At 70.6% G+C, this 114957-nt stretch carries 95 protein-coding genes and 4 tRNA genes (2 of these 99 only partly in view); 41 read left to right on the top strand and 58 right to left on the bottom strand.

Translation table 11 applies throughout. The annotated features are described in order from the left end of the window. Window positions 1-199 carry the 5' portion of a DUF397 domain-containing protein gene (locus M1203_RS12115; protein ID WP_249949595.1) on the bottom strand. The gene continues 14 nt to the left of window position 1, outside the view, so 199 of the gene's 213 nt are visible here — the first part of the coding sequence; the start codon lies at window positions 197-199; its stop codon lies off the left edge, out of view. After that, the gene (locus tag M1203_RS12110; protein WP_249949594.1) at window positions 196-1035 is read right to left on the bottom strand and encodes a helix-turn-helix transcriptional regulator; all 840 of its coding nucleotides are present in this window, start codon (window positions 1033-1035) and stop codon (window positions 196-198) included. The genes M1203_RS12115 and M1203_RS12110 overlap by 4 nt, the downstream gene beginning before the upstream one ends. A 546-nt stretch (window positions 1036-1581) precedes the next feature. On the opposite strand from M1203_RS12110, the gene M1203_RS38715 reads away from it, so the two are divergent. Both M1203_RS38715 and M1203_RS12105 read left to right on the top strand, forming a co-directional pair. Further along, a complete protein-coding gene (locus M1203_RS38715; protein ID WP_283958464.1) occupies window positions 1582-1710 on the top strand; it encodes a hypothetical protein in 129 nt (42 codons plus the stop codon). After that, a complete protein-coding gene (locus M1203_RS12105; RefSeq protein ID WP_249949593.1) occupies window positions 1710-1994 on the top strand; it encodes a hypothetical protein in 285 nt (94 codons plus the stop codon). Before M1203_RS38715 ends, M1203_RS12105 begins: the two co-directional genes overlap by 1 nt. A gap of 1011 nt (window positions 1995-3005) precedes the next feature. Here the strand turns inward: M1203_RS12105 and M1203_RS12100 are convergent. The 3 genes from M1203_RS12100 to M1203_RS12090 form a co-directional block, all read right to left on the bottom strand. Further along, complete coding sequence (locus M1203_RS12100) at window positions 3006-4958, bottom strand: galactose oxidase-like domain-containing protein (RefSeq protein WP_249949592.1); 1953 nt, start codon at window positions 4956-4958, stop codon at window positions 3006-3008. Further along, window positions 4955-6970: a glycosyltransferase family 2 protein gene (locus tag M1203_RS12095; RefSeq protein ID WP_249949591.1), complete on the bottom strand. Its 2016-nt coding sequence runs from the start codon at window positions 6968-6970 to the stop codon at window positions 4955-4957. Before M1203_RS12095 ends, M1203_RS12100 begins: the two co-directional genes overlap by 4 nt. A gap of 582 nt (window positions 6971-7552) precedes the next feature. After that, window positions 7553-7626: transfer RNA gene (locus tag M1203_RS12090), tRNA-Lys, on the bottom strand. A 183-nt stretch (window positions 7627-7809) separates the two neighbouring features. On the opposite strand from M1203_RS12090, the gene M1203_RS12085 reads away from it, so the two are divergent. From M1203_RS12085 to M1203_RS12075, 3 genes are all read left to right on the top strand, one after another. After that, window positions 7810-9216 carry a peptidoglycan-binding protein gene (locus M1203_RS12085; RefSeq protein WP_249949590.1) on the top strand — a complete coding sequence of 469 codons (1407 nt, stop codon included), beginning with the start codon at window positions 7810-7812 and terminating at the stop codon, window positions 9214-9216. An 11-nt stretch (window positions 9217-9227) separates the two neighbouring features. After that, window positions 9228-10889, top strand: coding sequence for an SPFH domain-containing protein (locus M1203_RS12080; protein ID WP_249949589.1), 1662 nt, complete (start codon window positions 9228-9230; stop codon window positions 10887-10889). 156 nt (window positions 10890-11045) lie between these two features. After that, entirely contained in the window at window positions 11046-11633 is a 588-nt protein-coding gene (locus M1203_RS12075; protein WP_249949588.1) for a lytic polysaccharide monooxygenase, read from the top strand. Between the two features lie 112 nt (window positions 11634-11745). On the opposite strand, the gene M1203_RS12070 is transcribed toward M1203_RS12075, so the two are convergent. Together M1203_RS12070 and M1203_RS12065 are read right to left on the bottom strand one after the other, a co-directional pair. Beyond that, window positions 11746-14241, bottom strand: a complete 2496-nt coding sequence (locus M1203_RS12070; protein WP_249949587.1) for an ABC transporter permease — start codon at window positions 14239-14241, stop codon at window positions 11746-11748. Then, the gene (locus M1203_RS12065) at window positions 14235-15041 is read right to left on the bottom strand and encodes an ABC transporter ATP-binding protein (protein WP_249949586.1); all 807 of its coding nucleotides are present in this window, start codon (window positions 15039-15041) and stop codon (window positions 14235-14237) included. Before M1203_RS12065 ends, M1203_RS12070 begins: the two co-directional genes overlap by 7 nt. A 132-nt stretch (window positions 15042-15173) precedes the next feature. Here M1203_RS12065 and M1203_RS12060 point away from each other — a divergent pair, with 132 nt between their 5' ends. Together M1203_RS12060 and M1203_RS12055 are read left to right on the top strand one after the other, a co-directional pair. Beyond that, window positions 15174-16481: a sensor histidine kinase gene (locus M1203_RS12060; RefSeq protein WP_249949585.1), complete on the top strand. Its 1308-nt coding sequence runs from the start codon at window positions 15174-15176 to the stop codon at window positions 16479-16481. A 344-nt stretch (window positions 16482-16825) separates the two neighbouring features. Next, entirely contained in the window at window positions 16826-17314 is a 489-nt protein-coding gene (locus M1203_RS12055; RefSeq protein ID WP_249949584.1) for a phospholipase, read from the top strand. A 54-nt stretch (window positions 17315-17368) separates the two neighbouring features. Here the strand turns inward: M1203_RS12055 and M1203_RS12050 are convergent. From M1203_RS12050 to ehuB, 6 genes are all read right to left on the bottom strand, one after another. Beyond that, window positions 17369-17442: transfer RNA gene (locus tag M1203_RS12050), tRNA-Lys, on the bottom strand. Window positions 17443-17534: 92 nt separating this feature from the next. After that, window positions 17535-18293, bottom strand: coding sequence for an IclR family transcriptional regulator C-terminal domain-containing protein (locus tag M1203_RS12045; RefSeq protein ID WP_249949583.1), 759 nt, complete (start codon window positions 18291-18293; stop codon window positions 17535-17537). Window positions 18294-18473: 180 nt separating this feature from the next. Continuing rightward, window positions 18474-19250: an ectoine/hydroxyectoine ABC transporter ATP-binding protein EhuA gene (gene ehuA, locus M1203_RS12040; protein WP_249949582.1), complete on the bottom strand. Its 777-nt coding sequence runs from the start codon at window positions 19248-19250 to the stop codon at window positions 18474-18476. After that, window positions 19240-19893, bottom strand: a complete 654-nt coding sequence (gene ehuD, locus M1203_RS12035) for an ectoine/hydroxyectoine ABC transporter permease subunit EhuD (RefSeq protein WP_249949581.1) — start codon at window positions 19891-19893, stop codon at window positions 19240-19242. Before ehuD ends, ehuA begins: the two co-directional genes overlap by 11 nt. After that, window positions 19890-20564 (bottom strand): ectoine/hydroxyectoine ABC transporter permease subunit EhuC, encoded by a 675-nt coding sequence (gene ehuC, locus M1203_RS12030; protein WP_249949580.1) that lies wholly within the window; start codon window positions 20562-20564, stop codon window positions 19890-19892. The genes ehuD and ehuC overlap by 4 nt, the downstream gene beginning before the upstream one ends. After that, the gene (gene ehuB, locus M1203_RS12025; RefSeq protein WP_249949579.1) at window positions 20561-21463 is read right to left on the bottom strand and encodes an ectoine/hydroxyectoine ABC transporter substrate-binding protein EhuB; all 903 of its coding nucleotides are present in this window, start codon (window positions 21461-21463) and stop codon (window positions 20561-20563) included. Before ehuB ends, ehuC begins: the two co-directional genes overlap by 4 nt. 118 nt (window positions 21464-21581) lie before the next feature. Here ehuB and M1203_RS12020 point away from each other — a divergent pair, with 118 nt between their 5' ends. Further along, window positions 21582-22079, top strand: coding sequence for a DUF3830 family protein (locus tag M1203_RS12020; protein WP_249949578.1), 498 nt, complete (start codon window positions 21582-21584; stop codon window positions 22077-22079). Here the strand turns inward: M1203_RS12020 and M1203_RS12015 are convergent. Further along, a complete protein-coding gene (locus M1203_RS12015; protein WP_249949577.1) occupies window positions 22060-23535 on the bottom strand; it encodes an amidase in 1476 nt (491 codons plus the stop codon). The two genes, M1203_RS12020 and M1203_RS12015, sit on opposite strands and share 20 nt — an antisense overlap. After that, window positions 23528-24478: a D-2-hydroxyacid dehydrogenase gene (locus M1203_RS12010; protein ID WP_249949576.1), complete on the bottom strand. Its 951-nt coding sequence runs from the start codon at window positions 24476-24478 to the stop codon at window positions 23528-23530. Before M1203_RS12010 ends, M1203_RS12015 begins: the two co-directional genes overlap by 8 nt. A gap of 230 nt (window positions 24479-24708) precedes the next feature. Here M1203_RS12010 and M1203_RS12005 point away from each other — a divergent pair, with 230 nt between their 5' ends. From M1203_RS12005 to M1203_RS11995, 3 genes are all read left to right on the top strand, one after another. Then, window positions 24709-25611, top strand: a complete 903-nt coding sequence (locus M1203_RS12005; protein ID WP_249949575.1) for a decarboxylase — start codon at window positions 24709-24711, stop codon at window positions 25609-25611. Next, a complete protein-coding gene (locus tag M1203_RS12000; RefSeq protein WP_249949574.1) occupies window positions 25608-26342 on the top strand; it encodes a decarboxylase in 735 nt (244 codons plus the stop codon). Before M1203_RS12005 ends, M1203_RS12000 begins: the two co-directional genes overlap by 4 nt. A 141-nt stretch (window positions 26343-26483) precedes the next feature. After that, the gene (locus tag M1203_RS11995) at window positions 26484-27566 is read left to right on the top strand and encodes an LLM class flavin-dependent oxidoreductase (protein ID WP_249949573.1); all 1083 of its coding nucleotides are present in this window, start codon (window positions 26484-26486) and stop codon (window positions 27564-27566) included. A 113-nt stretch (window positions 27567-27679) separates the two neighbouring features. Here M1203_RS11995 and M1203_RS11990 read toward each other — a convergent pair whose 3' ends face one another. From M1203_RS11990 to M1203_RS11985, 3 genes are all read right to left on the bottom strand, one after another. Beyond that, entirely contained in the window at window positions 27680-28888 is a 1209-nt protein-coding gene (locus M1203_RS11990; RefSeq protein WP_249949572.1) for a methyltransferase domain-containing protein, read from the bottom strand. Window positions 28889-28892: 4 nt separating this feature from the next. Continuing rightward, window positions 28893-29021, bottom strand: a complete 129-nt coding sequence (locus tag M1203_RS38710; protein WP_283958463.1) for a hypothetical protein — start codon at window positions 29019-29021, stop codon at window positions 28893-28895. Between the two features lie 232 nt (window positions 29022-29253). Then, window positions 29254-31218, bottom strand: a complete 1965-nt coding sequence (locus M1203_RS11985; RefSeq protein ID WP_249949571.1) for an EAL domain-containing protein — start codon at window positions 31216-31218, stop codon at window positions 29254-29256. A gap of 326 nt (window positions 31219-31544) precedes the next feature. Between M1203_RS11985 and M1203_RS11980 the strand changes: the two genes are divergently transcribed. Next, window positions 31545-32825, top strand: a complete 1281-nt coding sequence (locus tag M1203_RS11980) for a M6 family metalloprotease domain-containing protein (RefSeq protein WP_374402736.1) — start codon at window positions 31545-31547, stop codon at window positions 32823-32825. Between the two features lie 68 nt (window positions 32826-32893). Here M1203_RS11980 and M1203_RS11975 read toward each other — a convergent pair. The 11 genes from M1203_RS11975 to M1203_RS11925 form a co-directional block, all read right to left on the bottom strand. Next, window positions 32894-32967: transfer RNA gene (locus M1203_RS11975), tRNA-Lys, on the bottom strand. Between the two features lie 85 nt (window positions 32968-33052). Further along, window positions 33053-33742, bottom strand: a complete 690-nt coding sequence (locus M1203_RS11970) for a hypothetical protein (RefSeq protein ID WP_249949570.1) — start codon at window positions 33740-33742, stop codon at window positions 33053-33055. Window positions 33743-33918: 176 nt separating this feature from the next. Beyond that, complete coding sequence (locus tag M1203_RS11965; RefSeq protein ID WP_249949569.1) at window positions 33919-34266, bottom strand: hypothetical protein; 348 nt, start codon at window positions 34264-34266, stop codon at window positions 33919-33921. A gap of 89 nt (window positions 34267-34355) precedes the next feature. Next, window positions 34356-35504: a methyltransferase domain-containing protein gene (locus M1203_RS11960; protein ID WP_249949568.1), complete on the bottom strand. Its 1149-nt coding sequence runs from the start codon at window positions 35502-35504 to the stop codon at window positions 34356-34358. A 224-nt stretch (window positions 35505-35728) separates the two neighbouring features. Beyond that, the gene (locus tag M1203_RS11955; RefSeq protein WP_249949567.1) at window positions 35729-36577 is read right to left on the bottom strand and encodes a helix-turn-helix transcriptional regulator; all 849 of its coding nucleotides are present in this window, start codon (window positions 36575-36577) and stop codon (window positions 35729-35731) included. A gap of 17 nt (window positions 36578-36594) precedes the next feature. After that, on the bottom strand, window positions 36595-37119 hold the full coding sequence (locus M1203_RS11950) for a DUF6879 family protein (protein ID WP_249949566.1): 525 nt from the start codon (window positions 37117-37119) through the stop codon (window positions 36595-36597). Continuing rightward, a complete protein-coding gene (locus tag M1203_RS11945; protein ID WP_249949565.1) occupies window positions 37100-37333 on the bottom strand; it encodes a hypothetical protein in 234 nt (77 codons plus the stop codon). Before M1203_RS11945 ends, M1203_RS11950 begins: the two co-directional genes overlap by 20 nt. Window positions 37334-37491: 158 nt before the next feature. Beyond that, window positions 37492-38775: an AAA domain-containing protein gene (locus M1203_RS11940; protein ID WP_249949629.1), complete on the bottom strand. Its 1284-nt coding sequence runs from the start codon at window positions 38773-38775 to the stop codon at window positions 37492-37494. 107 nt (window positions 38776-38882) lie between these two features. Then, on the bottom strand, window positions 38883-40583 hold the full coding sequence (locus M1203_RS11935) for a hypothetical protein (protein ID WP_249949564.1): 1701 nt from the start codon (window positions 40581-40583) through the stop codon (window positions 38883-38885). After that, window positions 40574-41824: a hypothetical protein gene (locus M1203_RS11930; protein WP_249949563.1), complete on the bottom strand. Its 1251-nt coding sequence runs from the start codon at window positions 41822-41824 to the stop codon at window positions 40574-40576. Before M1203_RS11930 ends, M1203_RS11935 begins: the two co-directional genes overlap by 10 nt. Beyond that, window positions 41730-42734, bottom strand: a complete 1005-nt coding sequence (locus M1203_RS11925; protein ID WP_249949562.1) for a phosphatase PAP2 family protein — start codon at window positions 42732-42734, stop codon at window positions 41730-41732. The genes M1203_RS11930 and M1203_RS11925 overlap by 95 nt, the downstream gene beginning before the upstream one ends. 230 nt (window positions 42735-42964) lie before the next feature. Here M1203_RS11925 and M1203_RS11920 point away from each other — a divergent pair, with 230 nt between their 5' ends. After that, complete coding sequence (locus tag M1203_RS11920) at window positions 42965-43561, top strand: histidine phosphatase family protein (protein ID WP_249949561.1); 597 nt, start codon at window positions 42965-42967, stop codon at window positions 43559-43561. A 26-nt stretch (window positions 43562-43587) separates the two neighbouring features. Here M1203_RS11920 and M1203_RS11915 read toward each other — a convergent pair whose 3' ends face one another. Then, window positions 43588-44988, bottom strand: a complete 1401-nt coding sequence (locus M1203_RS11915) for a tetratricopeptide repeat protein (protein WP_249949560.1) — start codon at window positions 44986-44988, stop codon at window positions 43588-43590. A 304-nt stretch (window positions 44989-45292) separates the two neighbouring features. On the opposite strand from M1203_RS11915, the gene M1203_RS11910 reads away from it, so the two are divergent. Then, window positions 45293-45685 carry a hypothetical protein gene (locus M1203_RS11910; protein WP_249949628.1) on the top strand — a complete coding sequence of 131 codons (393 nt, stop codon included), beginning with the start codon at window positions 45293-45295 and terminating at the stop codon, window positions 45683-45685. Window positions 45686-45775: 90 nt separating this feature from the next. Next, entirely contained in the window at window positions 45776-46633 is an 858-nt protein-coding gene (locus M1203_RS11905) for a fused MFS/spermidine synthase (protein WP_249949559.1), read from the top strand. 45 nt (window positions 46634-46678) lie between these two features. Here the strand turns inward: M1203_RS11905 and M1203_RS11900 are convergent, their stop codons facing one another. Beyond that, the gene (locus M1203_RS11900) at window positions 46679-47266 is read right to left on the bottom strand and encodes a hypothetical protein (RefSeq protein ID WP_249949558.1); all 588 of its coding nucleotides are present in this window, start codon (window positions 47264-47266) and stop codon (window positions 46679-46681) included. 132 nt (window positions 47267-47398) lie between these two features. On the opposite strand from M1203_RS11900, the gene M1203_RS11895 reads away from it, so the two are divergent. Both M1203_RS11895 and M1203_RS11890 read left to right on the top strand, forming a co-directional pair. Next, window positions 47399-48127 carry a response regulator transcription factor gene (locus M1203_RS11895; RefSeq protein ID WP_249949557.1) on the top strand — a complete coding sequence of 243 codons (729 nt, stop codon included), beginning with the start codon at window positions 47399-47401 and terminating at the stop codon, window positions 48125-48127. Further along, entirely contained in the window at window positions 48124-49518 is a 1395-nt protein-coding gene (locus M1203_RS11890) for a HAMP domain-containing sensor histidine kinase (protein WP_249949556.1), read from the top strand. Before M1203_RS11895 ends, M1203_RS11890 begins: the two co-directional genes overlap by 4 nt. 181 nt (window positions 49519-49699) lie before the next feature. Here the strand turns inward: M1203_RS11890 and M1203_RS11885 are convergent, their stop codons facing one another. The 4 genes from M1203_RS11885 to M1203_RS11870 form a co-directional block, all read right to left on the bottom strand. Next, window positions 49700-51118 carry a GH1 family beta-glucosidase gene (locus tag M1203_RS11885; RefSeq protein WP_249949555.1) on the bottom strand — a complete coding sequence of 473 codons (1419 nt, stop codon included), beginning with the start codon at window positions 51116-51118 and terminating at the stop codon, window positions 49700-49702. Window positions 51119-51318: 200 nt separating this feature from the next. Continuing rightward, complete coding sequence (locus tag M1203_RS11880; RefSeq protein WP_249949554.1) at window positions 51319-52251, bottom strand: carbohydrate ABC transporter permease; 933 nt, start codon at window positions 52249-52251, stop codon at window positions 51319-51321. A 9-nt stretch (window positions 52252-52260) separates the two neighbouring features. Further along, window positions 52261-53280: a carbohydrate ABC transporter permease gene (locus tag M1203_RS11875; RefSeq protein WP_249949553.1), complete on the bottom strand. Its 1020-nt coding sequence runs from the start codon at window positions 53278-53280 to the stop codon at window positions 52261-52263. Between the two features lie 3 nt (window positions 53281-53283). Then, entirely contained in the window at window positions 53284-54618 is a 1335-nt protein-coding gene (locus tag M1203_RS11870; RefSeq protein ID WP_249949552.1) for an ABC transporter substrate-binding protein, read from the bottom strand. Window positions 54619-54831: 213 nt separating this feature from the next. On the opposite strand from M1203_RS11870, the gene M1203_RS11865 reads away from it, so the two are divergent. Next, complete coding sequence (locus M1203_RS11865) at window positions 54832-55986, top strand: LacI family DNA-binding transcriptional regulator (RefSeq protein WP_249949551.1); 1155 nt, start codon at window positions 54832-54834, stop codon at window positions 55984-55986. Between the two features lie 338 nt (window positions 55987-56324). Here the strand turns inward: M1203_RS11865 and M1203_RS11860 are convergent. The 3 genes from M1203_RS11860 to M1203_RS11850 all read right to left on the bottom strand — a co-directional run bounded on the left by M1203_RS11860 (window position 56325) and on the right by M1203_RS11850 (window position 58322). Next, a tRNA-His gene (locus M1203_RS11860) sits at window positions 56325-56397 on the bottom strand. A gap of 88 nt (window positions 56398-56485) precedes the next feature. Further along, window positions 56486-57091, bottom strand: coding sequence for an oligoribonuclease (orn, locus tag M1203_RS11855; protein WP_249949550.1), 606 nt, complete (start codon window positions 57089-57091; stop codon window positions 56486-56488). Between the two features lie 10 nt (window positions 57092-57101). Further along, complete coding sequence (locus M1203_RS11850; RefSeq protein WP_249949549.1) at window positions 57102-58322, bottom strand: GlxA family transcriptional regulator; 1221 nt, start codon at window positions 58320-58322, stop codon at window positions 57102-57104. A gap of 1116 nt (window positions 58323-59438) precedes the next feature. Between M1203_RS11850 and M1203_RS11845 the strand changes: the two genes are divergently transcribed. Together M1203_RS11845 and M1203_RS11840 are read left to right on the top strand one after the other, a co-directional pair. Then, on the top strand, window positions 59439-59960 hold the full coding sequence (locus M1203_RS11845) for a universal stress protein (RefSeq protein ID WP_249949548.1): 522 nt from the start codon (window positions 59439-59441) through the stop codon (window positions 59958-59960). A 281-nt stretch (window positions 59961-60241) separates the two neighbouring features. Further along, window positions 60242-60820 carry an acetate uptake transporter gene (locus M1203_RS11840; RefSeq protein WP_249949547.1) on the top strand — a complete coding sequence of 193 codons (579 nt, stop codon included), beginning with the start codon at window positions 60242-60244 and terminating at the stop codon, window positions 60818-60820. Between the two features lie 133 nt (window positions 60821-60953). Here the strand turns inward: M1203_RS11840 and glmS are convergent, their stop codons facing one another. The 3 genes from glmS to M1203_RS11825 all read right to left on the bottom strand — a co-directional run bounded on the left by glmS (window position 60954) and on the right by M1203_RS11825 (window position 64211). Further along, on the bottom strand, window positions 60954-62783 hold the full coding sequence (gene glmS, locus M1203_RS11835; RefSeq protein ID WP_249949546.1) for a glutamine--fructose-6-phosphate transaminase (isomerizing): 1830 nt from the start codon (window positions 62781-62783) through the stop codon (window positions 60954-60956). Window positions 62784-62861: 78 nt separating this feature from the next. After that, complete coding sequence (locus tag M1203_RS11830) at window positions 62862-63137, bottom strand: hypothetical protein (RefSeq protein WP_249949545.1); 276 nt, start codon at window positions 63135-63137, stop codon at window positions 62862-62864. 150 nt (window positions 63138-63287) lie between these two features. Further along, window positions 63288-64211 (bottom strand): DUF4429 domain-containing protein, encoded by a 924-nt coding sequence (locus M1203_RS11825; protein ID WP_249949544.1) that lies wholly within the window; start codon window positions 64209-64211, stop codon window positions 63288-63290. A gap of 130 nt (window positions 64212-64341) precedes the next feature. On the opposite strand from M1203_RS11825, the gene M1203_RS11820 reads away from it, so the two are divergent. After that, the gene (locus M1203_RS11820; RefSeq protein ID WP_249949543.1) at window positions 64342-66084 is read left to right on the top strand and encodes a beta-N-acetylhexosaminidase; all 1743 of its coding nucleotides are present in this window, start codon (window positions 64342-64344) and stop codon (window positions 66082-66084) included. 100 nt (window positions 66085-66184) lie between these two features. Here the strand turns inward: M1203_RS11820 and M1203_RS11815 are convergent, their stop codons facing one another. Genes M1203_RS11815 through M1203_RS11800 form a run of 4 tightly spaced genes read right to left on the bottom strand, consistent with a single transcriptional unit; the run spans window position 66185 to window position 71924 of the window. Continuing rightward, window positions 66185-67360 (bottom strand): acyl-CoA dehydrogenase family protein, encoded by a 1176-nt coding sequence (locus tag M1203_RS11815; protein WP_249949542.1) that lies wholly within the window; start codon window positions 67358-67360, stop codon window positions 66185-66187. A gap of 6 nt (window positions 67361-67366) precedes the next feature. Next, the gene (locus M1203_RS11810; RefSeq protein WP_249949541.1) at window positions 67367-68314 is read right to left on the bottom strand and encodes a hydroxymethylglutaryl-CoA lyase; all 948 of its coding nucleotides are present in this window, start codon (window positions 68312-68314) and stop codon (window positions 67367-67369) included. Then, the gene (locus M1203_RS11805; protein WP_249949540.1) at window positions 68311-70284 is read right to left on the bottom strand and encodes a biotin carboxylase N-terminal domain-containing protein; all 1974 of its coding nucleotides are present in this window, start codon (window positions 70282-70284) and stop codon (window positions 68311-68313) included. The genes M1203_RS11810 and M1203_RS11805 overlap by 4 nt, the downstream gene beginning before the upstream one ends. Window positions 70285-70292: 8 nt before the next feature. Next, a complete protein-coding gene (locus M1203_RS11800; RefSeq protein ID WP_249949539.1) occupies window positions 70293-71924 on the bottom strand; it encodes a carboxyl transferase domain-containing protein in 1632 nt (543 codons plus the stop codon). Between the two features lie 114 nt (window positions 71925-72038). Between M1203_RS11800 and M1203_RS11795 the strand changes: the two genes are divergently transcribed. Further along, a complete protein-coding gene (locus tag M1203_RS11795) occupies window positions 72039-72716 on the top strand; it encodes a TetR/AcrR family transcriptional regulator (protein WP_249949538.1) in 678 nt (225 codons plus the stop codon). Window positions 72717-72837: 121 nt separating this feature from the next. After that, a complete protein-coding gene (locus M1203_RS11790) occupies window positions 72838-73617 on the top strand; it encodes a phosphatase (RefSeq protein WP_249949537.1) in 780 nt (259 codons plus the stop codon). Window positions 73618-73687: 70 nt separating this feature from the next. Here the strand turns inward: M1203_RS11790 and M1203_RS11785 are convergent, their stop codons facing one another. From M1203_RS11785 to M1203_RS11775, 3 genes are all read right to left on the bottom strand, one after another. Continuing rightward, window positions 73688-74845, bottom strand: coding sequence for an acyl-CoA dehydrogenase family protein (locus M1203_RS11785; protein WP_249949536.1), 1158 nt, complete (start codon window positions 74843-74845; stop codon window positions 73688-73690). Window positions 74846-75028: 183 nt separating this feature from the next. Continuing rightward, complete coding sequence (locus M1203_RS11780; protein WP_249949535.1) at window positions 75029-75547, bottom strand: DUF1203 domain-containing protein; 519 nt, start codon at window positions 75545-75547, stop codon at window positions 75029-75031. Between the two features lie 116 nt (window positions 75548-75663). Continuing rightward, window positions 75664-77100, bottom strand: a complete 1437-nt coding sequence (locus M1203_RS11775; RefSeq protein WP_249949534.1) for a PucR family transcriptional regulator — start codon at window positions 77098-77100, stop codon at window positions 75664-75666. A gap of 128 nt (window positions 77101-77228) precedes the next feature. On the opposite strand from M1203_RS11775, the gene M1203_RS11770 reads away from it, so the two are divergent. From M1203_RS11770 to M1203_RS11740, 7 genes are all read left to right on the top strand, one after another. Beyond that, window positions 77229-78713, top strand: a complete 1485-nt coding sequence (locus tag M1203_RS11770) for a sodium:solute symporter (RefSeq protein WP_249949533.1) — start codon at window positions 77229-77231, stop codon at window positions 78711-78713. A gap of 149 nt (window positions 78714-78862) precedes the next feature. Further along, window positions 78863-79900 (top strand): agmatinase, encoded by a 1038-nt coding sequence (gene speB / locus M1203_RS11765; protein ID WP_249949532.1) that lies wholly within the window; start codon window positions 78863-78865, stop codon window positions 79898-79900. Continuing rightward, window positions 79897-81576: a thiamine pyrophosphate-binding protein gene (locus M1203_RS11760; RefSeq protein ID WP_249949531.1), complete on the top strand. Its 1680-nt coding sequence runs from the start codon at window positions 79897-79899 to the stop codon at window positions 81574-81576. The genes speB and M1203_RS11760 overlap by 4 nt, the downstream gene beginning before the upstream one ends. Before the next feature lie 202 nt (window positions 81577-81778). Continuing rightward, entirely contained in the window at window positions 81779-82642 is an 864-nt protein-coding gene (locus M1203_RS11755; RefSeq protein WP_249949530.1) for a serine hydrolase, read from the top strand. Window positions 82643-82838: 196 nt separating this feature from the next. Continuing rightward, a complete protein-coding gene (locus M1203_RS11750; protein ID WP_249949529.1) occupies window positions 82839-86729 on the top strand; it encodes an ABC transporter ATP-binding protein in 3891 nt (1296 codons plus the stop codon). Window positions 86730-86983: 254 nt separating this feature from the next. Further along, window positions 86984-87337: a hypothetical protein gene (locus M1203_RS11745; protein WP_374402765.1), complete on the top strand. Its 354-nt coding sequence runs from the start codon at window positions 86984-86986 to the stop codon at window positions 87335-87337. Window positions 87338-87441: 104 nt separating this feature from the next. Next, a complete protein-coding gene (locus M1203_RS11740; RefSeq protein WP_249949528.1) occupies window positions 87442-88881 on the top strand; it encodes a S28 family serine protease in 1440 nt (479 codons plus the stop codon). A 136-nt stretch (window positions 88882-89017) separates the two neighbouring features. On the opposite strand, the gene M1203_RS11735 is transcribed toward M1203_RS11740, so the two are convergent. Next, window positions 89018-90883 (bottom strand): glycoside hydrolase family 3 protein, encoded by a 1866-nt coding sequence (locus M1203_RS11735; protein WP_249949527.1) that lies wholly within the window; start codon window positions 90881-90883, stop codon window positions 89018-89020. A 151-nt stretch (window positions 90884-91034) separates the two neighbouring features. Continuing rightward, window positions 91035-91943: a LysR family transcriptional regulator gene (locus tag M1203_RS11730; RefSeq protein WP_249949526.1), complete on the bottom strand. Its 909-nt coding sequence runs from the start codon at window positions 91941-91943 to the stop codon at window positions 91035-91037. A 98-nt stretch (window positions 91944-92041) separates the two neighbouring features. Between M1203_RS11730 and M1203_RS11725 the strand changes: the two genes are divergently transcribed. Next, window positions 92042-93076 carry an EamA family transporter gene (locus M1203_RS11725; RefSeq protein WP_249949525.1) on the top strand — a complete coding sequence of 345 codons (1035 nt, stop codon included), beginning with the start codon at window positions 92042-92044 and terminating at the stop codon, window positions 93074-93076. Window positions 93077-93082: 6 nt separating this feature from the next. On the opposite strand, the gene M1203_RS11720 is transcribed toward M1203_RS11725, so the two are convergent. From M1203_RS11720 to M1203_RS11710, 3 genes are all read right to left on the bottom strand, one after another. Further along, entirely contained in the window at window positions 93083-93862 is a 780-nt protein-coding gene (locus tag M1203_RS11720) for a sugar phosphate isomerase/epimerase family protein (protein WP_249949524.1), read from the bottom strand. Continuing rightward, entirely contained in the window at window positions 93859-94842 is a 984-nt protein-coding gene (locus M1203_RS11715) for a bifunctional helix-turn-helix transcriptional regulator/GNAT family N-acetyltransferase (RefSeq protein WP_249949523.1), read from the bottom strand. The genes M1203_RS11720 and M1203_RS11715 overlap by 4 nt, the downstream gene beginning before the upstream one ends. Before the next feature lie 181 nt (window positions 94843-95023). Continuing rightward, window positions 95024-96136 carry a LacI family DNA-binding transcriptional regulator gene (locus M1203_RS11710; protein WP_249949522.1) on the bottom strand — a complete coding sequence of 371 codons (1113 nt, stop codon included), beginning with the start codon at window positions 96134-96136 and terminating at the stop codon, window positions 95024-95026. 172 nt (window positions 96137-96308) lie between these two features. On the opposite strand from M1203_RS11710, the gene M1203_RS11705 reads away from it, so the two are divergent. From M1203_RS11705 to M1203_RS11685, 5 genes are all read left to right on the top strand, one after another. Next, on the top strand, window positions 96309-97460 hold the full coding sequence (locus M1203_RS11705; RefSeq protein ID WP_249949521.1) for a Gfo/Idh/MocA family protein: 1152 nt from the start codon (window positions 96309-96311) through the stop codon (window positions 97458-97460). Beyond that, window positions 97457-98626, top strand: coding sequence for a dihydrodipicolinate synthase family protein (locus M1203_RS11700; protein WP_249949520.1), 1170 nt, complete (start codon window positions 97457-97459; stop codon window positions 98624-98626). The genes M1203_RS11705 and M1203_RS11700 overlap by 4 nt, the downstream gene beginning before the upstream one ends. A gap of 44 nt (window positions 98627-98670) precedes the next feature. After that, window positions 98671-99462: a sugar phosphate isomerase/epimerase gene (locus tag M1203_RS11695; protein ID WP_249949626.1), complete on the top strand. Its 792-nt coding sequence runs from the start codon at window positions 98671-98673 to the stop codon at window positions 99460-99462. Between the two features lie 244 nt (window positions 99463-99706). Then, the gene (locus tag M1203_RS11690) at window positions 99707-101956 is read left to right on the top strand and encodes an ATP-dependent RecD-like DNA helicase (RefSeq protein WP_249949519.1); all 2250 of its coding nucleotides are present in this window, start codon (window positions 99707-99709) and stop codon (window positions 101954-101956) included. A 133-nt stretch (window positions 101957-102089) separates the two neighbouring features. After that, the gene (locus tag M1203_RS11685; protein WP_249949518.1) at window positions 102090-103388 is read left to right on the top strand and encodes a citrate synthase; all 1299 of its coding nucleotides are present in this window, start codon (window positions 102090-102092) and stop codon (window positions 103386-103388) included. 508 nt (window positions 103389-103896) lie between these two features. Here the strand turns inward: M1203_RS11685 and M1203_RS11680 are convergent. Continuing rightward, complete coding sequence (locus M1203_RS11680; RefSeq protein ID WP_249949517.1) at window positions 103897-104130, bottom strand: heavy-metal-associated domain-containing protein; 234 nt, start codon at window positions 104128-104130, stop codon at window positions 103897-103899. A gap of 138 nt (window positions 104131-104268) precedes the next feature. Then, window positions 104269-104910 (bottom strand): TetR/AcrR family transcriptional regulator, encoded by a 642-nt coding sequence (locus M1203_RS11675; RefSeq protein WP_249949516.1) that lies wholly within the window; start codon window positions 104908-104910, stop codon window positions 104269-104271. A gap of 144 nt (window positions 104911-105054) precedes the next feature. Between M1203_RS11675 and M1203_RS11670 the strand changes: the two genes are divergently transcribed. After that, the gene (locus M1203_RS11670; protein WP_249949515.1) at window positions 105055-107319 is read left to right on the top strand and encodes an MMPL family transporter; all 2265 of its coding nucleotides are present in this window, start codon (window positions 105055-105057) and stop codon (window positions 107317-107319) included. Between the two features lie 97 nt (window positions 107320-107416). On the opposite strand, the gene M1203_RS11665 is transcribed toward M1203_RS11670, so the two are convergent. From M1203_RS11665 to M1203_RS11655, 3 genes are all read right to left on the bottom strand, one after another. Then, window positions 107417-107614, bottom strand: a complete 198-nt coding sequence (locus tag M1203_RS11665; protein WP_249949514.1) for an AlpA family transcriptional regulator — start codon at window positions 107612-107614, stop codon at window positions 107417-107419. A 268-nt stretch (window positions 107615-107882) separates the two neighbouring features. Beyond that, window positions 107883-110123 carry a glycoside hydrolase family 95-like protein gene (locus M1203_RS11660; RefSeq protein WP_249949513.1) on the bottom strand — a complete coding sequence of 747 codons (2241 nt, stop codon included), beginning with the start codon at window positions 110121-110123 and terminating at the stop codon, window positions 107883-107885. 301 nt (window positions 110124-110424) lie between these two features. Then, complete coding sequence (locus M1203_RS11655) at window positions 110425-111336, bottom strand: sugar phosphate isomerase/epimerase (RefSeq protein WP_249949625.1); 912 nt, start codon at window positions 111334-111336, stop codon at window positions 110425-110427. Between the two features lie 154 nt (window positions 111337-111490). Between M1203_RS11655 and iolC the strand changes: the two genes are divergently transcribed. The 4 genes in view from iolC to iolD are tightly spaced (at most 16 nt apart) and all read left to right on the top strand, a layout consistent with a single transcriptional unit that may run on beyond the window. Beyond that, window positions 111491-112585: a 5-dehydro-2-deoxygluconokinase gene (gene iolC / locus M1203_RS11650; protein ID WP_249949512.1), complete on the top strand. Its 1095-nt coding sequence runs from the start codon at window positions 111491-111493 to the stop codon at window positions 112583-112585. Beyond that, complete coding sequence (locus tag M1203_RS11645) at window positions 112582-113463, top strand: deoxyribose-phosphate aldolase (protein WP_249949511.1); 882 nt, start codon at window positions 112582-112584, stop codon at window positions 113461-113463. The genes iolC and M1203_RS11645 overlap by 4 nt, the downstream gene beginning before the upstream one ends. 16 nt (window positions 113464-113479) lie before the next feature. After that, entirely contained in the window at window positions 113480-114478 is a 999-nt protein-coding gene (gene iolB / locus M1203_RS11640) for a 5-deoxy-glucuronate isomerase (protein WP_249949510.1), read from the top strand. Next, window positions 114475-114957: the beginning of a 3D-(3,5/4)-trihydroxycyclohexane-1,2-dione acylhydrolase (decyclizing) gene (gene iolD / locus M1203_RS11635; protein ID WP_249949509.1), read on the top strand. The gene runs 1392 nt beyond the window's last position; 483 of the gene's 1875 nt are visible here — the first part of the coding sequence; the start codon lies at window positions 114475-114477; its stop codon lies off the right edge, out of view. The genes iolB and iolD overlap by 4 nt, the downstream gene beginning before the upstream one ends.

Here is a 114957-nt window from a genome sequence, read left to right as displayed (position 1 = left end):
GCGTGCCCGCCTTGATGCCCGCCACGAACGAGGTGAACGCACCAGCGGGAACGTTCAGCATGGGACCGCTGAGGTTCTTGGAATCGCGGATGGGGACCACGCCGCGCGAGACTACGAGGTTTGCGGCAACCTCGACGCAGTTACCGCCGTTGTTGCTGTAGGAGGATTTGGACCAGCGGGGGGATTCGTCGGTCGTCACGGGGTGCCCTTTCGTACCTCGTTGATCATGGCCACGGATGCCGCCTGCGACAGCGCTTCAGCCTCTAGTTGATGGTAGGCCGTCAACATGGGGAGAACAGAGGCTGGCTCACGATCCAGGTGTCCTTGCGCTTGAGACTCGGCGTAGGCGACGACTGATCGGTCCGGGAGCGTCAGCAAGTTGACCGGCAGGTCGAACGTGCGGCGCTCGCCTATGTTGAACGGCGCGATGTGTAGCACTGTCGTGGGACGAGCAGCGAACTCGACCAGTCGTTCAAGCTGAGCGCCCATGATCTCGTGTCCGCCGATGGGCCGTCGGATGCAACTTTCGTCCATCACCACGAACACCATGGGTGGACGATGCCGCTCCAGCGTCTCTTGCCGCTCCGCCAGGAACGAGACCCGCTCTGCTGCTTGCTCGGGAGTGATCGCGCCCCGCTTGACGGCACTGTCAGCCAGCACTGACGCGTAGTCCGGTGTCTGGAGCAGGCCCGGGATGATTCCAATTTCGTACAGCCGTATCTCTGTTGCTCGCCCCTCGTACCCGACGTACTCCGGGAACCCTTCCAACAGCGAGCCGTGCCGCATCTCGCGCCACTCGCGTTCGAACGAATCGGCCGTATCCCCTGTGCCGAACACGAGATCGAGCTTGCGTGAGAAGGGGAGGGTTGGCGGCTTGCGGCCAGTTTCAACAGCCGAAATATGCTGGCTGGAATATTCCACGTTCGCGGCTAGCTCTTCTTGGCTCCAGCCACGACCCTCGCGCAACCTGCGCACACGGGCGCCAAAGGCCGCTCGTGGGCTGCTCTCAGGGCTTAACTCCTTGCGGTTGACCATGCTGCCTGCAACCCCTCCTTCGCTTCTGACTAGTTGAAGGGATTCTGACTCTAGGCCAGTCTGGCGCACCCCGGTAGTGGAACCGCTACGGAGAGGAGTGGACGTGACTGAGGAGCGCACCTTCCTTAAGCCCCGCCGCAGTGAGCGGGAGGCGTGGCTCAGTCGGTGGGCCCTGTACCCCGCTGGTGTTTATCGAGGCCCCTACGCTCCGCCCACACCGACCAGCCTGAACGCGACTCTTGCCGGTCTGGAGAGGTTGTCTGCTGTGATCCGAAGTGAGGAAACGACCGCTCCGGCCGTTCCGATGCCGAACCTTGAGCCCGTGCCCGTACCCGAGTGCGTGATCTGCAACGCGGCGCACAACGGACGTACTTCAAGCCGAGCACGCAGCGACATGGCAGGCGTCCGGAAGTACAGCGAGATCATCTCGGCCCACCCGCACCGGACGGCGGAGCGGTGAACGCCGATTCCCCGGAGGGGGCGGACCTGGCCCCGGCATCAGCCCTCGCATTCCCGCCGTGCGAGTGCGGAGTCCCGGAGTGCCCCGTGTCCGTGCCCGTGGTCTCCGGTGAGCCGGAGCACAGCCGAGCGGACGACGACAGCCCGACCATGCAGCGCATCCGGCGCCAGATGGCCAAGGAGAACGCGGAGCGTAGGCGCGGGGGCTGGTTGTGATGGCAGCGAAGCACCCTGTTGCCAAAGCCCCGCGCAGCGTCCGGTACACGCCCGCTTTCGGTAGGCCGGACGACATTCTCATCGGCGCGGTGATCTTCGACCGGGACTACGAAATGCCCGGCACCGTGAGGAACGTGGACGGGCCCTTCATCGAGCTGGAGCGGCCCACGGGCCTCATCTGGCGCGTCCACTACCGCCGGCTGCGCCCGGCAACCGCCTGGGAGCAACGGCAGCTGGTAGCGGTCGGAAAGCTGCACGCGATACGGCAGAAGGGCACGTCATAGGCTCCCCTCCCCTGCCGATGGCAGCCCCGTGCGCCCCAACGCACCGGTCGATCCGGCAGGGGAGGGGGCAACACCAGAGAGCGAGAAGGGCCCCGCAAGGGGCTGACCCTGGACTCCTGTCCGGCCATGAAGCGCGTGGGGTGCTCATCGGCCGGGCAGGGCGAAACGGCCCCGCCTGTCTGCGTTCCCTTCCCCGGCCCGGCAGACAGGCGGGGCTCTCAACAGGGCCCGTTCCAACATCCGTTGAAACAGCAGAACAAGGAACCCCGGCGAGTGCTACCAACACTCCCGGGGCCGTGGACGACATCACTTTGAGGAGCTGTCGCCGTGCGCCACTCTATTGCGCGCGCCTTCGTGGCGTGCCTTCGCATCATCCTTGCCGCGCTGCTGCCCGCCACCGGGAACCGGCGGGCCGAACCCATAGCGGCCCCCGCACAGCCATGCGTCCCGACTGCGGGTCCCTGGACCAAGCCGTGGACCGGGCCAAGCTCGGCGGACGCCCGAGCCATCTTCCGCGCCGAAGAGACCACGCCACTCACACCTAGACAGCGGGAACGCCGCTTCGCCATCGAGTTCGCGGCACGGGGAGTCGAGTATCCGTACAGCTACCCCGGTGACCAGTTCTCCGCCCTACACAGGAGCGCATGACCACGGCACAGCGGGCCACATCGTCACGACCTGAGACAGCAGACCAGCCCCGTCCGGCCACGCGCCGCGCGGGGCTCTTCCTCATACCCTGACCTGGTGATTTCCCCACTCCCAGGGTGTACGGTCTACCCCGGGCCGCCCCCCCTCAAAGCTGCACTTGCGGTGGAGGGTTGGGTGTCAAGGGTGAAGCGAAGCGGAATCGGCGCAGCCGACGCGACGAAGGAGCGCCCTTGACGCCCGACCCGGAACCGCGAAACTCAAAGATCAGGGGCGGCCCCCACCCGCCATCAAACCCCCCGGCCCACCCCGACTACCCCTCGGTCCTCACCCGCACCATCCCCGTCATCCCCGCCACGCCGCCCCCTACGGGATCTCCACCCACACGCCCTCCGACGGCGTTCCGTCCTCATCCGTGACGAACACCATGTACCAGCCCGGCGGGACCAGCGCGCTGTTCTTCGGGATCGTGACCTCGATGCCGTCCGCCGTCTTCTTCATGTCCAGTGCCACCGACCGCTGTTCGACGTCGGTGACATGCGTGACCGCGCTCGGGCGCATCAGTTTCGCCGTCTTGACCGAGGCCGGGTCCTTCGTTTTGAAGGCGGCAGTGCCGCCGCGCTCGACGGTCTTGGGGCCGTCCGACAGCGTGGGGCGTGCGTCGCGGAAGAGGTACGGCGGGGTGTAGATCTCGACCCGCTGCTCGAACACGCCCGGCTTGGTGTTGGCCTTGTCGGCGAAGAGCGGGTCCGAGCCGAAGATCATGACGCGGCCGTCGGGCAACAGCACCGAGCCCGAGTGGTAGTTGCGGCCCACCGCCGGGTCGGCCACCCGCTTGTACGTGGATGACTTCGGGTCGTACATCCGGGCCTGGAGGACGTCCGAGCCGCCGCGCCCCCGGTAGTCCTCCGAGCCGCCGGTGACCAGCACGGTGTCGTCGGGCAACAGCGAGGCACTGGGGTAGCGGGTGCCCTTCTCCAGCGTCGGGCCGTCCGTGAAGCGGGGGTCGGGGTCCTTCAGATCGACCAGCCGGGACTTGTCGCTGGACTTCTCGGACTCACCGACCCCGCCGCCGCCGATCACCATGAACTTCTGGTCCTGCGCGGGCGGCAGCATGACCGTCGCCGAGGTCTCCATCTGGTCCGGGTCGCTCAGTCCGGGGATCTTGTCGAACTTGTTCGTCTCCAGATCCCAGATACCCGGGTCACGGCCGACGTCGGCCGGCCCGTAACCCGCGTTGGAACCGCTGTAGAACAGCTTGCCGTTGTCCATCAGGAAGACCGCCGGATAGGTGGGGAACTTCCGGATGATCCCGGTGTACTCCCAGCTTTTGGTCTCCGGGTCGTAGATCTCGTCCTTGCCGGGGACAATCTGTCCGATCTCGTCAAGACCGGACATCGCCAGGACCTTGCCGTCCTTGAGCGTGGTCAGCGTCGGGTACCAGCGGGCCTCGTTCATCGGGTCGACCTTGATGTACTTCTCCGCGACCGGATCGAACTCGAACGCCTCCCTGATGCCCTGGAAGTCCTTCTTGTCGAGCGCGAGCTTCTGCGCGATGCCGTAGACATTGCGGGCGTCGGAGCCCTTCATGCCGTGCACCCGGTAGTTGTCCTCGGTGCCGGTCTCGTACTTCTTCCCGGACTCGCGCGCCTCGACGTAGATACGGCCAAGACCCGGCTCCGTCCGCAGGAACGCGCCCGTCTCTTTGTCGAAGACCTTCGTCGCCTTCTCGACCAGGACGGGGTCCTTGGAGACGAATGTCTTGCCGTTCTCCTTGCCGGTGAAGACCGTGCCCGCGGGCAGGGTGATCGGCTTGTCCGGGTCCTCGTTGTGGACGATCATCAGGCCGCCGGCCTTGGTGACATCGCCCTTGAGCTTCTCGTACCGCTTCGTGCCGCCCGCCACCAGCAGGTTCCCGTCGGCCAGCTGGGTGTGCCCGGAGCAGAACATGTCCTTGGGCGTCGGGATCATCTTGTACTTGTTGGTCTCCGGGTCCCAGAGCACCGACTCGAACTTGCCCGCGTCGAAGTTCTTCTGGTTGTTCCCCGAGCCGGCTATCAGCAGCACCTTGCCGGTGTGCAGCAAGGAGGCGTGGATCGAATTGATCTTGAAGTCGGCCGGTATGTCGAGGAAGTCCCAGTGGCCGTTCTCCGCCTTGTACTCGGGGCGGTTGATCTTGTACTCGTGGTACTGCTCGGAGCCGAACCGATAGAGCGCGGGTCCGTTGAAACCGGCCACCGCGACGACCACCGCCGCGCCTATCGCTATCCGGCGGGCGCGGTTCTTGCGGTGGTCGGGCCGGTTGGGAGTCGCGCTCATTTCTTATGTCCCCCAAGGGAAATCCGTACGGTCTGATCGTTCGCCGCGGCCCCCGGGGGCGCCGGATGCGTACCGGCCGGGTCCGTAAAGGCCTGCTGGGACGCGGCCTGCTGCGGCACGGTCGGCTGCCGCAGCGTCGGCGGCGCCTCGCCCGCCGGCCGTCCGTGACCGCCACCGCCACCGCCCCGGTGCGCACCCCGCTGCCCCCGTCGCTTCTTCTTCTCCTCGCGCATCCCCAGGCGCCAGGCGATGATCGGTGCCGCCGTGATCAGCATGGCCAGCGTCGCCCACGTGATCATCGCGGGATGGTCGTGCCCGAAGAAGAAGGACGAGACCAGCGATCCGCCGAAGATCAGGATGAAGAAGAGATGGATCCGGAACGTGCCGAAGAGGGTGTCCGGGCTGGACGAGTCGCCCTTGGGCGTCACCACGAAGCTGCTCTTGCGCCGCAGGACCGCGTCCATCAGCGACCGGGCGTACAGCGGCGCCGACATCGCGGACATCGCCATACCGGCCAGCCCGCCGGACCCCTCGGGCTCGTGCGGCGACACATTGTGCCGGCGGTTCCAGATGTACAGCCCGATCTGGAGGGCCGAGGCGTTGCCGTACAGCATCATCCAGATCGCCGGATCGATCTGCACACCCGAGGCGCCCATCCCGAGGAACAGCGCGCAACTCAGCGCCGCCAGGATCCAGTTGAGCGCCGACATCGGGTAGAAGATGATCATCATCGTGTAGTTGAAGAGCTTGCCCGGCGGCAGCGTGCCGTACCCGCGCCAGTACTGCTTGAGGATCGTCTCGTACGTACCCCGCGACCAGCGCAGCTGCTGGGTGAAGAAGTCGGTCCAAGCGGTCGGGCCCTCGCCCACGGCCAGCACGTCCGGGGTGTAGACCGAGCGCCACTTCTTGCCGGTACGGGGGTTCCTGGCGCGGTGCATCTCGAAGCCCGTCGCCATGTCCTCGGTGATCGAGTCGTACAGACCGCCGATCTGCTTGAGTGCCCTGATCCGGACGGCATTGCTCGTCCCGACGAACATGGGGGCGCCGTAGCGGTTGCCCGCGCGCTGGATGAGGGCGTGGAAGAGGAACTGCTGCGACTCCGCGGCCTTGGTGACGAAGGTGTCGTAGTTGCCGTAGACCTGCGGACCGATGACGAAGCCGACGTCCGGGTCGCGGAAGTAACCGAGCATCCGCTCCAGGTAGTTGGGCATCGGTACGTGGTCGGTGTCGACGGAGGCGAAGAACTCGTAGTCGTCGCCGTGCGCGTCCAGCCAGGCGTTGTAGTTGCCGTGCTTGGTCTTCGCGCGGTGCGCGCCCTTGGGCTGGTTCCACTTCGCCACGCCCTTGCGGGAGAAGTGATACACGCCGAGGCGGGCGCAGACCTCCTTGACGGCCGGGTCGTCGCCCTCGTCCAGCAGCCATACGTGCATCGTGCCGCGGTGCCGGATCTTCACGGCGGCCTCAAGCGTCTTCGTCACCATCTCCAGGGGCTCCTTGCCCGGTACGAAGGAGGTGAGGAAGGCCACGCGGGTATGGGGCTCGGGCACGACCGGGATCGGGTCGCGCGCCACCAGCGTCGCGTGCGCGTTCGAGAGGACATTCATCGTACGGAACAGCTCGATCAGTCCGATCGAGACGAGCATCACGATGTCGAGGACGAGCAGGAGATCGTTCTTGAGGTTCGGGTCACGCTCCGTCCAGTGCTGCGGCTGCATCAGCCAGACGAAGAGTCCGAGCGAGAGCAGCGGCGCCGCGCCGAGCAGCAGGGCCGCGCGGATACGGTGCGGCTCCTGGGAGAGCAGCGAACGGTACTGGACCCGGTACTGCTTGGCCGGGTCGGGCCTGGTGAGGGGCCCCGCGAGCCGGCTGTAGTGCTCGTAGTCGTACTTCGGCAGGACGTCCTTCTTCGGACGTGGCCGGCCCCCGCCCCTTCTGAGATGCGAGGGGATCCGGAGCTGGGTGGTCCGGGAAACGTCGTCGTCCCGCTGGTCGCCGTCTGGCGTCGACGTCATGAGTCATCCCCCCGCACGCACGCTCGTCGCGTGATCGGTCGATCGATTCATCCGGAGTGGGTCCCTCTCGACCATCGCCCCGGACGCGTGAATTGCGCTCCTGCCCTCATGGAGAGGAAACGGCGGCCTTCCGGTTGCATGACGACGGTCACGGCCACCGGCACGGACGGGGCCCCCGCCCCCGCCGGGCCCACCGCTGGGACATCCCCTCGTGCCGCGTCCAACTGTTCGGACCGCATGCCCCATTGGCGTTCACAGGCTCAGTCTGATCGTGTGAAGAACCCTGGGGCATCTGCCCCGGAGGGAATCGTATCGTGGGCGGCGCAGTGCGGGGTGTCACCGTTTTATTTCGGGGAACTTCCCAGCTCAGAAGGTGTTTCACGGGCTCGTGAGGCGTTCGGGGCTTCGGGGGTTCACGCGATGCGTGACGTGAAGACACTGTGTAGTTGACCGGCCAGGTGTCCGAATTCGCCGACGCGTAACGGATGGGCGGGCGACGGCGGCGGCAGCGATGGCGGCGACGGGGGGGCGACGCAACGAACGAGGCCCCCTCACATGAAGTGAGAGGGCCTCGACTGTGCGTGCGCCGCCAGGGACTCGAACCCCGGACCCGCTGATTAAGAGTCAGCTGCTCTAACCAACTGAGCTAGCGGCGCCTGCTGACCTGGCCAACTCTACCCGATCGGCTTGGGTGGCCCCGACCATTTGATGGGTGTTGCGGCCTGTCGGATTGTCCTTTCTTCCCTTTGATCCGTCAAAATGCGATTTGTTCAGACAGTTGACGCATTGGCGTCCTTGTGGTCGCGCCCAAAGATCTTGATGAGTGTGGAGGGGATCGCATGACCGTCCCGGTCTTCGAGGAGTACGAGCCCGCTCCCGACTGCCCCTGTGCGGGATGCGCCGAGCACCGGCGCGATCTGGCCAGAGGGCTGCCGGTGCGGGTCGGTGGTCATCCGGTGGCCCGCGGTGCCCGGCTCGCTCTGGTGCTGGCGACCGCCGCGGGGGTCGCCCTGGGCGCGGCGGGTACGGGAGTCGACACGGCGCAGGCCGTCGCGCCACTCGGAGCGGCGACGACCGGAACCTCCGTCGATCCGAATCCGGGTACCCCGCAGGGCGGCAGCGGTCCTCTGCACGGGCGGCCACTGCCCGGCCCCTCGGCCGGCAAGCCGCCGGGCGAGCTGCGCGCGACCACCCGGGCCGACATCATCAACCGCGCCAAGCGGTGGGTGCGGGAGCAGGTGCCGTACAGCATGGAGAAGTACTGGTCGGACGGGTACCGCCAGGACTGCTCCGGCTATGTGTCGATGGCCTGGAACCTCTCCGACAACGAATGGACGGGCAGCCTGGCCGATTTCGGCGTGCGGATCACGCAGGACGAGATGGAGCCCGGGGACATGCTGCTCTTCCACAATCCGGCCGACCCCAACAAGGGCTCGCATGTCACGCTCTTCGGCGGCTGGACCGACTACACGCACTCCTACTACGTGGCCTACGAGCAGACCAAGCCGCATGCGCGTACGCAGTCCACACCGGTGGGGTACTGGAACAACGCCGACCGCTATGTGCCCTATCGCTACAAGGGGCTGACCGAGGTGTCGGAAGGCAAGGGTTCGAACTCGGCCACGGGCAACGGGGCCGGGACGTCGGCGGCGTACCCGGGGGCGCGCTCCTTCGGACCCGGCGCCCGCAATGCGCACGTCACCCGGCTCGGCAGGTTGCTGATCCAGCGGGGCGGCAAGCGCTTCTACAGCCAGGGCGCGGGACCCGAGTGGGGCGAGGCGGACCGGCGGGCCACTCGGGCGTTCCAGCTCGCGCAGGGCTGGCGCGGCGCGGAGGCGGACGGCCGGCCGGGGCCCGGGACCTGGCGCCTGTTGGTGCGGGGCCTGGGCAAGAACATCCCGGCCGCGGGCGCCGGCGCGCGCCCCGGTGGCGGCGGGAACGGAAACACCGGCGGAAATGGCGCCGGGAACGGGAACGGGAGCGGAAGCGGGAAAGGCGCGGGGAAGGGGGGCGCGTTCCCGGGCGCCGAGTTCTTCCGGCCGGGCAAGTCCAGCGCCCACGTGGAGCGACTCGGCAGGCAGCTGGTGAGGAAGGGCTTCGGAAAGCACTACACCTCGGGTCCCGGCAGGCTCTGGACCGAGGCCGACCGGCGCAACGTCGAGGCGTTCCAGCGCGCCCAGGGCTGGCGCGGCAGCGCGGCCAACGGCTACCCCGGTCCGGAAACCTGGCGGCGACTCTTCGTATGACGGAGGCACGGATGACGACGACCTGGCGGCCGAACGACGACGAGGACGACCTGAGGGGGGTGTTCACGGTACGGCGCACACCGCCCCCGGCCGAGCACGTATCCGAGCCTGAGCCCGAGCTCCAGCACCGGCCCGACCTCCACCCCGATCCTCACCCCGAGCCCCAGGTCGCGCACCGGCCCGAGTCCGCGCAGATGCCAGGGCCGATGCCCGAGCCATCGGTCGAGCCATCGGTTGAGCCGTCCGTCGAGCCGTCCGTCGAGCGGTTGGTTGAGCCGTCCGTCGAGCCGTCCGTCGAGGACACGGCGGAGCTCGTACCGGAGATCCCGGCCCCCGACGACTCCGGTGGGGACGGCGGAAGCGACCACGCCCGCTTCTCGGAGCCGGTGTTCCTCGGGAAGGGCGATCAAGAGGACACATCCGCCGGCCGACCGGTGCTGGCGGCCTTCGGCGCCCAGATGCCCGCCGCGGGGGCCGCTCCCTTCGTACGTACCGCCGGGCACCCCCGGTGGAGCCCGCTCATCGTGGGCGACAGCACACAGGAGATCCCCGTCCATCTCCTCTTCCGCGACGAGGCCGACGAGCTCGAAGCCACCGGACACCCCGCCGGACACCCCGCCGGACAGCCCACCGGACACCCCGCCGGACCCCCCGTCAGGCCCACCGTCGTCGGACGCCGGTGGGGGACCGGGGAGCAGCCACGGATCCGCCGGGTGCCCGGTCCCGCGCCCATGCCCGTCGCGCCGACGCGCACGGCGCCGCCCGCGGACCCGAAGCTCGTCGAACGGCCGGGGCCGGTCCTGCCCGGCTGGGCCGCCGCCCTCGTCGGCTGCGTGGCGCTGATCGCCTGCGCGGTGGTGGTGTGGATGACCGGTGCCGTACCGGACGGCGCGTCCAGGGTGCTCGGACTGCCGTGGCGCCCGTACCACGGCATCGGGCTCGGCCAGTGGGCCCTGCTCGCGCTGGGGGTGACCGTCGTGCTCCTCGCCTTCGGCGGGCTCGGCCGGAGCCGGGTCGGCCAGGCGTGGGTGCTGACGCTCTTCGGTGACTACCGGGGCAGCGTGCGGCGTACGGGACTGCTGTGGGTGAGCCCGTTGCTGCTGCGCCGGGGGGTGGACGTACGGCTGCGGCACTGGCGCAGCGAGCCGATGCCGGCGGTCGACTCGAACGGCACCGCGCTGCGGGTCGTCGTGCTGGTGATCTGGCGGGTGCGGGACACCGTACGCGCGGCGCTCGGTGTCCCGGACCATGAGGCGTATCTGCGCGAGCAGGTCGAGGCGGCGATGGCACGGGTCCTCTCGCAGCTGCCCGCCGACGCGTTCCACGACGAGGCGCCGACGCTGCGCGACGCCGAGGCCGTCGGCGACTCCCTGACCAGGATGCTGTCGGCGGAGTGCCGGCCGGTCGGCGTCGATGTTTTCTCCGCGCAGCCGACCCGGATCGAGTACGCGCCGGAGATCGCGGAGGCGATGCGGCGCAGCCGGATCGCGGCGATCGACGCCAAGCACCGGGACACCGTGCTGACCTCGGTGGTCGACGCGGTGCACGACACCGTGAACCGGCTCACCTCGCGGGGCCTCGTGGAGCTGGACGACTACGAGCGCAAGGCGTTGGTCAAGGACCTCACCGTCGCGTTCTGCACGGGACGCCAGGGCGTCGCGGAGAAATGGTGACCGGCTGGCGCTAATTGGTCTGGACCTGGCTCGTACTTGTTATGGACACGGTCAAGTTCTGTCCATACTCTAGGACTTGGTCTAGACCGCAGATGTGCTCACCCTGCACGCGCGCAGCACGGCTCACCGAACTCCCCACGTTCTCTGGAGCGAAGCATGCGAAAGAAGATTGGCGCGGCCGTGGTCGGCCTCGCGGTCGCGGGCGTCTCCCTGCTCGCCACCGGCAGCGCCAGCAGCCACGGCTACACCGACTCCCCCATCAGCCGCCAGAAGCTCTGTGCCAACGGCACGGTGACCAACTGCGGCAACATCCAGTGGGAACCGCAGAGCGTCGAGGGGCCGAAGGGCTTCCCGGCCGGCGGTCCCGCCGACGGCAAGATCTGCTCCGGCGGTCTCGGCCAGTTCGCGCAGCTCGACGACCCGCGCGGCGGTGCCTGGCCCACCACCAAGGTATCGAGCGGCCAGAGCTACAACTTCCGCTGGCAGTTCACCGCCCGGCACGCCACGACCGACTTCAAGTACTACATCACCAAGAACGGATGGAACTCGAACGCACCGGTCACCCGTGCGGCCCTCGACTCCCAGCCGTTCCTGACGGTGCCGTACAACAACCAGCAGCCGCCCGCGACGCTGTCGCACTCGGGCACGCTGCCTTCGAAGTCGGGCCGGCACCTGATCGTGGCTGTCTGGACCATCGCTGACACGTCGAACGCGTTCTACGCCTGCTCCGACGTCCAGTTCTGAGGCATGCCTCAGAGGCAGGAACCAGAAGTAACCAGTAGGAATCAGTAGGACCTCGGGGAGCGTGGCTCTTCACGGTCCGCCGTCGTGCGGTCCGCGCTCCCCGAGGCTCGTGTCACTCGCGCGCGCCCGCGTACTCCACCGGCCGCCCGCGCAGGGAGAGCGCGGCCGGTACGACCGCCGAGACCGTGGCGAGCACCGCGCACGCGCCCGCCGCCGCGCCGAGCGCGTGCCACGGCAGTATGAGCGCGGAGCCCGCGTGCAGGACGCCCAGCGCGCCCCACAACCCGGCCAGACCGACCCCGGCGACCAGCGTGCCGAGCACGGTCCCGACCGCCACGACCAGCAGCGCCTCCGCCGCGACGAGCCGTAGCACCTGAGGCGCGGTGGCGCCCGCGAGCCGGAGCGCGGCCAGCTCCCGCCCCCGGTCGGAACCCGCCATGGCCAGGGTGTTCACCAGGGAGATCCCGGTGTAGAGCAGCGCGATGCCGAGGACCAGCAGAAACCCCGCGCGCGTTCTGCCGTCGGTCTCGGGGTAACTGGCCGCCACCCACGCGTCCTTGGTGAACACCTGCCCGCCCGAGCGCCCGGCCGCCGCGCGCAGACCGGCCGCCACGGCGCTCGCGTCGGCGCCCTCCGCGAGCCGTACGTCGATCCGGTCGACGGACGCGCCCGGAGCGTTGCGCGGCGTCACGTACACCCCGTTGCCGCCGGTCCCGACGCGCATGACGGCGGCGATCCGCAGCGTGGTCCGCGTACCGTCCGCCCGCCATACGGCCACGGACTCGCCGACCGTGTGCCGCTCCCACTCCTCGTTGACGATGATCGAGCGGTCGTCCAGATCGGTCACCCGGCCCGCGGCGAGCGGCAGCCGGGCCGTCTCCGCGAGCGCCGCCGGATCGGCCGCGCGGGCGTCGGACCGGATCAGCGCGACCCCGTCCTCCAGTACGTGGACGGCGCTCGCGGCGGTGGGGGAGACCACGGCGCCGGGGACTCGCCGTACGCGCTCCACCGTCGCGGCGTCGAAGCCGGGTCCGACCGAGTCCTGCCCGGTCGCGTCCGCCCCGCCCGGCTCCGAGATCACGAAATCCGCCGTGGTCCGCTGCCGGATCTCCCGTGCCTCCGCCCCGTCGAGCGTCGCCGTGGCCCCGAGCAGGGAGCCCGTCAGCGCGACCGTCACCAGCACGGGCGCGGCGACGGCCGCGGTGCGCCGTACCCCGGTGGCCGCGTTCTCCCGTACCAGCAGGCCGGTCGCGCCCGGCAGCCGGGCGGGCAGCCAGGCGATCAGCCGGGCGAGCGGAGGCACCAGGACCGGCGCGAGCAGCGCGCACGCGACGATCAGCGGCATCGGCCCGCTCGTGTACGACTTACGGCCGAGCAGACCGCCCGGTTCGGTCAGCAGGGCGTGGACCGGGGGCCCGATCCCCACCAGCAGCAGCCCCGCGGCGAAGAGCCACCGGCCCCGGGTCATGGTCCCGGTGTCCACCGCCGCGTCACGCAGCGCCTCCATGGGCCCGGTCTTCCCGGCGCGCCGCGACGCGGCCACCGCGCCCGAGAGCGCCACGAACAGACCCGTCCAGAAAGCCAGTTGATACGGCCAGGTGGACGACCCGATGGCGAACCAGCGCGGCGCGAGCCCGCCGTCCACCAGCCACGCCGCCAGCAGGGGCGCTCCCCGCGCGCCCAGCGCGCAGCCCGCCGCCGAGGCCACCACCCCCACCACCATCGCCTCGGCCAGCACCATGCGCCGGATCTGGCCGGGGGTGGCGCCCGCCGTGCGCAGCAGCCCGAACTCCCGGCGCCGCTGCGCGACCGCGAAGGCGAACGTCGACGCGACCACGAAGACCGAGACGAAACCGGTGACCCCGGCCGCCGTGCCGAGCATCGCGTTCACCGTGACCAGCGCCTCGCTGTCGCGCTCCGGATCGGCGTCCGCGTCCTTCCTGGCGGCGCCCGTGAGCACCCGTACGCCCGTCGCGTCCGCCGAGCCCGCCACCTTCTCCCGTACCGCCCGGGGATCGGCGTCCACCACCAACTGATCCACACGCGGCGACAGTTGGGCGGCGCGCGCGTCGGGGTAGAAGAGCGCCCGCTCGAAGCCGAGATCCCGGACGGTACCGACGATCGTCACCGTCCCCCGGTCGGTACGCACCCGTTGGCCCGGCGCGGTCCAGTCGCCGGTGGCCACGGCCTCGTCCGCCGCCCTCGGCGCCCGGCCGCTGTCGACGCGGTACGGCGCGAAGGCGGCCGTGGACCAGGGGTGACCGACCAGCCCGGCCGGCCCGCCCGCCACCCGCACCGGGAACGTACGGTCCTCGACCGTACGGCCCAGGGTCGCCAACTCCGCCGCCAGGGACGGCGGTACGGACCGAGGACTGGCCAGCTTCGCGACCCGGTCCCCGATCCGGGTCGGTACGCGCAGGGTGTCCGCGCCCTTCACCACGACCGGCGCCGCCGCGAACCGTTCGGGGCGGCGCTCGGGCGCGTCCAGACTCGCGGCCAGGGCGAGCCCCATCGTCGCGATCAGCCCGACCCCCAAGGAGAGCGCGACGAAGCTGCCCACGAACGTGGTCCAGCGGCTGCGCAGCGTGCGCAGGGCGACGCTCAGCACGGCACGGCCTCCAGCGTGGTCATCCGGGCGGCGATCTCCTCGGCGGACGGCGCCGGCAGCTCGCCGCTGACCCGTCCGTCGACCAGGAAGACGACACGGTCGGCATACGAGGCGGCGACCGGGTCATGGGTGACCATCACGATCGTGGCGCCGTCCCGGTCGACCAGGGAGCGCAGCATGCCCAGCACCTCACGGCCGGTCCGTGAGTCCAGCGCCCCGGTCGGCTCGTCGGCGAACAGCACCTCGGGGCGGGTGATCAGGGCGCGGGCGAGCGCGACCCGCTGCTGCTGGCCGCCCGAGAGCTCGGAGGGGCGGTGCTTGGCGCGGTCGGCCAGACCGACGCGGTCCAGTACCTCCCGTACCCGGGCCCGCGAGACCCCGCGCCCGGCGAGCCGCAGCGGCAGCGTCACATTCTGTTCGGCCGTCAGCGAGGGCAGCAGATTGAACGACTGGAAGACGAAGCCGACACGGTCCCGGCGCAGCAGGGTCAGCCTCCTCTCGGTCAGCTCCGTCAGTTCCGTCCCGCCGATGGACACGGACCCCGAGGTGGGCCGGTCGAGACCGGCCGCGCACTGGAGCAGTGTCGACTTGCCGGAGCCGGAGGGACCCATCACGGCGGTGAAGGTGGCGCGGGGGAACGCGAGGGAGACCTCGTCGAGGGCGGCGACAGCGCTGTCCCCCGATCCGTGGATCCTGCGCACGGAGCGCAGTCGAATCGCGTCGCGCTGCGTGTCGCCGAGTGCGTCGCGGCGCGCGTCGCGGCTGTCGCGAGGTGTGTCGTCGGCCATGTCGTGGGTCATGGAACAATTCGACCGCCGTGTGGCGCCCGGCACACCAGTGCGGGACATAGTCCTGAGGTAGGGCAGGCCCTACCTCGGATACTCCGGCCGCATGGATGGCCCGTACCGCGGTTCGCCTTCTACGGTCCTCCCATGCGCTCCCGCCCCGACACCCGCTCCCGCACCCTGTGGCAGGCCCTGGCCCGGCCGGACTTCGCGCTCTCGCCCTGGCCGTGGCGATCGGCGGCGTATCTGCTCAGCGGCGTACCGGTCGGGATCGCCGTGCTGGTGGTGGCGGTGGCCGTCATCGCCGTGGGCGGGGTGCTCTCCCTCGTACTGATCGGGTTGCCGCTCCTCGCCCTGGCGGCGCTCGGCGGACTGCCGGTGGCCCGGCTGGAGCGGTTCAGGACGCGGCTGATCGATGAGCGGCCCGCCGCCGATCCGCATGGCCGGCCCGCCGAACCGGGGCTGTGGCCCTGGCTGCGGACCCGCTTCCAGGAGCGGTCGACCTGGCGGGAGCTGGGGTACGCCGTGCTCCTCGCCCTGGTGCTGTGGCCGCTCGACGCCATCGCCGTCGTCCTCTGTCTGCTGCTGCCGCTCGCCATGGTCGCCACACCGATCCTGCTGGCCACCGTGGGGGAGGGCGAGGAGGTGAAGGTCGTCAAGGTGTGGACGGTCACCTCCTGGCCCATGGCGTACACGTTCGCCGTGCTCGGGCTGCTCTTCCTCGCGGTCTGCTGCTACGCGCTGGGCGTGCTGGCCGGCGCCCGCGCCGGACTGACCCGGCTCCTGATAGCGCCCCGGGAGACCGCGCTGGGGCAGCGGGTCGTCGAACTGAGCCGGTCCCGGGTGCGGTTGGTGGACGCCTTCGAGGCGGAGCGGCGCCGGATCGAACGAGATCTGCACGACGGCGCCCAGCAGCGACTCGTCGCGCTGACCATGACGCTGGGGCTGGCCCGGCTCGACGCACCGCCCGGCCCGGTCGCCGACCGTATCGACGCGGCGCACCAGGAGGCCGGCGAGGCGCTGGCGGAACTGCGCGAACTGATCCGGGGCATACACCCCAAGGTCCTCACCGACTACGGACTCGCGGCGGCGGTCGCGGACGTGGCGGACCGCTCCGCGCTGCCGGTGGAGGTACGGATCGAAGAGGCCCGGCGATTCCCCGACGCGGTGGAGGCCACCGCGTACTTCGTGGTGTGCGAGGCGCTGGCGAACGCGGCACGGCACAGCGGGGCGAGCCATGTCACCGTCTTCGGCCGGTACGGTGACGGGCGGCTGGTGCTGGAGATCGAGGACGACGGTGACGGCGGTGCCCGCGCGGGCGGGGGAAGCGGGCTGACCGGGCTGGCCGACCGCGTCTCCGTGCTGGACGGGGGGCTCTCGCTGTCCAGCCCGGCCGGCGGCCCGACCGTCCTGCGGGTCGAAATCCCCTGTCCGGTCAAGGGAGTCGACGAGTAGTCCGGGCATCCGGTCGGGCGTCCTGTCCGTCCTGACCGTCCTGACCGTCCTGTCTGTCCCCTCCGTGCCCTCCGTCCTGTCCGTCCTGTCCGTCTCTCCGTCCCGGCGCCGAGCGCAGATCGGTCATCGAGGGACGGATGTGTCAACTGAACTCCGTCATCCGGGAGTTCGCCGCCCGAGGGGTTTGCCGACGCCGGGATTTGGGGGACCATTCCCGCGTCGGTCATCGCGCGTAGACCCATGCGACAGCCGCGCCGCTCACTCTTTGGACGCTCCGTGCCCACCCGGGCGCGGAGCGTCTGTCCCCCCATGTCCCCCCATACCTCGCCCGGAGGATCACCGTCATGCGTCGACGTCTGGCACTTCCGCTCGCCTCAGCCGTACTCGCCCTCGCCGCCTCCCTGGTGACGGCCTCTCAGGCCGCCGCCGCCCCGGCCGACAAGCCCCAGGTCCTCAGCAACTGGACCCAGGAGTCCGCCGCCAGCTACAACTCCTGGGTCGCGGCCCGGGGGAACCAGGGCGCGTGGTCGGCCTATGGCTTCGACTGGTCCACGGACTACTGCTCGTCCTCTCCGGACAACCCCTTCGGCTTCCCGTTCCAGACCGCCTGTGCCCGCCACGACTTCGGCTACCGCAACTACAAGGCGGCCGGCCAGTTCCCGGCGAACAAGGCGCGCCTCGACTCCGCGTTCTACGCGGACCTGAAGCGGGTGTGCTCGGGGTACTCGGGCGCCACGAAGGTGTCCTGTGACGGGCTGGCGTGGACGTACTACCACGCGGTCGACATCTTCGGCGTGAGCCCGATGGTGGACGGTTCGAGGTCCGTGGCCTGAGGATCCTGAACGAGGGAAGGCCCCCCGCTTGCGCGAGGGGCCTTCCTCTGTCTGTGCGCCGCCAGGGACTCGAACCCCGGACCCGCTGATTAAGAGTCAGCTGCTCTAACCAACTGAGCTAGCGGCGCCTGCTGACTCGAAAATAATACCTGGTGGTCCGGGGTGCTCAGGACCACCGCCCGGAGGACCACCCGGAGCGGCACTAGTGCCCCTCCCGGCACTAGATCGTCAGCGAGAGGGCCAGCGGCGCCGCCCGGCGGTTCAGGGTCTCCGCCGCCACCCGCAGCCGATGGGCGTGCTCGACCGGCAGCGACAGCGCCAGGCAGCCCACGGTGGAGCCCGCCGTCAGCGGGACCGCGGCGCAGACCGTCCCCAGCGCGTACTCCTGAAGATCGAGCACCGGCACCGTCGGCGCCTGGCTGTCGAGCCGGGAGAACAGCAGCCGCTCGCTGGTGATCGTCCGGGAGGTGAACCGGGCGATCTTGTGGCGGTCCAGATGGTCCCGGCGGCCGTCCCTGTCCAGCTGGGTCAGCAGACACTTGCCGATCGCGCTGGCGTGGGCGGTGGCGCGGAAGTCCACGTACTCATTGACCGCGGGCGTCAGCGGGCCGTCGGCGACCTGGGTGACCTTGATCTCACCGTCGATGTAGCGGCTGAGGTAGACGGCCGCCCCGACCGAGTCGCGCAGCTCGTCCAGGGTGTTCTGGAGCCTGTCCGCCAGGGCCCGCTGCCGGGCCGCGCCGGTGCCGAGCAGGGCCAGCGAGTCGCCGATCACATACGCGCCGTCCGCGACCTGCTCCACGTATCCCTCGCGCCGCAGCATGGAGAGCAGGGGAGCCAGATGGCCGGCCGGCAGCCCGCTCTCCCGGGCTATCCGGGCCTCGGTCACCCCGCCGCCGTACTTGGACACGGCCTCCAGCACGCGCAGCACGTACCGCACCGAATGGAACGGCGCGGTCGGTTCCGGCTTCAGCACCACGGTTCCCCCCAGCAGGTTGTGACCGCAAGCTCCCGCACCACGATAGCCGTCAAGAGCCTTTGCCGGGGCGGCGGTTGCCCATAAGGGGCGGGCGGATCGGCGCTCTGGGCTGCGCGGTATCGCCCTGGCATATGCCAGCGGCATACTCATCTCTCGCCATGCGAGGCCCGCGATACGAGGTCAGAGCACCGCGCCCAGGAACTCGCGGGTACGTTCGTGCTCCGGCTCGGCGAAGATCCTCTCCGGCGGGCCCGATTCGATGACCTTGCCCGCGTCGAACATCAGGACGTCGTCGGAGATGTCCCTGGCGAAGTTCATCTCGTGGGTCACACAGAGCATCGTGATGTCCGTGGTGCGTGCGATGTCCCGGAGCACGTCGAGTACGCCCGCGACCAGTTCGGGGTCGAGCGCCGAGGTGACCTCGTCGAGCAGCAGGATCTTCGGGCGCATCGCCAGCGCGCGGGCGATCGCCACCCGCTGCTGCTGGCCGCCCGAGAGCTGGGTCGGCTTCGCCGCGCAGCGGTCGCCGAGGCCGACCAGATCGAGCAACTCACGGCCGCGCTCCTCCGCCTCGTCCTTGCTCAGCCCCAGCACCTTCACCGGGGCCTCGGTGACATTGCGCAGCACATTCATGTTGGGGAAGAGATTGAACTGCTGGAAGACCATGCCGATGTTCTTGCGCACCTCACGGACATGCTTGTTGTCGGCGGGGAAGAGTCTGTCGCCACTGACGGTGATCACGCCCTCGTCCGGTTTGACGAGAGTCATCAGCAGCCGCAGGATCGTCGTCTTGCCCGAGCCGGAAGGGCCGATCAGGGTCACATGTTTTCCGGGCCGCACGGAGAAACAGAGATCGTCCAGCACGGTGTTCTTTCCGAACCGCTTGGTGACATTCTCGAAACGGATCAGCTCGCCCGCCGGATCGGTGATTTCGGTGGTGGATATGTCAGCGGACAAGACGACGCTCCAGGGCTCGCATGAGAAGAGAAGCCGGATAGGCGATGAGAATGAAGGCGACACCGACCACGGTCAGCGGTTCGGTGTACTGGAAGGTGGTCGCGCTCTCCAGCCGGGACTGCTGGAGCATTTCCAGCACACTGATTCCGGCGAGCAGCGGCGTGTCCTTCAGCATCGAGATGACGTAATTGCCCAGCGCGGGCACGATCCGCCGGATCGCCTGCGGCAGGATCACCGCCATCCAGGTACGGCCCGTCGGCAGGCTGAGTGCGGTGGCCGCCTCCCACTGACCGATGGGTACCGCGTCGATACCGGCGCGGTAGACCTGGGCGGTGTACGTCGAATAGTGCAGACCGATCGCGATCGTGCCGGTGGTCATCCCGGAGAACTGCACACCCCATTCGGGCAGCACGAAGAAGAAGAAAAACAGCTGCACGAGCAGCGGGGTGTTCCGGATGAACTCGGTGATGACATTGACCGGCCACCGGACGAAACGTGCCGGCGCCCGGAATCCGATCGCCCAGACCAGACCGAGCGTGAAGGAGAGCAGCGAGCCGAGCACCAGCACCTGAAGGGTGAGGAGCAGGCCGTCCCAGAAGCGTGGCATGAAGTCCGCGACGGCGGACCAGTCCCAACTGTTCATCGGGTGCCTCCCGGTGTCGCCGTGATGCCGATCCCGGCCTTGGTCCTGCGCTCAAGTGTCTTCATGCCACGGGCCAGGACGAACGCGAGCACGAAATAGATCACCAGCGTCACCGAGTAGATCTGTGCGCTCTCCTGGGTGGCCAGCCGCACCAGATAGGCGGCGAACGACACATCGGCGACACCGAGCAGGGAGACCAGCGCGGTGCCCTTCAGCAGTTCGATGAGGAGATTGGAGAACGGCGGGATCATCTCCGGGATCGCCTGGGGCAGCAGGATCAGCCGCATGCGCTGCCAGGGGGAGAAGTTCAGGGCGATGCCCGCCTCGCGCTGCGCCGGTGCCACGGAGTTCAGGGCGCCGCGTACGACCTCGGCGCCGTACGCCCCGTACGACAGGCCCAGCGCCAGCACGGCGGCCCACATCGGGACCAGGGCCCAGCCGAACAGGCCCGGCATGACGAAGAACAGCCAGAACATCAGCACCAGCGCCGAGGTGCCCCGGAAGATCTCGGTGTAGAGGCCCGCGAGGAAGCGGACGAAGCGCGAGCGGTGCGTACGGGCCGTACCGACGGTGAAGGCCACGGCGGCGGCGAGCGCGGCGCTGTACAGCGTGAGCTGGATCGTGATCCAGATACCGGGCAGCACCCACTGGGTCCAGAGGCCGGCTGTCATGCGCACAGCTCCTCTGCGGTCAGGGTGGTCATCTCCGCCTCCGTGAAGCCGAACGGCTTGAGGACGCGGAGCAGCTCGCCGCTCTTCTTCATCTTGTGGATCTCGACATTGAAGGCGTCCCGGAGAGCGATATCCGTGGGGCGGAAGGCGAATCCGCCGCCGTCGATCTTCTTCTCGCCGTCCACGAGCGGCGCGAACGGCTCCGTGGCCTCCGCCTTGTCGCTCTTCTTCACCACTTCGCGGCCGGTGAGCGCGGTGCCCGCGAATACGTCGACCCGGCCGGACTCGACCGCGTTCAGCCCCGCGACCGGGTCCTGGAGGATGACGAGTTCGTTCTCGGGGACCCCGGCGGATATCGCGTAGTCGATCTCCGCGTAGCCGGTGCCGGTGGCGATCTTCGCCTTGGTCCGCACCACGTCCTGGTACGAGCGCAGCCCTTTGGGGTTGCCCTTGCGCACGATGAACGAGTCGAGCATCTGGTACTCGGGATCGGCGAAGATGACCTGCGCGCAGCGCTCCTTGTTGATGTACATCCCGGCCGAGACGACATCGAACTGCTGCGAGTTGAGGCCGGGTATCAGCGAGGAGAAATCGGTGGCCACGGGCTGTACGGCGCCGACGCCGAGCCGTTTGAAGATCACCTTCGCCAGCTCCACCGCCTCACCGGTGAAATCGCCCTGGTCGTTGATGAATCCGTACGGTGCCTCGCCCGCGATACCGAGCCGCACCGTGCGCTGCGATTTCAGCCGGGCGAGTGTGTCACCGGAGGGAATCCTGCCGCAGCCGGCGGCGCCGAGCGCCCCCGCGGCACCCAGCGCCGCCGTGCCCAGCAGAAGGGACCGGCGGCCCAAGGGGCGTTTCGCGGTTCTTTCCTTGTCGTGTTCTGGTGGTGAAGCCATGGGCGCGCGGCTACCCGACTCCATACGGGTTATGCACATCAATTCGAGCCGATCTTGAGACCGGCCCGCGCCCGGTCTGTGGCCTTGACTCAGTGGATCAGACGAGGACCATGAGGGCATGGCCGACCGATTTGTGACTGTGTCGCTCGACAAGCGCGGGGTGCGCTGCACCGCGAAACTCCTCGATGACCGGGCCCCGGTGACCTGCGCGGCGGTGTGGGAGGCGCTGCCGCTGGGCTCGGACGTGTACCACGCGAAGTACGCGCGCAATGAGATCTACGCGCTCTTTCCGGCCTTCGCCGCCGAGGAACCACCGCTGGAGAATCCGACCGTGACCCCGATCCCCGGGGACCTCTGCTACTTCACCTTCTCCGACACGGAGCTGGGCACGTCGTCGTACGGCTACGACGAGAAGGCGGTGCGCGGCCGGCGCACCGTCGTGGACCTCGCGCTCTTCTACGAGCGCAACAATCTCCTGATCAACGGGGACATGGGCTGGATCCCCGGCATCGTCTGGGGGACGGTGGTGGACGGCCTCGACCGGATGGCCGAGGCCTGCCAGGACCTGTGGCGCGCGGGCGCCATCGGCGAGACGCTCAGCTTCCGGCGGGAGTAGGCCCCGGGCCGGGAATGCCGGGCGCGGCCCCCGACTCGTACAGCGCGTGCGCGGCGCGCAGCACCAGCGCGTCCGCGTGCCGGGCGGCGACCAGCTGCAAGCCGATCGGCAGCCCGTCCTCGTCCACCCCGCACGGCACGCTCGCGGCGGGCTGCTGCGTCAGATTGAACGGGTACGTGAACGGCGTCCACCCCGTCCAGCGCCGCTGGCCCGAGCCCCGAGGTGTCTCCCGGCCCGCCTCGAACGCGGTGATCGGCAGCGTCGGTGTGACGAGCAGGTCGTACGACTCATGGAACCGGCCGAACCGCCGGCCCAGCTCCATCCGCGCGTCGACCGCCGCGAGATAGTCCAGCGCGCTGTAGCGCTCACCGAGCGCGACGATCTCCCGCAGCCCCGGATCGAGCAGCTGCCGCTGCTCCGCGCCGAACGGCTGCACCAGCCGGGCCGCGCCGCTGAACCACAGGGTGTGGAAGGCCTCCACCGGATCCGTGATGTCCGGATCGGCCTCCTCGATATACGCCCCCAGCTCGGCGAGCCGGCCCACCGCGCGCCGTACGGCCGAGGCCACCGCCGGGCGCACCGGGACCTGATTGCCGAAGGTCGGCGAGTACGCGATCCGCAATCCTTTGACGGCGCCCGCGCCCGCGCCCTCCGCCCCCGTACGCCCCGCGCCCCCCGTAAGCGCGGCGTAGAGGCTCGGCGCCGGGGCGAGCTGTGACCAGTCCCGCCAGTCGGCGCCGCCAATCACATCCATCAGCAGCGCGGCGTCCGCCGCGTCCCGGGTCATGGGCCCGGCGTGCGCGAGCGTGCCGAACGGGCTGGACGGATAGAGCGGCACCCGGCCGTAGGTCGGTTTGAACCCGAAGATCCCGCAGAAGGAGGCCGGGATACGGACCGAGCCGCCGCCGTCCGTACCGATGGAGAGCGGACCCGCGCCCAGCGCCACGGCCGCCGCGCTGCCGCCACTGGACCCGCCCGACGTCCGGGAGGGATCGTACGGATTACGGGTCACCCCGCTCAGCGGTGAGTCGGTGACCCCCTTCCAGCCGAACTCAGGCGTGGTGGTCTTGCCGACGAGGACCGCGCCGTGTTCCCGCAGCCGCGCCACCGCCGGCGCGTCCTCGTCCCAGGCGCCCTCGGCCCGTACGGTCCGTGAGCCGCGCAGGGTGGGACTCCCGCGCTGGAGGAAGATGTCCTTCACCGAGACCGGGACCCCGTCGAGCAGCCCCCGCGGCTCCCTCCCGCGCCAGCGGGCGGTGGACGCCTCCGCCTGGGCGAGCGCCGCCTCCGCGTCCACCCGTACGAAGGCGTTGACCAGCGGCTGCACCGCTTCGATCCGGTCCAGCACGGCACGGGTCGCGTCGAGCGGCGAGAAATCTCCCCTCTCGTAGCCGGCCAGCAGCTGACGCGCGGTGAGGTCGGTGAGACGCGTGGGGTCGGTCGTGAGATCAGTCATGCATGGGGACGTACCCACGTTTCTTGTCCACCACGTTCGGCAGCGGCTTTCCAGCGGCCCAAAGTTTATAAAGTTCCACGAACTGCTCGCCCAGTCGGTCGCGCCAGCCGACCGTGTCCCCGCTCATGTGCGGGGAGACGATCAGGCCGGGGACGTCCCAGAGCCTGTCGTCCGCGGCCAGCGGCTCCCGTGCGAAGACATCGAGCGCCGCGCCCGCGATCCACCGTTTCGACACCGCGGCGACGAGATCGTCCTCCACCACGAGCTGACCTCGGCCCACATTGATGAAGCGGGCGGAAGGCTGCATCAGGCCGAAGAGCCGCGCGTCGAACATGCCGCGTGTGGCGTCCGTGAGCGGCGCCGCGGAGATCACCCAGTCGGCCCGGATCACCAGCCGGTCCAGCTGGTCGGCGGCGTGCACGCCGGGGCGTGCCGTACGGCCGGTGACGGCCACCGTCACGCCCAGCGCCCGCAGCGTGTCGGCCACGGCCCGGCCGATCGGGCCCGCGCCGATCACGACCGCCCGGCTGCCCGCGACCTGAAGGCCCTCGCGATGGCGCCAGCGGCGCTGGCGCTGGAGCTCCAGCGTGCCGGGGAGGTCCTTCGCCATGGCGAGCACCAGGCCCGCCACATACTCCGCGATCGGCGCCTCGAAAATGCCCCGGGCATTGGTCACGACCGTGTCGGAGGCGACCAGCTCGGGACAGAGCAGCCGGTCCACCCCGGCGCTCGCGGTGTGTACCCAGCCGGGCCGCGGTCCCTCGCCCGGCCAGGCGTTCCGTACCGCGTCGGAGGTGAAGTCCCAGACCAGCAGGGCGTCCGCGTGCGGGAGTTCGGCCGCCAGATCGGTTTCGTCGACGGAGCGGATCCGTGCCTTTCCGGTGAGCCGGCCCAGCCGTGGCGGAGGGTCCGCGGCCAGGACGAGGAGGGTAGGTGCTGGCATGAGGAGGAGCCCTTCTGCCGGGGGCCTGACCGTCGGCGGGTTCGCCGGGCAGCCGGACGGGATCCGCCGGGAACGGGCGGGAATCCGCCGAGGATCGGGCCGGGCGGGGTTCCCTCGGGATTTCCCTCGGGAAAAATCCGTGCAACGTCTGAGATGGGCTGATTGACCACGCTCGCACCTTGCTCCTACCGTCGTCAACAAGAGCCTGATACCCGACAAGGGGGCATGTCATGGAAGTCTCCTTTCTGGGTGGTCCGGAGCCCCAGCGCGGTGTCGGCGTGGTGGCTCCCTTCGATTTCGCACTCGACCGTGAACTGTGGCGGTGGGTGCCGGACGACATCTCCCTGCGCGTCACCCGCACGCCATACGTGCCGGTCGAGGTCTCCCTCGACCTCGCCCGGCTGGTCAGCGAGCACGAGACCCTGGGCGAGGCGGTCAGGGCGCTCGGCGCCTCGGAGCCCGAGGTCATCGCCTATGCCTGCACCTCCGGCAGCTTCGTCGGCGGCGCGGCCGGCGAGCGCGCCATGTGCGAGGCGATGACCCGCGCCGGTGAGGTCCCCTCGCTCACCACCTCGGGCGCCCTGGTCGAGGCACTGACGGAGCTGGGCGTCGGCCGTATCGCGCTGGTCACGCCCTATACGGAGTCGGTCACCCAGTCGCTGGAGGAGTATCTGGGTGAGGTCGGGGTAACTGTGACGGGTCGCGCTTTTCTGGGGCTGACCCGGCACATCTGGAAGGTGCCGTACCGCTCGGTCGTGGACATGGCGCGACAGGCCGTTGTCGGGGCGGCCGACGCGCTCTTCATCAGCTGTACGAATCTGCCGACGTACGACGCGATTCCCCAGCTGGAGGCCGAGCTGAGGATGCCCGTCCTGTCCGCCAACCAGGTGACGATGTGGGCGGCACTGCGCAGGCTCGGGGCACACGCCGTCGGTCCGTACCAGGCGCTGCTGCTGGATCGGCCCTCGACGCCCGAGGTCCCGGCGCTGCCGCGGGTGGAGCCCCTGCCCCCGGTCGCGCCCGTGTCACCGGCAGCGCCGATCGGGCCGGTCGGCCCGGTCGGGGTCGCCCCGCAGGGGCAGACCGCCCCGTCGGCGGAGCCGCTGCCGGAAGATACGGAAGGATGGACATGACCACCGTCGGACTCCTCTACCCCGGGCATTCGGCCGAGGACGACTACCCCCGCATCGAGATGATGTTCGGCAGCGACATCCGGCTGCCCGTCGTCCACACCGATATCGGCGAGGACGCCCACCGCGTCGACGCGCTGCTCCGGATGGGGGCGGACGAACGGCTCGCCAAGGGGGTGGAGGAGTTGCGCCTCGCCGGTGCCGAATCCGTGGTCTGGGCCTGTACCAGCGGAAGTTTCATCTACGGGTGGGAGGGCGCCCATAAGCAGACCCGCGCCCTGGCCACCGCCGCGGGACTGCCGGCGTCGAGCACGTCGTTCGCCTTCGCCCACGCCGTACGCGCGCTGGGCGCCTCACGGGTCGCCGTCGCCGCCACCTATCCGGCGGATGTCACCGCGTACTTCGCCGCCTTCCTCAAGGCGGCGGCGATCGAGGTCGTCTCGGACCGGGCGAGCGGCATCATCACCGCGGCCGAGGTCGGCACCTGGGAGCGGGAGCAGGTCCTCGAACTGGCCCGCGCGGGCGACCATCCGGACGCGGAGGTCGTCCTGCTCCCGGACACGGCCCTGCACACGATCGCGTATCTGTCCGAGCTGGAGGAGATCCTTGGCAAGCCGGTCCTCACCGCGAACCAGGTGACGGTCTGGGAGGGGCTGCGGCTCGCGCGGCGCAGGGCGTGGGGGCCCCGGCTGGGGAAGCTGTTCGAAGGCCGGGAGTACGAGGCCCCGCGCTGACGGCGACGAGGCCCCGCGCCGACGGTGACGAGGCCCCGCGCCGACGGCCCGGGGAACGAGCGGCGTGGCGCGGGAATAACCGGAGTCCCCCTCCTGTTGTAGCCCTTCTGTACGTATTCGATACGCAGGAGGGTCTGACCGGTGGACGACGCGAGCCGAGGCACGACGGACGGCATCAGGGGCACGGCGCACGGCACCGCGCCCGTACCCCTCTCGGTACTGGATCTGGTCACGGTGGGCAGTGGCTCCACGGCCACCCGGTCGCTCCGGACGAGCGTCGCGCTCGCGAAGCTCGCCGAGCGCAGGGGATACCACCGGCACTGGGTCGCCGAGCACCACTCCATGCCGGGCGTCGCCTCGTCCTCCCCGGCCGTGATCCTCGCTCATCTCGCCGCCCACACCGAACGCATCCGGCTCGGCTCGGGCGGTGTGATGCTGCCCAACCACGCCCCGCTGGTGATCGCCGAGCAGTTCGGCACGGTGGAGGCGCTCGCCCCGGGCCGGGTCGATCTGGGCCTCGGCCGCGCGCCCGGCACCGACGGGGCGACGGCCGCCGCGCTGCGCCGCACCGACCGGCTGAACGAAGGCGCCGACGACTTCCCGCAGCAGCTCGCCGAGCTGACCCGGTTCCTGGACGACGACTTCCCCGACGGCCACCCGTACTCCCGTATCCACGCGGTGCCCGGCCCCGTCCAGGGCCCCGTGGGCCGGCCGCCGATCTGGCTGCTCGGCTCCTCCGGCTTCAGCGCCAGGCTGGCCGGGGTGCTGGGGCTGCCGTTCGCCTTCGCCCACCACTTCTCGGCGCAGAACACCATCCCGGCGCTCGACCTGTACCGGGAGTCCTTCCGCCCTTCCGCCGTCCTCGACGCCCCCTACGCGCTGATCGGCGTCTCGGCCCTGGCCGCCGACGACGAGCGTGAGGCCCGCCGCCAGGTCATGTCCGGCGCCCTCTCCATGGTCCAGCTGCGCACCGGCCGGCCGGGGCTGGTCCCGACACCGGAGGAGGCCGAGGCGTACCGGTTCAGCTCGATGGAGCAGGAGTTCGTGGACAACTGGCTGGTCAATATCGTGCACGGCACCGCGGACGCGGTCCGCGACGGCCTCAACGACCTTCAGAAGCGCACGGGCGCCGATGAGTTGATGCTCACCGCCCACGCGCACAGCGGCGAGGAGCGGCTGCGCAGCTATGAGCTGATCGCGGACGCGTACGGCCTGCCTGCCTGACGCCCCGGGACCGGACTCTCGGACTCTCTCCCGGTACCGTCCCAAGGGCACGGGGACGGTCCCAGGGGCGCGGGGGCCGTCCGGGGTCACCGGGGACGGTCCCGGAGCCACCGCTATGACTCGCCCGTCCCCGACCTCAGCACCCCGGCCGGGGTGTGGAGCCATGGTGTCTGCCCGCCGTCAGGGGCGACGGTCAGACCGAAGCGCTCCGGGCCCGGACTGCCGGCCCGGAGCCACCATCGGTAGGTGGCCTCGACCTCGTCCCACAGCCGACGCGGGCCGTACTGCCAGACCGTGAGCCGGTGGTCCGTCCGGCCGTCCCAGTCGACGGCCGCCCAGGACGTGGTGTCGGTGGTGGCGAGCCAGAGCCGGGACGCCACGCCATGCACATCCGGGTTGTCGTGCCAGGCCCGCCAGATGTCCGGGAGCCGCAGGCCGATGGCGAAGCGCGCGGCCGGATCGTCGCCCGCCACCGCCCAGGGGCACAGCTCCGTGGCGGACCGCTCCGGTATCTGGTCGTCCTCCACGACATCGCGGTAGATCCGCAGGTCCGTGCGCTGGTTGCGGATGAGCATGAACGCCGAGTGCGGCGAGAACCGGCCGGAGGCGCTGCCGTCGTCCCGGACGGTGAGCCGCAGCAACCCGAAGCAGAACCAGGGTGATTCCCAGGGTGTGAGGATCACCCCGCCCGGCCGGGTCTGCTCCAGCCAGGCGCGCGGCACCCGCCGTACGGAGCAGGTGGCCACGACCCGGTCGTACGGGGCGCCGGGCGCGTACCCCGCCGTGCCGTCACCGGTGACGATCCGGGGCTCCAGACCGGCCGTGCGAAGCTGACGCGCGGCCCGCGCGCTGAGCAGGGGATCCAGCTCGACGGTGGTCACCCGCTCACCGCCGAGCCGATGCGCCAGCAGCCCGGCGTTCCAGCCGGTTCCGGTGCCGATCTCCAGCACGCGGTGCCCGTCCTCCACCCCCAGCAGGCGCAGCATACGGAAGACGATCGACGGTGCCGACGCCGAGGACGAGGCCCGGCGCTCGCCGTCGCCAGGATCCCGGCCGTCATTGATCTGCGTCACCACCGGCCCGTTCGCGTACGCGGCGCGCAGCCAGTGGTCCGGCGCCGCCCCTCGGCTACAGGCCGTCAGATCCTCGTCGACCCAGACCCTCTCCGGCAGAAACCGGTGCCGAGGCACCGCCCAGAAGGCACGCTCCCACTCCGGCGCGAGCGGCCCGGCCAGGGCACCGCGCAACCCGTCGAGCAGCCCCCGCATGGCGGCCCGCTCGGCGGCGCCTGTACGGGGCGTGCCCCGCCCGGCATCCGTCACCGCGCTACTTGCCGTGCTTCGGTCCGGGCCTGGGCTGAGCCGTGTCCGGCGACGGCTTCGCCGTACCGGGATCCTTGCCGCCCGCGTGCTTGCCCTCGCCCCCGCCGCCGGCCCTGCCCGTTTCCCAGCCCATGTCTTTCGCCCCCGTCGTCTCCGCCGCTGTCGTGGTCTCACGCCCCGGCGGGACACCGGCGGGACAGACACCGGGACGCCCTTCCACGATCACCCAGCGCCCGGACCAGCGGCAAGGCCACCCGAACGAATGGCGAGTCCCCGCCAGCCAAGGGCCCATCCGTTCGGGTAGGGCGCGCACGTACGGTCGTCACGCCGGGGCGTGAGAGGCCGTCACATGCCTCTCCACACCTCTACGGCCTCTCCATGCCTCTCGGGCTGACCGCGACCATCTCCGCGATCCGCTCCGGCGCCACCGGACGGGAGAAGAGCCAGCCCTGCCCCGTGTCACAGCCGATCCGCTGGAGCCGGGCCGCCTGGCCCGAGGTCTCCACGCACTCCGCGGTGACCGTCAGCCCCAGCCGGTGCGCGAGCTGGATCAGGGCCTCCACGATCGTCTCGTCGGCTGGGCTCGGATGGACGCCCTCGTCGTAACGGAAACCACGGACGAACGAGCCGTCCAGCTTGAGGACCGAGACGGGCAGCCTGCTGAGATACGCGAGGTTCGAGTAGCCGGTGCCGAAGTCGTCGATGGCGATCCGTACGCCCATGTCGCTCAGCGCCTGGAGGGCCTGGAGGGGCCGGCCCGCCGAGCCCATCACCGCGGACTCCGTCAGCTCCAGTTGCAGCAGTTGCGGCGCGAGACCGGTCTCCGCCAGGATCTCCGCCACGTCCGCGACCAGGTCGGAGTCCCAGACCTGGCGTACAGCGACATTGACGCTGACGAAGAGCGGCCGGGTGTGCGGATGGTCCACCTGCCACCGTCTCGCCTGGCGGCACGCCGTACGCAGCACCCAGCGGCCGAGCTGCACGATCGACCCGTCCTCCTCGGCGATCCCGATGAACCGATTCGGCGCCAGGGTCCCGAACTGCGGGTGGTTCCAGCGCACCAGCGCCTCCACCCCCCGCACGACCCCGTCGGCCATCCCCACCAGCGGCTGGTACTGGAGCACGAACTCCTCGCGCTCCACGGCCGGCCGCAGCGTCGAGGTGAGCGCCTGCCGGGTCATCCGGTGGGCGTTGCGCTCCGGGTCGAAGAGGGTCCAGCGGGCCTTGCCGTCGGCCTTCGCCCAGTACAGCGTGGTGTCGGCGGCCTGCATCAGACCGGTCGGGGTGGTGCCTTCCACGGCCCGCTCCACGACCCCGATCGACGCCGAGACCGAGAGCCGCTGCCCGGCCAGATCGAAGGGGCGCTGGAGCGCGGTGAGTACGGAGCGGGCCAGATCGGCGAGTTGTTCCGTACCGGTGGAGTCCTCGACGAGGATCGCGAACTCGTCCCCGCCGAGCCGGGCGACCAGATGGCCGCCGCTGCGGGTGTAGCCGTCCTGGTCGGCGCATTCGGTGAGCCGGGTCGCGACGGCGGCGAGCAGCCGGTCGCCGGTGCGGTGGCCGAGCGTGTCGTTGACGGCCTTGAAGCCGTCGAGATCGAGGTAGCACAGCCCGATCCGCCCTGTTCTGCCATCGCCGTACGGCCGGCGGTCCGGATGGGCCGGGGACACGCCGTACGTCACGCCGTACGTCACGCCGTCGTACGTCGACGCCTCCAGCGCGGAGGAGAGCCGTTCGAAGAACAGGGTGCGGTTGGGCAGCCGGGTCACCGGATCGTGCATCTGGAGATGGCGCAGCCGCGCCTGGAGCTCGCGCCGGTCGCTGATGTCCGCGATCGAGAGCAGCGCACCGCGACTTTCCGGTACGGGGACGACGGTGACCTCCGCCCAGAGAGTCCGTCCGTCGGGGTGTTTGAGCCGGCGTGTGCAGCGGAAGCGTGCGCGCCGGCGCTCAAGCACCGCGCTGTAGGCGTCCCAGGTGCGGCTGTCGGAGGCGAGGTCGACGAGATCGGCCGCGGACCGGCCCCTGAGCGCGGCGGGCTCGGTGTCGAGGAGTACGGCGAGCGCGTCGTTGACGCTGACGACCGCGCCCTCGTGGTCGAGCACGGCCATGGCGAGTTCGGCGGCCCGGAAGGCGCCGCGGAAGTCCGGTGCGTCGTCCGCCGCGTCTGTATCGCCCGCCGTCTGCGCGCCGCCCGGGGCGTGTGCGTCACGCCCGTCCAGCGGCTCGGCGGCTGTTCTGCCGAAGGTATGACGCTCCGTAACGGGTGGCCGTGCGATGCCGGCCGCCGCGACCGCCGCTGGACGCGGCCCTTCGGAGGTTCCGCTCACGGCTCGCTCCCGCGGTGCAGTCGTGTCGTACAGAGTCGTACAGAGTGGTCGGGACGGGTCTGCCAGGGAAAGTGTGCCGATCATAGAGGCAGGCCGGGCGGCCATTCCAGCTCCAGGACGGCGAAGAGGCAGCGTAATCCCGCCGGCGTGCCACCGCGCGATCGTTTCTGCACGTCTGTGGCACCGCGAGCGCCCGCCGTGATCGCTTGTGACTTTCCGTGACGCGTCGGGGTGTCGGGTCGTCGACGCCCTGGTCACAAGCCCCCTCACCCATCTGGTGCAGCGGAACAGGGCGGAGTCATACAAAACGACCCAAGGTGGGAGTGGTGTCCCCCAATCCGGAAACGGAGGTCGATGTGGAGCGTCCGCAGCCACCCGGGGGAGTGGAACGGCCCCGACTGCGCAGGACCGCCGCCGCCGTGACCTCCCTCGTGGCGCTCGCCGCCACATCGCTGATCGCGGGGCCCGCGGGGGCCTCGGCCCCCGAAGGGCCCTGCGCCCTGCCGCGCACCTCCGCCCACCACTCCCTCGGCCTCGACACCTGGAACGCCTCCTATCCACGCCCGGACCGCGTCCTCGACGCGGTCATGATCTTTCTCTCCTTTCCCGACTCGGCGCCGCTGGCCGACCCGGCCGAACTGGCCGCCGATCACTTCCCGGCCACCAGCCGCTTCTACGAACAGGCTTCGTACGGGAAGTTCGCACTGCGCGCCCACCCCCAGCTCCAGTGGTTCCGGATGCCGCACGCCTCCACCGACTACGGGATAAGGCGTGACTGGGAGCCCGCCCGGCGCACGGCCTATCTGCGGGACGCGCTGGCCGCGGCCGATCCGGCGGTCGACTTCTCGCGCTACGACGTCGTGTATCTGGTCGCCGACCCGGACGCGCCCGGTGTCGACTCCGATGCCACGAAAGTGGTCAACTTCGACCGGCCGATGCGGGCGGACGGCACGGAGATCCGGCGTATCGTCACCGTCTTCGAGCGGCACCCGCCGGACCGCAATGTGCTGGCCCACGAGACCGGGCATGTCTTCGATCTGGCGGACCTCTACCACCGGCCCACGGACGGCAAGGGCGACTGGGACACCTATGTCGGCGACTGGGATGTGATGGGGAGCCAGTTCGGGATGGCGCCCGATCTCTTCGGCTGGCACAAGTGGAAGCTCGGCTGGCTGGACCAGCGGCAGGTGCGGTGCGTGCAGCCCACCGGCACGAGCCTGCTCACCCTGGAGCCGATCGCCGCGGCGCCCACCCCCGGCGGGAGCGTCGGGACCCGGCTCGCCGTCGTCAGGACCGGCCGGAACACCGCGCTGGCCATCGAGGCGCGCGCCGCGACCGGCAACGATCTGCACACCTGCACCGAGGGGGTGCTGATCTACCGGGTGCGCGGCGAGACGGCGTCGGGCGGCGGCCCGGTCGAGGTGGTGGACACCCACCCGGACGGTGAGGCCTGCTGGGACCGGTCGGTCTATCCGCCGCTGGCCGACGCGCCCCTGGGGGTCGGCGAGACCTTCACGGTGGAGGGGGAGCGGACGCGGGTGCAGGTGGCGGACCGTACGCCCACGGGGGCCTGGACCGTCAAGATCACCCCGGAGGTCGCGCGCTAGGACCGGCCCTGGGGTGGCAGGGCAAATGAAGGAGCCCCTCGCGTGAGCAAGGGGCTCCTTCATGTCTGTGCGCCGCCAGGGACTCGAACCCCGGACCCGCTGATTAAGAGTCAGCTGCTCTAACCAACTGAGCTAGCGGCGCCTGCTGACGTCGTAGACCTTAGCACCCGGATCGGCGCGAAGAAAAATCGATAGACGCGAACCCGTTTGGATGGCGTTTCCCGTGGTCAGGAGCGCGGCCGGGGCAGCCGGGCAACCGCTTCCGCCGACGGTCGCGGCGCCGTCCTGGGGCGCGGTACGGAGCCGGTCGCGGACGCCGTCTGGTCGCGGGCCGCCCGTACGCACGCCCAGAGCAGCACATCGGGCCCCGGCAGCCAGGGGTGGCGGGTGTCGGGCGCGACCAGCCAGCGCGGCCCCGACGCGGATCCCGGCGTCAGCGGCGGTACGGTCACCGCGTCACCGGCGCCGTGGCAGAGCAGCGGCGGCGGTGCCGCCTCCTGCCCGTCTGGCCCCGAGCCGCCCCACTCCTCCCAGGAGAGCAGGGACGGCAGCCGCTGGGCGGTGCCCGGCGCGGCGAACAGGAGCGTACGGCCGCGATACACGGCGACCGGCCCCGAGCCGGGACCGTCGGACCAGAGCCGGTCCAGCATGCGCCGGCCGAAGATCGCGGGGGCGTTCACCACATCGAAGGCGGAGCCGCAGGGCAGCACCGCGGGAGCGGTCGGACGGGCGTTCCAGAGGGAGAGCGTGGAGCGGGAGTACGGTCCGGCGGAGGCGAGCCACTCCGCGCCGGCGGAGGTGACCCGCGCGGTGTGATGGCGGCCCTCGTCATGGAGAAGGCCGAAGATGTCGGTGCGGCGTTCGTCGTCGCTCATTCCGGGGCTCAGCGGGGATTCGTCTCGTAGCCATACGCTCATGGCAGTCAGATCTACCGGGAGTAATGAACCCGTTCCCGAGAGTTCGCGAAAGACGGGACAGGGTGGCGCGGGGAGGCGTAACCTGCGCACCGCATATGCCACACGGGTTACTCACCTGCCCCACCCGGCCCGCCGGTTTCACTCCGCCCGTAGGCTTCGCCCGCCCCGCGCGGTAGTCACTGGCTCGCTATGCCCTCGCCGCTCAGCAGGTCCCGGCCGAACTCGACCATCTTCTTCGCATAGTCCTCGGTCCACTGCGCGCGCAGCGCGATGTCCGCCGTCGTCAGCCGGTCGAACCGGCGGGGATCCGCGAGCTGCGCGGCGGCGATCGCCTGGAACTCGACGGCCCGGTCGGTCGCCGCCCGGAACGCGAGAGTCAGCTCCGTGGCCCTGGCCAGCAGATCGGCGGGGTCCTCGATGGATTCGAGGTCGAAGAAGTGCTCGGGGTCGGCGACCGCCTGCGAGGGCTCGAAGAGCAGCGGCGCCGGCCGCAGCCGCCGCTCGCTCCGCTCGGGATCCGGCATCGGTTCTCCTCCTGCTCGTGCGTGTCCGGCCTCTCGGCCACCGTCCATTGTCCCGCCCGGCGCAAGGGGGCCTCGAATGGCGCCCTGTTTCAGGGCCCTGGTCGGCCGTGATCGGTGCCACGGCCAAGGCGCCGTCCGGTTCCGATGACGCCCTGCGGAGCATCCAGCCACACCCGCTGCCCGTCACCGTCAACCGTCAGACCGAACCGGGACCGTTCCGGCTTCCCCAGATCATGCCAACCAAGGAACTCCTTCCGGACCTCGTCCCACAGCGCACGGGGCCCGTACTGCTCCACCTCGTACGTCTCCGCGTCCGGTACGTAGTCGACGGTGGCCCACGACTTCCGGTCGTCGGCGAAGAACCACAAGGTGGCCTCCCCGCTGCCGTCGTCCGCGTCGCACCACCGGTACCACGCGTCCGTGACGCTCAGCCCTGTGAAGAACGCGGGGTCGTCCTGGATGACGTTCTGCGGTGGGATGTCGGTGGTGCTCTTCTCCCCGTTCTCCTGGTGGTACATGTCTGCGACGCGACCGGCCCCGGCTCGCTGGGTGCGGTCCCACATGAAGGCCGGGTAACCGGAGAACCGCCCTTGGGCCTTACCGTCGACCACGTCCAGCGTGGCGTATGAGCCGCTGAAGAAGCTGCTGCCCCAGGGAGTGACGATGCGCCCACGGGGGCATTGCTCCAACCATGCCGACGGGACATCCCGTATGGCGCAGGTGCAGATCACGCGGTCGTACGGCGCGCACCCGCGGTGCCCCTCACGACCGTTTCCCAGAATCGCCGTCGGGTGGAATCCCGCCCGCTTCAGGTTCTCCACGGCTGTGGACAACACCGCCTCGTCCACCTCCACCGTGGTCACGTTGTTCTCGCCCAACCGGTGTGACAACCAGGCGGCGTTGTAACCGGTCCCGGTACCGATCTCCAGTACCCGTTGCCCTTCCCGCACATCGAGCAGGCTCAGCATTTCGAGCATGATCGACGGCATGGAGGAGGACGATGTGAAGAGCCTGAATGCACCTTCGGGCGTCGGCTTGCCGTCATTGACCTGAGTCACGACAGGCGCGTCCGAGTAGACCGCCCGCAACCAGCTCTCAGGATCGGTGGTGAAGTCCCCATTTTCGATGACCTCGGGGATGAACAGCGCGCGATCCACCGAGGTCACGGCGTCCTGCCACTCAGGAGGCAGAACACCTTTGCTCTTGAGCGTCTTCACCAGCCGGTGCTGCGTCGTCATTCGGCCTCACTTCTTCGGCGGCTCGTACGGCTTGGTCGGGCCCGGCGGCTTGTCGCGGTGGCCGTCGCTGCTGGAGGTGTCCGGCTTGCCGGAGTGGTTCCCGCCCTTCTTGCCCATCTCTGCCTCACTTCCTGTCGCTGTCCATGACATGGCGGATCAGATGCCAGTGACGTTACGAAGGAAGGGAGTTGACGGTCCACGTTGTTGCGCGCGGTTGCACGGATTCATCCGAGCGAGTCGATTGCCTTCGTGATGCAGGCGCGGGCTTCAGGGCCTCGTACAGCGATTCTCGACAGTTGCCCAAAGGCTCTGAGGTACGTGTGGATTTCGCCTGGGGCCGTCACATTGATCTCTGCCGTCAAGGTCTCCACAGCCACTTGAGCGTCATCGAATGCATAGAACGCTTCCAGCGGCCAGACCGTACGGCGGGCGCCGAAGGGGATCACTCCGAGCGAGACGTTTGGCTGAGCCATCGCGGACAGCAGGTAGCAGAGTTGGCCCGCCATGGCCGTTTCATCACTGACGCGGTAGTAGAGAACCGCTTCTTCAAGCAGCAACGCGAAACGGTGGTCACCCTCCCGCACAACACGAGAACGGTCCAGTCTGGCCTGTACGGCGTCCGAAACGTCATCCGGGGTGCCCTGGAAGTCAGTGATGGAGCGCAGCAGGCCCGTTGCGTACTCGGCCGTCTGGAGCATGCCGGGAACGAGGTTCGAGGCGTAGACGCGGAAGTGGCGGGTCCGTTGATAAAGGGGCACTGTCTGTTCGTGGACCCGGCGCATTCCGTCGCGGTGGATCTGCCGCCACTCCACGTACATGGATTCAGCGTTGCGTGAGGCCGCGATCAGGTCGGCGATCTGATCCTCAGCGCCACAGGCCGTGCACCAGGCCCGGATATCGGCGTCGGAGGGCGGAGTCTTCCCGCGGGCGATCCGTGAGGACTTGGACTTGTGCCAGCCGCACCGGGTGGCCAGCTCGTGTCCCGTAAGCCCGGCGTCCTTCATGATGCTTTGCAAGCGAGTCGCTACAGCGGCGCGTGCCGTTTGGGCACTGGAGAGTGGGGACGAGGACATGGACCGGCCGGCCTGCGTCAGACGCCGTACTTCTCGTGCGGGACAGCGCGCTCCCAGACTGCCTCGAATGCCGAGTGGCAGAGCTGTACTACGGCAGGTTGTTCGGTCTGGTCGGTGTGGACCCACCGCCCGACGCCATCAAAAACATTGAACTGGACCAACCGGCCGTCGAACAGCCAGAAGTCATTTCCAGGCAGGGCCAGGTCTGACGCATGCCGCCGAGGCAGCCAACGGATCTGCTCGCCCGCAGCAACGTTCGTGAATGTTCCCGAGTGCTCAAAGCGGATGTAGTCACTGACGGGTTCGGAGACGATCCGTGCGCGGCGCATCACCACGCCCTTACCCGTGACCTCCTGTACGAGGTCGAGCCATGGTCGCCACCACGACTTGCGGTCGTCGGGGTTGAGGCGGTGCCCCTCCCGCCACGCCGCGAACCCTTCGATCTCATTCTCCACGCCGTAGGCGTCGCGCATCTCCAGATGGACCGCTGACCTCTCGGCCGCCCGGAGCAGATCAGCAAAGCTAGTCAAGCTCTGCGACATCAAGTGCCTCCCTGAGAAGCGGGATCATCCGCTTCGGTACCCGGATCACTGCTTCGTGGTCGGGGATCGGAACATCCAATGAGCTTTCGCCCATGGTCCCCTTGTCCGCCTTCCATCCCTGGAAGAGGAGATCCTTCGTCTCCTCATCGACCCACACGGCCGGAGAGCCGTGATCCCCGGACTCTGGATCTTTACCGACGAACCGTAGTGCCATGACAACCTCCGCTGTCGAGCGCGTTGCGCCTGGTTGCACGACCCTGACCCCGGGCGGCTTTCAGCGTCAAGAGTGCGTACAGGCCAGCAACGACACGGCGGACGTCGGCTTCGCGACCGCGTGGGCAGCCCCAAATTCCAGCGGTGCGGCCCTTGATGTCAGGGCTGCCAGCTCACCCGGTGTTCCGAGAGCCGGGCCAGGACCGAGTGGTTCGCTTCCCAGCCGTCAGGGAACTTCACCGTCACTCCCAGCTGGACCGGCTCCGTCGACGGGTGCTCGTCCAGTAGTTCCGCCACGCCCGCGCGGCAGACCACGACGCAGGCGTGCCGGTGCCGGGAGGCCAGGACGCACAGTCGGCCCGTCTCCAGGTGGAACGCGGTGGCGTCCGGTCGGCCGGAGAGCGGGTGGAGCACCACCGTGACATCGAACTCACGGCCCTGGAGGCGGTTCGCGGTGTCCACGGCCACCCCGCTCACCCCCAGCTCCGCGAGGGCCGCGCGGACCGCCGCCGCCTGGTCGCGGTGGGCGGTGCCGACCGCGATCCGGTCGGCCGTGACCGGCACCGGATCGGGGGAGCGCTCGCTGGTGGCCGCGCCGCCGCGGTCCAGCAGCCGGCGCACGACCAGCGCGACGGCCCGGACGGCCTCCGGGTCCGTACGGGGCGTACGCCGGGCGGGCAGCTCCAGCAGGCCCCAGCCGGACTCGGCCGCCTCGTCGAGCACCCGGTCGGGGCCCGAGCCGTCGGATGGCACCCCGAACGCGAGCCCCCGGTCGCCATGGCCCGTACCGCTGCGGAACGGGGTGTACGGATAGAACGCGGCCGACACGAGCGGCGCCGCGGACGCCGGGAGCCGCCATGACACGGGCAGCCGGTGCTGGGGCAGCTCGGGGTTGTGCGCGAGGAGCGTGGAGACCGCGCTCGCGGACGGGTCGTACGACAGCCCCGCCCACTGGTCGGCGCCCACCACGCTGAACGGGTCCAGCTGGCCGGGGTCGCCGACGAACAGGGCGCGTTCGAAGAGCCCGGCGACGGCGAGCAGCGCGTCCGAACGCATTTGGTACGCCTCGTCCACGATGGCGTGCCGCCAGGGCTCGACGCCCTGCACATGCGCCCACTTCGCCGCCGTCGAGATCACCACATCGAGCCCTGCCAGATCCGCCGCCTTCGCAGACTTGCGGACATTCGGCAACGCGTCCAGGGCCTTGTCGTACGGATCGGGGTCGTTGCTGTGCAGCCGGCCGACCGGCAGCTCGGGATCCTTCTCGGCGAGCCGCGCGACCAGGTCGTCCACCTGTGCGTTGGTCTGTGCGACGACCATCAACGGCCGCCCGGCCGCGGCCAGTTCCCGAGCGGCCCGGACCACGAGCGTCGACTTGCCCGCGCCGGGCGGCGAGTCGACCACCACACCGCGATGGGTGCCGTGCAGCGTGTCGCGCAGGATCGCGTCGGTGGCGCGCTCGGCCGCGGCGCCCGGGTCGAAGGCCGCCCGGCCGGTCGCGGTGTCGGTGGCGCCGTCCGAAGTGGCGGGGACCGACGCGGCGGTGTCCGTCACAGGAAGTCCTCCTCGGTGATCGGGTCCGGAGCCTCGGGCAGGGTCGGGGCCAGGGGCGTGTCCTCCGCCCCCGGGGGTCCGCCGTGGGTCCACGGCGTCTCCTCCGGATCCGGCAATTTGGGGCCACCGCGCTGATCGTGCTCGAAGAGCGTCCAGGCGATCCGGTCGCCCTTCTCCGGCACGGAACCGGGAGCGGGCTCCTTGCCGCGGCCCATCCGGTCGGTCAGCCGCAGCACCAGCACACTGTCGGAGCTGTCGGAGCTGTCGGAGCTGTCGGAGCTGTCGGAGCTGTCGGAGCTGTCCGAGCCGTCGGCCCGGTCGGCGCTGCGGGCGTCGTCCGTGGACGACCGTACGAACTCGGCCGACTGCGGCTTGCCGTCCAGCGAGCGGAACACCTTCGTACCCGCCTCCAGCTGCGGCCGGTCGTCGGTGCGGACGGTGACCAGCGGGCGCGGGCTCGGCCGCTTGCTCTCGCTGTACGCCATCACCACCTCCGTCACCTCGCTCAGGAAGGCCTCGCCGGACAGCCTGCGCCCCGCGAACACCAGCGGATCGTCCAGCGCCTCCTGGGCCTCCAGCCGCGCCTGCGCCGTCTCGCGCGAGGCGAGCTTCTGCGCCGCCGTCACCGCGTCGTCCCGCCGTGGCTGCGGCGGCTCCCCGGCGCGCACCCGGTCGCGATGGCCGGTGAACGACCAGCGGTCGCGTGTCCAGCGCTCGGTGACGCGCTCCCCCTCCGGCAGCGCCCGCAGCAGGTCGAGGCCGTGCCACACCGCGTCCCAGGTCGGACGCATGACGCCCGCGAGGAGCTCGCGGATCTCCCGCTCCGCCGCCGTCAGCCGGGCCAACTGCTCCTCCGCGCCCGGCCCGTCCTCCGCCGCGGCGAGCGCCTGGCGCGCCCGGTCGTACCGCTCGATGGCGGGCGCCAGCAGTCTGTTGTCGAACGCCGGGTCGGTGGCGGGTCCCGCCGGAGGACAGCGCAGCTGGCCGCCGCGGTCCCGGTCCAGCTCGGCCCGGAGCGCCGCCTCGGCACCCGAGAGATCTTCCGGCGGATCGATCCAGGAGAGCAGGGCGCCGAGATGCTGGTCCTCCAGGCTGGACTGCCCGGTCGCCCAGTGACGGTTCAGCAGATCGGTCGCCGCCAGCAGCAGCGAGGACCCCGGCACCCGGGCGCGCTCGCCGTAGTGCGTCAGCCAGCGGCCGAGCAACGGCACACGCGGCGGCGCGGGATACGGGGCGTCCGGATCGTCCTCGGCCGTACGCCGGAACCGCATCGACCGACCCAGCAGCCGTACGAAGTCGATGCCCGGCCGACTCGGCACGATCAACTGCGGCGCGTCCACGCACAGCTCGGCCTCCACCTTGACCCGCTTTCCGGTCTCCGGGTCCGTCTCATTGCGCTCGGCGGGCTCGATCACCTCGGCGTACGCGTCGAGATACGGCAGCACCGCCTCGGCCAGCTCGCCGAGGAACGCGAACCGCAGATCGCGGTCGCGCGGCTGCGCGACGGTCAGCAGCCGGGGCGCGTCCCGGTCCGTCCCGACCAGCGCGCCGAGCGGCGCACCGGCCTCGCCCGCCGTGGTGAGCGGTACGAGCACCAGTGGTTCGTCCGAGATCCTGCGGTGCCGGACCGTGGCCAGCGGCCGGGCCCGTCCGCTCTCCATGGCCTCCAGCCGCGCGAGCGTGTTGATCAGCGACATGCGACCGCCTCGTCCGTGGCCACCATGGCCGACCCGGCTCCCTCGGCCGCGCCATCGGCCGCTTCACGGGAGGCGCCGGACGCCGCCGCCAGCGCCTCCGTCCGCAGCGCCGCCGCCCTGCGCAGGGCGACGACCGTCGGGTCCGCCGGGTCGCCCGCCCCGCCGTGCGCCGCCGCCAGCACCGCGCCGACCGTGGTCAGCCCGCCCAACTCGCCCCGTACACCGCGGCCCAGCGCCTCCACCGCGCCCTGCGCGCGGGCCCGGCGGCGGCAGTGGAAGGCCAGTTCGCACGCGGACAGGCACTCGGGCGCGTAGGCCGCCGAGACCGATTCGACCGCGGCGTTGAGCTCCTCGCCCGAACAGTGGTCCAGATCGAAGGTGGTGCCCTCGGGCAGCCCGGCCGCGATGTCCTCGATCCGGGTCAGCCTGGCCAGTTGACGGCGCGTCACCGACAGCTGCTTGCGTACGTCCACGACCGACGCGGCCGGCAGGTTGGAGAAATCCTTGGGACAGACCAGCAGAACGCGGTCGGCCACCTCCGCGCCCGCCGTGTGGAGGGCGACCCGCTCCAGCGCCAGCACATACACCGCGGCCTGCCGCGCCGCCGCACCCACCTTCGCCGCGTCCGCCGAACCGTCGATCATCGGGAAGGACTTGATCTCCACGACCGTCCACCGGCCGTCCGGACGCACCACCACCGCGTCCGGCTCCAGATACGCGGGGGAGCCCGCCACCTCAAGGGCCAGCAGCGGATGGTCGAGCAGTGCCCACGCCCGCGCCTCCGTGGCCTCGCGCAGGGCCAGCGCCGTACGGGCCGTACGGCCCTCGGGACCGGCCGCGGACAGATCGGGGACGAGGACGTCGTCGGGGGCGGGCGGGGGTGACTCTCCGCCGAGCCGTTCGGACAGCAGCCGCATCAGCTCCGTACCGCCGTCGGCCTTGACCTTGGCCTCGAAGGCGTTGCCGCGCATGAACGCGAACTGCGACTGGCCGAACGGGGCGGGCGAGCCGAGCGCCGACGCGAGCGCCGCCTTGTCGACCCCGGCGCCGTCCAGCAGGGCGCGCCGTCGGCAGCCGGGGTTGGCGGCGAGGGCGGCCAGCGCGCGGGCGTCGAGCGGATGCGGCGCGACGGCGGGGCCGCGCAGCTCAGCGAGCCGTCGCCGGAGTGTCGTCCGCGGAGGTGGTGCCGGGGGTGGTACCGGAGGTGCTGCTGCGGGTCCGCTGCCCAGGGAATCGCTCACCCGCGGAAGTCTCGCATCCGCCGCTGACAATCGGGTCTTTACGGGGTGGGGTACGCGACGACGCGGGGACCGAGGGGACTGAGGGAGAGCCGGCGGGTGACATCGCGGACGGCTCCGGCGGCCGCTCGGAGCGTGCCCTCGCCGCGCCCCGTACGCGCTCGGCCGCGCGCAGCGCCGGCCGGGTCAGCAGCGCCCCGACGCCCATCACCGCCGCGCCCGCGACCGCGTCCAGGAAGTAGTGGTTCGCGGTCCCCATCACCACCACGGTGATGAACAGCGGATAGCCGACGCCCACCCATTTCACCAGCGGGTTACGGTTGTGCCGCCACAGCAGCACCCCGCACCACAGGGCCCAGCCGACATGGAGGCTGGGCATCGCCGCGTACTGGTTGGTCATCCCGCCGAGACCGCGCGGCGCGCTCGCCTCGTCGCCCCACCATCCGTACCCGCTGTACTGCGCCATGGTGTCGACGAAGCCGTACCCGGCCTCCAGCAGCCGGGGCGGGCAGGTGGGCAGAAGCGTGAAGCCGGCCAGGCCGAGGACGGTGGAGAGCATCAGCCAGGTACGGGCGGCCCGGTAGCGGGCGGGGCGACGGCGGAAGAGCCAGACGAGGACGGCCGGGGTGACGAGGTAGTGCAGCGAGGCATAGGCGAAGTCGGCGGGTATGCCGAGGGCCGGGGTGCTGGTGAAGAGTCGGTTGAGCGGGTGCTCGGCGTTGAGGAAGAGCGCTTTCTCCACTCGGAGGATCGCGAGGCCGTGGTCGACGGCGGTCGACAGGTCGCCCCGCGCGAGCAGCCGGCCCAGGGAGTACGCCGCGTAGACCAGGACGAGCAGCGTCAGCTCGGTCCACCAGCGGGGCCGGGCCCGGGGGACAGGGCTCTGCGGCGGGGCGCTGGCGCTGTACGGCATCCGGACGATCTCCATCATATTTTCATGCGGTTGTCGGCCGACGTTCACCGTACGGTGTATGCGATTGAGTCCTTCGACCGGGTGCACCTCCGGAATAATGTTCGACAACATCACTCCCTGACGGAGGGAGGGACGCGGGGATCTTCCGGGAGGTTGCCCCTGGACGTCGCCCTCCGTTCAGGTGCGCGATGATGGAACAGCACCAGTTGTGAACCCCAGGGAGCATCTTCATGGCACCGCGCATCCTGCTCGCCAGGCACGGTCAGACAGCCTGGTCGCTGTCCGGCCAACACACGGGCAGGACGGACATCCCGCTGCACGACGAGGGCCGGCGCGGCGCGAAGCTGCTGGGCGAACGCCTCCACCAGGCGCCCTGGTCGGGGCTGCCCGGCGTGGAGATACGCACCAGCCCGCTGGCGCGCGCCGCCGAGACCTGCGCACTGGCCGGTTTCGGCGACCGGGCCGAGGAGTGGGACGCGCTGATGGAGTTCGACTACGGCGCGTACGAGGGCATGACCCCGGCGCAGATCAAGGCGGACCGTCCCGACTGGTTCATCTGGCGCGACGGTGTCCCGGACGGCGAGACCCTGGAGCAGGTCTCGGCCCGCGCCGACGAGGTCGTCGCCTGGGCGCGCGAGGCGGACCGCGACGTCCTGATCTTCGGCCACGGGCACATCCTGCGCACGATCGGCGCGCGCTGGCTGGGCGAGGACATCTCGTTCGCGGCGCGCATCCGGCTCGATCCGACCTCGTTGTCATTGCTGAGCTGGGCGTACGGCCTGCCCGCGATCCAGATCTGGAACGACACAGCGCATCTCACGCGCTGACCCCGGACCGCTGGGGGGCCGTGCCCTCAGGCCCGGCTGCTCGTCGAGGCGTGGCGGTCCAGGAAGGCACCCACCTCCGGGAGCCGCCGCTGCGGCAGCAGTACCCGCGCGGTGGCCGCGAGTCTCGTATGGATACGGGACGACTGGACGACGTCCAGCAGATCGAGCACCTGATGGCCGGCCGCCGCCGCCTCGTCCGGCGCGCCGGCGCGGGCCAGGTCCGTGGCCAGCTCCACCCGGTAGAGCGCGAGATTCCGGGCGAAGTGCGGATTCTGGAGCGCGGTCGCGCGATGGGCGTGCCGGGCCGCGCGCGACCAGTCGCCCAACGCGGCGTGGCACAGCGCCACTTGTGACTCCAGCTCGGGCTCACCGAAGAAGGACATCCACTCGGGGTCGGCGTCCGAGGGGCCCCGGTCGAAGAGGCGATGGGCCCGGGACAGCGACTGCTCGCAGTCCGTACGGTCGCCGAGCTTGGCCCAGCCGGCCGCCTCGCGCAGGGCGAGCAGGGACAGCAGCCGTGGCGAGGCCAGATGCCTGGCGGCGCGCCGGCCGGCCTGCGCGGTCCTTACCGCTTCCCGGTACCGGCCCGAATCCTTCGCCAGGAACGAGGTGTTGGCGAAGGCGTGCGCCTCCACCTCCGGATCGTTCGCCATCCGCGCCGTCGCCAGCGCCTCCGCGTAGTGCGAGCGCGCGTCGTCGAAGCGTCCGGAGTCATGGGCGAGCCAGCCCACCGAGATCGACAGCTCACCGGCGCCCGCGTAGAGCCGGTCGGCGGTGGACTGGCGAGCGGGCGTTCCGGAGTCGAGCAGCGCGTACGCGGCGCGCAGCGGCTGGGCGGCCTGCCGGTAGATCCCGTCGGCGCCGTGCCGGTCGTCCAGCAGCCGGATCCGCCGTACGGCCGCCTCGACGGCCATCACCTCGGCGTCGCCGACCAGCCGCGCTGTCCGCCGCGGCGTGGGGACGGCCGCGACGGCCGTACCGCCGAGACCGAGAGAGGCGGCCACCACCGTGACGGGGCCGCTCGTCATGAACGCGCGACGCAGCACGTCGCTCTCCTCGCCGGTATCGCTGGTATCGCCGGTCTCGCCGGGACTGCCGCTGTCGCTCCGGCCGTTGATGGCGTCCCCCCGGCCCGTGACGGTGGTGATCGTGGCCCGCGCGGCTCTGCCGCGTACATGCTCACGCGGAGAGAAACCGAGGTCCTCCAGGGTCAGCCCGGGGAACATATGCAGAAAGACCCGTTCGTACGCGTAGTTGGGGCAGCGGATCTCGCCCGCCTCCACCCGTCCGATATAACGTGCGTCACAGGCGACTTGTTCACCGATCTCCCGCGCGGCCCTGCGCACGGCGGCCGCGAACTCCCCCGGCGAGCGCCGCGCGCGCAGCCGGCGGAAGGCGAGGTTGGGAACTGCCCGAGACGACGCCATGGCCGAGCCCTCTCCTGGTACAGCCGTTGGTGCCCGCGGGTCACCCGGAGCGTGCGGTGCGGTGTGGCGCGGGGCCCAACTCCGGTTGTTCCGACGGGCAGAACGTACCGGCTGTGACGATGGTGACACATAGAGTTTGCCTACAAACCGGATTTCTCGCCCATGATCTGCCATGAACTGCCATCTTTTTCGACGGTGCGCCGCCGTAGCCGTTGACGCCGGAATACGTTGAACGACGCGGGAGACGCTCAACGTGGAGGTCGGTATGGACACCAGTGGTGGCTCGCGGACGACTGCCCGGCGCATGCCCGGCCAGGAGTGCGGCGGGCGTTCCCGGGACGATGCCGGGGAGCCCTGTGACCTGGTGACGGTGCCGGCCCGGCAGGGGCTCGAAGCGGTGGACATCCTGCGCCGGGGGGGCGCCACTCCCAAGGTGGGGCCGGTGTTCCACGACGGCCCGTGCGACATCCTCGGCTTTCTGGTCCCGCCGGGCACGGCCGCGGGCTGGGACATGCCGGGCAGCGCCTGTACGCAGACGAACGGCCGAGGTCTCCGTCTCCCCGCCGAACCGCCGGTCATCGGCTCGGACTGGCTGCTCCACCCCGACACGACGGGCCCGGTCACGGATCCGGCGCTGCTGAGGGAGGCGCTGGGCGAGGCGGCGCGGCTCCTTGAGGCCGCCGACCGATGTAGATAGCCCGCCAGGCACCTGCCCCGGACACCTGCCCCGGACCCCGCCCCCGGGGTGCGCGCGCCCCGGAGGCGAACCGAGCCTCAAAATAGAGCCGTGGCAAAGAACAAGCGCCGGGCGCCCAGTGCGGTCCTGGCCGATGACGTCGACGGCGGTCGCGCCGAGCTGGTCCCCGACCGGGAGCGGGCGCGGGCCTGGTCGTTGCTGATCGACGGGGCCCCGCAGTCCCATGTCGATCTCGACGACCCCACGCGTCTCTCCTTCGCGTATCAGCGCAGGCTCGGCCATGTCGCGGATCTCGTGGCGCCCGCCGGCCGGCCGCTGTATGTCGTGCACCTCGGCGGCGGGGCCTTCACGCTCGCCCGCTACATCGCGGCCACGCGCCTCCGCTCCACCCAGCAGATCGTCGAAGTGGACGGTCCCCTCGTCCACTTCGTACGCGCGCACCTTCCGCTGGACCCGAACGCCCGTATCCGTGTCCGTACCGCCGACGCGCGGGCCGGGCTCGCGAAAGTGCCGGACGGCTGGGCGGATCTGGTGATCGCCGATGTGTTCGACGGCGCCCGTACACCGGCGCATCTGACCAGCGTCGAGTTCCTGAGCGACGTACGCCGCGTCCTGAAGGCGGACGGCCATTACGCGGCCAATCTCGCGGACGGTCCGCCGCTGGCGCATCTGCGCGGCCAGATCGCCACCGCCGCCACCGCCTTCGGGCGGCTCGCGCTCGCCGCCGATCCGGCGGTGTTCCGGGGCCGCCGCTTCGGGAACGCCGTACTGCTCGCCTCCGACCGTGAACTGCCCGTCGCCGAGCTGACCCGGCGGGTCGCGAGCGATCCGCATCCGGGGCGGGTGGAACACGGCCGGGAGCTGGCCGACTTCACCGGCGGCGCCGCCGTGGTGACCGACGCGAGCGCCAAGGCGTCACCGCCGCCCCCGTCCGACGCGTTCGACTAGCACGGGTTCCCGCTCGCCCTGTGTACCGGAGGCCGAAGAGCGGGCTCAGCGGTCGTCGAACTGGACCATCGGCGGATGGCCGTTCCAGGTGCAGAACACCGACACCTCCCGGCCGTCCCGGGTGAACGTGACCCGGATCCAGGTCGGTTGGGTCCACACCTGCATCTGCCAGCCGCTGTCGGGCGTGGCCGAGACCAGTTCGGCCGAGGCGCCGTGGATGTCGAAGACAACCCGGCCGCCGTCGACCGTATAGCTCTTCACCTCACCGGAGGAGCCGGACGGTTCGCTCTCCGCGCCCGCCCCCGCACCCCTGTCCGCGTCCGCGTTCCCGGCCGCGTTCCCGCCCGTGTCCTGCGTCTTCTCGGCCGGTGGACGCGATGAGGGCCGCCCGCTGCGGCTCGGTGTCGCCGTCGGCGAGGAGGGTGGCCGCGCGGACGGGCTCGGGGGACGCCAGGTGGACGACGCCTGGGGGCTCGCGCCCTGTTCCGTGGCGCTGTCCACGGGCAGCGGAAGCGCGCGCGGCGGGTCGTACGCGGTTCCCGCCATGACCGAGTGAACGCCCCACCACGACAGCGTGACCGCCGCGCCCGTGGCGAGCGACCACGCCAGGGTGTGTACGAGTCCCCTACGCATCCGGGCCATACTGCACCACCCGTGCCACGGCTGTCCCGTGAGCGCCGGGAAGGGACACCGGCCACGGCCGGCCCGGCCCGACCCGCGCCGACCGGCCCTCCCGCACGGCCCGGATGGCGTACGGTGCCGCCCATGCCCAGTGTGCTCGTGGTCGAGGACGACCAGTTCGTACGCTCCGCCCTCATCAGGCACTTGACCGAGGCCTCCCACACCGTGCGGAGCGTCGGCACGGCTCTGGAGGCGCTGCGCGAGGTGGCCCATTTCCGGTTCGACGTGGTTATTCTCGACCTCGGTCTGCCCGATCTGGACGGCGCGGAGGCGCTGAAGATGCTGCGGGGCATCACCGACGTACCGGTGATCATCGCCACCGCGCGGGACGACGAGGCGGAGATCGTACGGCTGCTCAACGACGGCGCCGACGACTACCTCACCAAGCCGTTCTCGGTGGAGCATCTGGCGGCCAGGATGGCGGCCGTACTGCGCCGTTCGCGCGCCGGCGCCGGTGAGGCCACACCGCCGCGCGTCATCCGGGTCGGCGGCCTCTCGATCGATCCGCTGCGCCGCCAGGCCGAGTTGGACGGGGCACGGCTGGATCTGACCCGGCGAGAGTTCGACCTGCTGACGTTCCTCGCCGGGCGCCCCGGGGTGGTCGTGTCACGCAAGGAACTGCTCGCGGAGGTGTGGCAGCAGTCGTACGGCGACGATCAGACCATCGACGTCCATCTCTCGTGGCTGCGAAGGAAACTCGGTGAGACGGCGGCCAGGCCGCACTATCTGCACACGCTGCGGGGCGTCGGGGTGAAGCTGGAGCCGCCCGTGCCGCCCGTCCCCGAGGTGTCCGTGTCCGAGCCGCCCGTATGAGATGGGCCCTGGTGAAGGTGGCCGTGGCCGTGACGGTCATGGTCGTCGTGGCCTTCGCCGTCCCGCTCGGACTGGTCATCAAGGAGATGGCCAGGGACCGCGCGTTCTCCAACGCCGAGCGGCAGGCCGCCGCCATCGCCCCCACCCTCTCCATCACCACCGACCGCGCGCAGCTTGAGCGGGCCATCGCCTCCACCAACGCCGGTGCCGAGGGGCGGATGGCCGTGCATGTCCCGGCCGCCCCGGGGCCGGCGTCCGGCCGGCTGGACATCGGGCGCGGCCGGGCCGCCGAGAAGGATCTGGCGACCGTCCAGCGCATCCCCCGCGCGGCCATCGCCGAGGTCGGGGGCGGGTCCGCACTGCTCCAGCCGACCGCCCTCGGCTCCGGCCAGATCGCGATCGTCGAGATCTACGTTCCGCAGAACGAGGTCTCCAAGGGCGTCACCACCGCCTGGCTGGTGCTCGCGGGCGTGGGGCTCGCGCTGATCGTCGGGTCCGTCGCCGTCGCCGACCGGCTCGGCGTGCGGATGGTCGAGCCCGCCCAGCGGCTCGCGGGCGCCGCGCACGCGCTGGGCGAGGGAAAACTCGGCGCGCGCGTCCCGGAGGAGGGTCCCGCGGAGCTGCGGTCCGCCGCGATCGCCTTCAACTCCATGGCCGACCAGGTCGTCGGGCTCCTCGCCAACGAGCGGGAACTCGCGGCGGATCTCTCGCACCGGCTGCGCACCCCGCTCACCGTACTGCGCCTCAACGCCGCGTCCCTGGGCGAGGGACCGGCCGCCGACCAGACCAGGGCCGCCGTCGCGCAGCTGGAGCGCGAGGTCGACACGATCATCCGTACCGCCCGTGAGGCCAAACCGCAGACGGTGGCCGCGGGCCCGGCCGGCGGGTGCGATGTCTCGGAAGTCGTCAGAGAGCGGATGGACTTCTGGTCGGCGCTGGCGGAGGACGAGGGCCGTACGGCGCGGGTCGCGGGCATCGGCCGTCCCGTACGCATCCCGGTCGTCCGCGCCGAACTGGCCGCCGCCCTCGACGCGTTGCTCGGCAATGTCTTCCGCCACACCCCGGAGGGCACGGCCTTCTCCGTCGATGTGCACAACGGGGAGGACGCCGTGATCGTCCTCGTCTCGGACGCGGGCCCCGGAATCGCCGACCCGGAGGCCGCACTCGCCCGGGGCAACAGCGGCGGCCGGGAGGGCTCGACCGGGCTCGGTCTGGACATCGTGCGCAGGGTGGCCGAGTCGACGGGGGGCGACGTACGGATCGGACGCTCGGTGCTCGGCGGTACCGAGGTACGGATCTGGATCGGCCTCGACGGATGGCGTGCCGCGGACGGGCCGCGCCGGGGCCACCGGCTGAGGCGCCGCGGACGCCGCGCGAGTCCGGACCTTTAACGGCTTCCGATGCGCCCCTTAAGCGCGCCCTAAGAACAGCGGCCCCTGCCCGGAATGGGTCCTCCGTCGGGAGCGGGGCGGCTAGCGTGCTGGTGTCAGCACCCGCACCCACACCGCGCGCTCCGGCCGGAACACAACCCCCCACCCCGGCCGGGGCGCGCACCCCCCCGCTCGACCGGCGTCAGCCGATGGGCACCTCCGGCAGCACCCCCGTACCGGCCAGCCGGGCATACCACCGCGCGCTCGACTTCGGCGTACGGCGCTGCGTCTCGTAGTCCACATGGACCGCGCCGAAGCGCTTGCCATAGCCGTACGACCACTCGAAGTTGTCCATCAGCGACCAGAGGAAGTAGCCGCGCACATCGGCGCCGTCGGCGATCGCACGCTGTACCGCCGAGAGATGGCCGTGCAGATAGCGGATCCGGTCCGGGTCGTGGACCGCGCCGTCGGCGTCCGGCTTGTCGGCGTACGCCGCGCCGTTCTCGGTGATCATCAGGGGCAGCCCCGGCGCCTCGCGCGTATAGCGCAGCAGCAGGTCGTACAGCCCGCTCGGATCCACCGACCAGCCCATCTCGGTCAGTTCACCGGGCGGCTGGTGGAAGACGACGGATTCCGCGCCGGGCCAGGGCGAGTACTCGCTCGCGCCATGGCCGTCCTGACGGCTCCCTCGGCCGGCGTCCTGGTCGCTCTCGGCGGAGACCACCGAGGGCTGGTAGTAGTTGATGCCCAGCGAGTCCAGCGGCTGCCTGCACAGGGCCTCGTCGCCGGCGCGGACGAACGCCCAGTCGGTCAGCCGCGCGGTGTCCGCGAGGAGATCCTCGGGGTACGCGCCGGTCAGCATCGGGCCGGTGAAGACCCGGTTCGCCAGGGCGTCGATACGGCGGCGCGCGTCCCGGTCCTCGGGCGACTGCGTACGGGCCCGGACCGCCGCCGGATTGAGGCTGACCGAGACCTGGCCGCTCGCCGGGAGTACGGAGCGCAGGGCCTGGGCCGCGAGGCCATGGCCCAGGTTGAGATGGTGCGCGGCGCGCAGGGCGGCCACCGGGTCCGTACGGCCGGGGGCGTGCACCCCGGATCCGTAGCCCAGAAAGGCGCTGCACCAGGGCTCGTTGAGGGTCGTCCAGCGCCTCACCCGGTCGCCGAGCGCCTCGGCGACGGTTCGCGCGTACTCCGCGAAGCGGTGCGCCGTCTCGCGCTCGGGCCAGCCGCCCGCGGCCTCCAACTCCTGTGGCAGGTCCCAGTGGTAGAGCGTCAGGACGGGCTCGATGCCATGGGCGAGCAGATCGTCGACCAGTCCGCGGTAGAAGTCGAGACCGCGCTGTATGGCCGGGCCGCGGCCGGTGGGCTGGACGCGCGGCCAGGAGACCGAGAAGCGGTACGCGTTCACGCCGAGGTCCGCCATCATCCGGACGTCCTCGGCCCTGCGGTGGAAGTGGTCGACGGCGATATCGCCGGTCTCCCCCCGGGCAACCTTGCCCGGGGTATGGCTGAAGGTGTCCCAGATGGAGGGCGTACGGCCGTTTTCCTGGGCCGCGCCCTCGATCTGGTACGCGGCGGTGGCGGTGCCCCACAGGAACCCGGGCGGAAAGGTGTCGGACATGATGCGGCTCCCGTTGACCGTAGGGATGAGGGAAAGGAGTGAGGAAGGATGTGAGGGACAAGGGGCACGGGCCCCACGAGGACCGGCCGTAGGGGTACGGGCCCCACGAGGCCGGCCGTACGTGGACCGGCCGTCGGGGCACGGCCCCGCGAGGCCGGCCGTACGTGGACCGGCCCCACGAGGACCGGCCGTATGGGCCGTCAGCCCTTGACCGCGCCCTGCATGATGCCGCCGACGATATGTCTGCCGAAGATCACGAAGGCGATCAGCAGCGGCAGGGTGCCCAGCAGCGCGCCGGCCATGATCACCGACTGATCGGGGATATAGCCGCGGCCGAGCCCGGTCAGCGCCACCTGCACCGTGGGGTTGCCGTTCTGGGTCAGCGCGATGATGGGCCAGAAGAAGTCGTTCCAGGCCATCACGAAGGTCAGCATCCCGAGCACGGCCATCGCGGGCCGCGCGGCCGGGAAGACCACATGCCACACCACCCGCCAGCTGCTCGCGCCGTCCACCCGGGCCGCCTCGATCAGCTCGGTGGGCAGCGCCCCCGTCAGGTACTGCCGCATGAAGAACACCCCGAACGCGCTGACCAGGGTGGGCAGGATGACGGACTGGAGCTGATCGGTCCAGGACAGCTCGGCGATCAGCATGTACAGCGGTACGACACTGAGCTGCGGCGGCACCATCATCGTGGCTATCACCAGCAGCAGAAGCAGATTCTTCAACCGGAAGCGCAGCTTGGCGAAGGCGAAACCGGCGAGCGTGGAGAAGAGCACCGTGCCCGCCGCGATCGCCCCGGCGACGATCGTCGTATTGAGCAGTGCCGTGCCCATGTTGGCGTCGGTCCAGGCGATTTCGAGGTTCTTGAAGAGGTTTCCGCCGAACCAGAAGGGCGGTGGGGTCTGGGCGAGCCGGGTGTTGTTGCGGGAGGCCGCGATCGCCGTCCACACCAGGGGAAAGAGCGAGCCGGCGGTGAAGAGGATCAGTACGGCGTGGGTGATCCGCCCGCCGTGGAGGTGCCGCCCCGCGCCCTTCCTGTTTCCGCCGCGGGTGGTGTCACCGGTCGTATCACCGGTCGGGCGACGGGTGGTGTCGCCCGTCATGTCGCCGGTCCGTGAAGTCGTCGTCGCCATCTCTCTCCCCTACGCGCTCTTGCGGAGACGGCGGGCGATGATCCAGTTCACCGCGCCGATGACCAGCAGGATCAGGAACATCGTCCAGGCGATCGCCGAGGCCCGGCCGAGATGCAGATTCACCCAGCCCTGCTCGTACAGATACAGCCCGAGCGTCTGGAACTGGTGATCCGCCCCGCCCGTCGCGCCCGCGCCGCCGTTGAACAGCAGCGGCTCGCCGAAGAGCTGGGTCGCGCCGATCGTCGAGACCACACAGGTGAACAGGATCGTCGGCCGCAGCGAAGGGACGGTCACATGGAGGAACTGCTGCCACCGCGACGCCCCGTCCAGCGCCGCCGACTCGTACAGATCGTCCGGGATGGCCTGCATCGCCGCCAGATAGATCAGCGCGTTGTAGCCGGTCCAGCGCCAGATGACGATCGTGGACACCGCGAGCTGTGAGGTCCAGGTGCCGTTCTGCCAGTCGACCGGATCGATACCGATCAGTCCGAGCACCCAGTTGATCATTCCGTAGTCGCGACCGAAGAGAAGGACGAAGACAAGCGTCGCCGCCGCCACCGAAGTGGCGTACGGAGTGAGCACCGCGACCCGGAAGAACATCGAGCCGCGCAGCCGGTAGTTGAGCAGATGCGCGATCCCCAGCGCGATCAGCAGCTGCGGAACGGTCGACAGCACCCCGATGGTGAGGGTGTTCTTCAGCGCGTTCCAGAAGAAGTCGTCGCTCAGCAGCCGGGAGAAGTTCCGTAGCCCCACCCACTCCATGTCGGTGGGCGCGGTCAGTTCCACCCGGTGGAGCGAGGCCCAGCCGGTGTAGAGGAGCGGGAAGAGGCCGAAGGCCAGGAAGAAGACGAAGAACGGGGCGATGAAGGCGTACGGGCTCCACCGCACGTCGCGGCGGTACCAGCGGCTGCGCCGCTCCCGGCGCCGGTCGTCCCGCTCCCCGTCCCCTCGCTGTTCCCGCCACCCGGAGACGGGCGCCGTGTCCCCGACACCTGTCTCCGGGACGGCGGGGGCGTCACTGCTTGCCATCGGTCACTGGTCCAGTGCGTTGTCGATCGCCTTGACGGCCGCGTCCCAGCCGTCCTTGGAGGATGTGCCCTTCTGGTCGACCTGGAGCATGCCGATGTCGGCCAGGTTCTGGGCGATGATCAGGTCCTTCGGACCGACGATCTGGACCGGTACGCCCTGGGCGGCGGCGGAGAAGATCTCTCCGATGGGGGCGTTGTCGAAGTACTCGTGCTTGGCGCCGGACACGGCGGGCAGCGCGTACGCCGCCTGGGAGCTGGGGAAGCTGCCGCGCTTCGCGAAGAACGTGGCCTGCTGTTCCGGCGCGGTCAGCCAGGCGACGAGCTCGGCCGCCTCCTTCTTGTGCTTGCCCGCCTCGGGCACCACCAGGAAGGAGCCGCCCCAGTTGCTGGGCTTCGGCGCGGCGGCCACGTCCCACTTGCCCTTGCCCGCGGCGCCGGACTTGTCCTGGATATAGCCGAGCATCCAGGCCGGGCAGGAGACGGTGGCGAAACCGGCGTTCGCGTACCCCTGGTCCCACGCCGGTGTGAACTGCTGGAGTTTGGCGGTCAGTCCCGCCCCGGCGAACTCCGCGGCGATGTCCCACGCGTTCCGTACGGCCGGGTTGGTCTTGTAGACGACCTTGCCGTCCTTGTCGTAGAAGCGGTTCGCCTCGCTGCCGGTGATGGCGGCCATGACGCCGCTCGCCGAGTCCACGAAGGCCGTTCCCTTGGGCGCCTTGGCCTTGAACTTCTTCCCCGCGTCCAGATACTTGCGCCAGTCGCCCGCCCACAGCGCGCCGACCGACGCGCGATCGGTGGGGAGCCCGGCCGCGGCGAAGAGATCCTTGCGGTAGCAGATGCCCTGGGGGCCGATGTCGGTGCCGAGCCCTATGGTGCGGCCGTCCTTGTTGGTGGCCTGCGACCACTTCCACGGCAGGAAGCTGTCCTGCCGTACGCCACCGGTCTTGCCGAGGTCCACGAGCTTGTCCGCCTGGGTGGCGGTGACCTCGGCGATGTTGTTGACCTCGACGGCCTGGATGTCGGCGAGTCCGCTGCCGCTGCCGAGGTGAGTGAGCAGCTGCGGGTAGTAGTTCTCGTTGCGTTCGATGGACGTCTGCTTGATGACGATGTCGGGGTGGAGCTTCATGTACTGGTCGTAGAGCCCGGCCTCCTTCAGGCCGAAGGCCCCGAAGACCCCCACCGTGAGCGTGGTCTTCCCCTCGCCGCCGTCCCCACCGCCGCCCGTGGCGCTGCCGGAGGGGCCTTCGCTGTCCTGGGCGCAACCGGCCAGGACTCCGGCGGTGAGCGCGGCGACGGCGGCGAGAACCGCCATCCGGGACGAGCGAGTACGTGTACGCATGACGTCCTCCTAGTGCACCGACATGCCCGGTTCTCCGGCCCTCGTGGCCGGCCGGGCGTGGTCGGGCAGCGTGCGGGGCATGAATGGGTCGGGTACGGTGGGAGCGCTCCCATGTGTGATGTGTTGAAGCGTCGCGGGTCCCTGTAGGGGGTGTCAAGGGACCGGGCTGGACTCGGGTCGGATTCCACGGGACGGATTCATGGGGAGGCGGAGATGACAGCTCGGACGGCCCGGGAGGCGGCTGAGGCCCGTACGGCCCGTGCGGCCGGTACAGCCGGTACGGCCCTGCCGGCGCGGCGCCGCGGGAAGCCGCCCACGCTCGAAGAGGTGGCGGCGCGCGCGGGCGTCGGGCGCGGCACGGTCTCCCGGGTGATCAACGGCTCGCCGCGGGTGAGCGACCGGACCAGGGCCGCGGTGGAGGCGGCGATCGCCGAGCTGGGGTACGTACCGAACCGCGCGGCCCGCGCGCTCGCCGCGAACCGCGCCGACGCGATCGCCCTGGTGGTGCCCGAGCCGGAGGCGCGGTTCTTCGCCGAGCCCTACTTCTCGGACATCGTCAGCGGGGTGGGCGAGGCGCTCGCCGAGACCGGGATGCAGCTGCTGCTCACCTTCGCGGGCGGCGCGCGCGAGCGCCGCAGGCTGGCGCAGTACCTGGCCGCGCACCGGGTCGACGGGGTGCTGCTCGTCTCGGTCCGCGCGGACGATCCGCTGCCGGACCTGCTGGCCGGGACAGGCATCCCGACGGTCATCAGCGGACGCCGCTCGGCGGCCGAGTCGCTGCCCTCGGTCGACTCCGACAACGCCGGGGGCGCCCGTACGGCCGTGACGCATCTGCTCTCCAGGGGCCGCCGTACGATCGCGACGATCACCGGCCGGCTGGAGGTCTACGGCGCGGCCTGCCGCCTCGACGGCTACCGCCGGGCCCTCACGGAGGCCGGCCACGCGCCGGACGAATCGCTGATCGCGGTGGCCGACTTCACGGAGGAGGGCGGCCGCCGGGCGATGCGCGACCTGCTGGCCCGCAGCCCGGACCTGGACGCGGTCTTCGCGGCCTCCGACGTCATGGCGGCCGGCGCCCGCCAAACCCTCCGCGCGGCGGGCCGGCGCATACCGGAGGACGTGGCGCTGGTCGGCTTCGACGACTCGGCGATAGCACGCCACATGGACCCGCCGCTGACGAGCGTCCGGCAGCCCATCGAGGAGATGGGCCGGGCGATGGCGCGGCTGGTCCTGTCGGAGATCGCGCGACGGTCCCCGGGGTCCGGGGAGACGGCGTCCGGCGAGGCGGAGGCGGGGGAGACGCGAGCCGGGCGGGGCCCGCAACAGCTGGTGCTGCCGACGGAACTGGTGGTACGGGGGTCGTCCTGAGGCTCCGGCTTCGGGGGCAAAAACAGTCCCCGGTAGTGCTGCGCGTGTCCTGAAGCTCCAGTCGTCACTGCTGCCTCGGTATCGCGCCGGCTTGCCGGGGGCCTAAACCACTTCCTGTCCCAGTCACTCCGCCGACCAGACGTCCTCACCGACTTTGTGGCTCTTCCGGTGTTGTGGCTCTATTAACCAGCTTCCACCACATATGGGCTGAGTCAATATGATGTGGGTGATTTTTTCAGTATCCGGTGCTCGCGGGGATCGCAGCGGCACCGGCGAGGGTGGAGACGAAGATCGCCCCCGGTCCCTGTTCTCACAGGTCACGGGGGCGATCTTGTAAGGGTGAGTAACGGGACTTGAACCCGCGACATCCTGGACCACAACCAGGTGCTCTACCAGCTGAGCTATACCCACCAAGGGCCGGTCTTCGTTCCCTACCGGCCGAGAAAAAGTGTACAGGGTCCGCGAGGGTGCTCGCGCCCGGATTCCGGGGCCGGGGTGGTCAGCCCTCGGGGAGCAGTACGTGCTTCGCGGCGATCTGCTTGGCCGTGTCCGAGTCCGGGCCCGGCTGGGGTACGAAGACCGCCTCGCGGTAGTAGCGCAGCTCCGCGATGGACTCGCGGATGTCGGCCAGCGCGCGGTGGTTGCCGCTCTTCTCCGGGCTGTTGAAGTAGGCCCGCGGGTACCAGCGGCGGGCCAGCTCCTTGATCGAGGAGACATCGACGATGCGGTAGTGGAGGTAGCCCTCCAGCGTCGGCATGTCGCGGAGCAGGAAGCCCCGGTCGGTGCCGACCGTGTTTCCGCACAGCGGGGCCTTGCCGGGCTCCTTCACATGCTTGCGCACGTACGCGAGGACCTGCTCCTCGGCGGCGGCGAGCGTGGTGCCGCCCGCCAGCTCGTCGAGGAGTCCCGAGGCGGTGTGCATCTGCCGCACCACCTCGGGCATGGTCTCCAGCGCCGCGTCCGGCGGGCGGATCACGATGTCCACCCCTTCGCCGAGCACGTTCAGCTCCGAGTCGGTGACCAGCGCGGCCACCTCGATGAGTGCGTCGTCCGTCAGCGAGAGCCCGGTCATCTCGCAGTCGATCCACACCATTCGATCGTTCATGCGCCTTACCCTACGGGGCGCTCCGCTGACCGGGCAGACTCGGACGGCCCGGACCTGTCGCGTACATGTCGGAGCCCGTCTTTCCGTGCTCCGTCACCGACGCCGACGCCGCCGCCTGGCCGGGCGTGCTGGCGGCTGCCGCCGCCCGCCTGGAGTGCGGGGACGCCTGGGCGGGGACGACCGACTCCATGACCCCGTGAGGCATGGAATCGCCCTGCGGCCTGCGGGCCCGGTAGGCGGACCGGTAGGCAGCGGGGGACGAGCCCAGCTGGCGCCGGAAGTGGCCGCGCAGCGCCACCGGGGAGCGGAAGCCGCAGCGGCCCGCGACCTCGTCGACCGAGTAGTCGGAGGTCTCCAGCAGCCGCTGCGCCTGCAGCACCCGCTGGGTGATCAGCCACTGCAGCGGCGCGCTCCCGGTGAGCGAGCGGAACCGCCGGTCGAACGTACGGCGGCTCATGTACGCGCGGGCCGCGAGCGTCTCCACGTCGAACTGCTCGTGCAGATGCTCCAGCGCCCAGGCCACGACCTCGGCGAGCGGGTCGGAGCCGATCTCCTCTGGTAAAGACCTGTCCAGATAGCGCTCCTGGCCGCCGCTGCGCCGTGGTGGTACGACCAGTCTGCGGGCGAGCGCGCCCGCCGCCTCCGCGCCATGATCCGTCCGGACTATGTGCAGACACAGATCGATTCCGGCCGCAGTTCCCGCGGAGGTGAGCACATCGCCGTCATCGACGAACAGCTCTCTCGGATCCACATGGACGGACGGATAACGCTTGGCGAGCGTCGGCGCGTACATCCAGTGCGTGGTGGCCGGCCGGCCGTCCAGCAGACCGGCCGCGGCGAGCACGAACGCGCCGGTGCACAGACCGACGATCCGCGCGCCCTCTTCATGGGCACGGCGCAACGCGTCCAGTGCCTCCGGCGGTGGCGGTGATGTGATCGACCGCCAGGCCGGTACCACCACCGTGCCGGCCCTGCTGATCGCCTCCAGGCCGTACGGCGCGGTGAGTTCGAGGCCGCCGGTGGTGCGCAGCGGCCCGTCCTCCCCGCCGCAGACGAGCAGGCGATAGCGGGGAACCCCGGCGTCCTGGCGGTCGATTCCGAACACGGAGAGCGGGATGGAGCTCTCGAAGATGGGGCCGCCGCTGAAGAGCAGCACGGCGACGACTTCCCGGCGACGTCTGCCGGAAAGTTTGCGTGCTGACTCCGTTACGGCAGTGGAGTCCTGGCTCATGGTGCTAAGCCCCCCTCGGTGTTCGCGTCTCCCCGTTCTTGTCGGGCCTCTCGCTCCTGCACGATTCCCCTCGGTTTTGCACGGGTCCCCAGCCTTCGATACTCATGATCGAATCTACTGTGTCCCGTGGTGCCGGCGTGACAAGTTCTCCAACCGGCGCTATGTCGACAAGGCAACTTGGCGCGAAGCATTCGATCACGAAGCGTTCCACTCGGAAGCCGAGAGTGGAAGTGGGCCTCGCATGCATGGCCCGTCCCCGTAGGGTGCCAAGGACCGGTGCGGTCCTTTCTTCCCTGGTGGCAAGGGGGTTGGCAGGCCATTTCACCAAGGGTTCTACTCAAGCGCGAAGTTGGCTGAAAAGCGATGGGTGCGTCGGTGTGACGCACTCAGTCTCCCGGCGCACACCTTCCGCGTACGCGCGAGCCCCGGCGCGCCCCTTGGGAGCTCCGGGAGTGACGGCTTCCGGACGTTGCGTACGTTACGTACAACCTGGCCTCCTCCGGGCGCCGCCGGGCGGCGGCGCGTTCGGACCGGCGCGGCGGCAGCCGGCGGATCACGGTCATCGCGACGGGGCCGGCCGCGCCGCCGCCGTGCCGCCGAAAGGCGCGCCGCGAGGACCACCGGGACCAGCGGACAGCCGAACGCCGCGGAGCCGACCAACTCCGTCCGCCGGCTCCGCTGCGGGCCGTGCGGCGAGCACGACGGGGCCCGGCGGGCGCCGGTACGGCCCCGCGCGATGCGCCCCATCATGCGCCCCGGGGTGCGCTCCGTGGCGCGCGGGCCCGGCGGCGACAGCCGGGGCCCGTGCGCCGGGTGGTGCGGGCGGGGGCGCATCATGGGACCGGGGGCATGGCCGATGGCCAACGGGGAGCGGAGCCGTCCGGTTACTCCGGGTCCACCCGGGAACGGCTGTAGCGGCCATCCGGCATTGCCATCCGGGGCGCCCTCGTGCATGCTCCCTGGAACGCCGCGTGTGGGGCGCCGCGCTCTGGGCATGAGAGGAGTGCCGCCGTACCCTTTGGGGTATGGGCTTGGGAAGATGATTCCCGGACACAGCTCCCCCTGTCACGCCACTTGTTGATCCTTCTCAAGAGGACTTCCTTCGCCGAGACACCCATGGCCGGTCACGAAATCCCAGAACCCGTAGACCGCGAGCAGGTAGCCGACCCGCTGTCGGGCCTGCAAGCGGCGGAACAGACGCGCTCATCCTGCGATCCCGCCTTCCGCCACGGAGTCGTTGTCGGCTTCGACGGCTCGACGTCGAGTGAGCGGGCCCTCGCCTACGCCATCGGCATGGCCAGACGGCTGGGCTCGGGTCTGATCATCGTCCATGTCGCCAACCGGCTGCCCACCACGGTCTGGGCGGGCTGCGAGCCCCCTGTCTTCGTGGATGTGCCCGATCACCGCACGGAAGTGCTCGGGCTCGAACTGGCCTGCGCGGACTATCTCGCCGAGGTGCCGTGGATCCTGGTCGAGCGCGGCGGCGACATCTGCCATGAACTCGAAGAGGTCGGGCAGGAGTACTCCGCCGACGCGATCGTCGTCGGATCCACGCACGGCATCGTCGGGCGGATCTTCGGGTCGGTTGCGGGGCGGCTGGCGCGGCGCGCGCAGCGGCCCGTCGTGGTGATCCCGTAACTGCCGTAACTGCCGTAACTGCCGTAACTCCTCGCGAACTTCTGTCACCCCCTTGGGGGTCACGGTCCCGGCGCGTGCCGCCGTCTCCGCTCGCGAACCCTCTGTTCCCGCAACCCTCCCTGTGCGTAAGGCCCGTTGGCGTCAACCGGGCGCTGACGCCGTGTCAACTCCCTTGCCCACAGTGTGAATCTACTCACAGGTAGAGGTGGATTGCGTCCTTGTGAAGGGTACATATCGGCCGCTGGGACACAGCACCACGCACATCGTGAAGGGAGCCCGCCGTGGACAACACCGTCTCCGCGGGAAGTGCTACTTCGACCTGGGTCCTGGGCCATCTCGCCCTGGGCCTCACCCTGCTCGCCTTCGGAATCGGCCACACCGGCGTCGTCGAGGGAGTGACGGCGGTCGCCGCCGTCACGCTCGCGCTCTACGTCGGAGGCATCGCCCTCTTCCTCGCCGGACTGCTCGAATTCCGCGCGGGTGACTCATTCACCGGTACGGCCTTCGCCGGTCTTGGCGCCTTCTGGTTCACGTGGGGGATGGGAGTCGGCCATCAGACCTCCGCGGACGCCGCGGGCCTCTTCCTCGTCCTCTGGGCGCTCCTGGCCTTCAGCCTGGCCGTCGGCGGCGCGGGCGCGGGGCCGCTGGTGCAGAGCGCGTACGGACTGTTCTGCGTCGGGCTGCTGCTGCTCGCCGTGGGCCAGTTCGCCGACAGTACGGGTCTGACCAAGGTCGGCGGCTGGTTCGCCGTCGTGGCGGGCCTCGCCTCCTGGTACGCGGCGACGGCCGCGCTCGCCAAGTGGCCGACCGCCCTGCCGCGCCGTCGTGCTGCCGGCCGGGGAGTGACGGCCACCGGCTGAGGCAGCCGCGGGCCGGCGCCCAGGGCAAGCGCCGGCCCCTTCGGGGAGCGCCCCCAGCGCGATGGGTGGCACGCGCTGGGGGCGCTCTCGCCGTACGGACCCCCGCGCACCCGCGAGCAGGCGGGGCGGGCCGCTACTCGACCGTCACGGACTTCGCGAGGTTACGGGGCTTGTCGATGTCCCGGCCCAGCGCCAGCGCCGTGTGGTACGCGAGCAGCTGGAGCGGGATGCCCAGCAGGATCGGGTCCAGCTCCGTCTCGTTCTTCGGTACGACGATGGTGTGGTCGGCCTTCTCCTGCGGCTGGTGCGCCACCGCCAGGATCGGGCCGCTGCGGGCCTTGATCTCCTCCAGCGCCGCCCGGTTCTTCTCCAGCAGATCGTCGTCGGGGACGATCGCGACCGTCGGCAGCGCGGGCTCGATCAGGGCGAGCGGGCCGTGCTTCAGCTCCGAGGCCGGATACGCCTCGGCGTGGATGTAGGAGATCTCCTTCAGCTTCAGCGAGGCCTCAAGCGCCACCGGATAGCCCCGTACCCTGCCGATGAACATCATGGAACTGACCTGCGCGTACTGCGCCGCCAGCTTCGCGATGTCATCCTCCGTCGCCAGGATCTCGGCGATCTGGGCGGGCAGCCTGCGCAGCCCGTCGATGATCCGTTTGCCGTCCGCGACGGACAGATCACGGATCCGGCCCAGATGCAGCGCGAGCAGCGCGAACGAGACCACGGTGTTGGTGAAGCACTTGGTGGAGACGACACAGACCTCGGGACCCGCGTGCACATACACCCCGCCATCGGTCTCCCGGGCGATCGCCGAGCCGACGACATTCACCACGCCCAGCACGCGCGCGCCCTTGCGCTTCAGCTCCTGCACCGCCGCCAGCACGTCGTACGTCTCGCCCGACTGGGACACCGCGACATAGAGGGTGTCGGGGTCCACGACCGGATTGCGGTAGCGGAACTCGGAGGCGGGCTCGGCGTCCGCCGGGATCCGGGCCAGCTCCTCGATGAGCTGCGCGCCGATGAGCCCGGCGTGGTACGAGGTGCCACAGCCGAGGATCTTGATCCGGCGTACCCCGCGCGCCTCCCGGGCGTCCAGGTTGAGACCGCCCAGATGCACGGTGGAGAACCGGTCGTCGATCCTGCCGCGCAGCACCCGGTCCACGGAGTCGACCTGCTCCGAGATCTCCTTGTGCATATACGTGTCGTGGCCACCCATGTCGTACGACTCGGCCTCCCACTCCACGGTGGTCGGCGTCGCCGAGGTGCGCGAACCCTCGGTGGTGTACGTACGGAAGTCGTCGGCCTTGAGGGTGGCCATCTCGCCGTCGTCCAGCGTGACGACCTGGCGGGTGTGGGAGACCAGCGCGGCCACGTCGGACGCGACGAACATCTCCTTCTCGCCGATGCCCAGGACGACCGGCGAGCCATTGCGGGCGACGACGATGCGGTCCGCGAAATCGGCGTGCAGGACGGCGATGCCGTAGGTGCCCTCGATCAGCTGAAGCGCCTGACGGACCTTCTCCTCCAGGGTCGAGGCCTGGGAGCGCGCGATGAGATGGGTCACCACCTCGGTGTCGGTCTCCGACCGGAACACCACACCGTCGGCCTCCAGCTTGACCCGCAGCTCCGAGGCGTTGTCGATGATGCCGTTGTGGACGAGGGCGACCTTGCCCTCCGGGTCCATGTGCGGGTGCGCGTTCTCGTCGCTCGGGGCGCCATGGGTGGCCCAGCGGGTGTGCGCGATCCCGGTGGTGCCGGCGAAGCGCTTGGGTACGCGGGCCTCCAGCTCGCGCACCCGGCCCTTGGCCTTGACCATCTTCAGCGCGGCCGGCTTGCCCGCGGCCGGCTTGCCGGTGATGACCAGGCCGGCCGAGTCGTACCCCCGGTACTCCAGCCGCTGCAAGCCTTCCAGCAGCAGCGGTGCCACATCACGCTTTCCGATGTATCCGACGATTCCGCACATACAGTCTCTGCTCCTCCTGGATCACGCTGTCCTGGGTCACGCTGTTCTGGATCGCGGTGCTCCGCACAGTCGGCCGCGTCAGCCGTAGACGATGCGGCGCAGCTGTCGCAGCGAGAGCGCCGGGGGCGCCACCGCGCGGTGCGGCAGCTCGGCCGCGATCCGCTCGAAGATCTCCGCGTTCGTGGACCCGCCCGACTGCATCTCCCGGTGGCGGCGGCGGACGAACTCCTCGGTCGTCTCGTCGAAGTACGCCAGCACGTCGAGCACCACCCGGGCGGCCTCACCGCGCTGGAGCGCGGTGCTGCGGACCAGATGGTCGATGAGGTCGTCGTGTGACGAGCGGCGTTCGAGCACGTGTTGATATTGAACGTGACGAAGGGGGTTTGCAAGAATCCTGCCCGGAATCGGGCAGGATGCTCCGAGAACAGGGGCCGAAAGAGGGACGGGCGGAGCAAGGAGCGGGGATCCGGGGATCCGGGGATCCGGGACGTGGACGACCGAGGATCAGAGCCGCTTGAGGATGGCCTGCTTCGCCGTGCTGAACTCCTCGGCGGTGAGAATCCCCGCCTGGTGCAGCTCGCCCAGCTCCCGCAGCCGCCGCAGCAGGGCGTCATGGTCGTCGCCGCTCGCCGCCGGGCCCGTGGGGTCCGCCGTGTCCGCGGGGTCCGTCGCGGCCTTGGTGAGGCTCGGACGCGAAGCCGGGGTGGCGGCGGGCTCGGCGGCCGTGGCGCGCGGATGGGGCAGCCGGGCCACCACCGCCGCGCCGACCAGTGCCATCAGCGGGTCCTTCCTGAACCCGTACAGATCCACCGCGTGCGGGTCGTACTTCGGCGGGGTGGACACGGGCGCCCTGCTGGTGAGAAAGCGCAGATAGCCGTTCTCCAGACCGGCGCTCGGCAGCCACTCCACCGCCGCCACCTCGCTCAGCGCGAGGGTGCGGGGGCCGCCGGAGGACTTCGACTCCTCCGTCTTCCAGTTCCACTCCAGCCGGATCCGCTCCCCGTCGAAGGTGACGCTCGCGTCGCCCGCGCTCGCGGTGACCGGCAGGGCGGGTCCCGGCAGCAGATAGCCGTCGACGGGTCCTGACTCCACCTGGTCGAGCAGCAGGGCGTTGCGTACCTCGTCGACGAAGTACTCGGCGACCCCCGCTCGGTCCTTGTCGACGGTCAGCAGATACGGGTCGGAGCTGTCGCCCAGCCGGCTTCCGGTGATCTGGAGCAGCGGGTCCGCGCCCTCCCGCAGCCGCAGCCGCAGCCGCCCGGACTTCCGCCCCGCCTCGAAGGAGACCCCCGCCAACGCGCCCAGCGGCACGGCGATCTCACCGAGGGCCTTGCGGAGCAGGCTCACGCCCTTGTCCGTGCCGGGCACGATACGGACCGTGTCCCCGTCGAAGGTCCATGTGCCGGCCTTCTGGATGATTTCCGCCATGCGGGGATTCTTCCATCAGGTGCCCGGAGATTGGTCTACACCTTGACCGACGGTGGGACGTGCGGGTCCCATGGACAGGCCCCAGGCACCGCAGGTGAGTACCCCATCGCCCCGTCGAAGGGACAATCTTGTGAGACAGCACAGCACGTTACCCCGGCTGTTCGGTTCGCTGCTGCTCGTCGTGGCGGCCGGTATCGCCGGTATCGGAGCCGCGCCGGGAGCCGCGCCGGGCGGCGCTTCGGCCGACGCTCAGGGCGGCGCACCAGGCCCCGCCCAGGAGCCCGCCGCGCGCCCGCTCGATCAGATCGTGCCCGCTCCCGCCCAGGTCAGGGCGGGCGGGGCGGCGTACACCCTCACCGCGCGCAGCCGGATCCAGGTCGAGGGCCGGTCGCACGAGGACGCCCGTGAGGCCCGCCGGATCGGCTCGTATCTGGCCGGGCTGCTGCGGCCCTCGACCGGTTACGCGCTGCCCGTCACCGACCGCGGAGGCGAGGGCGGCATCCGGCTGCGGCTCGTCGGCTCCGACGACGACCGTGCCCGTGACCGCGACTCGGGCCGTGACCCCGGCCAGGACCGGGAAAGGGACCGGGAAAGGGACCGGAGGCTGGGCGAGGAGGGCTACCGCCTGGAGTCCGGCCGCGGCGGAGTCACCATCACCGCCCAGGAGCCCGCCGGGCTCTTCCACGGCGTCCAGACCCTGCGCCAGCTGCTGCCCGCCTCCGTGGAGAAGCGGACCGCCCAGCGCGGCCCCTGGACGGTCGCGGGCGGCACCGTCACCGACACCCCGCGCTACGCCTACCGCGGCGCGATGCTCGATGTCTCACGGCACTTCCTGACGGTCGATCAGGTCAAGCTCTATATCGACCAGTTGGCGCTCTACAAGATCAACAAACTGCATCTGCATCTCTCCGACGACCAGGGCTGGCGGATCGCCATCGACTCCTGGCCGCGGCTGGCCACGTACGGCGGCTCCACCCAGGTCGGCGGCGGACCGGGCGGCTACTACACCAAGGCCCAGTACCGGGAGCTGGTGAGCTACGCGACCTCCCGTCATCTGGAGGTGATCCCGGAGATCGACATGCCGGGCCACACCAACGCCGCGCTCGCCTCGTACGCCGAGCTGAACTGCGACGGCGTCGCGCCCCCGCTCTACACCGGTACGGCGGTCGGCTTCAGCTCGCTGTGCGCGCCCAAGGAGGTGACCTACGACTTCGTGGACGATGTGATCCGGGAGGTGGCCGCCCTCACGCCCGGGAAGTATCTCCATATCGGCGGCGACGAGGCCCACTCCACCAGCCACGCCGACTATGTGACGTTCATGGAGCGGACCCAGGCCGTCGTAGGGAAGTACGGCAAGACCGTCGTCGGCTGGCATCAGCTGACCGGCGCCACCCCGGCGCCGGGGGCCGTCGCCCAGTACTGGGGGTACGACGCCACGAGCGCCGCCGAGCGCGCGCAGGTCGCGGCGGCGGCCAGGAAGGGCACCCGGCTGATCCTCTCCCCGGCGGACCGTGCGTACCTCGACATGAAGTACGACAGGACCACCGTGCTGGGCCAGTCCTGGGCCGGTTATACGGAGGTGGACCGCTCCTACGACTGGAACCCGGCCACCTATCTCGCCGGCGCGGGCGTGCCCGAGGGCGCGGTGCTCGGTGTCGAGGCGCCGCTCTGGACCGAGACCCTCGCGACGAGCGACCAGCTGGAGTCCATGGCCTTCCCGCGGCTGCCCGGCATCGCCGAGCTGGGCTGGTCGCCGGCCGCCACGCACGACTGGGACACGTACAAGGTCCGGCTCGCGGCGCAGGGGCCCCGCATGACCGCGCTCGGGATCGACTACTACCGCTCACCGCTGGTGAACTGGCCGACGGGCTGACAGAGCCGAAAAGCGGCGGGCGCCGGGGGCTCTGCCACACCCCGGCGCCCGCTCGCACAGGGGCCGCCACGGCGCCCCGCGCGAGCGGACCGGCCTGGCCTCAGCCCGTCGGGCTCAGATCCGCCAGCCCCAATTCCCGTGCGATCAGCATCCGCTGGACCTCGCTCGTCCCCTCACCGATCTCCAGGATCTTGGAGTCCCGCCACATCCTGGCGACCGGATACTCGTTCATGAAGCCGTATCCGCCGTGGATCTGGGTGGCCTCACGGGCGTTGTCGACGGCGACCGTCGAGGAGTAGAGCTTCGCCAGCGCCGCCTCCTTCTTGAACGGCTCGCCGTGCGTCAGCCGGGAGGCCGCGTCCCGCCAGCCGATCCGCGCCATGTGCGCGCGCATCTCCATGTCGGCGATCTTGAACTGAATGGCCTGGTTGGCGCCGATCGGCCGGCCGAACGCGTGCCGCTCGCGCGCGTACGCCACCGACTCGTCCACACACCCCTGGGCGAGCCCGGTCGCCAGCGCGGAGATCGCGATCCTGCCCTCGTCGAGGATGCGCAGGAACTGCGCGTAGCCCCGGCCCTCCTCGCCGAGCAGATTGGCCAGCGGGACGCGGACGTCCGCGAAGGACAGCTCACGGGTGTCCGAGGCGTTCCAGCCGACCTTCGAGTACGGGGCCGCGACCGTGAAGCCGGGGGTGCCCGACGGGACGATGATCGAGGAGATCTCCGGACGGCCGTCCTCCTTGCGGCCGGTGACGGCGGTGACCGTGACCAGGCCGGTGATGTCCGTACCGGAGTTGGTGATGAAGCACTTGCTGCCATTGATCACCCACGAGTCGCCGTCGCGCACGGCGGTGGTGCGCGTGCCGCCCGCGTCCGAACCGCAGTCCGGCTCCGTCAGGCCGAACGCGCCGAGCAGCTCGCCCGAGCAGAGACGGGGCAGCCACTCCCGCTTCTGCTCCTCCGTACCGAAGAGGTGGAGGGGCATCGCGCCCAGCGAGACCCCGGCCTCCAGGGTGATCGCCACCGAGGAGTCGACGCGGGCCAGCTCCTCCAGGGCGATGCCGAGCGCGAGATAGTCGCCGCCCATGCCGCCGTACTCCTCCGGGAACGGCAGCCCGAACAGCCCCATCCGGCCCATCTCACGGATGATCTCGTAGGGGAACTCATGCCGCTCGTAGAAGTCGCCGATCTTGGGGGCGACAACCTCGTGGGCGAACTCCTCGACGGTGCGGCGCAGTTCTTCGTGCTCGGCGGAGAGCCGGTGGTCCAGGGACATCGATGGTCACTCCTTGTGGGAGAGGGCGCGTACGGTACGGGAAGGGCTGGGGCGGCCCAGCCGTTCGGCCAGCCAGTCGCTGGTGGCGACGAGCCGGCCGAGATCGACGCCGGTTTCGATACCGAGGCCGTCGAGCATCCACACGAGGTCTTCGGTGGCGAGATTTCCGGTCGCGCTCTTCGCGTACGGGCAGCCGCCGAGGCCGCCCGCTGAGGCGTCCACGGTGGTCACTCCGTGCTGGAGCGCGGCGAGGGTGTTGGCGAGCGCCTGGCCATAGGTGTCGTGGAAGTGCACCGCGATCGCGTCGGTCGGCACCCCTTCCTCGTTCAGCTCGGCGAGGAGCGTCTGCACATGACCGGGGGTGGCGACGCCGATGGTGTCCCCGAGGCTCAGCTCGTCGCACCCCATGTCCCTGAGGGCCTTGGCGACCCTGACGACCTGGTGGATCGGGACGGGACCCTCCCAGGGGTCGCCGAAACACATCGAGAGATAGCCGCGGACCCACATCCGGTCGTCCTTGGCTCTGGCGACGACCGGCTCGAACATGGCGAGCGACTCGTCGACCGTCCGGTTGAGATTGGCCTTGGCGAAGGACTCCGTGGCGCTGCCGAACACGGCGATACGACGGGCGCCCAGGGCCCTCGCGCGGTCCAGCCCGCGCCCGTTGGGCACGAGCACGGGAAGCTCGATGTCGGGGGCGCCGCCGAGGTCGGCGAGCATCGGGAACAGCTTTTCCGCGTCCGCCAGTTGGGGCACCCACTCGGGGCGGACGAAGCTGGTCGCCTCGATGGTGGTCAGCCCGGCGTGGGCGAGGCGGTGGATGAACTCCGCCTTGACCTCGGTCGGTACGACGGACTTCTCGTTCTGGAGCCCGTCGCGCGCGCCCACCTCATGGATACGGACCCGGGGCGGCACGCCCTGCGCGGGCACCGCCATGGGCAGTCCTTCGGTCATGACTCCTCCTCGGCGGGGCCGGCCGGCGCGACGACGGCCAGCACCTGATCCATGGCGACGGTGGAGCCGGGGGTGACGTCCAGCTCGGTGACCGTGCCGTCGTGCGGGGCGGAGATGACGTGCTCCATCTTCATCGCCTCGACGACCAGGAGGCTCTGACCGGCCGTCACCTCGTCGCCCACGGCCACCTTCACGACGGTGACCGTCCCGGGCATCGGCGCCGTCAGCGCGTCCAGGCCGCCCGCCCCGGCGGCCCCGCGCAGGGCGGCCTCCACGGGGTCGAAGTCCTGGACGTGCCAGCTGTCCCCGTCCCTGCCGAGCCAGTCGCCCGCGCGGTGGAAGGTGTGGGTCACCCCGTCCACGGTCACCGTGACCAGGCCGGGCTCCACCCGGGACCGGTCCGCGGGCGGCGCCTCGACCGTCACGGGTTCGAGCCCCGGCACCCGCAGCGGATGGCCGACCGGGTGGGGTACGCCGCCCAGGCGCCAGCCGTCCGGTACGGAGAAGGGGTCCACCCATTGTGCCGTCGCGGGCGGCAGCAGCCCCGCCTGGCGGACCGCCGCCGCGGCCGCGTACACCTCGGGCGGGACCGTCTCCGAAAGCAGCCCCGCCGCCTCGCGCTCGACCAGGCCCGTGTCCAGCTCGCCCGCGACCACCGAGGGGTGGGCCAGCAGTCGGCGGAGGAATCCGGCGTTGGTCGGGACCCCGAGCGTGACCGTCTCCGCGAGCGCCGCGCGGAGCTTGCGCAGGGCGGTGGCGCGGTCGGGGCCGTACGCGATGACCTTGGAGAGCATCGGATCGTACGCGCTGCCGACCTCCGCGCCCTCGGAGAGGCCCGAGTCGGTCCTTACGCCGTCGCCCTCCGGCTCGCGCAGGGCGAGCACCGTACCGCCGGAGGGCAGAAAGCCGCGGGCGGGATCCTCGGCGCAGACGCGTGCCTCCACCGCATGGCCCTCGAACGCGATGTCGCCCTGGCCGAAGGGCAGTTCCTCACCGGAGGCGATCCGCAGCTGCCACTCCACCAGATCCAGTCCGCGCCGCCCGCCGACCGACACCGCCAGCTCGGTCACCGGGTGCTCGACCTGGAGACGGGTGTTCATCTCCATGAAGAAGTACGACGACGGGTCCCCGCCGGGGACGATGAACTCGACCGTCCCCGCGCCCGCGTAGCCGCACGAGCGCGCCGCCCGGACCGCCGCCTCGCCCATCGCCGCGCGCGTCGCCTCGTCCAGCAGGACGGACGGCGCCTCCTCGATGACCTTCTGGTGGCGGCGCTGGAGCGAGCACTCGCGCTCGCCCAGATGCACCACATTCCCGTGCGTGTCCGCCAGGACCTGGATCTCGATATGGCGCGGGCGGTCCACCCACCGCTCCACCAGGAGCGTGTCGTCCCCGAAGGAGGAGCGCGCCTCGCGCCGGGCCGCCGCGATCTCCTCGGCGAGCGCCGCCTCGGACCGCACCAGCCGCATGCCCTTGCCGCCGCCGCCCGCCGAGGGCTTCAGCAGCACCGGCATCCCGATCCCGCGCGCCGCCTCGGCCAGTTGGTCATCGCTCAGCCCGCCGCCCGAGGAGCCGGGCACCACCGGGACCCCGGCGGCCCGTACGGTCTCCTTGGCGCGGATCTTGTCGCCCATCAGCGCGATGGCGGGGGCGGGCGGTCCGACGAAGACCAGCCCCGCGTCCGCGCAGGCGCGCGCGAAGCCCGCGTTCTCGGCGAGGAAGCCATAGCCGGGGTGGACCGCGCCGGCGCCGGTACGGGCCGCCGCCTCCAGCAGCCGGTCGACGCGGAGATAGCTCTCGGTCGCGGCGGCGGGCCCGATCCGTACGGCGGTGTCGGCCTCCCGTACATGCCGGGCGTCCGCGTCCGCGTCGCTGAACACCGCGACCGAGCGCACGCCCAGCGCCCGCAGGGTGCGGATGACGCGGACCGCGATCTCGCCGCGGTTGGCGATCAGAACCGTGTCGAACATTCCCACCCTCACATCCGGAAGACGCCGAAGCCCTGCGCCGCGCTGTCCCTCAGGGGCAGCGGGGCGTTGGCACACGCGGTCAGGGCCAGACCCACCACCTGGCGGGTCTCCAGCGGGTCGATCACACCGTCGTCCCAGAGGCGCGCGGTCGCGTAGTAGGCGTTGCCCTGGGTCTCGTACTGCGCGCGGATCGGGTCCTTGAAGGACTCCTCGTCCTCGGCGGGCCACTCCTCGCCGCGCCCCTCGATCTGGTCGCGCTTGACGGTGGCCAGCACGGAGGCGGCCTGCTCGCCGCCCATCACCGAGATCTTGGCGTTGGGCCACATCCACAGGAAGCGGGGGGAGTAGGCCCGGCCGCACATCGAGTAGTTGCCCGCCCCGTACGAACCGCCGACCACGACCGTCAGCTTCGGCACCCGCGCGCAGGCGACGGCCGTCACCATCTTCGCGCCGTGCTTGGCGATCCCGCCCGCCTCGTAGTCCCGGCCGACCATGAAGCCCGAGATGTTCTGGAGGAAGAGCAGCGGGATGCCGCGCTGGTCGCACAGCTCGATGAAGTGCGCGCCCTTCTGGGCCGACTCGGAGAACAGGATGCCGTTGTTGGCGACGATGCCGACCGGATGGCCGTGGATCCGCGCGAAGCCGGTGACCAGCGTCGTCCCGAACTCGGACTTGAACTCCGCGAACCGGGAGCCGTCGACCAGCCGCGCGATCACCTCGCGGACGTCGTAGGGCGTACGGGAATCCACCGGCACCGCGCCGTACAGCCCGGCGGGGTCGGCCTTGGGCTCCTCCACCGGCTCGACGGACCAGGGGAGCGGGCCGCGCGCGGGGAGCGTCGAGACGATCGTGCGGACGATGCGCAGCGCGTGCGCGTCGTCCTCGGCGAGATGGTCGGTGACCCCCGAGACCCGGGAGTGCACCTCCCCGCCGCCCAGCTCCTCGGCCGTGACGACCTCGCCGGTCGCCGCCTTCACCAGCGGCGGTCCGCCCAGGAAGATCGTGCCCTGACCGCGGACGATCACGGCCTCGTCGCTCATCGCCGGGACATACGCGCCGCCCGCCGTGCAGGAGCCGAGCACCGCGGCGATCTGTGGGATACCGGCGCCGGACATCCGGGCCTGGTTGTAGAAGATCCGGCCGAAGTGGTCGCGGTCGGGGAAGACCTCGTCCTGCATCGGCAGGAAGGCGCCGCCGGAGTCCACCAGATACAGACAGGGGAGCCGGTTCTCCAGCGCCACCTCCTGGGCGCGGAGGTGCTTCTTCACCGTCATCGGGTAGTACGTACCACCCTTGACCGTGGCGTCATTGGCGACGATCACCACCTCGCGCCCGCTGACCCGGCCGATTCCGGCGATCACCCCGGCGGCCGGGGCGGCGCCGCCGTACATCCCCTCGGCCGCGAGCGGCGCCAGCTCCAGAAAGGGCGAGCCGGGGTCGAGGAGGGTGTCCACCCGGTCGCGCGGGAGCAGCTTCCCGCGCGCGGTGTGCCGGGCGCGCGCCTTCTCGCCGCCTCCGAGGCGTGCCGCGACGAGCCGGGAGCGCAGGCCGTCGGCCAGCTCCTGATGGGCCGCCTCATTGGCCTGCCACGCCTCGGACGCCGGATCGGCGGCGCTCGCCAGCACTGGTGCCTGCCGCATCGCTCGTAGCCCCTTCGCTGGGTTCACTGGTGGCCGGGTTCGGTGAGTTAGTGAGCGTTAACGTGCTGTCTTCAGGTTAACGACCGCTAACGGCCCTGTCTAGAATGATTTCCCATGAGCACCAGGACCGCGGCCCCGACCCGCCGCGAGCAGATCCTCAGCGAGGCCGCGCGCCTCTTCGCCGAGCGGGGGTTCCACGGCGTCGGTGTCGACGAGATAGGGGCGGCCGTCGGCATCAGCGGACCGGGCCTGTACCGCCATTTCGCGGGCAAGGACGCGATGCTCGCCGAACTGCTGGTCGGCATCAGCGGACGGCTGCTGGACGGCGGGAAACTGCGGGTACGGGGCGCGGGCACGGCCGGCGACCCGGCCGCCGTACTGGCCTCGCTGATCGACGGGCACATCGACTTCGCGCTCGACGACCGCCCGCTGATCACCCTCCACGACCGGGAGCTGGACCGGCTCAGGGACAGCGACCGCAAGCTGGTGCGCCAGCTCCAGCGGCAGTATGTGGAGCTGTGGGTCACGGTCGTACGGGAGCTGCACCCGACCGTCCCGGAATCCCAGGCGCGGGGCGCGGTCCACGCGGTCTTCGGCCTGCTGAACTCGACGCCGCATCTCGGCTCACCGGGCGGCGGCCTGCCGGGCCGCGCGGCGACGGAGTCCCTGCTGCGCCGCCTGGCGCACGGCGCGTTCGCGGCGCTGGGCGAGACGGGTGAGACGAGTGAGGCGGGGGAGACGGACGAGTCGGGCGGTACGGGGCGAGCCGGGGGCGCCGCCGGTCGCGGGTGAGGGCGGGCGTACCACGGCAGCGGGGTGGTGCCGGTGTCCGGGCTGGTCGAAGACCGGCCGAAGACCGTCCGGGAACCGGGACACCCGGCGCGGCGCGCGGGCCGGACGGCACAATGGGTTCATGCCGATACCGAGCCGTGCCGCCCTTGTCGACCATCTCGTCCGAACGCGTATCGCCGGGGACGTCGCCACCCCCCGTGACAACAACCTCTCCCACTACCGCAAGCTGGCCAACGGCGACCGCCATTACTGGCTGGGGCTGGAGTTGGGGGACCGCTGGACCGACGAACAGGACGTGCTCGCCGTGATGGCCGAGCGGTGCGGGGTCAGCGACGACCCGGAGCACCGGGCCGGTCAGGACACCATCGACCCCGAGCTGACCGTGGACGGCCTGGAGCGGCTGGCGGCCCGGCTGCGCAAGGCCGCCGCGGGCAAGCAGCGCGTGCTGTTCGCGACCGGCCACCCGGGCGGGCTGCTGGACGTGCACCGGCAGACCGCGGACGCCCTGCGGGCCGCGGGCTGCGAGATCGTCCGGATCCCGGGCGGGCTGACCGCCGACGAGGGCATGGTCTTCCAGTTCGCCGATGTCGCGATGCTGGAGCGCGGCGCGACCCTCTGGCACACGCACTCGCCGGAGCCGATGCGGGCGATCCTGGACGGTCTGGAGCGCGAGGGCAGACCGCAGCCCGATCTGGTCGTCGCGGACCACGGCTGGGCGGGGTGCGCGGGCCAGCGCGGACTGGACTCGGTCGGATACGCGGACTGCAACGACCCGGCGCTCTTCATCGCCGAGGCGGAGGGCACGGTGGAGGTGACCGTCCCGCTGGACGACCATGTCACCGACCCGCGCTTCTACGACCCGATGACCGCCTACCTGCTGAACGAGGCGGGCCTGCTCTGACCGTACGGCCGCGCCGGCCCGCCCCTCGCCGTGGCTTGTCACAGCCCCATCTGTGTGACAGCCCCCTGTGTTACAGCCCCATCGACTTGGCGATGATCATCTTCATGACCTCGCTGGTGCCGCCGTAGATCCGGTTGACGCGGTTGTCCGCGTACAGCCGGGCGATCGGGTACTCGTTCATATAGCCGTAGCCGCCGTGCAGCTGGAGGCACTTGTCGATGACGCGGTGCGCGACCTCGGTGGTGAAGAGCTTCGCCGACGCGGCCTCGGTGGCCGACAGCTCGCCCAGGTCATGGGCCTCCAGCGCGCGGTCGACGACCGCCTCCGCCGCGTCCACCTCGGCCTTGCACGCGGCCAGTTCGAACTTCGTGTTCTGGAACGACGCGACGCTCTTGCCGAAGACCGTCCGCTCCTGGACGTACGCCTGCGCGAACCGGACCGCGGCGGCTGCCTGCGCGTACGCGCCGACGGCGATCCCCAGCCGCTCCTGCGGCAGATTCTGGCCGAGGTAGGCGAAGCCCTTGTTCTCCTCGCCGAGCAGATCCCCGACCGGGACCTTGACATCGGTGAAGGACAGCTCGGCGGTGTCGGAGATCCGCAGGCCCAGCTTGTCGAGCTTGCGGCCGACCGCGTATCCCTCGGACGTGGTGTCCACGACGAGCAGCGAGATGCCGTGCCGGCGGTCCTCGGCGGTCGGGGCGGCGGTACGGGCGCAGACGATGACCCGGTCGGCGTGCACCCCGCCGGTGATGAACGTCTTCGAGCCGTTCAGGACGTAGTGCGTGCCGTCCTCGGAGAGCTTGGCGGTGGTCTTCATACCCGCCAGATCGGAGCCGGTGCCCGGCTCGGTCATGGCGATGGCGTACATCGCCCGGCCGCTGACGAAGTCCGGCAGCCAGCGCTTCTTCTGCTCGTCGGTGGCGTACGCCTTCAAGTAGGGCAGACAGAGCGCGACATGGACGCCGGAGCCGCCGAAGGAGACCCCCGCGCGTGCGCACTCCTCGGTGATGACCGCCTGGAACTTGAACGACTCCTCGCCCGCGCCGCCGTACTCCTCGGGGACCTCGATCCCGAAGATGCCCAGCTCGCCGAGTTGGTGGTAGAAGTCGCGCGGCGCCTGGCCCGCCGCGTACCACTCGTCGTGGACGGGGACGACCTCGGCCTCGATGAAGGCGCGGATGGTCTCCCGGAACGCCTCGTGGTCCTCGTTGTACACGGTGCGGCGCACGAGGTGCCTCCCCTCTTCGCGGCTGAACCGCCGCCGCTCTCGCGGAGGTGGCTGCTCGCCATCGGGGTTGCTCGGTTGATGGTTTCCGCCCCGATGGCTAAGCGCTTGCTCACTCAAGTTACCCGGTAGTTCGTTGCGGTGTCCAGGCCCCGAGAAGGCCGGGGCGTATCCGGCGGTCAGGGCCTACGGTCGCCGGACCTCGAACTGGAAGCAGCCGTACTCCAGGGCCCGCACATGCACCAGAGCCACCTCCGGGTCGGCGAACGCTTCCTCGAAAGCCCGGTCGAACCCGGCCCCGGCGTCGTCCGGGATCTCGAAGAGGCGGCCCCCGACGATCTGTCCGTCGTGGTTGTAACGGCGGATGGTGCGCAGCGCCCCCGGGCGGGCGAAGGGGTACCCCCGGGGTTCCCGCGGCTCTTCGCACGCGTCGGCGTGGATGAACACCGGTCCGGCCTCGTCATAGGCGCCGGGCTGGGCCCACGTCTCCGACGCCCAGCGGCGCAGCGGCGCGTACGAGACCAGCGCGACCCGGTCGCCGGGCTCGATGGCCCGCAGACAGCAGCGCAGCGGGCTGCCCACGCAATCGAGGGGGACGCCGTCCTCGCGCGCGATGTACGGCCGCACCGGCCGCCCGGAGTCGTCGATGTCGCGGAGCTCCTTGAGCGCGGAGGGAGGAATGGGGAGGGGTGTGTACGTCGTCATGAGCCCCAGCGTCGGCGTCCGGTCCTCTGTGCGCTGGCGGAATTCGGACGCGATGTTCGGCCCGAGTGTCCGGCGTGTGGCCCGCGTACGGCCGGGGGCCGGTCCGCCGCCCCACGTCACGCCCAGCGCAGCGCGAACCACAGCTCCATCCGTACGTCGGCGTCGTCCAGATCCATGTCCAGCAGGGCCGCGCAGCGCCCGATCCGCTGGCGGACGGTGTTGCGGTGGACGGTCAGGGCCACCGCCGTACGGTCCCAGCTGCCGTGCAGCGAGAGCCAGGCGCGCAGCGTCTCGACCAGGGCCGGGGAGCCGGTGAGCGGCGCGAGGCGGGTGCGGGCGTGGGCGGCGGCCTCCTCGGGGGCGAACAGGCCGGTGATGCCCTCCCCTCGGTGGCGCACGAGCGGGGTACGGGTGGCCTCGGCGCGGCGCAGCGCGCGCTCGGCGCGGGCGTCGGCGGCGGCCAGTCCCGCCGGTTCCACCGGTTCGCTGACGCCCAGGGTCCAGCCGGGCCGTGCCGTGACCTCGCGGTCGGTGACGATCCGGGTCGTGGTGCCGTCCGTCTCGACCAGCGCGCTGCCCAGCGCCGCCGCCAGCGCGCCCGCCGCGAAGGGCGTGGCGCCGCCGCGCGCGTGCACGACACTCCATGGCCCGGGCCCGAGCAGCGGCGCGGCCTCTTCGGGCGTGGCGCCCAGCAGCAGCCGTACGAGCGCCGCCGAGCGGCCCGCCTCGGCCGCGCTCTGATGGGGGGCCGTGAGCAGGGACAGGAGAACGACGGCGACGCCGGCGACCGTGTGGTCCCCGGCCTCGCGTACGTCGGTGACCACGCCGAGGACGAGTCCCTGGCCGCCGCCGAGCGCGTAGGCGGCGAGCTGGGCACCGTGCGCGGTGTCGGTGGCGGACGCGGGTCCGCCCCGTACCACCCGGGCCAGCCGGGCCAGGGCCGTACGCGCCCCCGGCGACGGCGCCTGGCCCGTGGCGTACAGCTCCGCGCCGTCCGGCGCGAACAGCACCGCGCGGCCCCTCAGCCGCGTCGCCAGCTGCCGCAGCACCGAGGGCACCGGGTCCTGACGCGCTGCGGCTGCCGCCAGGCCCTGCTGCGCCTGGGTCACCCGGCGCAGCTCGCGGTGGCGTGCCTCCGCCATCAGCCGCCACACCCCGCGTGCGACCGTGGTGAACGGGGTACGGGGCGGTACTTCGAGCAGGGGCAGACCGTGCCGGTCGCATGCCTCGACGAGCGCGGGCGGCACCGTGTCGTACACCGGCGTCACCCCGAAACCGAGCGCCCCCGCGCCCGCTTCGACCACCCGCGCCGCGTACTCGTCCGCGTACGCGTCGCTGAGCTGGACACCGGCGGTCAGCAGCAGCTCCCCGCCGAGCAGATACGGATAGGGATCGGCCATCTCGGAGGTGTGCACCCAGTGCACCACCTGAGAGCCGTCGTCCGGCGGCCCGGCGATCCGGCGCAGCCCGAGATCCCGGTCCGCCAGCAGCGCGGTCAGCGGAATCGGCGGGGTGGGCGGGGGAGCGGCGGGGCGCGCGGTGGGGTTCGTCATGGATATTCCATCCATCATTCGTACGCGGAATGGATGAAACGTACACTTCAGCGACGGTTTCCGGCCACCTACCGTCATGACCCACAAGAACGCGGGATGAAGAGTTCGAGTCGAGACGGAGAAAGCCCATGGCTGTCGATTACGCGGTGATCGTCGTCTATCTGGCCGGCATGCTGGCCATGGGCTGGTGGGGCATGCGCCGCGCCAGGTCCAAGAGCGAGTTCCTGGTCGCGGGCCGCAGGCTGGGCCCCTGGATGTATTCGGGCACGATGGCCGCGATCGTCCTCGGCGGCGCCTCCACGATCGGCGGGGTCGGCCTCGGCTACAAGCACGGGCTGTCCGGCGCCTGGATGGTCTTCACCATCGGCCTCGGCCTGCTCGCCCTTTCCGTCTTCTTCTCCGCGCGGATCGCCCGGCTGAAGGTCTACACCGTCTCCGAGATGCTCGATCTGCGCTACGGCGGCCGGGCCGGGGTCATCTCGGGCATCGTGATGTGGGCGTACACGCTGATGCTCGCGGTCACCTCGACCATCGCGTACGCCACGATCTTCGACGTCCTCTTCGATCTGAACCGCACCGTCTCGATCGTCCTGGGCGGCGCGATCGTCGTCGCGTACTCGACGCTCGGCGGCATGTGGTCCATCACGCTCACCGACATGGTGCAGTTCGTGGTCAAGACCGTCGGGGTGCTGCTGCTCCTGCTGCCCATCGCGGTGGTCAAGGCGGGCGGGTTCAGCGAGATGCGGGCGCAGCTGCCGGACGAGTACTTCGCGCCGTTCGGCATCGGCGGCGAGACGATCTTCACCTATGTGCTGATCTACACCTTCGGCATGCTGATCGGACAGGACATCTGGCAGCGGGTGTTCACGGCGCGCGGCGACAAGGTGGCGCGCTGGGGCGGCACCGTCGCCGGTACGTACTGTCTGATGTACGCGCTGGCCGGAGCGGTCATCGGGACCGCCGCCAAGGTGCTCTACCCGAATCTGGGCAGCGCGGACGACGCGTTCGCGACCATCGTCAAGGACGAACTGCCGATGGGCGTACGGGGGCTGGTGCTGGCCGCCGCCCTCGCGGCCGTGATGTCGACCTCCTCGGGCGCCCTGATCGCCTGCGCCACCGTCGCGAACAACGACATCTGGTCGCGGCTGCGGAGGGCCGGCGGCCGGGGCGGCGGGGCGGACGGCGCCGAGCACGACGAGGTCAAGGGGAACCGGCTGTTCATCCTGATCATGGGGATCGGCGTCATCGTCATCGCGATCGCGCTGAACGATGTCGTCGAGGCGCTCACCGTCGCGTACAACCTGCTCGTCGGCGGACTGCTGGTGCCGATCCTCGGCGGTCTGCTCTGGAAGCGCGGGACGGTGCACGGCGCGCTGGCCGGCGTGATCGTCGGCGGCCTGGCCGTCGTGGGGCTGATGGCGACGTACGGCATCCTCGCCAACGAGCCTGTCTACTACGGCCTGTTGTCCTCACTGGCCGCCTATCTGATCGTCAGCCTGGCGACCAGGCCGACGGACGAAGCGGTGCTCGCCGCGTGGCGGCGCCGGCTCGCGGGCGAGGCCGATGACGAGAGCCCCGAGACCCCCTCGGAACCAGCCGTTCCGGTGGGCTGAGGGCGGCGGACCACACCCGGACCGGCCCCTTGTCGGTGTTGTCAGCGGGACGGTCCATTCTTGACAGAGCACCACACAGCAGCACGCAGCGGCGTTTGTCGGTATACGGCAGCACCGAGCCGCGCGAGCAGAACCCGGAGAGCCCGACGATGAGCAGCAACGGAAACGAATCCCAGGTCCCCGGCGCCGGGGGCGACGGCGGGAGCGGCGACGGCGGGAGCGGCGAGGTCGGTCCACGCGGTCCGGTCGACTCGTCCCGGGTCCCGAGGTACGCGGGCCCGGCCACCTTCGCCCGGCTGCCCCGCCTCGACGAGGTCGGCACCGCCGATGTCGCCGTCGTCGGCGTCCCCTTCGACACCGGCGTCTCCTACCGCCCCGGTGCCCGCTTCGGCGGGAACGCGATCCGGGAGGCGTCGCGCCTGCTGCGCCCGTACAACCCGGCCCAGGACGCCTCCCCGTTCGCGCTGGCGCAGGTCGCCGACGCCGGGGACATCGCCGCCAATCCGTTCAACATCAACGAGGCCGTCGACACCATCGAGGCCGCCGCCGACGAACTGCTCGGGACCGGCGCACGCCTGATGACCCTCGGCGGCGACCACACCATCGCGCTGCCGCTGCTGCGCTCGGTGGCGAAGCGGCACGGCCCGGTCGCGCTGCTCCACTTCGACGCCCATCTGGACACCTGGGACACCTACTTCGGCGCCGAGTACACGCACGGCACGCCGTTCCGCCGGGCCGTCGAGGAGGGCATCCTCGATACGGAGGCGCTCTCCCACGTCGGTACGCGCGGCCCGCTCTACGGCAAGCGGGATCTGGACGACGACGCCAGGATGGGCTTCGGGATCGTCACGTCCGCCGATGTGATGCGCCGGGGCGTCGACGAGATCGCGGACCAGCTGCGGCAGCGCATCGGGGATCGTCCGCTGTACATCTCCATCGACATCGATGTGCTCGACCCGGCGCACGCGCCGGGCACAGGCACACCCGAGGCGGGCGGGCTGACCTCCCGTGAACTCCTCGAAATAGTGCGGGGGCTGGCCTCCTGCCATCTCGTCTCGGCGGATGTCGTCGAGGTCGCGCCCGCGTACGACCACGCGGAGATCACCTCCGTCGCCGCCTCCCACACGGCGTACGAACTGACGACGATCATGTCCCGGCAGATCGCCGCCGGAAGGGCGTCGAAGTGACCCACGACCACGAGCACGACCATGGGCCCCGGCCCCTCACCCCGGAACAGACCGCCGCGGCCCTGGCGCCGCCCGCCGGGCGCAACGGCGGTGACCTGGTCGTCGAGACGCTCTACGGGCTCGGCGCCACCACGGTGTTCGGGCTGCCGGGACAGCACGCGCTGGGTATGTTCGACGCCCTGCGCCGGTCCTCGCTCCAGTACGTCGGCCTCCGCGTCGAGAACAACGCGGGCTTCGCCGCCGACGCGTACGGCAGGGTCACCGGCGAGGTCGCCCCGCTGCTGCTCTCCACCGGCCCCGGCGCCCTGACCTCGCTCGCCGCGCTCCAGGAGGCGGCGGCCGCCTCGGCGCCCGTCCTCGCGATCTCCAGCCAGGTCCCGACGGCCGGGCTCGGCGGCGGCCGGCACGGCTATCTGCATGAACTCCGCGACCAGCAGGCGTCCTTCCGCGACATCGTGAAGTCCGTGCACCCCGTCCGTGCCGCCTCCCAGATCCCGTCCGCGATCGCCGCCGCCTGGGAGTCCGCGCTCACCGCGCCGCACGGCCCGGTCTGGGTCGAGATCCCGCAGGACGTGCTCCTCGCCGGGACGTCCCTGCCGGTCGTCACCGCCATGGACGCCACGCCGCGCGAGCTGCTGCCCCGTCCCGAACTGACCGCCGTGGCCGCGCACGCGCTGTCCGACGCCGTCCGCCCGGTGATCATCGCGGGCGGTGGAGTCGTACGCGCCGACGCCGCCGGCAAGCTCCGCGCGCTCGCCGAGAAGCTGTCCGCGCCGGTCGTCACCACCTTCGGCGGCAAGGGCGCCTTCCCCTGGGAGCATCCGCTCTCGCTCCAGTCCTGGCTGGAGGACCGCCACACCACGGACTTCCTCGAAGACGCGGACGTCCTGCTGGTGGTCGGGTCCGGGCTCGGCGAACTCTCCTCGAACTACCACACGTTCCGCCCGCGCGGCCGGGTGATCCAGATCGAGGCGGACCTCGGCAAGCTGGAGTCCAACCACCCCGCCCTCGGTATCCACGCCGACGCCCGCAACGCGCTGGCCGCGCTGCTGGACGCGGTGAGCGAGCGCCGGGACCCGGCGGGCGCCGAGTCGGTCCGTACGGTCCTGACGAAGGTACGGGCGAGGATCGCCGCCCAGGACCTCACCCTGGAGCAGCGGGTGCTGGCCTCCGTCCGCGCGGCCCTGCCCGCCGCGGCCCCCAGCTTCTGGGACATGACGATCCTCGCCTACTGGGCCTGGTCCGCCTGGCCGGGCCCGATGCACTCCGGCCAGGGAGCGGGCGGCCTCGGCTACGCCTTCCCCGCGGCCCTGGGCGCGGCGGCGGCCGACCGTACGAAGCCGGTCCTCGCGGTCTCGGGCGACGGCGGCGCGATGTACTCGCTCGCGGAGCTGGCCACCGCCCGGCAGTACGACCTGCCCGTCACCTGGCTGATCGTGGACGACGGCGGCTACGGGATCCTGCGCGAGTACATGACGGACGCCTTCGGCGAGGCGACCGGCACGGAGCTGTCCCGCCCGGACTTCGTGGCGCTGTCCGAGTCCTTCGGTGTCCCGGCGGTCCGTACCACCCCGGAGTCGCTGCGCGAGGACCTGGCCAAGGCCCTCGCGGAACCCGGTCCGTCGGTGGTCGTACTGCCCGCCCTGCTCAGGATGTTCGCCCCGACGCACCTCTGACCGGGAGCCCCGGTGGCGCGGGGCGGTGGCGCAGGGCGGTGGCGTGGGCGGTGGTGCGGCGCGGTGACTGCGGCAAGGGCGACAGTTGTGACAATCGCGACATCGATTGGCCGTACAACCATTCACCCGTACGTGTGCATCATGGTCCCCGGGCGCGCCGCGGAGAGCGCGCTCGCCGACGCACCAGGGGTGGGAATCCTTCATGACTCACCAGCGAATACTCCGGCGTGCCCGGGGCCCGCTCGCCGCTGCCCTGGCGGCGGGCGTACTCGCGCCGGTGACCGCGGGAGCGGCGCCCGCCGCGGCGGCGGCTCCGGCCGTCGCCTGCACCTCGGACAGGACCGGGCTCGGGGCCGAGCTCGCCAAGGACATCACCGCGTCGCTCAAGGGCCGGAAGTCCACCACGGCCGTCGCCGTCCAGGACCGCACGACCAATACCCGGTGCGGCCTGCGCGCCACGCAGCAGTTCGACTCCGCCAGTGTGGTCAAGGTCACTGTCCTCGCGACCCTGCTCTGGGACGCCCAGAAGACCGGGCGCGAGCTGACCGAGCGTGAGACCGATCTCGCCACGGCCATGATCACCAAGTCGGACAACGCGTCGACCAGCGCGCTGTGGAAACAGCTCGGCCCGACGAAGGTCAAGGGCTTCCTCAAGGCGGCGGGGATGACCCGGACCGTGCCGGGCGCGAGAGGCTCCTGGGGCCTCACGCAGATCACCGCGGAGGACGAGAGGCAGTTGCTGTCCCTGATCACCGCCAAGAACACGGTGCTCAGCGCCGACTCACGCGGCTTCATCCTGGACCGGATGCGCAAGGTCGTCCCGTCCCAGCGCTGGGGCGTACCGGCGGGCGCCCCGGCCGGTGCCACCGTCCAGCTCAAGAACGGCTGGCTCCAGCGCTCCACCCACGGCTGGCGCGTGCACAGCGTGGGCGCCTTCACGGGCAAGGGCCACGACTACACGATCGCCGTGCTCACCCACGACGACACGACGATGAACGACGGCATCAACACCGTCCAGGCCGTGGCCAGGGCCGTCCACAAGGACCTCGTCCAGGCCGGCGCCTGAAGGTCGCCCAGCGGTCTCGGCGTCGACAGGTCCCAGCAAACGAGGTCTCAGCAACGAGGTCCCAGCACCGGGAGGTCCTAGGACCCGCTGCCGAGTGCGTCTGGGCCCATGGACCGGTATTTGTTGCGGAGGGATGAAATCCGCGACGGCCCGCGTTGGTGCCTTCCGGCAGTTCAGGTCGATCGGGAGGCACTCAGTGGCGGCGGCGGAGCAGGGCTGGGCACGGCGGCTCACCGGGTACGCGTGGCGGTATCGGCGCAATGTGGTGCTCGCTCTCGGGTCCTCGCTCGCCGGGATGGCGGTGATGGCTCTCGTCCCACTGATCACCAAGGTCGTCATCGACGATGTCATCGGGGGCGGCGACCGCTCCCTTCTCGTCTGGACCGGTCTGCTGATCGTCGCGGCCCTCGCGGTCTACGTCATGACGTTCATCCGCCGCTACTACGGCGGGCGGCTCGCCCTCGACGTCCAGCACGATCTGCGTACCGAGATGTACGACACCATCGCCCGGCTCGACGGGCGGCGCCAGGACACGCTCTCCACCGGCCAGGTCATCGGCCGCGCCACCAGCGACCTCCAGCTCATCCAGGGCCTGCTCTTCATGCTGCCGATGACCATCGGCAATGTGCTGCTGTTCCTGATCTCCCTCGTGATCATGGCGTGGCTGTCGCCGCCGCTGACACTGATAGCGCTGGCGGTCGCCCCCGCCGTCTGGTTCATAGCCCGCCGCAGCCGCACCCGGCTGCACCCCGCCACCTGGTACGCCCAGTCGCAGGCCGCGGCCGTCGCCGGGGTCGTGGACGGGGCCGTCTCCGGCGTACGCGTGGTCAAGGGGTTCGGCCAGGAGGACCAGGAGACGGGCAAGCTCCGCGAGGCCGGCCGCAAGCTGTTCGCCGGGCGGCTGCGCACCATCAGGCTCAACGCCCGCTACACCCCGGCCCTCCAGGCCGTCCCCGCGCTCGGGCAGGTCGCGATGCTGGCGCTCGGCGGCTGGCTGGCCACCCGGGGGCAGATATCCCTGGGCACGTTCGTCGCCTTCTCCACCTATCTCGCCCAGCTCGTCGGCCCCGTCCGGATGCTCGCCATGGTGCTGACCATCGGGCAGCAGGCGCGGGCCGGGGTGGAACGGGTGCTGGAGCTGATCGATACGGAACCGACGCTTCAGGACGGTACGAAGGAGCTTCCGGCGGACGCCGAGGCATCGGTCGAGTTCGACGACGTGTCGTTCGCGTACGAGGACGGGCGGACCGTCCTCGAAGGCTTCTCGCTGGAGATGCGGCCCGGCGAGACCGTCGCCGTCGTCGGCTCGTCCGGCAGCGGAAAGTCCACCGTCTCGCTGCTGCTGCCCCGCTTCTACGACGTGACCCACGGGGCGGTCCTCGTCGGCGGGCATGACGTACGCGAGCTGACCCTCCACTCGCTGCGGGCCGCCATCGGGCTCGTACCGGAAGACAGCTTCCTCTTCTCCGACACCGTCCGCGCCAACATCGCCTACGGAAAGCCGGACGCCACCGAGGAGGAGATCCTCCGGGCCACCCGCGCAGCTCAGGCCCATGGTTTCATCTCGGAACTGCCCGCCGGCTATGACACCAAGGTGGGCGAGCAGGGCCTCACACTCTCCGGCGGACAGCGCCAGCGCATCGCCCTCGCGCGGGCCATCCTCACCGACCCCCGGCTGCTCGTCCTCGACGACGCCACCTCCGCCGTGGACGCCCGGGTGGAGCACGAGATCCATGACGCGCTGCGCGCCGTGATGGCGGGCCGTACGACGCTGCTCATCGCCCACCGCCGCTCCACCCTCGGACTGGCGGACCGTATCGCCGTACTGGACGGCGGGCGGCTCGCGGACATCGGTACGCATGAGGAGCTTCAGCGGCGCTCCGCCCTCTACCGGCGGCTGCTGACCGAGCCCGACGAACTGGGCGGGGTCTCGCCCGGTCACACCCCGGTCGCGGCCGAGTCCGAGGCGTCGGCCGAATCCCTGGAGCCACTGGAGTCCGTGGAGGCTCTGGAATGCCTGGAGTCCACGGGGTCCTTGGGGTCCTTGGGGTCCGTGGCGGACGCCCGCGCCCTCCAGGCCGAGATCGACGCGGAGTTCGACGCCGAGCGCGGCGTCACCCCCGCCCTGTGGGAGCGGAACGAGGCACGCGGGGACGGCTCGTCCGACTCCGCGGCCCCCGGTGCCACGCCCGAACTGCTCGCCCAGGTCGAGGCGCTGCCCCCGGCCACCGACCAGCCCGCGATCGACGAGGCGCGCGCCGTGGCGGCCGAGGACGCGTACGGGCTGCGCCGGCTGCTGCGCGGGTTCGGACTGCCGCTGCTGGTCAGCCTGGCGCTCGTGGCCGTGGACGCGGGGATGGGCCTGCTGCTCCCGGTCCTCATCCGGCACGGCATCGACCAGGGCGTCGAGCAGCTGGCCCTCGGCGCCGTCTGGACGGCCGCCTCGCTCGGTCTGCTGACCGTACTCGTCCAGTGGGCGGCGCAGATCGGTGAGACCCGCAAGACCGGCCGCACCGGCGAACGCGTCCTCTACGCGCTGCGGCTCAAGATCTTCGCCCAGCTCCAGCGGCTCGGACTCGACTACTACGAGCGTGAGCTGACGGGCCGGATCATGACCCGTATGACGACCGATGTCGACGCCCTGTCGACCTTCCTGCAGACCGGTCTCGTCACCGCGTTCGTCTCCGTCGTCACCTTCTTCGGCATCCTGGTGGCGCTGCTGGTGATCGATGTGGAACTGGCGCTGGTGGTCTTCGCGACCCTGCCCGTGCTGATAGTCGGTACGTACTTCTTCCGCCGTAAGAGCGTGCAGGCGTACGAACTGGCCCGCGAGCGCATCAGCGTCGTCAACGCGGACCTCCAGGAGTCCGTGTCCGGGCTGCGGATCGTCCAGGCGTTCCGGCGCGAGAAGGACGGCGGCGAGCGCTTCGCGGCCCGCAGCGACCACTACCGCTCGGCGCGGGTGCGGGGTCAGTGGCTGATATCGGTCTACTTCCCCTTCGTCCAGCTGCTCTCCTCGGTGGCCGCCGCCGCGGTGCTGATCGTGGGCGCGGGACGGGTGGAGGCGGGCACGCTGACGACCGGTGCGCTGGTCGCGTACCTCCTCTACATCGATCTGTTCTTCGCGCCGGTGCAGCAGCTCTCGCAGGTCTTCGACGGCTACCAGCAGGCGACCGTCTCGCTGGGCCGGATCCAGGAACTGCTGCGGGAGCGGACGTCGACGGCCGCCCCGAAGGAGCCGCTGGACGTGCTCTCGCTGCGCGGTGAGATCGCCTTCGAGGGCGTCGAGTTCTCGTACGGAGGCGAGCCCGCCGACGGGACCACTGTCGACAGGACCACCGTCGACGGCGTCCCCGGCGGCGAAGTCCTCTCCGACGGAGGCGCGGAGGCCGCGCTGACCGGGGTGGATCTGCGCATACCCGCCGGCCAGACCGTCGCCTTCGTCGGAGAGACCGGCGCGGGCAAGTCCACGCTGGTCAAGCTGGTCGCGCGGTTCTACGACCCGACCGCGGGCCGGGTGACCGCGGACGGTACGGATCTGCGTGAGCTGGACATGACGGCGTACCGGCACCGGCTCGGTGTCGTACCGCAGGAGGCCTACCTCTTCGCCGGTACGGTCCGGGACGCCATCGCGTACGGGCGCCCCGAGGCGACCGACGCGGAAGTGGAGGCCGCGGCGCGCGCGGTCGGCGCCCACGAGATGATCGCCACGCTGGACGGCGGCTATCTGCACGAGGTCGCCGAGCGCGGCCGCAATCTCTCCGCCGGGCAGCGCCAGTTGATCGCCCTGGCCCGCGCCGAGCTGGTCGATCCGGACATCCTGCTGCTCGACGAGGCGACCGCCGCGCTGGACCTGGCGAGCGAGGCGCTGGTCAACCAGGCCACCGACCGGCTCACCGGCCGCCGTACCACCCTGGTGGTCGCCCACCGGCTGACCACCGCGGCCCGCGCGGACCGGGTGATAGTGATGGACCACGGCCGGGTCGTGGAGGACGGCACACATGAGCAACTGCTCGCGCTCAACGGCCGGTACACGCGCCTGTGGAGCAGCTTCATCGGCGAGGAGGAGCCCGCGGTGGCGCGGTAGGACGCGGGGACAGTACGAGACGCCGAGGGGACAGTACGAGACGTCGCGGGGACAGTGCGAGGCGCGAGGCGCGCAGGGGCGTTCGGAGGGGTACGCAGTGGTACGGGGCGCGGTTCCGCAACCGTTCCGCAACCGTCCGGACGCCCCAGGCGTCGTACGCATGTACACCCGAGTAGCCATGGGGGGCATTCGTGTTCGGTTCGGCTGGGACGGCCCGGAGCGGAAGCGGGACCGGAAAAGCGCTTCTGCACTGCCTGGTGGTGCTGATCGCCACGGGAGCCTCGGTCCTGGCCGGTCCCGGTGCGTCGGGCGCCGAGGCCGCGTCGGTCTGTTCGGGCAGACCGCAGAAGACGGTCAGCTTCGCCACCGGTGAGCTGCGGGTCTACAAGGACCGCGCCTACGCCTGCGCGGTCACCGTCGCCAAGAACCCCGGACCCAGGCGCGCGATGTCGGTCAGCCTCCAACCGCGCGGCGGCAGCCCGGTCGTGGACAGCGGCGACTACACACGGCGGGCCGGCCCGGTCACGGTGCACGCGCTGAACCGCTGCGTACGGGCGACGGGAGTCGTCTCGGGGCGGAAAGGATCGACCGGCTGGATCCTCTGCTGAGGATTGCGCGGGAGCCCGGTGGGATAAAACGGTCAAGAGGACTGGCGGGTCGGGCAGTGACCGGGCTAGGTTCACGGCGTCTGTCATGAACACAGGGAGTGTGAATGCGCAAGGCGCTGAGATGGGTGTTGTCGCTCGTGCTGGTGATAGGCACGGTGGCCACAGCCGGCGCGGCCACCGCCGCCGATCGGAGTGCGGATCAAAAGACCGCCGCCGACACCGCTGACATCAAGGACCGAATCCTCGCGATCCCGGGGATGAGCCTGATCCAGGAGAAGCCGTACGAGGGTTACCGCTACTTCGTTCTCAACTACACGCAGCCGGTGGACCACCGGAAGCCGTCCAAGGGCACGTTCCAGCAGCGCATCACGCTGCTGCACAAGGACACCAGCCGGCCCACGGTCTTCTTCACCAGCGGCTACAACGTCTCCACCAACCCGAGCCGCAGTGAGCCGACCCGGATCATCGACGGCAACCAGGTCTCGATGGAGTACCGCTTCTTCACGCCGTCGCGCCCGCAGCCGGCCGACTGGTCGAAGCTGGACATCTGGCAGGCGGCCAGCGACCAGCACCGGATCTTCACCGCGCTGAAGAAGATCTACCCCAAGAAGTGGCTCTCCACGGGTGGTTCCAAGGGCGGTATGACCGCCACGTACTTCGAGCGCTACTACCCGCGCGACATGGACGGCGTCGTCGCGTATGTCGCGCCCAACGACGTGTGGAACAACGAGGACTCCGCGTACGACCGGTTCTTCGAGCGCGTCGGCACCAAGGAGTGCCGCGACAAGCTCAACGCCGTGCAGCGTGAGGCGCTGGTCCGGCGTGAACCGCTGGAGGAGAAGTTCAAGGAGTGGGCGGACGCCAACGGCGCCACGTTCCACACGATCGGCACGCTCGACAAGGCCTACGAGGCCACGGTGCTCGACTTCGTCTGGGGCTTCTGGCAGTACAGCCTGCTCTCGGACTGCGACAGCATCCCGGCGGCCACCGTCTCCGACCAGGAGATCTACGACATCGTCGACTCGATCTCCGGCTTCTCGGCCTATACGGACCAGGGCCTGACGACGTACACGCCGTACTACTACCAGGCCGGCACCCAGCTGGGCTCGCCCGACATCAAGCAGCCGCACCTGGGCAATCTGAGCCGGTACGGCTACCAGCCGCCGCGGAACTTCGTACCGCGCGACATCCCCATGAAGTTCAATCCGCTGACGATGCCGGATGTCGACAACTGGGTCCGTCACCACGCGAACCAGATGCTGTTCGTGTACGGCGAGAACGACCCGTGGGGCGCGGAGCCGTTCCGCCTCGGTCATGGCGCGCGTGACAGCTATGTGTATGTCGCGCCGGGCGCCAACCACGGCGCCAATGTCGCGGGTCTGGTCCCGGACCAGCAGGCGAAGGCCACGGCCAGGATCCTCGCCTGGGCGGGCGTCGCCCCGGCCGCTGTGCAGCAGGACGAGTCGAAGGCGAAGCCGCTGGCTCCGTTCGACTCCAAGCTCGACCGCCAGAAGGTGGAGCGGCAGCAGACCCTGCGGCCGTAGCCGGACGGTTGTGTGAGGTGCCCGCCGTTCACCAGGCCATCAGGTCCGGTGAACGGCGGGCACTTCGCCGTCTTCGCTGTCCTCGCCGTCCTCGCCGTGCTACTTCGGTGCCTGTCGGTTCAGTGGCCCAGTCGGTTCAGTAGCCCAGTCCATGGCCGATGGGATACAGCACCCGCGCCGGATCGTCCGCGCGCTGTACCGGCACCGGCAGCCGGCCCTTGGGCCGCGTCCGGCCCGCGATCACCCGCGCCGCGGCGCGCAGTTCGACATCGGTCCATGAGTACGCGGCGAGAGAGGCGGTGACGCCGGTCAGCTGCGCGATGTCGTACGGATTGCGGATGGCGACCGTGACGACGGGCACACCGCTTGCGGCCAACGCGCTGACCAGCGTCCGCTGTGTGCTGGTGGCCGAGACGTTGTACGTGGCCACGACCACCGCGTCCTTGCCCCGCGCGGCCTCCACCGCCGCCTCGATACGCGCCGCGGTCGGCGCCGTACCGGTGGACAGGGCCGTGGCGGTGAAGCCCAGTTCGGTCAGGGCGGCGGCCAGGACGGTCGTCGGCGGACCCGTCGTCCCGGAGGGTGAGGCCGGATCGGCGCCCACGACCAGCAGATTCCTCTCCCGGCGGCGGCTCAGGGGCAGTAGTCCGCGCCCGTTGACGAGCAGGGTGGTGGTGCTGTCGGCGATCCGGTCGGCGGCGGTGAGATGAGCCCGGGTGCCGACCTCGCGGTCCACGTCCCGGGACGAGACATAGGGATCGCCGCGGAACAGCCCCAGCCGCTCCTTCAGTTCGAGGATGCGCAGGACCGACTCCTCCACGCGCCGCTCGGTGAGCTCGCCGCTCTTGACCGCGGCCAGCACGGCGTTCCACGCCACCCGGAGGTCCGGCGGATTGAGCAGCTGGTCGACGCCCGCCTTCAGCGCGAGGACGGGCACCCGGTCGTCGCCGTACTTCTGCCGTACGCCCGCCATCCCGAGCGCGTCGGTGATCACCAGGCCGTCGTAGCCGAGCTGTTCGCGCAGGACGCCCGTGACGATGGGGTGCGAGAGGGTTGCCGGGTCCTCGCTGGGATCGAGGGCGGGGACGACGATGTGCGCGGTCATGATCGAGGTGACACCGGCGGCGATCGCGGCGCGGAACGGTGGCGCGTCCAGCTCCGTCCACTGTTCGCGGGTGTGGTGGATGGTGGGCAGCGCGTAGTGGCTGTCGTCCTTGGTGTCGCCATGACCGGGGAAGTGCTTGGCGGCGGTGGCGATCCCGGCGCTCTGGTACCCCTTGACCTGGGCGGTGACCATCCCGGCCACCGCCTGTGGATCGGCGCCGAAGGACCGTACGCCGATGACGGGATTCGCCGGGTTGACGTTGACGTCCGCGTCCGGCGCGTAGTTCTGGTTGATGCCCATGGCGGCCAGCTCTGTGCCCGCGATCCGGGCGGCCTCCTGGGCGTCGGAGTGCGAACGGGACGCGCCGAGCGCCATCGCGCCCGGCAGCAGCGTGGCGGGCTTGCCGACCCGGGCGACAATGCCGTGCTCCTGATCGGTGGCGATGAGCAGGGGCACGGGAACGCGCTGGGCCAGGCCCGCCTTCTGGATGCCGTTGGAGAGACCGGCGATCTGCTGCGGATCACGGGTGTTGTGCGCCCAGGCGAAGTAGATGATGCCGCCGACGTGGTACGTGGAGATCAGCTCGGCGGCCGTGCGGACCCCGATCTCGGCGAGGTTGGCGTCGATGTCGGCCTGGTCGGGCGCGGTGGCGGAGTGGCCGTACACCCGCATGACGAAGAGCTGACCGACCTTCTCCTCCAGGCTCATACGGCTGATGAGACGGCGGAGCCGGTCGCGGCGGCCGTGGGGGTCGTGGCGGTCGAGGGGGAGTCGGTCGGGGGCTCGCTCGTGGGGTGAGGGAACGGCGGCCGCGGGGACGGTGGCGGTGGCAACAGCCGCCGCCGCTACGGCGGTTGCGGTGAGGAGGGCGCGTCTGGAAATGGTCCGGTCGTGCACTGGTGCTCCTTCCGGCCGTGCGCTGCGAGGGAAGTGAAGGAAACTTCCAAGATTTACGGATATCCGGAAAATAAATGCCAGTCAAGGGACGCGCCACGGAAAGCGTCCCCGAGCCAGGACGGCCGGTCCGTCACCGGGCCCGGCTCGCCGGTCAAGCGGCGGCGACCGCCGGCCAGTGCCGTCGCAATGTCTCCACGGTCGCCGTGACCGCCGGACGTCTGGCCGCGCCCGTCCGCCAGAGCGCGTACAGCCTGCGTATCGGTACGGGGTCGAGGGCGATCGCGCGTACCCCCTCGGGCAGCGGCCCGCGCCCCAGCCGCGGAATCATGGCGATGCCGAGCCCCGCCGCCACCAGCGCCAGCTGTGTGTGGTTCTCCTCCGCCTGGTGCGCCAGATCGGGCTCGCACCCGGCCGCGCGCAGCGTACGCACCAGCCAGTCGTGGCAGACCGTCCCGGGCGGCTGGCAGATCCAGCGCTGCCGCGACAGATCCTCCCGGTGTACGGAGGGCCGCGCCGCCAGCGGATGGGCCACCGGCACGAGCACATCGCACAGGTCGTCCCCGATGACGGCCTGCTCCACGCCCTCGGGGGCGGGCAGCGGCGCGATGTCCCAGTCATGGGCGACCGCCAGATCGATCGCGCCCCGGGCCACCAGATCGATGGAGAGATGCGGATCGATCTCCCGCAGCCGGACATCGAGGGTGGGGTGCCGGGCGGCGAGCTCCGCAAGGACGCCGGGGAGCAGGCCACGCGCCGAGGAGGCGAACGCCCCGACGACGAGCTGCCCGGTCGGCTGCCCCCTGCGCTCCTCCAGCGTGGTCTCCGCGCGCTCCACTATCGCGAGCAACTCCTCGGCGGTGGAGGCGAGGTGGCGTGCCTCGTCGGTGAGCGCCACGCCCCGCCCGCGCCGCTCCAGCAGGGTCGTACGGGTCTCCCGCTCCAACTTGGTGATCTGCTGCGACACGGCCGAGGGCGTATAGCCGAGAGCGGCGGCCGCCGCCGCTACGGAACCGTGGACGGAGACGGCGTGCAGCGCGCGCAGTCTGGCCAGATCGAGCATCGCTGCCCCCTTTCTCGGAGAATCATAAGCAACGCTGAATTCCACTATGAAGAAATCCGCGCTGGTGCTACATAGTCCGGCCCGGTGATCCTCTGTGCATGCGCACCACTCATATCGCTCTCGCCGTTGTCGTCACCGCCGTCTGGGGAGTGAACTTCGTCGTCATCGAGGTCGGGCTCGGCCACTTCCCGCCGCTGCTCTTCTCGGCTCTGCGCTTTCTGGCGGCGGCGCTGCCCGCGGTCTTCTTCGTGGGCCGGCCGAAGGTCGCCTGGAAGTGGGTGATCGGGGTGGGGCTGGTGCTGGGTGTGGCCAAGTTCGGACTGCTCTTCGTCGGCATGGATCAGGGCATGCCGGCCGGTCTCTCGTCTCTCGTCCTCCAGATCCAGGCCGTCTTCACGGCCCTGTTCGCGGCGGTCGCCCTCGGCGAACGGCCGGGCCGGGTACGGCTGCTGGGCATGGCTGTCGCGCTGGCCGGTATCGCGGTCGCGGCGGTCGACGAGGGAACCTCGGGCCCGCTGCTCGCCTTCACGCTCGTCATCGCCGCCGCGGCCTGCTGGGGCGTCTCCAACGTGCTCACCCGCAAGGCGTCCCCGCCCGACGCCCTGAACTTCATGGTCTGGGTGTCCGCCGTACCCGTACTGCCGCTGCTCGGTCTCTCGTTGCTGTTCGAGGGACCGGACGCCGACCTGGCCGCACTGCGCGCTCTGGACGCGACCGGTGTCGGTGTCATCCTCTATGTCGCCTGGGTCACGACCGTCTTCGGCTTCGGTGCCTGGGGCTTCTTGCTGCGCCGCTACCCCGCCTCGTCCGTCGCGCCCTTCTCACTGCTCGTCCCGGTCTTCGGGATGTCCTCGGCTGCGCTGCTGCTGAGCGAGTCCGTCAGCCCCCTGCGCTGGTGCGCGGCGGCGCTGCTGGTCGGGGGAGTGGCCCTCACCTCACTCTCCCGCGCCGGGGACCCGCCCCATCGCCCCACCTCATCGCCCCGCCCCGAGCCGCTGCCCATCGGGCCGGCTTCCGATGAGCCGATACCCGGCGCGTCCGCCTCCGCCGGATCCGTGCTTGCCGAGCCGTCCTCCGCCGCCTCCGCCCACGCCCCGGACACCCCCGCCGGGCCCCTGACACCGAAGTCCTAGGCCGTCCTAGACCAGCCCCTCCAGATGCTCCCGCCCCGCCGCCAGCAGCCCCGGCAGCTCCTCCGCCCCCGGATACCAGCGCTTCTCGTACTCCCAGCACACCCAGCTGTCGTCATCGAGGAGCGCCAGGCATTCGCCCAGGGGCAGCACCCCCGCCCCCAGCGCCAGCGGTGTTGTGTCCTCCGCCGATGCGATGTCCTTCACCTGGACATAGCCCAGGTACGGGGCGAGCGCCGCGTGCGTGGTGGCCGGCGCCTCGCCGCCCAGCCAGGTGTGCATCACGTCCCACAGCGCCCCCACGTGCTTGTGCCCCACCGGCCCGAGCACCCGGGCCGCGGCGGCACCCGTGCGGTGCGAGTCATGTGTCTCCAGCAGGATCCGTACGCCGACGTCCGCCGCCCGCTCGGCCGCCGCGCCCAGCCGTCGCGCGGCCGTCGCGTCGGCCTCGGCCGCGGGCTGGTCGCCGCCGCCTGGGAAGACCCGGACGAAGGAGGCGCCCAGATCCCCTGCCAGCCCCAGCAGTTCGTCCATCTCCTGCCGCAGCCGCTCCTCGTCGGCGTCGGCCGTCGCCACCCGCACATACCCGGCGACCGTCAGGATCTCGATTCCGGCGCGCTGGAACTCCTCGACCACCGCGGCCCGTTCGCGTGGCCCGATGCCCGGATGGACCGGCTCCTCCGGGTGGGCGCGCAGCTCCACCCCCTGGTAGCCGGTCCCGGCGGCGAGCGCGAGGACGTCGGGGATGGGGAGACCTGGTACCCCAAGGGTGGAGAAGGCGAATTTCACGGTGTTGTCCCTTCCTGAGATGGGGTGGCTCCTGTCCTGAGTGGGAGCCGCCAGTCCTGGCCGACCAGATCCGCTCCGTACGAGTGGTGCGGGGTCTCGGAGACCAGCGTGAATCCGGCGCGCTGGTAAAGAGTGCGGGCGGCGGCGAGGACGTCATTGGTCCACAGCGTCAGTTCCTGATACCCCGCCTCGCGCGCGAAATCCACCACCGTCCCGACCAGCCGCTTCCCGAGGCCGTGTCCCCGGGCGCCGGGCTCGACCAGCAGGAGCCTCAGCCTCGCGGTGCCGGGGGATTGGTCCCGCACCTCCGGCGCGTCGTCCCGTACACACATCACGGATCCCACGGGGATGCCGCCCAGCTCGGCGATCCAGACCCGCTCCAGCCGGGAATCGTGGTCCTCCGCGAAGTCCGCGACGATCCGGGCGACAAGCCCCTCGAACTCGGTGTTCCAGCCGTACTCCGCGGCGTACGCGGCGCCATGGCGCTGCACGATCCAGCCCAGCTCGCCGGGCATCGGATCACGCAGGACCGGCTCGTCGCGGTGGGTCGCCCCCCGGTCGTCGGCGCTGAAGATGTCCTGCACGGTCCGCATCGCGTCCGCGAGCCGGGGCCGCTGCGCCGGCTCGACCCGGGCGAGCAGCGAGCCCACCGCCTCCCGTGACCGCTCGTCGAGCAGCGCCGCGGCCTCGCGCCCCTGCGGTGTGAGCGTGATCCGCTGGCGCCGGGAGTCCCGCTCGGACGGCGCGCGTCCGACCAGCCCGTCCTTCTCGAACTTGGTCAGCAGTCTGCTCAGATAGCCGGCGTCGAGCGACAGCTCGACCCGCAGATCGGCGGCGTCGGTGCGCGGCGCGTGGGCCAGCTCGTACAGCACCCGTGACTCGGTGAGCGTGTACGGGGTGTAGAGGTGTCTGCTGTAGTCGAGCGCCCCGATGAGATTCGTGTAGAAGCGGTTGAACGCGCGGATTTCCTGGACGGCCATGATCAACCCCCGAGCTTTTTCTTTGACTGAGTCAACGCTACGTCGCTCCGCCGACGCTCGGCAAGGCCCGATCCGCGCATTGGCGTCAGCTCGCCACTCGTCGCCTGCCACCGCCGTCCGGCCTCGCCGTCCGCCACCGCCATCCACCTCCCGCCCCGCGACTGGCCGGCCGCTCGGTCGGTCAGTCGGCCGGCCCCCGGCCCCGGTCCGCTCGCGGCGGCGCGGTCGACGCCCGTGCCATCAACTCGGCCGTGATCGTGGCGATCCCGCCCGGCGGCGGCGTCTCCGTGCCCATCGCCAGCCGGCCCGCGCGCGCTCCCGCCTCGTACAGCGGCAGCCGCACCGTCGTCAGCGCCGGCGTCGCGTCGACCGAGAACGGCAGATCGTCGAAGCCCGCGACCGAGACGTCCTCCGGGATGCGCAGCCCCTGATCTCGTACCGCCGCGCACGCGCCCAGCGCCACCGTGTCGTTGGCGGCGACCACGGCGGTCAGATCCGGTGCGCGCCGCAGCAGCTCAAGCGTCGCCTCGTATCCGGACCGGCGGCTGTAGGGGCCGTGCACGATCAGCTCCTCCCGACCCGCGCCTGATCCCGCGCCCGACGCCTGACCTCCAAGGCCCGCCGCCGCCATCGCCGCCTGGTGTCCCTCCAGTCGGTGCCGGGTCGTCGTCCGCTCCAGCGGGCCCGCGACATAGCCGATCCTCCGGTGCCCCAGCGTGAGCAGATGCTCCGTCAGCCGCCGCCCGCCGCCCCGGTTGTCGAAGGCCAGCGAGGCCACGATCGCGTCGCTGCCCGGCAACGGCGGGCGTCCGCACAGGACCACCCGGGTCCCCGCGTCCGCGAGTTTCGCCAGCTTCGTGGTCATCGCGGCGATATGGCCCGGGTCTTCGAGCGCCCCGCCGGTGAGGATGACGGCCGCGGCCCGCTGGCGCTGGAGCAGGGTCAGATAGGTGAGTTCACGCTCGGGGGACCCTCCCGTGTTGCAGACGACGGCGAGCTTCTCGCCGCCCGCCCGGCCGGTGCCCTCCTGGCCACCGATCTCGGTCTGTGCCGCCCCCGCCATGATCCCGAAGAACGGGTCCGCGATGTCGTTGACGAGGATGCCGACCAGATCGGAGGTGGCGGCGGCCAGCGAACTCGCGGGCCCGTTGAGCACGTAATCCAGATCGTCCACCGCGCGCAGCACGCGCTCCCGGGTGGCGGCGGCGACCGGGTAGTTGCCGTTCAGTACGCGGGACACGGTGGCGGGCGACACCCGGGCGCGGGCCGCCACATCCGCCAGGGTGACTGTCATCGCTTTCCTCCGAGGGGACGAGGGTGATCGAGGTGCGTTCAGGACGGGATTCGGGACGAGGCCGATGCGGGATCGGTGCGGGATCGGAGCCGGGCTCTTGTCCGGCTCGCTGTCGCAGGCTAGCTTCTTACCGAATAGAAAGCGCTTGCTACGGCAATATGGAGGAACCTTCGTGACACGCAGGACAGTGCGGATCGCCATGAACGGCGTCACGGGGCGGATGGGGTACCGGCAGCATCTGCTCCGCTCCATCCTCGCGATCCGCGAGCAGGGCGGACTGGACCTCGGGGGCGGCGAGACCCTGTGGCCCGAGCCCGTACTCGTCGGCCGCCGCGAACACGCCCTCGGGGAGATCGCCGAACGGCACGGCCTCACCGAATGGTCCACCGATCTCGACGCCGTCCTCGCGGACGACACGATCGACATCTACTTCGACGCCCAGGTCACCGCCGCGCGGGTCGAGGCCATCAAGAAGGCGATCGCCGCCGGCAAGCACATCTACACCGAGAAGCCGACCGCGGCCGACCTCGACGGCGCCCTCGAACTGGCCCGGCTGGCCCGTGACGCCGGGATCAGGCACGGCGTCGTCCAGGACAAGATCTTCCTGCCGGGTCTGCTCAAGCTGAAGCGCCTCATCGACGGGGGCTTCTTCGGCGAGATCCTCTCCGTACGGGGAGAGTTCGGCTACTGGGTCTTCGAGGGCGACTGGCAGGACCCCCAGCGCCCCTCCTGGAACTACCGCACCGAGGACGGCGGCGGTATCACCGTGGACATGTTCCCGCACTGGGAGTACGTCCTGCACGAGCTGTTCGGCCGGGTCACCACGGTCCAGGCGCACATCACCACACACATCCCGCGGCGCTGGGACGAGCAGGGCAAGCCGTACGCCGCGACCGCCGACGACGCCGCCTACGGCATCTTCGAGCTGGACGGCGGAGTGGTCGCCCAGATCAACTCCTCCTGGACGGTCCGGGTCAACCGCGACGAGCTGGTCGAGTTCCAGGTCGACGGCACACAGGGCTCGGCCGTCGCGGGTCTGCGCCGCTGCCGCGTCCAGCACCGCGCCACCACCCCCAAGCCCGTCTGGAACCCGGATCTGCCCGCCACCGAATCCTTCCGCGACCAGTGGCAGGAAGTGCCGGACAACGCCGAGTTCGACAACGGTTTCAAGGCGCAGTGGGAGCTGTTCCTGCGCCATGTGGCGCTCGGTGAGCCGTACCACTGGGATCTGCTCGCGGGCGCGCGCGGTGTACAACTCGCCGAACTGGGGCTGCGGTCCTCGGCGGAGGGCCGCCGCTTCGAGGTGCCGGAGCTGTCACTGTGACGCTCCGACTGCCTTCCCCGGGCGGCGGATCGCGTACGTACACGCCGCGCTCCGAACCCGCCCGCCTCGCACCGGGCGGGACGCCCCTCGCCTCCCGTACGGTCTTCTCCGCGGCCCATGTCGTGGCCGACCCCTACGCCGATATCGCCCCCGACGCGCCCGCCGCCGTCGACTGGGACGCCACGCTCGCCTTCCGCCGTCATCTCTGGTCGCACGGCCTCGGTGTCGCCGAGGCCATGGACACCGCGCAGCGAGGCATGGGCCTGGACTGGGCGGGCGCGGCCGAGCTGATCCGGCGCTCCGCCGCCGAGGCGAAGGCGGTGGGCGGCCGGATCGCGTGCGGCGTGGGCACCGACCAACTGGCCCCCGGCACGGACGGTTACGGTTCCCTCGACGCGGTCCGGGCGGCCTACGAGGAGCAGCTGGCGCTCGTCGAGGGGACGGGTTCACAGGCCATCCTGATGGCCTCCCGGGCCCTCGCCGCGGCCGCCAAGAGCCCCGACGACTACCTCACCGTCTACGCCCATCTCCTGCGCCAGTCGTCGGAGCCGGTCGTGCTGCACTGGCTCGGCCCGATGTTCGACCCCGCGCTGGAGGGCTACTGGGGCAGCACGGACCTCGACGCGGCCACCGAGACGTTCCTCCAGGTCATCGCCGAGCATCCGGACAAGGTCGACGGCGTCAAGATCTCCCTACTGGACGCCGGGCGCGAGATCGAGCTGCGTCGCGCACTGCCCACGGGCGTGCGCTGCTACACCGGTGACGATTTCCACTACCCCGAGCTGATCGCGGGCGACGAACGAGGCTTCAGCCACGCCCTGCTCGGGATCTTCGATCCCCTGGGGCCGCTCGCCGCGGAAGCCGTACGCGTCCTGGACACGGGCGACACGAAGGGCTTCCGGGAACTTCTCGATCCCACCGTCGAGCTGTCCCGTCATCTCTTCCAGCCGCCGACCCGGTTCTACAAGACGGGCGTGGTGTTCCTCGCCTGGCTGGCCGGACACCAGGACCATTTCTCGATGGTCGGCGGCCTCCAGTCGGCCCGCTCGCTGCCCCATCTGGCGCGGGCGTACGAACTGGCCGACGGGCTCGGTCTGTTCCCCGACCCGGCGGTGGCGGAGGCCCGGATGACATCCCTGCTCGGCGTGTACGGAGTGGACCAGTGACCGATCGGCCCGTGCCGGAGCTGAGGCGCTTCAGCATCAACCAGATGACGGTGAAACAGCTGTCGCTGCCCGACCTGACCGAGGCGTGCGTACGTCTCGGTGTGCCGGGGGTCGGGCTGTGGCGCGAGCCCGTCCGGGCATACGGAATCGACGCCACCGCCAAGCTCGTACGCGACGCGGGCCTCGCCGTCACCACGCTCTGCCGCGGCGGCTTCCTCACCGCGATCGACCCCGGCCGGCGGGCCGAGGCGCTGGCCGACAACCGCGCCGCGGTCGACGAGGCCGCGGCGCTGGGCACGGACACCCTCGTCCTGGTCTCCGGCGGGCTCCCGGAGGGAAGCCGGGATCTGCCCGGGGCGCGCGAACGTATCGCCGACGCCCTGGGCGAACTGGCGCCGTACGCGGCGGAGCGCGGGGTGCGGCTCGCCATCGAGCCGCTGCACCCGATGTTCGCGTCCGACCGCTGTGTGGTCTCCACCCTCGATCAGGCTCTTGACCTGGCAGAACGCTTTCCCGCCGATCAGGTGGGGGTGGCCGTCGACACGTACCACATCTGGTGGGACGACCGGGCGCCCGCGGCCGTCGCCCGCGCGGCTTCGCGGATCTTCACCTTCCAGCTGGCCGACTGGACGACACCGCTCCCGGCCGGGGTGCTGAACGGCCGAGGCCAGATCGGGGACGGCGCCGTCGACATGCGCGCCTGGCGGGAACGGGTCGACGCGGCGGGCTATACCGGTCCGATCGAAGTGGAGCTGTTCAACGACGAACTGTGGTCGCGGGACGGTGTGGAGCTGCTCACCGAGGTCATCGAGCGATATGTACGGCACGCCCTGTAGACACGGTCGCCCGATACCGGGCCCGGAGAATTACTCAGAGGAATCGTGCAACCCTTCTGGGGTGACGTGAGTCGTATACGTCAACAGGGCTTTCGGGGGAGGGATCCGGGGGGATCAGGAAAGCTCTGTCGAGGGGGAGCGCGCGGGGCCCGGTCCAGTGGACCGGGCCCCTGGTAGTTGTCCGCGGACGGGGAGTTGTCCACAGGGCGGCCGGGATGTCGGAGCCTGGCGGTAGCGTCGGATCATGTCCAATCCCGCTGTGCTCGAAGCCGTCCTTGAGCGGATCACCTACGCCAATGAGGAGAACGGCTATACGGTCGCCCGCGTCGACACCGGCCGCGGCGCCGATCTCCTCACCGTGGTCGGCTCGTTGCTCGGCGCACAGCCCGGTGAGTCACTGCGTATGGAGGGCCGCTGGGGCTCGCACCCCCAGTACGGCAAGCAGTTCACGGTGGAGAACTACACCACGATCCTGCCGGCCACGATCCAGGGCATCCGCCGCTATCTCGGCTCCGGTCTGATCAAGGGCATCGGCCCCGTGTTCGCCGACCGGATCGTCGAGCACTTCGGCCTGGACACCCTCGACATCATCGAGCAGCAGCCCAAGAGGCTCGTGGAAGTCCCCGGCCTCGGCCCCAAGCGGACGAAGCGGATCGCCGCCGCCTGGGAGGAGCAGAAGGCCATCAAGGAGGTCATGGTCTTCCTCCAGGGGGTGGGCGTCTCCACCTCCATCGCCGTCCGCATCTACAAGAAGTACGCGGACGCCTCGATCTCCGTCGTCAAGAACGAGCCGTACCGACTGGCGGCCGACGTCTGGGGGATCGGCTTCCTCACCGCCGACCGGATCGCCCAGGCCGTCGGGATCCCGCACGACAGCCCGGAGCGGGTCAAGGCCGGCCTCCAGTACGCCCTGTCCCAGTCCACCGACCAGGGCCACTGCTTCCTGCCGGAGGATCGGCTCATCGCGGACGCCGTGAAGCTGCTCCAGGTCGATACGGGCCTGGTCATCGAGTGCCTCGCCGAGCTGGCCGCCGAGGACGAGGGGGTCGTACGGGAAAGGGTGCCGGGACCGGACGGCGGCGAGGAGGAGGTCACGGCGGTCTATCTGGTTCCCTTCCATCGCGCCGAGCTGTCCCTCTCCGCCCAGTTGCTGCGGCTGCTGCGCACCGGGGAGGACCGGATGCCGGCCTTCCAGGACGTGGTCTGGGACCGGGCGCTGACCTGGCTGGCGGGCCGTACGGGCGCCGAGCTGGCCCCCGAGCAGCAGCAGGCGGTGCGGCTCGCGCTCACCGAGAAGGTCGCCGTTCTGACCGGCGGCCCCGGTTGCGGAAAGTCCTTCACGGTCCGCTCGATCGTGGAGCTGGCGCGGGCCAAGAAGGCAAAGGTGGTCCTCGCCGCGCCGACCGGGCGGGCGGCCAAGCGGCTCGCGGAGCTGACCGGAGCCGAGGCGTCCACCGTCCACCGGCTGCTGGAGCTCAAGCCGGGCGGGGACGCGGCGTACGACCGGGACCGCCCACTGGACGCCGACCTGGTGGTGGTCGACGAGGCGTCGATGCTCGATCTGCTGCTGGCCAACAAGCTGGTCAAGGCGGTGGCCCCGGGCGCGCATCTGCTGCTCGTCGGGGATGTGGACCAGCTGCCCTCGGTCGGAGCCGGCGAGGTGCTGCGCGATCTGCTGGCCGAAAGCGGCCCCGTGCCCCGGGTCCGGCTCACCCGTATCTTCCGCCAGGCCCAGCAGTCGGGGGTGGTCACCAATGCCCACCGCATCAACTCCGGAGTACCGCCGATCACGCGGGGCCTCGTCGACTTCTTCCACTTCGTCGAGGAGGAGACCGAGGACGCGGGCCGGCTGACCGTAGAGGTGGCGGCCCAACGGATTCCCGCCAAATTCGGACTCGACCCGCGGCGCGATGTGCAGGTGCTGGCGCCGATGCACCGCGGCCCGGCCGGCGCGGGCGCGCTGAACGCCCTGCTTCAGCAGGCCATCACTCCCGCCAGGCCCGACCTTCCCGAGAAGCGGCTCGGCGGCCGGGTCTTCCGCGTCGGCGACAAAGTCACCCAGATCCGCAACAACTACGAGAAGGGGGAGAACGGCGTCTTCAACGGCACGGTCGGCGTCGTCACCTCACTCAGCATGGACGACCAGCGCCTGACGGTGCTGACGGACGAGGACGAGGAGGTTCCGTACGACTTCGACGAGCTGGACGAGCTGGCGCACGCGTATGCCGTGACGATCCACCGCTCCCAGGGCAGCGAGTATCCGGCCGTGGTCATTCCGGTCACCACCGGCGCCTGGATGATGCTCCAGCGGAATCTGCTCTATACGGCGGTCACCCGCGCCAAGAAGCTCGTCGTGCTGGTCGGCTCCCGCAAGGCCATAGGACAGGCGGTGCGCACGGTCTCCGCGGGCAGACGCTTCACAGCCCTGGACCACCGGCTGACGGGACTTTCCGCACCTCGGCTTCCCACAACTGGGGCGAAGGGGGCAGGATGAACAGGTTGGCGGCACTGAGTGCCGCCAAAAGGCCTAAAAGTCGACCCCGAGTGCACTCTCCTGAGCCAAATGGGGGATGGTAGAGACAGTCAGGGCACCTCGAAGAAGAGGCACTACGTCGGTGAGGGATGACGTGAGCGAGAAACGCGACAACGCGGTAGTACTGCGGTACGGCGACGGCGAGTACACCTACCCGGTGATCAACAGCACCGTCGGCGATACGGGCTTCGACATCGGGAAGCTCCGTTCCCAGACCGGTCTGGTGACACTGGACAGTGGATACGGCAATACCGCCGCCTACAAGTCCGCGATCACCTATCTCGACGGCGAGCAGGGCATCCTGCGCTACCGCGGCTATCCGATCGAGCAGCTGGCGGAGCGTTCCAGCTTCGTCGAGGTGGCGTATCTGCTGATCAACGGCGAGCTGCCGACGGTCGACCAGCTGGCGTCGTTCAAGAACGAGATCACCCAGCACACGCTGCTGCACGAGGACGTCAAGCGGTTCTACGACGGCTTCCCGCGCGACGCCCACCCGATGGCGATGCTGTCCTCCGTGGTCAGCGCGCTGTCCACGTTCTACCAGGACAGCCACAACCCGTTCGACGAGAAGCAGCGTCATCTCTCCACGATCCGGCTGCTCGCCAAGCTGCCCACCATCGCGGCGTACGCGTACAAGAAGTCGATCGGCCACCCCTTCGTCTACCCGCGCAATGACCTGGGGTACGTCGAGAACTTCCTGCGGATGACCTTCTCGGTCCCCGCGCAGGAGTATGTGCCGGACCCGGTCGTGGTCGCCGCCCTGGACAAGCTGCTGATCCTGCACGCGGACCACGAGCAGAACTGTTCGACCTCCACCGTGCGTCTGGTCGGCTCCTCGCAGGCCAACATGTTCGCCTCGATCTCCGCCGGCATCAGCGCCCTGTGGGGCCCGCTGCACGGTGGCGCCAACCAGTCGGTGCTGGAGATGCTTGAGGGCATCCAGGCGTCCGGCGGCGATGTGGACTCCTTCATCCGCAAGGTGAAGAACAAGGAAGACGGCGTGAAGCTCATGGGCTTCGGGCACCGCGTCTACAAGAACTTCGACCCCCGGGCGAAGATCATCAAGGCGGCGGCGCACGACGTCCTCTCGGCTCTCGGCAAGTCCGACGAGCTGCTCGACATCGCGCTCAAGCTCGAAGAGCACGCGCTCGCCGACGACTACTTCGTCGAGCGGAAGCTCTACCCGAACGTGGACTTCTACACCGGTCTGATCTACCGGGCCATGGGCTTCCCGACCGAGATGTTCACCGTTCTCTTCGCGCTCGGCCGGCTGCCCGGCTGGATCGCCCAGTGGCACGAGATGATCAAGGAGCCGGGCTCCCGTATCGGCCGTCCGCGCCAGATCTACACGGGCGAGGTCCTGCGCGACTTCGTTCCGGTCGAGGCCCGCTGACCCACGCTTCCCCGCGCCCGGGCCCCCGAGGGCCCGGCGCGCCCGCTCGTACCGCGCACGCCGGTGTACGCCGGGTGTACGCAGCGAAAAGCGCCCCGCCGCCGATCCCCCCACGGGTCGGCGAACGGGGCGCTTTCCATATCCCCGGAGCGGATTCCCCCCACGGGATCCGGGCCGGGCGTCTGCCGTAACCATCAACGGCTACTAGCGGTCGGACCGGGGTACGTACGGGAGGGCCGCTCAAAGCTCCCCGGTGCACGTGCCCCGGCCAATCGCGTGCATGAGACGTCCCCCAAGACGTCCCACACGATCCCGTCGAACGTCCCCCAAGACGTTCTCTGGCATCGTCCTCTTAGACTCGCGAGTCGACCTAATGGTTACCCCTCAATCTATGTGATCTAGATCTCTTTGTGAAGGTCCTGTGGCGCATGTGAAGGACCGTAGGCACATAGAAGGTGCTAACCACATAAACGGAGGGGCGGGCGAGCCCCTGCCTCTGATCGCGCGGTCAGGCCTGTCCGGCCAGCTCGTACCCGGCTTCGTCGACGGCGGCGCGGACGGCCTCCTCGTCCAGCGGGGCCTGGGATACGACGGTCACCCGGCCCGTGGCGGCCGTGGCCTCCACGGACGTGACGCCCTCGATCCCGGAGATCTCGCTGGAGACGGCCCCCTCGCAGTGTCCACAGGTCATACCGGTGACCTGGTAGACGGTGGTGACCTCGTTCTTCGTCTCGGCGGTCATGGCGTTTCTCCTCTTCGGGGCTGACGTGGGGACGGGTGGCGTGTCGGGGGCGCGCGTGGACCGCGTGACTCCCCGACATCCGCGATTTTACCCCTAGGGGGTATGAAGCAGAACCTGGCCCCGGTGGTGGCCGCCGAGTCAGCAATCCCCGACGAGCGGATCGATGTAGCGGAAGAGCATCGTTTTCAGCTCGGCGATGTACGCGTCCCGTTCGGCGGGCTCCGCGGCGAGGACCACGTCCATGCCCGCCTTGTACACGGCGAAGACCATGTGTGCGACCCGGGTGATCTCCGGCTCGGGTGTGGCGGGGAGGTAGCCGGCGAGGACTTCCTCGACCCGGGTGAGCATGGAGGAGTGCAGGGCGTCGTGCTCCCGGGTGACCTGGCCGGGGATGTCGGGGCCGTGCATGAGGACGCCGAAGGCGGGGTTCTCGAAGTTGAACTGGATCAGTGGGTCGAGGACGGCGTCCAGTAGCTGGTCCAGCGGCAGTTCGAGGTGGGCCGAGGTGAACGCCTGACCGTAGGTGGCGCGCCAGCGCGTCAGCAGCTGATCGCCCAGCTCCACCGCGATGGCTTCCTTGTTCGGGAAGAACTGGTAGAGCGTGCCCGGGGAGACTCCGGCCTCACGGGCGATGGAGTTGGTGCTCGCCGCGGTGTAGCCGGTGGTGCAGAAGACGCTGGCCGCCGCTTCGAGGAGCTGGGCGATGCGGCGCTCGCCGCGGGCCTGACGGCGGCGCGGCTTTCCCGTCCCGTTCTCGCTGCCGTTCTTGGCCTCCGGCATATGAATCCCCGGCTTTCCTGGATCGGTTGACAAACGCGAGTGGTGGCTCGCATTATTGATTAATGCGAGCGATGACTCGTGTTCTTCTATTCTATGACAATGACTGACCCATGCCACGGGTCACGGTGAAGGGGACACCGCACCATGTCCGAAGTCAATACGGAACCGAGTCTTGGGGGATGGACCCGGTTCGTCACCGCGCGCCCGAGGCTCTCTCTACTGGTCGCACTGGTGATCACGGCCCTGGCCGTCTTCGCCGGAAGCGGCGTCGCCGACCGGATGGGCAGCGGCGGCTGGGCGGATCCGGCCGCCGAGTCGACATACGCGACCCGGGCGCTGGAGCGGGAGTTCCCGGCTTCCCAGCCCAATCTGTTGCTGCTCGTCGACAGCGGGAGCCGGGGTGTGGACGACCCCGCGGTGGCCGCGGCGGCCCAGCGCCTCACGGACCGGCTCGCGGCCGAGCCGGACATCACCGGGGTCGGGTCCTACTGGGGGACCGGATCGGCCGCGCTGCGCGCCGAGGACGGCCGGGAAGCGCTGATCGCGGCGAGGATCGAGGGCGATGAGAAGACGGCCGCCGCGGCCCTGGACCGGATAGCGCCCGAATTCCGCGGCACGCACGGACCGTTGGAGGTCTCCCTCGGCGGACCCGTCGCCGTGCAGCACGAGATGCAGGACCTCATCAAGGAGGATCTGCTCCGGGCCGAGCTGATCGCCCTGCCGGTGACGCTGGTCCTGCTGGTGATGGTCTTCGGCAGCGCGGTGGCCGCACTTCTGCCGCTAGGGCTCGGCATCGTCGCCATCCTGGGGACGAACGCGGTACTGCGCGGGATCACCGAGCTCACCGACGTCTCGGTCTTCGCGCAGAATCTCACCACGGCCCTGGGGCTCGGACTGGCCGTGGACTACGCCCTGTTCATCGTGCGCCGGTTCCGCGAGGAGCTGGCCGGGGGAGCCGAGGTACGGGACGCCGTGGGCGTCACGCTGCGCACCGCCGGGCGGACGGTGCTGTTCTCCGCGCTGACGGTCGCGGTGTCGCTGGCCGCCATGATGGTCTTCCCCCAGTACTTCCTGCGCTCGTTCGCCTATGCCGGGATCGCGGTGGTGCTGCTGGCGGCGGCGGCCGCACTGATACTGCTGCCGGCCGCGCTGATGCTGCTGGGCCACCGGGTCAACGCGCTGGACCTACGGGTGCTGCTGCGCCGGGGGCGGCGCAAGTCCGGGGCGCGGGACGGATCGGGAGCCGCGGGCGCGTCCGCCGAGCCGGGGGCCGGCTGGGGGCGTACGGCAGCGCTGGTGATGCGCCGGGCGCCGGTCTTCGCCCTCGCGACGGCGGCCGGGCTGATCGTGCTCGGACTTCCCTTCCTGGGAGCCACGTTCGGCACCGCCGACTACCGGCAGCTGCCGGCGAGCGCCGACTCCCGGGTGGTCCAGGAGGAGATACGGGACGGCTTTCCCGGCAGTCCCAGCGGGGGCCTGGAGGTGTTCGTGGAGGGCGCTGCCACGCCCGCCGAATACGCCGACTACCGCAGCCGGATAGCGGCTCTGCCGGGGGTGCTCGGGGTCGAGGGGCCCGTCACCTCGGGCGAACACGGGTACTTCACGGTGCGGGCCGAGGGAGAGGCCGTGGGGCCCGGGGCCCAGCAGCTTGTCCGTGACATCCGCGCCGAACCGGCCGCGTTCGACACATCGGTGACCGGCACCGCCGCCGTCCTGGTCGACTCCAAGGACGCGATCGCCGACCGGCTGCCCTGGGCGGTGGCCATCATCGTGGTGGTGACCCTGCTGCTGGTCTTCCTCCTCACCGGAAGCGTGCTGATTCCGGTGCAGGCGGTCGTGCTCAACGCGCTGAGTCTCACCGCGATGTTCGGGGCGGTGGTCTGGGTCTTCCAGGACGGCAACCTCTCCGGGCTGCTCGGCTTCACCGCCACCGGTGACATCGAGACGACCCTGCCGGTCCTGATGTTCTGTGTCGCCTTCGGACTCTCCATGGACTACGGCGTCTTCCTGCTCTCCCGGATCAAGGAGGAGTACGACAGGAGCGGCGACCACGAACAGGCGGTGACCTTCGGCCTCCGGCGTACCGGTGGACTGATCACGGCGGCGGCTGTGATCCTCGCGGTGGTCATGGTGGGCATAGGCACCTCCCGGGTGACCAACACGAAGATGCTCGGGCTCGGTATCGCGCTCGCCGTACTCATGGACGCGATGGTGGTCCGCAGCCTGCTGGTGCCCGCGGTGATGAAGCTGACGGGCAGGGCGACGTGGTGGGCTCCCGGGCCGCTGCGCCGCTTCCATGACCGGTTCGGGCTGAGTGAGGGCGAGTCGAAACCGATCGCTGACGAGGGCGCGGGGGATCCGGCTCGGACGGAGCCCTCTGTCCGGGACCGGGACACGGCGGGTGTCTGACGCCTGACCGAGGCGGAACGGGGGCCGTGAGCCCGTACCGGATCGGTGCGGGCCCACGGCGGGCGGGCGGCCGACGCCTCGCTCACCCTCTGTCGCTTCAGCCTCTGTTGCTTCTGTTGCCGGGACGCTGGGCCACCCAGGCGCGGACGGTGTCCGCGTACCAGTAGGGCTTTCCGCTCTCCACATGGTCGGGCGGTGGAAGCAGTCCGTGCTTGCGGTACGAGCGGACGGTGTCCGGCTGCACGCTGATGTGCGCCGCGATCTCCTTGTATGACCAGAGCCTTCTGTCCGTCATCAGTGACACCTCCCCGCGTCCGCCGCAGGGAGGCCGGTGGGCCGTCTGGGGAGCTGCGGCACGACGCTGGTGATCACCCACCCTGTGCCCCCCGAGCGACAGGGAGTGATGAGGAGAGCGGATTTGTCACCTCCCTGTGACGGAAGGACCGTGTAATGGAGATATGTGTGACGGTAGAGGGACCTTTGTGGCGCATGCGGCACATTTGGCGCGGGCACCTCAAGTGATACGGATGGGCCGCATCGGGGGCATGAAAACAGGCGCACCATCAGTCCGGCTCGGGCAGTCCCCAGCGCGGGTACGTGCCGTCCGCCCGTACGTCGCGCGGTCGTAGAACCGGATTCGAGCCCCTGGGGGTGACCACGGCGGTACGGCCTTTCGGCAGATCGACGGTGATGGTCCCGGTGCCTCGGTACGGCAGTTTCCGGCCGTGCTCGTCGCGAACGTCGATCGCGCCCTCGATGCCGTGCTCCAGTACCAGCGGGGCGCCCGCCTCGCTCCGTACCGTCACCCAGTCGGTACGGCCGGCCGAGCGTGACGCGTCGACGAGAAACGCGCCCTGGGTACGCAGGCGTTGGACAGAGGCGTCCGCCCAGCCCGAGGGGACGGCGGGGAACACGCGGACCGTACCGCCATGGCTCTGGACCAGCATGTCCAGCAGCGACTGGGCGGCGGCGAGCGGGCTCTCGATGGCGAAGTTGGAGCCCTCCCGGTACATGGTGTTCGGCGTCAACTGCGTGCTGTCGACGGTGTTCCCGTCGGTGAAGAACTTCAGATACGACAGCGCCCGGTCCGCGTTGCCGAAGAGGGTCTCCATCGAGGCGGCGGCAGCGAAGCTGTAGCCGTGCCAGCGCTCCCTCATGCCCGCCCAGTGCTCGAAGCTCGTACGGTCCAGCGACTCCTGGAGGGGGTAGAGCCACAGCAGATGCGAGTAGTGCCGGTGCGACTCCGCGAGCGGTACCTCCGCGCCGATCAGCACACCCTGCTCGCCCCGGTGGTACGGCACCAGCCGGTCCAGGATGTCGCGCGGGCGCGCGGTCGGCGCGTCGTCGATCCGCAGCACCCGCGCAGCCTCCAGCAGTGTCCGGCAGCCCCAGCGGATCAAGGAGAGGTCGTAGGTGCAGTCGGACGCGTTGGCGTACTCCGGTGACCGGGTCTCCGGCAGATGCAGCAGACCGTCGGACCCCTCGGTCAGGAAGCGCGCGTAATAGGCGATGGCCCGGCTGAGCACCGGATACAGCACGTCCTGGAGAATCCGCCGGTCCATGGAGTGCCGGTAGGAGAGCCACACGTTGTGCATGGCCCAGGTGAGATTGCCGGTGTGGTCGTTGGGGCTGACTCCGGGCACTCCCACATAGCGCGGGCCCGGACGCAGCTCCCGGTCGCCCGGGTGGCAGAGCGCGTAGCTCGCGCCGTCCCGGTGGGCCGGATCGATGTTGAGTTCCAGATTGCGGTGGTACGTACGGAAGGTGGGGGTGATCGCGTCCAGTTCAAGATGGTTGGAGCCATTGATCAGCGGATACGCGACCTGGGTGTTGAGGTTCCACCAGATATTGGTCCAGTTGTTGCCGGTCTCCGGGAACCACGGCCCGAAGACGGGCAGTACGGGGGAGCCGTTCCCGGTGGACGACGCCATCTTGTAGAGCTGGATCCAGTAGAAGCGCTGGAGATGTTTGTCCGGGACCGAGACCAGACTGCGCCGGTAGAAGTCGCCCCACCATGCCCGGTGTTCACGTACGAGCCTGTCCGGGGCGGTGGTGAGTGCGCGGTCCACGGCCGTCAGCGCACGCTCGCGACCGGTCGAATCCGGGAAGCCGTAGGCGATGGTGGCCGCGAGCAGCCGTCCGCTGCCCTCGTGGATCTCCCGCCAGGCCGTGGTGTACCCGCCGCCGGCGTGCAGTGGCTGCTCCACGAAACCGGGCCCCGCGGCCGGATCGGGGTTGGCGGTGTACTCCGGTGGGACGCGGGTGGTCCTGGTGGTGGCCGACGGCAGTGCCGTGAACCCCCAAGCGGCCGTTCGCTCGCCCGCGGTGGGCTCCAGGGACACCAGCAGCACATCGCTCTGGCGCAGGATCAGTACGCGCATCCGGACGCCGCCGGCGGTCGTGGTGACCGTGCCGTTCAACTCGGCGGTCGCCGGATCCAGGGACCAGTCGACATCCGTGACCGTGCCGGCGAAGCTCAGGGTGAGATAGCCGACCGGCAGCCGGGAGTAGCCGATGGCCGCCTCCCACTGCCCGCGCTGGTCCTGCACCAGGGAGTGGTTGAGCATGATCCGCAGGGTGTTGCCCTCGCCCGCCTTGCTGTAGAGATGCGCGGCGAGGAAGCCATTTCCGAAGAAGGGCGCGGACTGCCAACCGGATGGAAGCCGCCGCCACTTCATGGCCGCGTCGAGAAGGATGCGGCGGTGTGCGTCCATGCCGTCGGCGCTACCGCCGTCGCCGTCGGATGTCCGCGCCCAGGCGGTGCGTGAGGAGACCGCGAAGGCCGCCGCTCCCGCCGCCGTCATGAACGTACGCCGTGAGAGGCGCCCCGCCCGAGTGATACCTCCGAGGAATTCGGGGCGCGATGAAGGTGGAGGAACAGATGAATGCACGACGTCCCCTGTCTTCGGCTCGGAAATCTCCCTTACTAGGACGATCCTGCCGCAGTCGTGTCCCTGTCAAGAAGCCGAAGCGGGGAGAGATCGGATCAATGAGGTTGCTGGGGCTGTTGGAGGGAGATACGGAAACACCCGGACGGGATTCTTCGGATCCCGTCCGGGCGTCAGGGGGCGCGCGGGTGTCAGGGGGCCGCGCGGACGTGTCGCGTCAGGCGCCGCAGCTCCGCAGGAAACGGCGAGTGCGCGCGGCGATCGGGAACGGTTTGTCGGGAGGGCATGGGTACATGTCCTGTTCGACGATGGCGAAGAGGTCCACATCCAGCCGCCGCGCCGCGGCGAGCACCGGCTCAAGTGCGGGAACCCCGCCCGGTGGCTCGCACATCACCCCGCGCCCGACCGCCGGCCCGAACGGCACCTCCTCCGCGACGACCTCGGCGAGGATCTCGGGGTCGACCTGCTTGAGATGGAGATAGCCGATCCGCTCCCCGTAGGTCTCGATCAGTTTGACGCTGTCTCCGCCGCAGTAGGCGTAGTGCCCGGTGTCCAGACAGAGCGAGACCAGATCGGGATCGGTCGCGTCGAGGAAGCGGCTGACGTTCTCCTCGCTGTCGATATGGGTGTCGGCGTGCGGATGGACGACGATGCGCAGCCCGTACCGGTCGCGCACCTCGCGGCCGAGCCGCTCGGTCCCCGCCGTCAGATCGCGCCACTGCTCCGCCGTCAGGGTGCGGTCCTCCAGCACCTCGCCCGTCTTGTCGTCGCGCCAGAACGACGGGATGACGACCAGATGGTCCGCACCCATCGCCCGGGTGAGCGCGGCGATGTCCGCGACATGTGCCCAGGTCTTCTCCCAGACGGCGGGGCCGTGATGCAGTCCGGTGAAGACGGTTCCGGCGGAGACCTTCAGCCCGCGCCGGGCGGTCTCCTCGCCCAGCCGGGCGGGATCGGAGGGGAGATAGCCGTACGGGCCGAGCTCGATCCACTCGTAGCCCGCCTCGGCTACCTCGTCGAGGAAGCGCTGCCAGGGAACCTGCTGGGGGTCGTCGGGGAACCACACGCCCCAGGAATCGGGGGCCGACCCGACCCGGATGCGGTTGGACGTGGGTACGGAAGAGGTCATACCGGTCAGCTTTCCGGCCATGCGGAAAGAGTGTCAAGCCCTAGGTCCGAATGTAAGGACAAAACGTTGACATGGCCTCGGAGCGGCATTACACCTGGGGGTGACGTGGACGTGGGAGTGACGTCGCAGTGACCGCCGAATCGAAGGGACACGCATGCCTGAGCCGTACGACGTCATCACCATGGGCCGGATCGGGGTGGACCTCTATCCGCTGCGGACCGGGGTTCCGCTGGCCCAGGTCGAGACCTTCGGGAAGTTCCTCGGCGGCTCCGCGACCAATGTCGCCGTCGCGGCGGCCCGGCTCGGCCGGCACACCGCCGTCATCACTCGTACCGGCCGGGACCCGTTCGGGGACTATCTGCACCAGGCGCTGCGGGAGTTCGAGGTCGATGACCGCTGGGTGACGGCGGTGGACGCCTATCCGACCCCGGTCACCTTCTGCGAGGTGTTCCCGCCGGACAATTTCCCGCTCTACTTCTACCGACTGCCCAAGGCCCCCGACCTGGAGATCCATCCGGGCGAACTGAACCTGGACGCCATCCGCTCGGCCCGGATCTTCTGGATGACCGGCACCGGCCTGTGCGCGGAGCCCAGCCGTACGGCGACCCTCGCGGCGCTGGAGGCGCGCGGAAAATCGGGGATCACCGTCTTCGATCTCGACTGGCGACCGATGTTCTGGCCGGACGGCACGGAGCCCGGCACGGAGCCCGACGCGGAGCCCGACGCGGAGCCGGACGCGGAGCCCGGCGCGGTGTACGCGCGGGCCCTGCGCCACGCCACTGTGGCCGTGGGCAATCTCGACGAGTGCGAAGTGGCCGTGGGTGAGCGTGAACCCGATGCCGCCGCGCGGGCGCTGCTCGCCGCCGGGGTCGAACTGGCCGTCGTCAAACAGGGGCCCAAGGGTGTGCTCGCCGTCCATCGGGACGGCACGCGGGCCGAGGTGCCGCCCGTCCCCGTCGATGTCGTCAACGGACTCGGCGCGGGGGACGCGTTCGGCGGCGCCCTCTGCCACGGACTGCTCGCGGGCTGGGATCTGGAGCGTGTCATGCGGTACGCGAACGCCGCCGGGGCCATCGTCGCGGGCCGTCTCGCCTGCTCCTCCGCGATGCCCTACGACGAGGAGGTCACCCGGACGCTCGCGGACGGACGGGTCGTCGTGGGGGATCCCGCTGCCTCCGCCATGACGCCGTCCGCCACCGCGCCGTCCGCGGTGGGCTCTTCGGCGCGTTCCCCCGAGGCCCTCTCATGACCGGCGTCGACGTGTCCGAGCTGGTCCGGCTGCGTACATACCACCCCGAGGCCGTCGCCGAGGCCGCCGCCCGCCGTACCCGCCGTCCCCTGCTGCGCGCCGGCGGCCGGCTGATGATCATCGCGGCGGACCATCCCGCCCGCGGCGCCCTGGCCGTCGGGGACCGGCGCCTCGCCATGGCCAACCGCGCCGATCTGCTGGAGCGGCTCTGTCTTGCGCTGTCCCGCCCCGGTGTCGACGGCGTCCTGGCCACGGCGGACATCCTCGACGACCTGCTGCTCCTCGGAGCCCTGGAGGACCGCGTCGTCGTCGGCTCCATGAACCGCGGCGGGCTCGCCGGCGCCGCGTTCGAACTCGACGACCGCTTCACCGGACACCGCCCCGAGGACCTCGCCAGACTCCGCTTCGACGCGGGCAAACTGCTCCTCCGTATCGACTACGAGGACCCGCGCTCCCTCGACACCCTCCACGCCACCGCCCGCGCCGTCGACGCCATGGCGGAACGCCGGCTGCCGGTCTTCGTCGAGCCGTTCATCTGCTACCGCGCGGACGGCCGGCTCCGCACCGATCTGGGCGCGGACGCGGTGACGCGCTCGATCGCCATCGCCTCCGGACTGGGCGGTTCCTCCGCGTACACCTGGTTGAAGGTTCCCGTTACCCAGGACCCCGACGATATGGCGCGGGTGATGGAGACCTCGACACTCCCGGCCGTCCTGCTGGGCGGCGAGATCGGGGGCGATCAGGAGGGCGCGTACGAGAAATGGCGCAAGGCTCTGCAACTGCCCACCGTCCGGGGGCTGGTCGTCGGCCGTTCGCTGCTCTATCCGGTCGACGGGGACGTGGCCCGCGCCGTCGATACGGCCGTGGGTCTGCTCTAGGGGGTACGGAGACTTCATGACGACCAACCACGAACCGTACGGCCGGTACGTACCCGCGGGCAGCGCCGCGTCGGGGCCGTACGCCCTCGACATCGATCCACGGCGGGCCGGCTGGTCACACAGCAGTCTGCGTGTCCTGGAGCTCCCGCCCGGCGGTACACACGAGCTGGCCGCCGGGGACAGCGAGTGGATCGTTCTTCCGCTCACCGGCGGTTGCACGGTGGGCACGCAGGGCAAGCTCTTTGAACTGCGGGGCAGGGAAAGCGTGTTCAGCGGAGTCACGGACTTCGCGTACGTGCCGCGTGATGCCCACGCACAGATCGCCTCCGGTGCGGGAGGCCGCTTCGCCCTGGCAGGAGCGAAGTGCGAGCGACGACTCCCCGCTCGCTACGGCCCCGCGCCGGAGGTTCCGGTCGAGCTGCGCGGCGCGGGCGGCTGCTCGCGCCAGGTCAACAACTTCGGCGCGGCGGGGGTCTTCGCGTGCGACCGGCTCATCGCGGTCGAGGTGATCACCCCGGGTGGCAACTGGTCGTCGTACCCGCCGCACAAACACGACGAGTACCGGCCGGGCGTCGAGTCCGAGCTGGAGGAGATCTACTACTTCGAGATCGACGGCGACGGTCTCGGCTATCACCGGGTCTCGCCGTCCCGGCCCGGCGGGACGGACGTCCTCGCCGAGGTCCGTACGGGCGACACGGTCCTGATCCCGGACGGCTGGCACGGCCCGTCCATCGCCTCGCCGGGCCGGGACATGTACTACCTCAACGTGATGGCGGGGCCGGGGGAGTCGCGGGAGTGGCTGATCAGCGACCACCCCGACCACGGCTGGATCAGGGATACGTGGCCGGGGCTGGCCGTCGACCCCCGGCTGCCGCTGTACGAGGCGGGGGCCGAGCCCGAAGGCACGCCCGCGGAGCCCGGGGCCGCGGCCACAGCTGCAACTACAGCCGGAGACGCACCGGCACCCGCATCCGGGGCCGGAGCCGCAGCCGGAGCCGAGGAGGATTCCCGATGAGTACGCGTCGTCTTACCGTCGCCCAGGCGCTGATCAGCTTCCTGTCCCGGCAGTACACCGAGCGGGACGGCCACAAGCAACGTTTGATCAACGCCACTTGGGGCATCTTCGGCCACGGCAACGTGGCGGGTATCGGCCAAGCCCTTGTCGAGTCCGCCTCGGAGATGAGGTACTTGCAGGGACGCAATGAGCAGGCCATGGTCCACGCCGCCGTCGGCTATGCCCGCCAGAGCAACCGCCTGTCCGCCCATGCCGTGACCACCTCCATCGGTCCCGGCGCCACCAACCTCGTCACCGGTGCGGCTCTCGCCACCATCAACCGCCTCCCCGTGTTGTTGCTCCCCGGTGACACCTTCGCCACCCGTCCCGCCGACCCCGTCCTGCAACAGCTCGAACTGCCCAGCGCGGGCGACATCACCGTCAATGACGCCCTGCGGCCCGTCTCCACGTACTTCGACCGGGTCACCCGCCCCGAGGCG

The sequence above is a fragment of the Streptomyces sp. 35G-GA-8 genome (genome assembly GCF_023534745.1).
GTDB lineage: Bacteria > Actinomycetota > Actinomycetes > Streptomycetales > Streptomycetaceae > Streptomyces.
This window is presented reverse-complemented; position numbering and strand designations above follow the sequence as displayed.

Bases quoted from the DNA above. Each gene is read 5' to 3' on its own strand.
- M1203_RS11660 (WP_249949513.1), bottom strand. From the start codon at position 110,123: ATGACGGCGGCGGGAGCGGCGGCCTTCGCGGTCTCCTCACGCACCGCC.
- M1203_RS11845 (WP_249949548.1), top strand. From the start codon at position 59,439: ATGGCCGGTCACGAAATCCCAGAACCCGTAGACCGCGAGCAGGTAGCC.
- M1203_RS11755 (WP_249949530.1), top strand. From the start codon at position 81,779: ATGACTCACCAGCGAATACTCCGGCGTGCCCGGGGCCCGCTCGCCGCT.
- M1203_RS12055 (WP_249949584.1), top strand. From the start codon at position 16,826: ATGCGTCGACGTCTGGCACTTCCGCTCGCCTCAGCCGTACTCGCCCTC.
- iolC (WP_249949512.1), top strand. From the start codon at position 111,491: ATGCCTGAGCCGTACGACGTCATCACCATGGGCCGGATCGGGGTGGAC.
- glmS (WP_249949546.1), bottom strand. From the start codon at position 62,783: ATGTGCGGAATCGTCGGATACATCGGAAAGCGTGATGTGGCACCGCTG.
- M1203_RS11970 (WP_249949570.1), bottom strand. From the start codon at position 33,742: ATGAGCGTATGGCTACGAGACGAATCCCCGCTGAGCCCCGGAATGAGC.
- M1203_RS12010 (WP_249949576.1), bottom strand. From the start codon at position 24,478: ATGCCAGCACCTACCCTCCTCGTCCTGGCCGCGGACCCTCCGCCACGG.
- M1203_RS12020 (WP_249949578.1), top strand. From the start codon at position 21,582: ATGGCCGACCGATTTGTGACTGTGTCGCTCGACAAGCGCGGGGTGCGC.
- M1203_RS11715 (WP_249949523.1), bottom strand. From the start codon at position 94,842: ATGGCCGTCCAGGAAATCCGCGCGTTCAACCGCTTCTACACGAATCTC.
- M1203_RS11805 (WP_249949540.1), bottom strand. From the start codon at position 70,284: ATGTTCGACACGGTTCTGATCGCCAACCGCGGCGAGATCGCGGTCCGC.
- M1203_RS11780 (WP_249949535.1), bottom strand. From the start codon at position 75,547: ATGACGACGTACACACCCCTCCCCATTCCTCCCTCCGCGCTCAAGGAG.
- M1203_RS11875 (WP_249949553.1), bottom strand. From the start codon at position 53,280: ATGGCAAGCAGTGACGCCCCCGCCGTCCCGGAGACAGGTGTCGGGGAC.
- M1203_RS12000 (WP_249949574.1), top strand. From the start codon at position 25,608: ATGACCACCGTCGGACTCCTCTACCCCGGGCATTCGGCCGAGGACGAC.
- M1203_RS11795 (WP_249949538.1), top strand. From the start codon at position 72,039: ATGAGCACCAGGACCGCGGCCCCGACCCGCCGCGAGCAGATCCTCAGC.
- M1203_RS11900 (WP_249949558.1), bottom strand. From the start codon at position 47,266: ATGCGTAGGGGACTCGTACACACCCTGGCGTGGTCGCTCGCCACGGGC.
- M1203_RS11680 (WP_249949517.1), bottom strand. From the start codon at position 104,130: ATGACCGCCGAGACGAAGAACGAGGTCACCACCGTCTACCAGGTCACC.
- M1203_RS11665 (WP_249949514.1), bottom strand. From the start codon at position 107,614: ATGACGGACAGAAGGCTCTGGTCATACAAGGAGATCGCGGCGCACATC.
- M1203_RS11790 (WP_249949537.1), top strand. From the start codon at position 72,838: ATGCCGATACCGAGCCGTGCCGCCCTTGTCGACCATCTCGTCCGAACG.
- M1203_RS12095 (WP_249949591.1), bottom strand. From the start codon at position 6,970: ATGACGTCGACGCCAGACGGCGACCAGCGGGACGACGACGTTTCCCGG.
- M1203_RS11920 (WP_249949561.1), top strand. From the start codon at position 42,965: ATGGCACCGCGCATCCTGCTCGCCAGGCACGGTCAGACAGCCTGGTCG.
- M1203_RS11895 (WP_249949557.1), top strand. From the start codon at position 47,399: ATGCCCAGTGTGCTCGTGGTCGAGGACGACCAGTTCGTACGCTCCGCC.
- speB (WP_249949532.1), top strand. From the start codon at position 78,863: ATGAGCAGCAACGGAAACGAATCCCAGGTCCCCGGCGCCGGGGGCGAC.
- M1203_RS11645 (WP_249949511.1), top strand. From the start codon at position 112,582: ATGACCGGCGTCGACGTGTCCGAGCTGGTCCGGCTGCGTACATACCAC.
- M1203_RS12105 (WP_249949593.1), top strand. From the start codon at position 1,710: ATGGCAGCGAAGCACCCTGTTGCCAAAGCCCCGCGCAGCGTCCGGTAC.
- M1203_RS12110 (WP_249949594.1), bottom strand. From the start codon at position 1,035: ATGGTCAACCGCAAGGAGTTAAGCCCTGAGAGCAGCCCACGAGCGGCC.
- M1203_RS11775 (WP_249949534.1), bottom strand. From the start codon at position 77,100: ATGACGAACCCCACCGCGCGCCCCGCCGCTCCCCCGCCCACCCCGCCG.
- M1203_RS11955 (WP_249949567.1), bottom strand. From the start codon at position 36,577: ATGTCCTCGTCCCCACTCTCCAGTGCCCAAACGGCACGCGCCGCTGTA.
- M1203_RS11695 (WP_249949626.1), top strand. From the start codon at position 98,671: ATGACGGTGAAACAGCTGTCGCTGCCCGACCTGACCGAGGCGTGCGTA.
- M1203_RS12080 (WP_249949589.1), top strand. From the start codon at position 9,228: ATGACGACGACCTGGCGGCCGAACGACGACGAGGACGACCTGAGGGGG.
- M1203_RS11825 (WP_249949544.1), bottom strand. From the start codon at position 64,211: ATGGCGGAAATCATCCAGAAGGCCGGCACATGGACCTTCGACGGGGAC.
- M1203_RS11740 (WP_249949528.1), top strand. From the start codon at position 87,442: ATGCGCAAGGCGCTGAGATGGGTGTTGTCGCTCGTGCTGGTGATAGGC.
- M1203_RS12100 (WP_249949592.1), bottom strand. From the start codon at position 4,958: ATGAGCGCGACTCCCAACCGGCCCGACCACCGCAAGAACCGCGCCCGC.
- M1203_RS12065 (WP_249949586.1), bottom strand. From the start codon at position 15,041: ATGACCCACGACATGGCCGACGACACACCTCGCGACAGCCGCGACGCG.
- M1203_RS11725 (WP_249949525.1), top strand. From the start codon at position 92,042: ATGCGCACCACTCATATCGCTCTCGCCGTTGTCGTCACCGCCGTCTGG.
- ehuB (WP_249949579.1), bottom strand. From the start codon at position 21,463: ATGGCTTCACCACCAGAACACGACAAGGAAAGAACCGCGAAACGCCCC.
- M1203_RS11730 (WP_249949526.1), bottom strand. From the start codon at position 91,943: ATGCTCGATCTGGCCAGACTGCGCGCGCTGCACGCCGTCTCCGTCCAC.
- M1203_RS11960 (WP_249949568.1), bottom strand. From the start codon at position 35,504: ATGACGACGCAGCACCGGCTGGTGAAGACGCTCAAGAGCAAAGGTGTT.
- M1203_RS11865 (WP_249949551.1), top strand. From the start codon at position 54,832: ATGACAGCTCGGACGGCCCGGGAGGCGGCTGAGGCCCGTACGGCCCGT.
- M1203_RS11925 (WP_249949562.1), bottom strand. From the start codon at position 42,734: ATGCCGTACAGCGCCAGCGCCCCGCCGCAGAGCCCTGTCCCCCGGGCC.
- M1203_RS12060 (WP_249949585.1), top strand. From the start codon at position 15,174: ATGCGCTCCCGCCCCGACACCCGCTCCCGCACCCTGTGGCAGGCCCTG.
- M1203_RS38710 (WP_283958463.1), bottom strand. From the start codon at position 29,021: ATGGGCTGGGAAACGGGCAGGGCCGGCGGCGGGGGCGAGGGCAAGCAC.
- M1203_RS11770 (WP_249949533.1), top strand. From the start codon at position 77,229: ATGGCTGTCGATTACGCGGTGATCGTCGTCTATCTGGCCGGCATGCTG.
- orn (WP_249949550.1), bottom strand. From the start codon at position 57,091: ATGAACGATCGAATGGTGTGGATCGACTGCGAGATGACCGGGCTCTCG.
- M1203_RS11890 (WP_249949556.1), top strand. From the start codon at position 48,124: ATGAGATGGGCCCTGGTGAAGGTGGCCGTGGCCGTGACGGTCATGGTC.
- M1203_RS12015 (WP_249949577.1), bottom strand. From the start codon at position 23,535: ATGACTGATCTCACGACCGACCCCACGCGTCTCACCGACCTCACCGCG.
- M1203_RS11800 (WP_249949539.1), bottom strand. From the start codon at position 71,924: ATGCGGCAGGCACCAGTGCTGGCGAGCGCCGCCGATCCGGCGTCCGAG.
- M1203_RS11950 (WP_249949566.1), bottom strand. From the start codon at position 37,119: ATGTCGCAGAGCTTGACTAGCTTTGCTGATCTGCTCCGGGCGGCCGAG.
- M1203_RS11910 (WP_249949628.1), top strand. From the start codon at position 45,293: ATGCCCGGCCAGGAGTGCGGCGGGCGTTCCCGGGACGATGCCGGGGAG.
- M1203_RS11815 (WP_249949542.1), bottom strand. From the start codon at position 67,360: ATGTCCCTGGACCACCGGCTCTCCGCCGAGCACGAAGAACTGCGCCGC.
- M1203_RS11655 (WP_249949625.1), bottom strand. From the start codon at position 111,336: ATGACCTCTTCCGTACCCACGTCCAACCGCATCCGGGTCGGGTCGGCC.
- M1203_RS11810 (WP_249949541.1), bottom strand. From the start codon at position 68,314: ATGACCGAAGGACTGCCCATGGCGGTGCCCGCGCAGGGCGTGCCGCCC.
- M1203_RS11915 (WP_249949560.1), bottom strand. From the start codon at position 44,988: ATGGCGTCGTCTCGGGCAGTTCCCAACCTCGCCTTCCGCCGGCTGCGC.
- M1203_RS11690 (WP_249949519.1), top strand. From the start codon at position 99,707: ATGTCCAATCCCGCTGTGCTCGAAGCCGTCCTTGAGCGGATCACCTAC.
- M1203_RS11885 (WP_249949555.1), bottom strand. From the start codon at position 51,118: ATGTCCGACACCTTTCCGCCCGGGTTCCTGTGGGGCACCGCCACCGCC.
- M1203_RS11670 (WP_249949515.1), top strand. From the start codon at position 105,055: ATGTCCGAAGTCAATACGGAACCGAGTCTTGGGGGATGGACCCGGTTC.
- M1203_RS12085 (WP_249949590.1), top strand. From the start codon at position 7,810: ATGACCGTCCCGGTCTTCGAGGAGTACGAGCCCGCTCCCGACTGCCCC.
- iolB (WP_249949510.1), top strand. From the start codon at position 113,480: ATGACGACCAACCACGAACCGTACGGCCGGTACGTACCCGCGGGCAGC.
- M1203_RS11880 (WP_249949554.1), bottom strand. From the start codon at position 52,251: ATGGCGACGACGACTTCACGGACCGGCGACATGACGGGCGACACCACC.
- M1203_RS11870 (WP_249949552.1), bottom strand. From the start codon at position 54,618: ATGCGTACACGTACTCGCTCGTCCCGGATGGCGGTTCTCGCCGCCGTC.
- M1203_RS11850 (WP_249949549.1), bottom strand. From the start codon at position 58,322: ATGAGCCAGGACTCCACTGCCGTAACGGAGTCAGCACGCAAACTTTCC.
- M1203_RS11710 (WP_249949522.1), bottom strand. From the start codon at position 96,136: ATGACAGTCACCCTGGCGGATGTGGCGGCCCGCGCCCGGGTGTCGCCC.
- M1203_RS12005 (WP_249949575.1), top strand. From the start codon at position 24,709: ATGGAAGTCTCCTTTCTGGGTGGTCCGGAGCCCCAGCGCGGTGTCGGC.
- ehuD (WP_249949581.1), bottom strand. From the start codon at position 19,893: ATGAACAGTTGGGACTGGTCCGCCGTCGCGGACTTCATGCCACGCTTC.
- M1203_RS12075 (WP_249949588.1), top strand. From the start codon at position 11,046: ATGCGAAAGAAGATTGGCGCGGCCGTGGTCGGCCTCGCGGTCGCGGGC.
- M1203_RS11935 (WP_249949564.1), bottom strand. From the start codon at position 40,583: ATGTCGCTGATCAACACGCTCGCGCGGCTGGAGGCCATGGAGAGCGGA.
- M1203_RS11965 (WP_249949569.1), bottom strand. From the start codon at position 34,266: ATGCCGGATCCCGAGCGGAGCGAGCGGCGGCTGCGGCCGGCGCCGCTG.
- M1203_RS11945 (WP_249949565.1), bottom strand. From the start codon at position 37,333: ATGGCACTACGGTTCGTCGGTAAAGATCCAGAGTCCGGGGATCACGGC.
- M1203_RS11675 (WP_249949516.1), bottom strand. From the start codon at position 104,910: ATGCCGGAGGCCAAGAACGGCAGCGAGAACGGGACGGGAAAGCCGCGC.
- ehuC (WP_249949580.1), bottom strand. From the start codon at position 20,564: ATGACAGCCGGCCTCTGGACCCAGTGGGTGCTGCCCGGTATCTGGATC.